At 70.5% G+C, this 112,349-nt stretch carries 109 protein-coding genes and 2 pseudogenes (1 of these 111 running past the window's edge); 34 read left to right on the top strand and 77 right to left on the bottom strand.

The genetic code is table 11. The features are described 5' to 3' along the window. The first annotated feature begins 391 nt into the window (after positions 1 to 391). The 4 genes and pseudogenes from AB0D18_RS03715 (at position 392) to AB0D18_RS03730 (ending at position 6,920) form a co-directional block, all read left to right on the top strand. Positions 392 to 4,396, top strand: coding sequence for a hypothetical protein (locus AB0D18_RS03715; RefSeq protein ID WP_362412210.1), 4,005 nt, complete (start codon positions 392 to 394; stop codon positions 4,394 to 4,396). A 271-nt stretch (positions 4,397 to 4,667) separates the two neighbouring features. After that, positions 4,668 to 5,087 (top strand): annotated as a pseudogene (locus AB0D18_RS03720) (GntR family transcriptional regulator); the annotation flags it as partial. A gap of 39 nt (positions 5,088 to 5,126) precedes the next feature. Then, the gene (locus tag AB0D18_RS03725) at positions 5,127 to 5,888 is read left to right on the top strand and encodes a glycosyltransferase (RefSeq protein WP_362412213.1); all 762 of its coding nucleotides are present in this window, start codon (positions 5,127 to 5,129) and stop codon (positions 5,886 to 5,888) included. A gap of 99 nt (positions 5,889 to 5,987) precedes the next feature. Next, positions 5,988 to 6,920 (top strand): FkbM family methyltransferase, encoded by a 933-nt coding sequence (locus tag AB0D18_RS03730; protein WP_362412216.1) that lies wholly within the window; start codon positions 5,988 to 5,990, stop codon positions 6,918 to 6,920. A 64-nt stretch (positions 6,921 to 6,984) separates the two neighbouring features. On the opposite strand, the gene AB0D18_RS03735 is transcribed toward AB0D18_RS03730, so the two are convergent. Further along, entirely contained in the window at positions 6,985 to 8,223 is a 1,239-nt protein-coding gene (locus AB0D18_RS03735) for an amidohydrolase family protein (RefSeq protein ID WP_362412219.1), read from the bottom strand. Positions 8,224 to 8,402: 179 nt separating this feature from the next. On the opposite strand from AB0D18_RS03735, the gene AB0D18_RS03740 reads away from it, so the two are divergent. After that, a complete protein-coding gene (locus AB0D18_RS03740; RefSeq protein WP_362412222.1) occupies positions 8,403 to 8,852 on the top strand; it encodes a DoxX family protein in 450 nt (149 codons plus the stop codon). Positions 8,853 to 9,061: 209 nt separating this feature from the next. Further along, positions 9,062 to 9,637: a hypothetical protein gene (locus AB0D18_RS03745; RefSeq protein WP_362412225.1), complete on the top strand. Its 576-nt coding sequence runs from the start codon at positions 9,062 to 9,064 to the stop codon at positions 9,635 to 9,637. Positions 9,638 to 9,715: 78 nt separating this feature from the next. Here AB0D18_RS03745 and AB0D18_RS03750 read toward each other — a convergent pair whose 3' ends face one another. Beyond that, positions 9,716 to 10,102 carry a nuclear transport factor 2 family protein gene (locus AB0D18_RS03750; RefSeq protein WP_362412228.1) on the bottom strand — a complete coding sequence of 129 codons (387 nt, stop codon included), beginning with the start codon at positions 10,100 to 10,102 and terminating at the stop codon, positions 9,716 to 9,718. Positions 10,103 to 10,185: 83 nt separating this feature from the next. Here AB0D18_RS03750 and AB0D18_RS03755 point away from each other — a divergent pair, with 83 nt between their 5' ends. Continuing rightward, positions 10,186 to 12,003: a prolyl oligopeptidase family serine peptidase gene (locus AB0D18_RS03755; protein WP_362412231.1), complete on the top strand. Its 1,818-nt coding sequence runs from the start codon at positions 10,186 to 10,188 to the stop codon at positions 12,001 to 12,003. Positions 12,004 to 12,191: 188 nt separating this feature from the next. Next, positions 12,192 to 13,058: an SURF1 family protein gene (locus AB0D18_RS03760; RefSeq protein WP_362412234.1), complete on the top strand. Its 867-nt coding sequence runs from the start codon at positions 12,192 to 12,194 to the stop codon at positions 13,056 to 13,058. On the opposite strand, the gene AB0D18_RS03765 is transcribed toward AB0D18_RS03760, so the two are convergent. From AB0D18_RS03765 to AB0D18_RS03780, 4 genes are all read right to left on the bottom strand, one after another. Continuing rightward, positions 13,028 to 14,089 carry a hypothetical protein gene (locus AB0D18_RS03765; protein WP_362412237.1) on the bottom strand — a complete coding sequence of 354 codons (1,062 nt, stop codon included), beginning with the start codon at positions 14,087 to 14,089 and terminating at the stop codon, positions 13,028 to 13,030. The genes AB0D18_RS03760 and AB0D18_RS03765 overlap by 31 nt on opposite strands. 404 nt (positions 14,090 to 14,493) lie before the next feature. Then, complete coding sequence (locus tag AB0D18_RS03770; RefSeq protein WP_362413405.1) at positions 14,494 to 15,207, bottom strand: SigE family RNA polymerase sigma factor; 714 nt, start codon at positions 15,205 to 15,207, stop codon at positions 14,494 to 14,496. Positions 15,208 to 15,637: 430 nt separating this feature from the next. Continuing rightward, positions 15,638 to 16,699 carry an aspartate-semialdehyde dehydrogenase gene (locus AB0D18_RS03775; protein ID WP_362412240.1) on the bottom strand — a complete coding sequence of 354 codons (1,062 nt, stop codon included), beginning with the start codon at positions 16,697 to 16,699 and terminating at the stop codon, positions 15,638 to 15,640. Beyond that, positions 16,696 to 17,976 carry an aspartate kinase gene (locus AB0D18_RS03780; protein WP_362412243.1) on the bottom strand — a complete coding sequence of 427 codons (1,281 nt, stop codon included), beginning with the start codon at positions 17,974 to 17,976 and terminating at the stop codon, positions 16,696 to 16,698. Before AB0D18_RS03780 ends, AB0D18_RS03775 begins: the two co-directional genes overlap by 4 nt. Positions 17,977 to 18,250: 274 nt before the next feature. On the opposite strand from AB0D18_RS03780, the gene AB0D18_RS03785 reads away from it, so the two are divergent. Beyond that, entirely contained in the window at positions 18,251 to 18,925 is a 675-nt protein-coding gene (locus AB0D18_RS03785) for a hypothetical protein (protein ID WP_362412246.1), read from the top strand. A gap of 89 nt (positions 18,926 to 19,014) precedes the next feature. Here AB0D18_RS03785 and AB0D18_RS03790 read toward each other — a convergent pair whose 3' ends face one another. The 3 genes from AB0D18_RS03790 to AB0D18_RS03800 form a co-directional block, all read right to left on the bottom strand. Beyond that, entirely contained in the window at positions 19,015 to 19,749 is a 735-nt protein-coding gene (locus AB0D18_RS03790) for a DUF5063 domain-containing protein (protein WP_362412249.1), read from the bottom strand. Beyond that, positions 19,742 to 20,341 carry a recombination mediator RecR gene (gene recR, locus AB0D18_RS03795; protein WP_362412252.1) on the bottom strand — a complete coding sequence of 200 codons (600 nt, stop codon included), beginning with the start codon at positions 20,339 to 20,341 and terminating at the stop codon, positions 19,742 to 19,744. The genes AB0D18_RS03790 and recR overlap by 8 nt, the downstream gene beginning before the upstream one ends. Positions 20,342 to 20,454: 113 nt before the next feature. Then, complete coding sequence (locus AB0D18_RS03800) at positions 20,455 to 20,790, bottom strand: YbaB/EbfC family nucleoid-associated protein (RefSeq protein WP_362412255.1); 336 nt, start codon at positions 20,788 to 20,790, stop codon at positions 20,455 to 20,457. A 326-nt stretch (positions 20,791 to 21,116) separates the two neighbouring features. Here AB0D18_RS03800 and AB0D18_RS03805 point away from each other — a divergent pair, with 326 nt between their 5' ends. Next, positions 21,117 to 21,911: an SLATT domain-containing protein gene (locus AB0D18_RS03805; protein ID WP_362412258.1), complete on the top strand. Its 795-nt coding sequence runs from the start codon at positions 21,117 to 21,119 to the stop codon at positions 21,909 to 21,911. 317 nt (positions 21,912 to 22,228) lie between these two features. Here AB0D18_RS03805 and AB0D18_RS03810 read toward each other — a convergent pair whose 3' ends face one another. From AB0D18_RS03810 to AB0D18_RS03820, 3 genes are all read right to left on the bottom strand, one after another. Then, entirely contained in the window at positions 22,229 to 22,876 is a 648-nt protein-coding gene (locus AB0D18_RS03810) for a hypothetical protein (RefSeq protein WP_362412261.1), read from the bottom strand. Positions 22,877 to 22,982: 106 nt separating this feature from the next. Next, on the bottom strand, positions 22,983 to 23,720 hold the full coding sequence (locus AB0D18_RS03815; protein ID WP_362412264.1) for a GntR family transcriptional regulator: 738 nt from the start codon (positions 23,718 to 23,720) through the stop codon (positions 22,983 to 22,985). A 112-nt stretch (positions 23,721 to 23,832) separates the two neighbouring features. After that, positions 23,833 to 25,194, bottom strand: coding sequence for an aspartate aminotransferase family protein (locus AB0D18_RS03820; protein WP_362412267.1), 1,362 nt, complete (start codon positions 25,192 to 25,194; stop codon positions 23,833 to 23,835). 359 nt (positions 25,195 to 25,553) lie between these two features. Here AB0D18_RS03820 and AB0D18_RS03825 point away from each other — a divergent pair, with 359 nt between their 5' ends. Both AB0D18_RS03825 and AB0D18_RS03830 read left to right on the top strand, forming a co-directional pair. Continuing rightward, the gene (locus tag AB0D18_RS03825) at positions 25,554 to 27,749 is read left to right on the top strand and encodes a protein kinase (RefSeq protein WP_362413407.1); all 2,196 of its coding nucleotides are present in this window, start codon (positions 25,554 to 25,556) and stop codon (positions 27,747 to 27,749) included. A gap of 198 nt (positions 27,750 to 27,947) precedes the next feature. Then, entirely contained in the window at positions 27,948 to 30,674 is a 2,727-nt protein-coding gene (locus tag AB0D18_RS03830; RefSeq protein WP_362412270.1) for an RICIN domain-containing protein, read from the top strand. A 59-nt stretch (positions 30,675 to 30,733) separates the two neighbouring features. On the opposite strand, the gene AB0D18_RS03835 is transcribed toward AB0D18_RS03830, so the two are convergent. The 4 genes from AB0D18_RS03835 to AB0D18_RS03850 form a co-directional block, all read right to left on the bottom strand. Then, positions 30,734 to 31,126: a hypothetical protein gene (locus AB0D18_RS03835; protein WP_362412273.1), complete on the bottom strand. Its 393-nt coding sequence runs from the start codon at positions 31,124 to 31,126 to the stop codon at positions 30,734 to 30,736. Then, positions 31,123 to 31,386, bottom strand: coding sequence for a hypothetical protein (locus tag AB0D18_RS03840; protein ID WP_362412276.1), 264 nt, complete (start codon positions 31,384 to 31,386; stop codon positions 31,123 to 31,125). The genes AB0D18_RS03835 and AB0D18_RS03840 overlap by 4 nt, the downstream gene beginning before the upstream one ends. Positions 31,387 to 31,528: 142 nt before the next feature. After that, the gene (locus AB0D18_RS03845) at positions 31,529 to 32,521 is read right to left on the bottom strand and encodes a hypothetical protein (protein WP_362412279.1); all 993 of its coding nucleotides are present in this window, start codon (positions 32,519 to 32,521) and stop codon (positions 31,529 to 31,531) included. Positions 32,522 to 32,691: 170 nt separating this feature from the next. Next, positions 32,692 to 33,099 (bottom strand): hypothetical protein, encoded by a 408-nt coding sequence (locus tag AB0D18_RS03850; protein ID WP_362412282.1) that lies wholly within the window; start codon positions 33,097 to 33,099, stop codon positions 32,692 to 32,694. A 137-nt stretch (positions 33,100 to 33,236) separates the two neighbouring features. Here AB0D18_RS03850 and AB0D18_RS03855 point away from each other — a divergent pair, with 137 nt between their 5' ends. Together AB0D18_RS03855 and AB0D18_RS03860 are read left to right on the top strand one after the other, a co-directional pair. Beyond that, a complete protein-coding gene (locus AB0D18_RS03855; protein ID WP_362412285.1) occupies positions 33,237 to 34,082 on the top strand; it encodes a helix-turn-helix transcriptional regulator in 846 nt (281 codons plus the stop codon). Next, on the top strand, positions 34,079 to 34,321 hold the full coding sequence (locus tag AB0D18_RS03860) for a DUF397 domain-containing protein (protein WP_362412288.1): 243 nt from the start codon (positions 34,079 to 34,081) through the stop codon (positions 34,319 to 34,321). The genes AB0D18_RS03855 and AB0D18_RS03860 overlap by 4 nt, the downstream gene beginning before the upstream one ends. A 253-nt stretch (positions 34,322 to 34,574) precedes the next feature. Here the strand turns inward: AB0D18_RS03860 and AB0D18_RS03865 are convergent, their stop codons facing one another. From AB0D18_RS03865 to AB0D18_RS03880, 4 genes and pseudogenes are all read right to left on the bottom strand, one after another. Beyond that, positions 34,575 to 35,597, bottom strand: a complete 1,023-nt coding sequence (locus AB0D18_RS03865) for an SGNH/GDSL hydrolase family protein (RefSeq protein ID WP_362412290.1) — start codon at positions 35,595 to 35,597, stop codon at positions 34,575 to 34,577. Positions 35,598 to 36,092: 495 nt separating this feature from the next. Next, positions 36,093 to 36,284 carry a hypothetical protein gene (locus AB0D18_RS03870; protein ID WP_362412294.1) on the bottom strand — a complete coding sequence of 64 codons (192 nt, stop codon included), beginning with the start codon at positions 36,282 to 36,284 and terminating at the stop codon, positions 36,093 to 36,095. A 172-nt stretch (positions 36,285 to 36,456) separates the two neighbouring features. After that, positions 36,457 to 38,583 (bottom strand): SH3 domain-containing protein, encoded by a 2,127-nt coding sequence (locus tag AB0D18_RS03875; protein ID WP_362412297.1) that lies wholly within the window; start codon positions 38,581 to 38,583, stop codon positions 36,457 to 36,459. Positions 38,584 to 39,004: 421 nt separating this feature from the next. Continuing rightward, positions 39,005 to 39,232: pseudogene (locus AB0D18_RS03880) on the bottom strand (fatty acid--CoA ligase); the annotation flags it as partial. Between the two features lie 323 nt (positions 39,233 to 39,555). On the opposite strand from AB0D18_RS03880, the gene AB0D18_RS03885 reads away from it, so the two are divergent. From AB0D18_RS03885 to AB0D18_RS03895, 3 genes are read left to right on the top strand one after another with little or no spacing between them, the layout of a single operon-like run. Beyond that, positions 39,556 to 39,789, top strand: coding sequence for a hypothetical protein (locus AB0D18_RS03885; RefSeq protein WP_362412300.1), 234 nt, complete (start codon positions 39,556 to 39,558; stop codon positions 39,787 to 39,789). Next, entirely contained in the window at positions 39,786 to 39,908 is a 123-nt protein-coding gene (locus tag AB0D18_RS03890) for a hypothetical protein (RefSeq protein ID WP_362412303.1), read from the top strand. The genes AB0D18_RS03885 and AB0D18_RS03890 overlap by 4 nt, the downstream gene beginning before the upstream one ends. Positions 39,909 to 39,960: 52 nt before the next feature. Then, entirely contained in the window at positions 39,961 to 41,493 is a 1,533-nt protein-coding gene (locus tag AB0D18_RS03895) for a serine/threonine-protein kinase (protein ID WP_362412306.1), read from the top strand. Positions 41,494 to 41,747: 254 nt separating this feature from the next. Here the strand turns inward: AB0D18_RS03895 and AB0D18_RS03900 are convergent, their stop codons facing one another. Next, positions 41,748 to 43,349: an ABC transporter permease gene (locus tag AB0D18_RS03900; protein ID WP_362412309.1), complete on the bottom strand. Its 1,602-nt coding sequence runs from the start codon at positions 43,347 to 43,349 to the stop codon at positions 41,748 to 41,750. Then, positions 43,346 to 44,257, bottom strand: a complete 912-nt coding sequence (locus tag AB0D18_RS03905; RefSeq protein WP_362412312.1) for an ABC transporter ATP-binding protein — start codon at positions 44,255 to 44,257, stop codon at positions 43,346 to 43,348. The genes AB0D18_RS03900 and AB0D18_RS03905 overlap by 4 nt, the downstream gene beginning before the upstream one ends. Positions 44,258 to 44,349: 92 nt before the next feature. Here AB0D18_RS03905 and AB0D18_RS03910 point away from each other — a divergent pair, with 92 nt between their 5' ends. Then, the gene (locus AB0D18_RS03910) at positions 44,350 to 44,880 is read left to right on the top strand and encodes a MarR family transcriptional regulator (RefSeq protein WP_362412315.1); all 531 of its coding nucleotides are present in this window, start codon (positions 44,350 to 44,352) and stop codon (positions 44,878 to 44,880) included. A 56-nt stretch (positions 44,881 to 44,936) separates the two neighbouring features. On the opposite strand, the gene AB0D18_RS03915 is transcribed toward AB0D18_RS03910, so the two are convergent. After that, positions 44,937 to 45,776 carry a diacylglycerol kinase family protein gene (locus AB0D18_RS03915; protein ID WP_362413409.1) on the bottom strand — a complete coding sequence of 280 codons (840 nt, stop codon included), beginning with the start codon at positions 45,774 to 45,776 and terminating at the stop codon, positions 44,937 to 44,939. Between the two features lie 210 nt (positions 45,777 to 45,986). On the opposite strand from AB0D18_RS03915, the gene AB0D18_RS03920 reads away from it, so the two are divergent. Then, entirely contained in the window at positions 45,987 to 47,270 is a 1,284-nt protein-coding gene (locus AB0D18_RS03920) for an adenylosuccinate synthase (RefSeq protein ID WP_362412318.1), read from the top strand. Between the two features lie 87 nt (positions 47,271 to 47,357). Here the strand turns inward: AB0D18_RS03920 and AB0D18_RS03925 are convergent, their stop codons facing one another. Further along, positions 47,358 to 47,969, bottom strand: coding sequence for a Uma2 family endonuclease (locus tag AB0D18_RS03925; protein WP_362412321.1), 612 nt, complete (start codon positions 47,967 to 47,969; stop codon positions 47,358 to 47,360). A gap of 248 nt (positions 47,970 to 48,217) precedes the next feature. Here AB0D18_RS03925 and AB0D18_RS03930 point away from each other — a divergent pair, with 248 nt between their 5' ends. Together AB0D18_RS03930 and AB0D18_RS03935 are read left to right on the top strand one after the other, a co-directional pair. Continuing rightward, the gene (locus AB0D18_RS03930) at positions 48,218 to 49,585 is read left to right on the top strand and encodes a lipase family protein (RefSeq protein ID WP_362412324.1); all 1,368 of its coding nucleotides are present in this window, start codon (positions 48,218 to 48,220) and stop codon (positions 49,583 to 49,585) included. A gap of 124 nt (positions 49,586 to 49,709) precedes the next feature. Beyond that, a complete protein-coding gene (locus tag AB0D18_RS03935; protein WP_362412327.1) occupies positions 49,710 to 50,375 on the top strand; it encodes a M15 family metallopeptidase in 666 nt (221 codons plus the stop codon). A 64-nt stretch (positions 50,376 to 50,439) separates the two neighbouring features. Here the strand turns inward: AB0D18_RS03935 and AB0D18_RS03940 are convergent, their stop codons facing one another. The 17 genes from AB0D18_RS03940 to AB0D18_RS04020 form a co-directional block, all read right to left on the bottom strand. Beyond that, a complete protein-coding gene (locus AB0D18_RS03940) occupies positions 50,440 to 50,940 on the bottom strand; it encodes a tetratricopeptide repeat protein (RefSeq protein ID WP_362412330.1) in 501 nt (166 codons plus the stop codon). Positions 50,941 to 50,968: 28 nt separating this feature from the next. Beyond that, positions 50,969 to 51,565 carry a Uma2 family endonuclease gene (locus tag AB0D18_RS03945; RefSeq protein WP_362412333.1) on the bottom strand — a complete coding sequence of 199 codons (597 nt, stop codon included), beginning with the start codon at positions 51,563 to 51,565 and terminating at the stop codon, positions 50,969 to 50,971. 94 nt (positions 51,566 to 51,659) lie between these two features. Continuing rightward, positions 51,660 to 52,349 (bottom strand): response regulator transcription factor, encoded by a 690-nt coding sequence (locus AB0D18_RS03950; RefSeq protein WP_362412336.1) that lies wholly within the window; start codon positions 52,347 to 52,349, stop codon positions 51,660 to 51,662. Continuing rightward, positions 52,346 to 53,755 carry a histidine kinase gene (locus tag AB0D18_RS03955; protein ID WP_362412339.1) on the bottom strand — a complete coding sequence of 470 codons (1,410 nt, stop codon included), beginning with the start codon at positions 53,753 to 53,755 and terminating at the stop codon, positions 52,346 to 52,348. Before AB0D18_RS03955 ends, AB0D18_RS03950 begins: the two co-directional genes overlap by 4 nt. Positions 53,756 to 53,872: 117 nt before the next feature. Beyond that, the gene (locus AB0D18_RS03960; protein ID WP_362412342.1) at positions 53,873 to 54,754 is read right to left on the bottom strand and encodes an alpha/beta hydrolase; all 882 of its coding nucleotides are present in this window, start codon (positions 54,752 to 54,754) and stop codon (positions 53,873 to 53,875) included. A gap of 140 nt (positions 54,755 to 54,894) precedes the next feature. Beyond that, complete coding sequence (gene kynU, locus AB0D18_RS03965; protein WP_362412345.1) at positions 54,895 to 56,076, bottom strand: kynureninase; 1,182 nt, start codon at positions 56,074 to 56,076, stop codon at positions 54,895 to 54,897. Between the two features lie 76 nt (positions 56,077 to 56,152). Then, positions 56,153 to 57,010, bottom strand: coding sequence for a tryptophan 2,3-dioxygenase family protein (locus AB0D18_RS03970; RefSeq protein ID WP_362412348.1), 858 nt, complete (start codon positions 57,008 to 57,010; stop codon positions 56,153 to 56,155). 181 nt (positions 57,011 to 57,191) lie between these two features. Beyond that, a complete protein-coding gene (locus AB0D18_RS03975; protein ID WP_362412351.1) occupies positions 57,192 to 57,938 on the bottom strand; it encodes a DUF3152 domain-containing protein in 747 nt (248 codons plus the stop codon). Between the two features lie 645 nt (positions 57,939 to 58,583). Further along, positions 58,584 to 58,997 (bottom strand): DUF3151 domain-containing protein, encoded by a 414-nt coding sequence (locus tag AB0D18_RS03980; protein WP_362412354.1) that lies wholly within the window; start codon positions 58,995 to 58,997, stop codon positions 58,584 to 58,586. Between the two features lie 80 nt (positions 58,998 to 59,077). After that, complete coding sequence (locus AB0D18_RS03985; RefSeq protein ID WP_362412357.1) at positions 59,078 to 60,565, bottom strand: DHA2 family efflux MFS transporter permease subunit; 1,488 nt, start codon at positions 60,563 to 60,565, stop codon at positions 59,078 to 59,080. A 292-nt stretch (positions 60,566 to 60,857) separates the two neighbouring features. Further along, the gene (gene fbaA, locus AB0D18_RS03990) at positions 60,858 to 61,880 is read right to left on the bottom strand and encodes a class II fructose-bisphosphate aldolase (protein WP_362412360.1); all 1,023 of its coding nucleotides are present in this window, start codon (positions 61,878 to 61,880) and stop codon (positions 60,858 to 60,860) included. Positions 61,881 to 62,111: 231 nt separating this feature from the next. After that, positions 62,112 to 62,651, bottom strand: a complete 540-nt coding sequence (gene pyrE / locus AB0D18_RS03995) for an orotate phosphoribosyltransferase (RefSeq protein ID WP_362412363.1) — start codon at positions 62,649 to 62,651, stop codon at positions 62,112 to 62,114. 21 nt (positions 62,652 to 62,672) lie between these two features. Then, positions 62,673 to 63,491, bottom strand: a complete 819-nt coding sequence (locus tag AB0D18_RS04000) for an aldose 1-epimerase (RefSeq protein WP_362412365.1) — start codon at positions 63,489 to 63,491, stop codon at positions 62,673 to 62,675. A gap of 60 nt (positions 63,492 to 63,551) precedes the next feature. Then, on the bottom strand, positions 63,552 to 64,475 hold the full coding sequence (locus AB0D18_RS04005) for an SRPBCC domain-containing protein (RefSeq protein WP_362412368.1): 924 nt from the start codon (positions 64,473 to 64,475) through the stop codon (positions 63,552 to 63,554). A 182-nt stretch (positions 64,476 to 64,657) separates the two neighbouring features. Further along, positions 64,658 to 66,349, bottom strand: coding sequence for a spermidine synthase (locus AB0D18_RS04010; protein ID WP_362413411.1), 1,692 nt, complete (start codon positions 66,347 to 66,349; stop codon positions 64,658 to 64,660). Positions 66,350 to 66,575: 226 nt separating this feature from the next. Then, positions 66,576 to 67,097 (bottom strand): DUF2617 family protein, encoded by a 522-nt coding sequence (locus AB0D18_RS04015; protein WP_362412371.1) that lies wholly within the window; start codon positions 67,095 to 67,097, stop codon positions 66,576 to 66,578. A 322-nt stretch (positions 67,098 to 67,419) separates the two neighbouring features. Continuing rightward, on the bottom strand, positions 67,420 to 67,716 hold the full coding sequence (locus AB0D18_RS04020) for a hypothetical protein (RefSeq protein ID WP_362412374.1): 297 nt from the start codon (positions 67,714 to 67,716) through the stop codon (positions 67,420 to 67,422). A 121-nt stretch (positions 67,717 to 67,837) separates the two neighbouring features. Here AB0D18_RS04020 and AB0D18_RS04025 point away from each other — a divergent pair, with 121 nt between their 5' ends. Next, positions 67,838 to 69,052 carry a pyridoxal phosphate-dependent aminotransferase gene (locus tag AB0D18_RS04025; protein ID WP_362412377.1) on the top strand — a complete coding sequence of 405 codons (1,215 nt, stop codon included), beginning with the start codon at positions 67,838 to 67,840 and terminating at the stop codon, positions 69,050 to 69,052. A 75-nt stretch (positions 69,053 to 69,127) separates the two neighbouring features. Here the strand turns inward: AB0D18_RS04025 and AB0D18_RS04030 are convergent, their stop codons facing one another. The 19 genes from AB0D18_RS04030 to AB0D18_RS04120 form a co-directional block, all read right to left on the bottom strand. Continuing rightward, a complete protein-coding gene (locus tag AB0D18_RS04030) occupies positions 69,128 to 69,388 on the bottom strand; it encodes a hypothetical protein (protein WP_362412380.1) in 261 nt (86 codons plus the stop codon). Positions 69,389 to 69,419: 31 nt separating this feature from the next. Further along, the gene (lanKC, locus tag AB0D18_RS04035) at positions 69,420 to 72,035 is read right to left on the bottom strand and encodes a class III lanthionine synthetase LanKC (RefSeq protein WP_362412382.1); all 2,616 of its coding nucleotides are present in this window, start codon (positions 72,033 to 72,035) and stop codon (positions 69,420 to 69,422) included. An 83-nt stretch (positions 72,036 to 72,118) separates the two neighbouring features. Further along, complete coding sequence (mpaP, locus tag AB0D18_RS04040) at positions 72,119 to 73,765, bottom strand: daptide biosynthesis intramembrane metalloprotease (protein WP_362412384.1); 1,647 nt, start codon at positions 73,763 to 73,765, stop codon at positions 72,119 to 72,121. Between the two features lie 99 nt (positions 73,766 to 73,864). Further along, on the bottom strand, positions 73,865 to 74,605 hold the full coding sequence (locus AB0D18_RS04045) for an ABC transporter permease (RefSeq protein WP_362412387.1): 741 nt from the start codon (positions 74,603 to 74,605) through the stop codon (positions 73,865 to 73,867). Then, positions 74,598 to 75,350 (bottom strand): ATP-binding cassette domain-containing protein, encoded by a 753-nt coding sequence (locus AB0D18_RS04050; protein WP_362412390.1) that lies wholly within the window; start codon positions 75,348 to 75,350, stop codon positions 74,598 to 74,600. The genes AB0D18_RS04045 and AB0D18_RS04050 overlap by 8 nt, the downstream gene beginning before the upstream one ends. Positions 75,351 to 75,569: 219 nt before the next feature. After that, entirely contained in the window at positions 75,570 to 75,746 is a 177-nt protein-coding gene (locus tag AB0D18_RS04055) for a daptide-type RiPP (RefSeq protein WP_362412393.1), read from the bottom strand. 45 nt (positions 75,747 to 75,791) lie between these two features. Next, positions 75,792 to 75,971 carry a daptide-type RiPP gene (locus AB0D18_RS04060; RefSeq protein WP_362412396.1) on the bottom strand — a complete coding sequence of 60 codons (180 nt, stop codon included), beginning with the start codon at positions 75,969 to 75,971 and terminating at the stop codon, positions 75,792 to 75,794. A 10-nt stretch (positions 75,972 to 75,981) separates the two neighbouring features. Next, a complete protein-coding gene (locus AB0D18_RS04065) occupies positions 75,982 to 76,155 on the bottom strand; it encodes a daptide-type RiPP (protein WP_362412399.1) in 174 nt (57 codons plus the stop codon). A 38-nt stretch (positions 76,156 to 76,193) separates the two neighbouring features. Further along, positions 76,194 to 76,370 carry a daptide-type RiPP gene (locus tag AB0D18_RS04070; RefSeq protein WP_362412402.1) on the bottom strand — a complete coding sequence of 59 codons (177 nt, stop codon included), beginning with the start codon at positions 76,368 to 76,370 and terminating at the stop codon, positions 76,194 to 76,196. A gap of 43 nt (positions 76,371 to 76,413) precedes the next feature. Then, positions 76,414 to 76,593, bottom strand: a complete 180-nt coding sequence (locus AB0D18_RS04075) for a daptide-type RiPP (protein ID WP_362412405.1) — start codon at positions 76,591 to 76,593, stop codon at positions 76,414 to 76,416. A gap of 58 nt (positions 76,594 to 76,651) precedes the next feature. Then, positions 76,652 to 76,825, bottom strand: a complete 174-nt coding sequence (locus AB0D18_RS04080) for a daptide-type RiPP (RefSeq protein ID WP_362412408.1) — start codon at positions 76,823 to 76,825, stop codon at positions 76,652 to 76,654. Between the two features lie 48 nt (positions 76,826 to 76,873). Next, entirely contained in the window at positions 76,874 to 77,053 is a 180-nt protein-coding gene (locus AB0D18_RS04085) for a daptide-type RiPP (protein ID WP_362412405.1), read from the bottom strand. Positions 77,054 to 77,108: 55 nt separating this feature from the next. Then, positions 77,109 to 77,285, bottom strand: a complete 177-nt coding sequence (locus AB0D18_RS04090) for a daptide-type RiPP (protein WP_362412410.1) — start codon at positions 77,283 to 77,285, stop codon at positions 77,109 to 77,111. Between the two features lie 75 nt (positions 77,286 to 77,360). Beyond that, on the bottom strand, positions 77,361 to 78,569 hold the full coding sequence (mpaC, locus tag AB0D18_RS04095; RefSeq protein ID WP_362412412.1) for a daptide-type RiPP biosynthesis dehydogenase: 1,209 nt from the start codon (positions 78,567 to 78,569) through the stop codon (positions 77,361 to 77,363). Beyond that, positions 78,566 to 79,828, bottom strand: a complete 1,263-nt coding sequence (mpaD, locus tag AB0D18_RS04100; RefSeq protein ID WP_362412415.1) for a daptide-type RiPP biosynthesis aminotransferase — start codon at positions 79,826 to 79,828, stop codon at positions 78,566 to 78,568. Before mpaD ends, mpaC begins: the two co-directional genes overlap by 4 nt. Then, positions 79,825 to 80,724: a daptide-type RiPP biosynthesis methyltransferase gene (mpaM, locus tag AB0D18_RS04105; protein ID WP_362412418.1), complete on the bottom strand. Its 900-nt coding sequence runs from the start codon at positions 80,722 to 80,724 to the stop codon at positions 79,825 to 79,827. The genes mpaD and mpaM overlap by 4 nt, the downstream gene beginning before the upstream one ends. Then, on the bottom strand, positions 80,721 to 81,773 hold the full coding sequence (gene mpaB, locus AB0D18_RS04110) for a daptide biosynthesis RiPP recognition protein (protein ID WP_362412421.1): 1,053 nt from the start codon (positions 81,771 to 81,773) through the stop codon (positions 80,721 to 80,723). Before mpaB ends, mpaM begins: the two co-directional genes overlap by 4 nt. A 227-nt stretch (positions 81,774 to 82,000) precedes the next feature. Then, complete coding sequence (locus tag AB0D18_RS04115; RefSeq protein WP_362412424.1) at positions 82,001 to 82,987, bottom strand: LLM class flavin-dependent oxidoreductase; 987 nt, start codon at positions 82,985 to 82,987, stop codon at positions 82,001 to 82,003. 67 nt (positions 82,988 to 83,054) lie between these two features. Continuing rightward, positions 83,055 to 83,477, bottom strand: coding sequence for a hypothetical protein (locus tag AB0D18_RS04120; protein WP_362412427.1), 423 nt, complete (start codon positions 83,475 to 83,477; stop codon positions 83,055 to 83,057). 242 nt (positions 83,478 to 83,719) lie between these two features. Here AB0D18_RS04120 and AB0D18_RS04125 point away from each other — a divergent pair, with 242 nt between their 5' ends. Next, positions 83,720 to 84,691: a helix-turn-helix transcriptional regulator gene (locus AB0D18_RS04125; protein ID WP_362412430.1), complete on the top strand. Its 972-nt coding sequence runs from the start codon at positions 83,720 to 83,722 to the stop codon at positions 84,689 to 84,691. Between the two features lie 154 nt (positions 84,692 to 84,845). Here AB0D18_RS04125 and AB0D18_RS04130 read toward each other — a convergent pair whose 3' ends face one another. After that, entirely contained in the window at positions 84,846 to 85,037 is a 192-nt protein-coding gene (locus AB0D18_RS04130) for a hypothetical protein (protein ID WP_362412433.1), read from the bottom strand. A gap of 364 nt (positions 85,038 to 85,401) precedes the next feature. Between AB0D18_RS04130 and AB0D18_RS04135 the strand changes: the two genes are divergently transcribed. Continuing rightward, positions 85,402 to 86,610 carry a hypothetical protein gene (locus AB0D18_RS04135; protein ID WP_362412436.1) on the top strand — a complete coding sequence of 403 codons (1,209 nt, stop codon included), beginning with the start codon at positions 85,402 to 85,404 and terminating at the stop codon, positions 86,608 to 86,610. Between the two features lie 25 nt (positions 86,611 to 86,635). On the opposite strand, the gene AB0D18_RS04140 is transcribed toward AB0D18_RS04135, so the two are convergent. The 3 genes from AB0D18_RS04140 to clpB form a co-directional block, all read right to left on the bottom strand. Then, entirely contained in the window at positions 86,636 to 87,766 is a 1,131-nt protein-coding gene (locus AB0D18_RS04140; RefSeq protein WP_362412439.1) for an alpha/beta hydrolase-fold protein, read from the bottom strand. A gap of 183 nt (positions 87,767 to 87,949) precedes the next feature. After that, entirely contained in the window at positions 87,950 to 88,504 is a 555-nt protein-coding gene (locus AB0D18_RS04145) for a YbjN domain-containing protein (protein ID WP_362412442.1), read from the bottom strand. 161 nt (positions 88,505 to 88,665) lie between these two features. Beyond that, positions 88,666 to 91,293: an ATP-dependent chaperone ClpB gene (clpB, locus tag AB0D18_RS04150; RefSeq protein WP_362412445.1), complete on the bottom strand. Its 2,628-nt coding sequence runs from the start codon at positions 91,291 to 91,293 to the stop codon at positions 88,666 to 88,668. Between the two features lie 126 nt (positions 91,294 to 91,419). On the opposite strand from clpB, the gene AB0D18_RS04155 reads away from it, so the two are divergent. Further along, complete coding sequence (locus AB0D18_RS04155; protein WP_362412448.1) at positions 91,420 to 91,824, top strand: TIGR03618 family F420-dependent PPOX class oxidoreductase; 405 nt, start codon at positions 91,420 to 91,422, stop codon at positions 91,822 to 91,824. 139 nt (positions 91,825 to 91,963) lie between these two features. Here AB0D18_RS04155 and AB0D18_RS04160 read toward each other — a convergent pair whose 3' ends face one another. Continuing rightward, on the bottom strand, positions 91,964 to 92,296 hold the full coding sequence (locus AB0D18_RS04160; RefSeq protein WP_362412451.1) for a (2Fe-2S)-binding protein: 333 nt from the start codon (positions 92,294 to 92,296) through the stop codon (positions 91,964 to 91,966). Between the two features lie 374 nt (positions 92,297 to 92,670). On the opposite strand from AB0D18_RS04160, the gene AB0D18_RS04165 reads away from it, so the two are divergent. From AB0D18_RS04165 to AB0D18_RS04185, 5 genes are all read left to right on the top strand, one after another. Then, positions 92,671 to 93,648 carry a helix-turn-helix transcriptional regulator gene (locus AB0D18_RS04165; protein ID WP_362412454.1) on the top strand — a complete coding sequence of 326 codons (978 nt, stop codon included), beginning with the start codon at positions 92,671 to 92,673 and terminating at the stop codon, positions 93,646 to 93,648. Between the two features lie 104 nt (positions 93,649 to 93,752). Beyond that, complete coding sequence (locus AB0D18_RS04170) at positions 93,753 to 94,463, top strand: helix-turn-helix transcriptional regulator (RefSeq protein WP_362412456.1); 711 nt, start codon at positions 93,753 to 93,755, stop codon at positions 94,461 to 94,463. Between the two features lie 886 nt (positions 94,464 to 95,349). Beyond that, positions 95,350 to 95,616: a hypothetical protein gene (locus AB0D18_RS04175; RefSeq protein WP_362412459.1), complete on the top strand. Its 267-nt coding sequence runs from the start codon at positions 95,350 to 95,352 to the stop codon at positions 95,614 to 95,616. A 98-nt stretch (positions 95,617 to 95,714) separates the two neighbouring features. Further along, positions 95,715 to 96,437: an ABC transporter ATP-binding protein gene (locus AB0D18_RS04180; RefSeq protein WP_362412462.1), complete on the top strand. Its 723-nt coding sequence runs from the start codon at positions 95,715 to 95,717 to the stop codon at positions 96,435 to 96,437. Then, on the top strand, positions 96,434 to 98,626 hold the full coding sequence (locus tag AB0D18_RS04185) for a hypothetical protein (protein WP_362412465.1): 2,193 nt from the start codon (positions 96,434 to 96,436) through the stop codon (positions 98,624 to 98,626). The genes AB0D18_RS04180 and AB0D18_RS04185 overlap by 4 nt, the downstream gene beginning before the upstream one ends. Before the next feature lie 40 nt (positions 98,627 to 98,666). Here AB0D18_RS04185 and AB0D18_RS04190 read toward each other — a convergent pair whose 3' ends face one another. Together AB0D18_RS04190 and AB0D18_RS04195 are read right to left on the bottom strand one after the other, a co-directional pair. Continuing rightward, positions 98,667 to 100,205, bottom strand: a complete 1,539-nt coding sequence (locus tag AB0D18_RS04190; protein WP_362412468.1) for a hypothetical protein — start codon at positions 100,203 to 100,205, stop codon at positions 98,667 to 98,669. 217 nt (positions 100,206 to 100,422) lie between these two features. Next, positions 100,423 to 100,716 carry a hypothetical protein gene (locus AB0D18_RS04195; RefSeq protein ID WP_362412471.1) on the bottom strand — a complete coding sequence of 98 codons (294 nt, stop codon included), beginning with the start codon at positions 100,714 to 100,716 and terminating at the stop codon, positions 100,423 to 100,425. Between the two features lie 246 nt (positions 100,717 to 100,962). Here AB0D18_RS04195 and AB0D18_RS04200 point away from each other — a divergent pair, with 246 nt between their 5' ends. Continuing rightward, positions 100,963 to 101,859, top strand: coding sequence for a helix-turn-helix transcriptional regulator (locus AB0D18_RS04200; RefSeq protein WP_362412474.1), 897 nt, complete (start codon positions 100,963 to 100,965; stop codon positions 101,857 to 101,859). 2 nt (positions 101,860 to 101,861) lie between these two features. Next, the gene (locus tag AB0D18_RS04205; protein WP_362412477.1) at positions 101,862 to 102,047 is read left to right on the top strand and encodes a DUF397 domain-containing protein; all 186 of its coding nucleotides are present in this window, start codon (positions 101,862 to 101,864) and stop codon (positions 102,045 to 102,047) included. 193 nt (positions 102,048 to 102,240) lie between these two features. Here the strand turns inward: AB0D18_RS04205 and AB0D18_RS04210 are convergent, their stop codons facing one another. Next, a complete protein-coding gene (locus tag AB0D18_RS04210) occupies positions 102,241 to 102,480 on the bottom strand; it encodes a transposase family protein (RefSeq protein ID WP_362412480.1) in 240 nt (79 codons plus the stop codon). Positions 102,481 to 102,663: 183 nt separating this feature from the next. Here AB0D18_RS04210 and AB0D18_RS04215 point away from each other — a divergent pair, with 183 nt between their 5' ends. Then, complete coding sequence (locus AB0D18_RS04215; protein ID WP_362412483.1) at positions 102,664 to 103,188, top strand: hypothetical protein; 525 nt, start codon at positions 102,664 to 102,666, stop codon at positions 103,186 to 103,188. A 39-nt stretch (positions 103,189 to 103,227) separates the two neighbouring features. Then, positions 103,228 to 104,013: a hypothetical protein gene (locus tag AB0D18_RS04220; RefSeq protein ID WP_362412486.1), complete on the top strand. Its 786-nt coding sequence runs from the start codon at positions 103,228 to 103,230 to the stop codon at positions 104,011 to 104,013. A gap of 120 nt (positions 104,014 to 104,133) precedes the next feature. Here AB0D18_RS04220 and AB0D18_RS04225 read toward each other — a convergent pair whose 3' ends face one another. From AB0D18_RS04225 to lxmK, 9 genes are all read right to left on the bottom strand, one after another. Continuing rightward, positions 104,134 to 104,340 (bottom strand): cold-shock protein, encoded by a 207-nt coding sequence (locus tag AB0D18_RS04225; protein WP_362412489.1) that lies wholly within the window; start codon positions 104,338 to 104,340, stop codon positions 104,134 to 104,136. A 249-nt stretch (positions 104,341 to 104,589) separates the two neighbouring features. Next, the gene (locus AB0D18_RS04230; protein WP_362412491.1) at positions 104,590 to 105,324 is read right to left on the bottom strand and encodes an ABC transporter permease; all 735 of its coding nucleotides are present in this window, start codon (positions 105,322 to 105,324) and stop codon (positions 104,590 to 104,592) included. Beyond that, positions 105,317 to 106,123 (bottom strand): ATP-binding cassette domain-containing protein, encoded by an 807-nt coding sequence (locus AB0D18_RS04235; RefSeq protein WP_362412494.1) that lies wholly within the window; start codon positions 106,121 to 106,123, stop codon positions 105,317 to 105,319. The genes AB0D18_RS04230 and AB0D18_RS04235 overlap by 8 nt, the downstream gene beginning before the upstream one ends. A gap of 60 nt (positions 106,124 to 106,183) precedes the next feature. After that, complete coding sequence (lxmJ, locus tag AB0D18_RS04240; protein ID WP_362412497.1) at positions 106,184 to 107,335, bottom strand: F420-dependent peptide dehydroalanine reductase LxmJ; 1,152 nt, start codon at positions 107,333 to 107,335, stop codon at positions 106,184 to 106,186. Next, on the bottom strand, positions 107,332 to 108,759 hold the full coding sequence (locus AB0D18_RS04245; RefSeq protein WP_362412500.1) for an insulinase family protein: 1,428 nt from the start codon (positions 108,757 to 108,759) through the stop codon (positions 107,332 to 107,334). Before AB0D18_RS04245 ends, lxmJ begins: the two co-directional genes overlap by 4 nt. Further along, entirely contained in the window at positions 108,756 to 110,057 is a 1,302-nt protein-coding gene (locus AB0D18_RS04250; protein ID WP_362412503.1) for a pitrilysin family protein, read from the bottom strand. The genes AB0D18_RS04245 and AB0D18_RS04250 overlap by 4 nt, the downstream gene beginning before the upstream one ends. Beyond that, positions 110,054 to 110,920 carry a class I SAM-dependent methyltransferase gene (locus tag AB0D18_RS04255; RefSeq protein ID WP_362412505.1) on the bottom strand — a complete coding sequence of 289 codons (867 nt, stop codon included), beginning with the start codon at positions 110,918 to 110,920 and terminating at the stop codon, positions 110,054 to 110,056. The genes AB0D18_RS04250 and AB0D18_RS04255 overlap by 4 nt, the downstream gene beginning before the upstream one ends. A gap of 1 nt (position 110,921) precedes the next feature. Then, complete coding sequence (locus AB0D18_RS04260; RefSeq protein WP_362412508.1) at positions 110,922 to 112,004, bottom strand: T3SS effector HopA1 family protein; 1,083 nt, start codon at positions 112,002 to 112,004, stop codon at positions 110,922 to 110,924. Beyond that, positions 112,001 to 112,349: the 3' end of a class V lanthionine synthetase subunit LxmK gene (lxmK, locus tag AB0D18_RS04265; RefSeq protein WP_362412511.1), read on the bottom strand. It continues 866 nt past the right edge of the window; only the last 349 of its 1,215 coding nucleotides appear in the window; the start codon falls outside the window, past its right edge; the stop codon is at positions 112,001 to 112,003. Before lxmK ends, AB0D18_RS04260 begins: the two co-directional genes overlap by 4 nt.

A 112,349-nucleotide genomic window follows, 5' to 3' on the forward strand; every position in this document is an offset into this window, starting at 1 on the left:
ACGTACTCACGGCGCCGAATTCGTCACACTGAGAAGCTCACCGCAGAAAATGAGGGAACTTAGATGAAGTACACGAAGGCTGCTTCGGTCCTGGCTACCGGTCCCTCCCCTGTGGGGACCGGTAGCGAACAACGCGACGGTGTCGATCCGCGCCGCATGGGGGGCGGTGCGCATCGAGGTAGCACCCGATCCACAGACTGCGCACAGACAGGACGGCGTCACACTGGTGACCTACTCTGACGCTGCGCGCTTGGATCACTACCGGATGGCGATCCTGCCAGTTGCAGCTTCCGCCGAGGAGGCCCCATCATCGTCCGGACGCCATCACCGCAGGTCAGACACATAGAGTGAGTTTTCCGGTCCGGATATTCGGGAGCGATGCAAGTAAGGGGTGGAGGTCTTGAATCCCGACTCAGGGGCGCGCACAGCCTTCGCTGAACGTCTCGCGCTGCTGTACAAGGAAGCCGGTAACCCTCCCCTCCAGCGCGTGGCCGAGGCAGTCGTCCGGCTTCAGCGGGTCGATGAACGAGGCCGGCCCGTGCGGGTGTCCGCCCAGCGGATCAGCGACTGGCGACGGGCCAAGAACGTGCCCGCCCAGTTCGCCGCCCTCGCAGCGGTGCTGCACATCCTGATCCCCGAAGCGCGGCGAGTACGTCCCGTGCCGGTGTCCGCGGGGCTGTACGAGATGACCCAGTGGCAGCTTCTCTGGGACCGCGCGGTGGCGGACCCGGTCACCGGCCGCGCCGCCGCGACACCGTCGCAGGACGAGGACTCGCTTCAGGCCGAAGCCCCGGCTGTCCCCGGTGTGTGCCCGTACCGCGGGCTGGCTTCGTATCGTCAGCAGGACGCCCGGTGGTTCTTCGGCCGCGAGCGGAGCACGGAGGACCTCGTTGCTCAACTCCGTACAGCGGAGAGGAGTGGGGGCCTGGTCATGCTCGTAGGCGCCTCGGGAGCGGGGAAATCTTCTCTGCTGAACGCCGGTCTGGTGCCCACATTGCAGAACGGCGCACTGGGTGACGAGGGCGGACAGGCAGGTTCGGTGCTGCAACTCGTACCGGGAGCCGACCCCCTCGCGGAGCTGACCCGCCACATACCTGAGCTGGCGCACACCGTCGAGGGGCCCGCGCAGGAATCGGGTACGCCGCTCTTCGCGCAGGCGGTACGGAAGTCCGTCACGGCGTGGGCACGACGCTCGGCATCCGCCGCCACCCGTCCGGTCATCGTCGTGGACCAGTTCGAGGAAGCGTTCACTCTCTGCTCCGACGAGGCGGCCAGGCGCACCTTCATCCAGGTTCTGCACGCCGCGTGCTCGACCGCCGGCGCCGGCGACCCCGCCCCCGCACTCGTAGTCCTCGGCCTACGGGCCGACTTCTACGAGCAGTGCCTGCGGCACCCCGAACTGGCCGACGCCCTGCAACACCGGCACATGGTGCTCGGCCCGCTGACCCACTCCGAGCTGCGCGACGCGATGACCGGTCCGGCCAAGGCCGTGGGACTGGAACTCGAACCGGGTCTCACGGAGCTGATAGTCCAAGAGGTGAGCACGGACGGCCTCCACGGGACGTACGACGCGGGAGTGCTGCCGCTCCTCTCCCACGCCCTGCTGGCCACCTGGCAGCGGCGGAAGGCGGGACGTCTGACGCTGGCCGGCTACCGCGCGGCGGGCGGCATCCAGGGAGCCGTGGCGGCGACCGCCGAGTGCGCCTGGTCCGGCCTCGACCCGGCGGCACGCACGGCCGCGAGACTCCTCCTCCTCAGGCTGGTCCGGCTGGGCGAAGACACTCAGGCCACCCGAAGGCGAGGGACTCGACGCCAGCTCGCCGAGGAGTCGACGGACCCCGGCAAGACGGAGGAATCGCTCGAAGCACTGGTGCACGCCCGCTTGGTGACACTCGACGCGGAAAGCGTGGAGATCACGCATGAAGCGCTGCTCCACGCCTGGCCCCGCCTGCGCGACTGGATCGACGAGGACAGGGACGACCACCTGCTGCGCCAGCGGCTTGAGGAGGACGGCAAGGCATGGGAGGACTCCGCCCGTGACACGGCACTCCTCTACCGGGGGTCCCGGCTGGAACAGGCCAGGGCCTGGGCGCGATCTACTGGTGACACCTTCCTGACCCGGGGCGCGATGGACTTCCTGGCCGCCTCCGCCCGGCTGCGCAGGCGCACGGTCCTGATGGCCCGCGGTGCGGTGGCGGCTCTGGTCGCCCTGGCGATCGTTGCCGTGTCCGCGGCAGTGGTCGCGTCGCGGCAGCGGGACGACGCCGTCTTCGCGCAGGTGGTCGCCGAGGCCGACCGCGCCCAGTACACGGATCCGTCGCTGTCCGCGCAGCTCGGCCTGGTGGCGCATCGCCTGCGGCCGGACGACCAGGCGGCGAAGAACCGGTTGATCTCCATCGTGAACGCGCCTCTGGCCACACCGCTCCTTGGCCACACCGGCGCCGTCTACCTCACCTCGTTCAGCCCGAACGGGCGGCTCCTGGCCACGGCGAGCTACGACCGAACCGTTCGGCTGTGGGACGTCGCGGACCCGTCGCGCCCCAAAAGCCTGGGCGAACCCCTGTCCGGTCACAGGAGCTGGGTGAGCAGCGCGGTCTTCAGCCCGGACGGCAACACCCTCGCCAGTGCGTCGGACGACGGCACGATCAGGCTGTGGAACGTGTCCGATCCCCGCCACCCGCGCCTGCTGGGTGACCCTCTGATCAGCGACGGCGGCTCGATCTATCTGGTCGCTTTCAGCCCGGACGGGCGCTCTCTGGCCACCGCCAATGACGACCACAACGTTCGCCTGTGGAACGTGGAGGACCCGGGGCGGCCGCAGTCGCTCGGTGCGTTTCCCGCGCACACCGCCGCTGTGCGTTCCGTGGCTTTCAGCAGCGATGGGCGGACGCTGGCGGCCGGTGGTGACGACGGCACGATCAGGTTGTGGGACATGGCCGACCCGCGTCGTCCGAAGCCGGTGGAGAAGGTGTTGACCGGCCACACGGGCACGGTGCACTCCGTGGCCTTCCACCCCGACGGCCACACTCTCGCCAGCGGGGGCTCGGACGACACCATCCGGCTCTGGAACGTGACCGACCCGCGTCACGCGGAGCCACTCGGTGCGCCGCTGACCCACCACACCGGCCCCGTCTGGTCGGTGGCCTTCCATCCCGACGGATACATGCTCGCGGCCGCCAGCGCGGACAGTACGGCGAGCCTGTGGAACGTCAGTGATCCCGTGCATCCTTCTCAAGTCGGTGAGCCTCTCGCAGGCAGCAGCGGAGAAATGTACGCCCTCGGCTTCAGCCCCGACGGGCGGACTCTGGCCACCGGCAGCGGCGACAACAAGGTCCGCCTGTGGTCGATCCCGACGGCGGACATGATCGGGCGGATAGGAGCGTTCCGCCCCGACGGGAAAGTGCTCGCCACCGCCGCGCGGGACGAGCAGGTCCGGCTCTGGAACGTGGAGGACCCCAACCGGCCCGTGTCACTGAGCCAACCGGTCAAACCCGGCGAGGGGGAGGTGCGTTCGCTGGTGTTCTCCCCCGACGGCCGCACACTCGCCGTGCTGACGGGACGTCGTGCGGTGCAGTTGTGGAACGTCACCGATCCGGCTCGGCCCCTTGCCTACGGGCCGCCTGTCGCGCTGCGGACACGATTCGCGGGCCCCGACGCACTGGCTTTCAGCCCGGACGGACGCACCCTGGCAACCGCCCACACCGACCGCACCATCCAGTTGTGGAACGTCAGCGACCCTGCCCGCCTCGACCCTCTCACCGCGCCGCTCACCGGGCACAAGGGCTACATCAATTCCCTCGTCTTCAGCACAGACGGACGGGCGCTCGCCAGTGGCAGCGCGGACGGCACGATCCGGCTCTGGGACGTGACCGACGCCCGCCGCGCAACCCCACTGGGCAAGCCCCTGACGGGGCACCTGGGCCCCGTCAACACGCTGGCCTACAGCCCGGACAGCCGCACCCTGGCCAGCGGCAGTGACGACGGCACAGTCCAGCTCTGGAACGTCGCCGACCCCCTCAAGGCCGACCGGCCGGAGTCCTCTCTCACGGGGCACACTGACGCCATCGTGTCTCTGACCTTCAGCCGGGACGGCTCCACCCTGGCCAGCGGAGGCAATGACAACGCGGTCCGCCTCTGGGACGTCACCCACCCGTCCAGCGCCTCCCCCATCGGTCAGTCGATGAGCCCCAACGCCAAGACCGGCAGCTTCCTGTCGTTCAGCCCTCAAGGCCGCATGCTCGGTATTTCGAGCGGCACCGATACCGTCCGGCTGTGGAATTTGGACACGGACGAAGCCATTCGCCGTATTTGCACGACCACCCGGAGCGTGCTGACGCGGGAAAGGTGGCTCGACTACCTGCCCCGCATTTCGTACGCGCCCCCCTGCGACGAGTAACGGCACACCACCCCCACCCGCGGATCACACTGCGTGATCCCTCTCACAACCCCTCTTCGCGGCAGGTCAGTTGACTATCTCTGCGCAAGCAGCCTTGTTACGTTGGGTACAGCCCGGTCGCTGATGCATCCCCCGTCGTCAGCGGCCGGGCCTTCGCGTTGTCCACGCAGCAGGGTCCAGATCGTCGATGACGGATCCGGCCTCACTCATCAAGACCTCTTGAGGAGTCGTATGCTGAGCTGCGTCGGTCAACAGGACGGTGAGCTCTCCCATGGCGGTGGCGTACGAGCGGATCGCGGACGAGCTCCGCGAAGCCATCCGCGCAGGCCGGCTGCGACCGGGCGACCGGCTCGTCGAGAAGCAGCACGGGCGGGGCACCTTCGTCCGCCGGTCCCGCACGAAGATCCTGCGGACGAACGTGCGCCACCAGTGGGAGAAGGACCGCGTACGCGCCCCGGTCGACGCCGGAACCCCGCTCGTCGAGCGGACCTACCGGACGCGGTACGCGGCCGAGAACGCACCGTTCGCCCTGGTCACCTCCTACCTCGTCCGCAACATGGTCGCGCCGGACCCCGACCTCCTGGACGAGACCAAGGAGCCGTGGCCGGGCGGCACCCAGAACCAGCTCCACACCGTGGGCATCGGGCTCGGCCGCATCGAGGAGCATGTCTGCGCACGGCCCCCGACGCCGGACATGGTGTTCACGACTCCACTGGAAAGGTGGTGAGCCGTGACCCGGCGCATCATCATCGTCACGGCCGTCCACGCGGCCTCGGCGCACTTCCTGCCGGACGCGTACAAGTCGCTCTGTGACCAGGAACTTCCCGAAGGCTGCGAGTGGCACTGGCTCGTCCAGGAGGACGGCGAGGGCGACGAGGTCGCTCCGCACGTTCCCGACGACGCACGGGTGACCTTCCGGCAGGGCCGCCGCGGCGGCCCCGGAGTCGCACGCACCATCGCCCTGGCCCACGCGGACGGCGACTACGTCAAGGTCCTGGACGCCGACGACCAGCTGGCGCCCGGCACCCTGGCACGCGACCTGGCCGCCCTCGAAGCGGACCCGAGCATCGGCTGGGCCACCTCTCGCGTGCTCGACCTGCTCCCGGACGGCTCGACCGCCGGCTTCCCCGGCGACCCGGAGCCCGGCCCCATCGAGAAGGGCGAAGTGCTCGACTTCTGGAGGGCCCACAACTTCCGCGCCTCGGTCCACCCGGCGACACTCTTCGTCCGCCGGGACCTCCTCGTCGCCCTGGGCGGCTGGATGGCGCTTCCGGCCTCGGAGGACACGGGCCTCTTGCTCGCGCTCAACTCCGTTGCCCGCGGCTGGTTCTCCGCCGAGGTGGGGCTCCACTACCGCAAGTGGGAGGGGCAGGCGACCGGCCAGGCCGCGCACGTCGATCCCGCCGAGCGCGATGCCCGCATGGCCGTCGTCGAAGCCCGCGCCCGCGCACTGGACTACTTCCAGTGGCGCTACCCGGTCATTTCCGACTGACCGTTCCGGTCGCCTGGTATCCCGTACCCCATGCGCAGCGAGGTGGAGCAGGAACGGGGGATCTTGCTGCTGCCGAGGTGTGCCCGTACCGTCACGAGCATGCTTCCTGCTGCCACTACGCCGATCTCGGAGCTGATGGTCACCCTCGGCCGCGGATACGTACGCCACGCTCCTGGGTCGCTGCTCAAAGGGCCGATCGCAGCCGGATATCTCAACCCTCACCTGCGCGACCATCCCCGGCAGCGAGTCGTAGAAGCCTGTTTCGATGCCCGGTTCGCGGTCGACACGCGCGACCTCATCCAGCGCTACATCCACCTCTTCGGAGTGTGGGAGCCCCACATGACCCACTGGCTGCAGAGCCGCCTCGGTCCGGGCGACGTCCTGGTGGATGTCGGAGCCAACGTCGGCTACTTCACGATCCTCGGCTCGCGGCTCGTCGGCAGCGCCGGCCGGGTGGTCGCCATCGAAGCCTCCCCCGCATTCCACCGCAGAGTGCTGCAGCACATCGAGCTCAACGGCTGCGAGAACGTCCGCGCCGTCAACGGTGCCGTCGCCGACAGCCACAAGACCCTGACGTTCGTACTCGCCAGCTCGCACAACATGGGCGCCAACAGCATCGTCCCGTACGACGGACCCGCCGAGTCGTCCTTCGACATGGAGGCCATTCCGCTCCCGGAGCTCCTGTCTTCGGACGAACTGGCCCGAGCACGCGTCATCAAAATCGACGTCGAAGGTGCCGAAGGCGGTGTCATCCGCGGGCTGGCCCCAGCGCTCGGCGAGCTGCGCCAGGACGTGGAGATCGCGGTGGAGGTCACTCCTGAGCGCATGGCCAAGTTGGGTGACTCCTGGGAGGAGTTGCTGGAAACCATGCGCGAGCACGGCTTCCACACGTACCGCCTGCCCAGCGACTACAGGCCCGAAAGCTACCCACTCGCCCTACGTCGACCGATGCCGCCGGTGCGGTGGCGCGGGCCGATCGTGGGCGAGAGCGAGTTGGTGTTCTCCCGCACGGCCGCCGAGTCGCTCGTCTGACGCCAGGCCACCCCCACCTGCACCTGGCCACCACCGCCACCCGGCCTCCGCACCCTGCTGGCGGTCAAGCACCCCTCGCCACAGGCCGGTCCCGGTCGAACGACAGATCCAGCATCCGGATGGCGTTGCCCCGCAGCAGCTTGTACTGGACGTCTTCCGGCAGGTGCCCGACGTGGTCCTCGGCCACCTGCTTCGTGTGCGGCCACGTCGAGTCGACGTGTGGGTAGTCGGTCTCGAAGGTCGCGTTGTTCACGCCGACGGTGTCGATCGATGCGATGCCGTGCTTGTCGCGGAAGAAGCAGCAGAAGATCTGCCGGTAGTAGTACATCGACGGAGGCTCGGGGATCAGGTCCTTCACGCCGCCCCACGCGCGGTGCTCCTCCCACACGTCGTCCGCGCGCTCCAGTGCGTACGGGATCCAGCCCATCTGCCCCTCGCTGTACGCCAGTTTGAGCTGAGGGAACTTCACCAGGACTCCGGAGAATAGGAAGTCCATCATCGACGCCATCGCGTTGTTGAAGGACAGCGAGGCCTGCACCGCCGGCGGTGCGTCCGGTGAGGCGGCGGGCATCTGGGACGACGAGCCGATGTGCATGTTCACCACCGTCCCCGTCTCCTCGCACGCCGCGAAGAACGGGTCCCAGTAGCCGGAGTGGATCGACGGCAGCCCGAGGTGGGTCGGGATTTCGCTGAAGGTCACCGCGCGGACCCCGCGAGCGGCATTGCGCTTGATCTCGGCAACGGCGAGGTCGATGTCCCAGAGCGGGATCAGGCAGAGCGGGATGAGCCGGCCTCCGCTGTCGCCGCACCACTCCTCAACCATCCAGTCGTTGTACGCCCGGACGCAGGCCAGCCCCACCTCCTTGTCCTTGGCCTCGGCGAAGGTCTGTCCACAGAAGCGCGGGAAGGTGGGGAAACAGAGCGAGGCCTCTACGTGGTTGAGGTCCATGTCCTTCAGGCGTGCGGCCGGGTCCCAGCAGCCGCGCCGCATCTGCTCCCGCGTGATGCCGTCGAGCGTCATCTCGTCGCGGGAGAAGCCGACGGCCGCGATGATGCGCTTGTACGGAAAGAAAAGGCCCTCGTACTCCCACCAGTCGGTGGTCTGGCCGTTCGGGTCGGTGTGGAACCGGTACCTCCCGCCGACGTACTCCAGCTCGCCGATGCCGGCGGTGAAAGGCTTCGGGCCCTTGTCGCGGTACTTCTTCGGCAGCCAGGTCTCGAAGAGGTGCGCGGGCTCGATCACGTGGTCGTCCACGCTGATGACCTTGGGGATCTCCCTTGTGCCGCTCTCGTTTCCAACCACGCCGTACCCCCAGTTGCTCGCCGGTTCAACCGACTCGAATCTGACGACCCATCAGTTGGAGGTTAGGGGCTCCACCCTCAAGCGACAAGGAGGAGCAGGGAAGTTGATCCCCTTGCGCAATCCTGCGACAACCGCTGAACTGACGCTGCATCAGATTCATCGCGAGCGAGGGGTACGAGGTGGAGACGATCTGGCTCAGCGGCGCCGAGTGGATGGCGGTCCTTCGCATTGGCCTCGGCCTGTGGTGGCTGGAGAGCTGGCGGCACAAGGACAAGAAGACCTGGTTCAAGGGCGGCGGCATCGCGTGGGCGGAGGGCATCGCGGCCGACCACCGATGGCCATTCGTACGCCGCGGCTTCGACCGCATCGTGAAGCCCCGCCCGCGCCCGATGGCCTACCTCGTCGCTTACGCGGAACTCGCCCTCGGGCTGGGCCTGATCGTCGGCTTCCTGACGCCGATCGCGCTCGTCTGCGGCCTGATCCTCAACCTGATCTATCTCGTGCTGATGATCCACGACTGGGGCGAGCAGGGGCAGAACCTGATGATGGCGCTGATCTCCGCGGTGGGGCTGTTCGCCATGTGTTGGCAGAGCTGGTCGCTCGACAGCGTCTTCGGGCTGTTCCTCTAGGGCGCTTCTCAGACCGAGGGCACCTTGGAGTCCAGGGCGGCGTCAAGGGCGAGCAGCACCCTCAGCGGGATCTCCTGCTCCCTCCGGCTCGCAGTAACGAGAACGCCACTTCCTGAGCCATTGCTCTGGTCTGTTCGAGGCCGACGTGTCACCCTGCCCGACGCCCACAGCGGTGGGCGCCCCCTCACCCTGTCAGGCAAGGAGATGGCATGAGCGAGCATGACGACGATCGCGTCCAGGAGGCCGGCGGGCTCGGCCCCGAGGCGGCACTTCGGCAGCGGCACTCCGCACGTGCCGCGAGCGCCGCGGCCAGGGCGACCGCCTTGTTCCACTACGTCGAGCAGCACGCGCCGAGCGAGACCCGCGACGGCAGGATGACCAAAGAGCAGATCGTCTGGAAGGCCGGCAACGCGGCCCGGGTGTCCGCGAAGGCCCTCGCGGTGCTCGACGAGTCCGCTCCGAATCCGGCCGCCGACTCCCGCTGCGCGAGGAACGCAGCGGCCTCCGCCGCCCAAGCCGCGCAAGCGGGCCAACTCTGCGACGGCGACAGCGCGGCCGCCACCGACGCCTGCCGCGCTGCCATCAAGGCCTCGCAGTCCGCAGGGGCGGCCGCGACAGCAGCGGCAGGAGGGGAAGACGAAGCACTGAACACCGCGGCGGATGCCGACGAGGCAGCGGCCGTGGCCTCCGCCGTCGCGGCAGGTTGGGTGAAGCCGGGGCAGCAGCTCCCGGAGGTGTCGACCGGTGTCCGGAGCGCCGACCTCATGTCGATGATGCACCTGTGAGATGCACCTGTGGGATGCATAGGGAGCGAGCGGGGAGCGGATCATGTGGCTCTCCCGGCTCCGTTCAGGGCTTGGCCGTCAGTACCTCTCCACCAGATGCTCCCGCCCCCTCGGCGGTTCGTACGGTTCGGGCCAGAAGTCGGTGATGGTGGTGAGGAGGCCGGTGGTGGGGTCGGCGGTGAAGAAGGTGAGGGCGTGGCGTTCTTCCAGGCCGACCGTGACGTGGAGCCAGGTGACCGCGTGGGTGGTTTCGACGACCGTGCGCAGGACCTGGGCGTGCCAGGTGTCCGGGTAGTCGCGGTTGAAGCGGGAGTAGGCGGCCTTGCCGTGGATGCGTTCACGGGTTTGGGGGAGGTCGTAGGTGACGTCGTCGGCGAGGGTCGTGTCGAAGGTGTCCCAGTCGCGGGCCTCGGCGGACGTCCAGTAGGTGTGGACGGTGGCGTGCAGGTCTGTGTGATGGGTCATGGATCGAGTGTGGGCGGGGGGTCTGACAAACAGGGGGCAGGGATTCCGCTTGGGGTGGGGGGCGGGTCCTGTTTGATGGGGGGATGAGTCGTGATGAGAGCAGTGGTGTGACGGACGTTCCCCGGTGGGAGCAGCGGTTTCGGGCGTCTCGGGTGTCGTTGCCCGAGTGGGCGGAGCAGGCTCCTGAGCGGGCGCTGTTCGTGTCGAATGCGACGGGGACGTACGAGCTGTACGCGTGGGACCGGGAGAGCGGCGCCCAGCGGCAGGTGACGGACCGGGCCAATGGGACGACCGACGGGATGCTGGCGCCGGACGGACAGTCCGTGTGGTGGTTCGACGACACCGACGGGGACGAGTTCGGGGTGTGGCGGCGGCAGCCGTTCGGGGGCGGGCCCGACGTGCTCGCCGTGGAGGGGCTGGAGGCTTCCTATCCGGCGGGGCTCGCGCTCGGCCTCGACGGGACCGTGGTCGTGGGGCGGTCCACCGATGAGGACGGGTCGACCATTCATGTCGTACGGGGGACGGGGGAGGCCGCGGAGCCGGTGGAGGTCTACCGGCACCGGGAGTCCGCCGGGGTCGGCGATCTGAGTCACGATTCGGCGCTGTTGGCCATTGAGCACACCGAGCACGGGGATGCCATGCATTCGTCGCTGCGGGTGCTGCGGGTGGCGGACGGGAGCGTCGTCGCGGATCTGGACGACAGCGAGGGCGGGACCAAGGAGCTCGGACTTGAGGTGCTGGGGTTCGCGCCCGTGGACGGGGACAGCCGGCTGCTGGTGGGGCACCAGCGGCGGGGGCGCTGGGAGCCGATGATCTGGGACCCGGTGACCGGGACCGAGACCGAGCTGGCGATCGATCTGCCCGGGGACGTGAGCGCGGACTGGTATCCGGACGGGTCGGCGCTGATCGTCGGGCACAGCTTCGAGGCCCGGGGGGAGCTGTGGCGGTACGACATCGGGAGTGGGGTGCTGGCGCAGGTGGAGACGCCCGCCGGGTCCGTTTCCGGGGCTACGGCGCGGCCCGACGGGTCCGTCGAGTACATGTGGTCGTCGGCCGCCGAGCCGTCGGTCGTACGGTCGACCAGCGGTGGCGTCGTGCTCGATCCGCCGGGGGCCAGGGCGCCGGTGTCCGTGCCGGTCGAGACGGTGTGGGTGGACGGGCCGGGGGGACGGATCCATGCGCTCGTACAGCGGCCCGCGGGGCAGGGCGACGGGCCGTTTCCGACCATCTTTGAGGTGCACGGGGGGCCGACGTGGCACGACAGCGATTCGTTCGCTGCCGGGCCGGCCGCCTGGGTCGACCACGGGTTCGCCGTCGTACGCGTCAACTACCGCGGTTCGACCGGCTACGGGCGGGAGTGGACCGACGCCCTGAAGCACCGGGTGGGGCTGATCGAGCTGGAGGACATCGCAGCCGTACGGGAGTGGGCCGTGGATTCCGGGCTCGCCGATCCCGCGCGGGTGGTGCTGTCCGGGGGCTCCTGGGGCGGGTACCTGACGCTGCTCGGGCTCGGTACGCAGCCGGACGCCTGGGCGCTCGGGCTGGCCGCCGTGCCGGTCGCCGACTACGTGACGGCTTACGAGGACGAGATGGAGGCCCTGAAGGCGCTGGACCGGACGCTGTTCGGGGGGACGCCGGAGGAGGTGCCGGAGCGGTTCTCCGCGTCGTCGCCGCTGACGTACGTCGACGACGTGAGGGTGCCGGTCTACATCTCGGCGGGGATGAACGATCCGCGGTGCCCGATCAAGCAGATCGACAATTACGTCGACCGGCTGGTGGAGCGGGGGGCTGTGCACGAGGTGTACCGGTACGAGGCCGGGCATGGGTCGCTCGTCGTGGAGGAGCGGATCAAGCAGGTGCGGTTGGAGATTGACTTCGTGCGGCGGCATTTGAAGGGGTAGGGGGCGGGCGAAGGTACGGGGTGCGGGCCGGCGCCGGTGGGGGCTGGGGTTCCGGGCTGCGCCCGGTGCACGGCTGCGCCGCGCGTCCTCAAACGCCGGACGGGCTGAAGTTGCCAGGACGGGCTGAAGGTGCCCGGCTGAGGTGACCCGCCCTTCGGTGGGGGTGGTCGGGAACGTACCGTAGAAGCGTGTATCGGTTTCTGCTGACTCCGCGCTGGTGGGGGATCAACCTCTTCGTCGTGCTTGCCATTCCCTTCTGCATTTTCATGGGGTCCTGGCAGCTCGGCCGTTTCGAGGACCGGGTCGACTCGCACCGCAGTGCGGAGGCGGCTCCCGATCCCTCGAAGCAGGCCCCCGTGCCGCTGGCGGAGCTGCTGCCCGTCTCCACGGAGACGTCGGGGAGGCAGGCGAAGGTGAGCGGGCGGTACGCCGAGCAGTTCCTCGTGCCCGGACGCGTGCTCGACGAGAAGGACGGGTACTACGTCCTCGCGATGCTGAAGACCGACGGGGGCGGGGGCAAGGGCCTTCCGGTCGTACGGGGGTGGGTCGCCGGGGACGTGCGCGGGGCCACTCCGCCGCCCGCGCCCACCGGTGAAGTCACCGTGACCGGCGCTCTCCAGGCCTCCGAGAACTCGCAGACCGACGGAGTCGACAATTCCGGTGGGCTGCCCGCGGGGCAGGTCGGGATGATCAGTTCCTCGACGCTCGTCAATCTCGTGCCGTACGGGGTGTACGACGCCTGGATCACCCAGAGCGCGAGCGAGAGCGGGATGAAGGCCGTGCCCGCCGTGGCTCCGCAGGGCAGTGGGCTCGATCTGAAGGCGTTCCAGAACCTCGGGTACACCGGCGAGTGGTTCGTCTTCGCCGGGTTCGTGCTCTTCATGTGGTTCCGGCTGGTGCGGCGGGAGGCCGAGACCGCGCGGGACCTCGCGTGGGGGATCCTGACGGAGGAAGAGGCGGCGGAGGCGGAGTCGGGAACCGCCGTTGCCGGCCCTGCGGCGGAAGAGGAAGCGGAAGGCGCCGGTCAGGGCGCGTCCAGTACGCCCGTCCGGTAGATCGTTCCCGCGCACGCGTTGGGAATCGTCGCCTCCGCGCTCGGAGCGCCCGGTTCCGCCGTGTGCGTCACGGCGACCTTGCCGTCCGCCGGTTCGCCGTCGCCCGTACCCAGTTGAGTGGTGGCGCCGTTGCCCGCGGAGTCCGTATTGCCCGCGCCCGTGTCGGGGACCTTGCCGCCACCCGGCTCGCCGCCGCCCGCACCGCCGCCCGCCGCGGCCTGGCCCGCGCTCTCGCCGCTGCCGTTGGTCGGGGTCGGCTTCGGGGACTCGCCCGTCGAGGGGCAGGTGTCCTGGGGGACCCAGGCGAACTTCACCTCGTACGCCGCCTCCGGCGGAAGCACCAGGCTCCGGGCCTCCTTCGCGGGGTCCGGCAGGCCTGCCGCCGGGTCCCCCGAGGTGTGCTCGACGACCTTGATGCGGGACTGGTCGGCGGCGCCCATCGCCTGGAAGTTCATGCTGCCGCCGCCGGGCACCGCACACTCGGCGCCGGACTTGTTGGCGATCCGGAAGGTGCCGTAGACCTTGCCCTGGGCGTCCGGGGCGCCGGTGGTCGCCCTGACGACTGTCAGCTGCTTGCCGTCGCAGGCAGGCTTCTCCGGCTCCGTGGTGTCCTGTTCGTACGCCCCCGCGCCGTCGCCGCCGCTGTCGGTGCCGCTCTCGCCGGTGTCCGGGTTGCCCGACTGGGACTGCTTCGGCTTGCCCTCGGGGTCCGTGCCGCCCGGCTCCTTGCCCGGCCCCTTGCTCTGCGGGCCGTCCGTGCTCTGCTCGCCGCCGCCGGGACCGGCGTCCGTACCACCGGACTCGATGCCCTCGGTGCTCGCGGAGTGGCCCGCGTTCGCCGAGTTGGCGGTGGCGGCGCTGCCGGACTTGGACACGTGCAGGAACGCCGGGACCGCGGTGCCTATCAGCAGGGCCGCGGCTGCCATCCCGAGCACCGCCTGACGGCGCCTGGTGCGGCGGAGCGGGACGGCCCTGCGCAGATGGTCGAGGGTGCCGTCGGAGGGGGCCAGGCCCTCCACCGCGCCGTGCATCAGCCGGCGTACGGCAAGCTCGTCGGGGCTCAGGGCGGGGGTGCCGGGGGACTCTCCGCGAGGGCCGCCTCCGAAGGCTCCGGAGCTCCCGGACCCGGAGCTCCCGGACCCGGAGCTCCCGGAGTCCCCGGAGGCCCCGAAGCTTCCGAAGCCCCTGAAGGAGCCGTCTCCGCTGCCGCTTCCGTCCGTCGGCGGGTTCTCTCGCCCGTGGCGCTCTTCGCGCCCGTCGCGCCCGTCGTTCACAATCCTGTTTCCAGTCCGGTCGTATCTCGGCCCGTCCGGCCCGTACCGCGCAGGGTGGTCGCGGCGGTCGTTTCCGTACCCGTCCGGTCCATCCGGTCCATCCGGTCCATCCGGTCCGCCCGGTTCCACCGGCTCACCTGTGCTCCCGCCGTTGTTCCCGTTCATGCGGTCGCCTCCATCGCGACACGCAGCGCCGCGATCCCGCGTGAACCGTACGCCTTCACCGACCCCAGCGATATTCCGAGCACCTCGGCGACCTGCGCCTCCGTCATGTCCGAGAAATAGCGCAGGCTCAGCACCTCGCGCTGGCGCCGCTGCAGCCCGCGCATCGCCTTGATCAGCGCGTCCCGTTCCAGGCTGACGTACGCACCCTCCTCCGCGCTCGCCATGTCCGGCATCGGCTTGGAGAGCAGCTTGAGCCCGAGGATGCGGCGGCGCAGCGCGGAGCGGGAGAGGTTGACGACGGTCTGGCGGAGGTAGGCGAGGGTCTTCTCGGGCTCGCGGACCCGCCCGCGCGCGGAGTGCACGCGGATGAACGCCTCCTGCACGACGTCCTCGCAGGACGCGAGGTCGTCGAGCAGCAGCGCCGCGAGTCCGAGCAGCGAGCGGTAGTGCGCACGGTAGGTCTCGGTCAGGTGGTCGACGGTGGTGCCCTCTGCCAGGGTCTTCTCGTCAGCGGCCACGAGCGAGGGCCCGTACGTCGCGGAGTCCAGTACCGAAGCAGGCTGTTCCGGTACGAGGGTGGGCCCGACCGGAGAAACGGGCACGGTCGGCGCCACCGCCGTAACCGGAGAAACCGCCGTAACCGCCGAGACCTGCGCCTGCGTCGGGATGCGCGCAGGCCGCGCCGCCGGCATGGGAGCGATCACCGGCATGCCGCCGGGCGCGCGGGACGTACGCCGCGGGCGCACTGATGCGCCGCGCAGCGAGACCGCCGTGATGTCGAGAACCTCTGCTGCCACGCCTGTTGGACACGCTTCTCCCCGTCAGGGTTGTACGCGCAGGACGCCGCTTTTGACGGTGTGCTCGCCGGTGAATGCGATGCACCGATTCGCCCCATGCGTAACCGCCCCTCCCCATTGCCCCAATTTTCCCCCAGCAGAAGGGATCGCTGTGGCCTCTTCCGAGGGCGACAGAAGAGACGCCGAGCGCCCAACTGCCGGTTCCCACAAGGCCAGAGGCATTTTCCCCGATCCCCTGGCAGCGCCGGTCACGCCGATACCATTCCCGCCGCAAGTCCACCCCATGTGGTCCAGACCTGTTGGTCATGCACAGGGTGTTCACAGATCCTACAAAGGATTCCGGTCAGTTCGGCGCGAGTTCCGAAGCGATCAATTCGGCGATCTGCACCGTATTCAGGGCAGATCCCTTCCGCAGGTTGTCGCCGCAGACGAAGAATTCCAGCGCTTGGGGATCATCCATCGAGCGGCGCACCCGGCCGACCCACGTCGGGTCGGTGCCGACCACGTCGGCGGGGGTGGGGAAGTCGCCCGCTGCCGGGTTGTCGAAGAGGACCACGCCGGGGGCTGTGGCGAGGATCTCCTCGGCCCGCTCGACCGTCACCTCGGACTCGAAGCGGGCGTGCACGGAGGCGGAGTGGACGCTGATGACCGGGACCCGTACGCAGGTCGCGGTGACCCGCAGTTCGGGCAGACCGAGGATCTTGCGGGACTCGTCCCGGATCTTCAGCTCCTCGGACGACCACCCGCCGTCCCGTACGGAACCCACCCACGGCACCACGTTGAGCGCGAGCGGTGCCGGGAAGGGGCCGAGGTCGTCGCCGACGGTCCGCCGTACGCCACCGGGGGTGGTTCCCGCGTCGGGCTCCCCGGCGAGCAGCGAGAGCTGGGCGCGCAGGGTGTCGATGCCGCGCTGTCCTGCGCCGCTGGCCGCCTGGTACGAGGAGACGACGAGCTCGGTCAGACCGAACTCGGCGTGCAGGGCGCCGAGCGCCACGATCATCGACAGGGTGGTGCAGTTGGGGGTGGCGACGATGCCGCGCGGCCGCACCCGGGCGCAGTGCGGGTTGACCTCGGGGACGACCAGCGGCACGTCCGCGTCCGACCGGAAGGCGGCCGAGTTGTCCACCACGACGGCGCCCTTGGCGACGGCGACCGGCGCCCACTGCGCGGCCACTTCGTCGGGCACGTCGAACACCGCGACGTCGACGCCCTCCAGCGCCTCTTCGCTGAGCACCACGACCTCGACCTGCTCGCCGCGCACGGCCAGCACGGAGCCGGCCGTGCGCGGGGAGGAGAGGAGTCGGATCTCGCCCCAGATGTCGGCGTGCTGCGACAACATCTGGAGCATGACCCGGCCGACCGCCCCGGTCGCCCCGACGACCGCGAGCGTCGGCTTGTCGGTCACCTTCCGGTGCCTCCGTAGACCACGGCCTCGTCGGATTCCGTGTCGAGTCCGAAGGCCGTGTGCACGGCGCGGACGGCCTCGTCGACGTCGTCGGCGCGGGTGACGACCGAGATGCGGATCTCGGAGGTCGAGATCAGCTCGATGTTCACGCCCGCGTCGGACAGGGCCTCGAAGAAGCCGGCCGTGACGCCCGGGTTGGTCTTCATGCCCGCGCCGACCAGGGAGATCTTGCCGATCTGGTCGTCGTAGCGCAGCGAGTCGTAGCCGACGAGCGCCCGCGCCTTCTCCAGCGCCTCGGTGGCCTTGCGGCCCTCGGTCTTGGGCAGCGTGAACGAAATGTCCGTCAGCCCGGTCGACGCGGCCGACACGTTCTGCACGATCATGTCGATGTTGATCCCGGCGTCCGCGATGGCGCGGAAGATAGCCGCGGCCTCGCCCGGCTTGTCCGGCACTCCGACGACCGTGACCTTGGCCTCGGAGACGTCGTGGGCGACTCCGGAGATGATGGCCTGCTCCACCTGCTGGGCTCCCTCTGCGTTGGGCCGCTCGTTGCTGACCCAGGTACCGCGCAGTCCCGAGAAGGACGAGCGGACGTGGATCGGGATGTTGTATCGGCGTGCGTACTCCACGCACCGGTGCAGCAGCACCTTGGATCCTGAGGCGGCGAGCTCCAGCATGTCCTCGAAGGAGATCCAGTCGATCTTCTGCGCCTTCTTCACCACGCGCGGGTCGGCGGTGAACACGCCGTCCACATCGGTGTAGATCTCACAGACCTCGGCGTCGAGGGCGGCCGCAAGCGCGACGGCGGTCGTGTCCGAGCCGCCGCGGCCCAGCGTGGTGATGTCCTTCTTGTCCTGGGACACGCCCTGGAAGCCGGCCACGATCGCGATGTTGCCCTCGTCGAGCGCGGTACGGATCCGCCCCGGCGTGACATCGATGATGCGCGCTTTGTTGTGGACCGAGTCGGTGATGACACCGGCCTGGCTGCCCGTGAAGGACTGGGCCTCGTGGCCCAGGTTTTTGATCGCCATGGCCAGCAGAGCCATGGAGATCCGCTCTCCTGCGGTCAGCAGCATGTCGAATTCGCGCCCGGCAGGGATCGGAGATACCTGCCCGGCGAGGTCGATCAGCTCATCCGTGGTGTCGCCCATCGCCGACACCACGACAACGACCTGATGGCCGTTCCGCTTGGCATCCACGATCCGCTTGGCGACACGCTTGATGCCTTCGGCATCGGCGACGGAGGAGCCTCCGTACTTCTGCACGACAAGGCCCACGTGCGCTCCTCGTTAGTTCATTGCGGCAGTTCATTACTGCGCTCGAGTCAGTTTAACGAGCGGGCGGGTCACACCGGGCAGGTATCGCATCGTGAGACGTCTCGCTCGCACGATGGCCTGGCCGGCGTCGTCCTGCCTGCTCGACGGGGATGCTGCCCCACTCCCGGGTGCGTACGCGGAAGGTGTGCCGGCTCACACGGAACCGGGGACGGGGACGGGGCGTCACACCGCAGTCACAGGAACTCCACGCACCGCCCCTGCCCTGGAGGAAACCATGAACAGACGCGGACGTACATCGGCCTGCGCCGTCCTCGCCCTGCTCGCAGTCACCACCGCCTGCGGAACCGACCCGGGCTCCGGCCGGTCGGACACGGCACGGCCGGAGCCCGGCGGCGTCCGGGCCTGCCCCACCGGCGACCTGACGTCGCGGGCGCTGCCGACCGTGGACGGCACCCCGGCGAACACCCCCGAGGCACGGGCCCTGGCGGAGGCCGTCGACCCGCCCAAGCGGGGCACCGGGGCGAATGCCGCTTACTACGACACGTACAGCTCCATGACCGTCGACCAGCCGGTCGGCAGGGTCGCCCTGTGCGTCACCGACCTGGACCGCGGCCGGGCCTGGGCGGCGGCCGTGGCGAAGGCGCACCCCAAGGTCGACGTCTCGCGGCTGGATCTGTACCGGGGGCGCTGGTCGGCGAAGGAGGTCGAAGCGGCGAGCGAGCGCATCTGGCGGCACCAGAAGCAGTACGCCTTCCCGATCCGCACGACGGGCCACGACGGGGCCACCGGCCTCACCGTCGGCACCACCGCCGCAGGGGCGAAGTCGAAGGACTTCCGCGAACGGCTGGCCCGGGACGCTGGTCCGGTGGCGGTGCGGGTCGAGGCCGTGGACGAGCTCCGACCGGCCGACGGCGGCGACATGTCCATGCCTACGGCGAAGAGGCACTGAGCGGTACGAGGGCGAAGGCGCACTGAGCGTTACGAGGCCGGGGGCGCGCCGCTCGCTGCGGCGCGCCCCCGTCCTCGTAACGCTGCGTACTACGTCGTCTTGAGCCCCAGCGGTCCCGCGATCTCTTCCAGCATCACGCGGCCCGCGGCCTCCTCCAGGTCCTTCTCGCCCAGGTCCTCGTCGGTGTCCAGGCCGTCCAGCTCCTGGAGGGGCTGGTCGAGGCGGACGTGCGCGACGAGGGACTGGAGGGCGCGGAGGGTCGCCGATGCGGTGGAGCCCCAGTTGGAGAAGTACGAGAACTGCCACCACCACAGGGCCTCGCTGGTGCGGCCCGCGCGGTAGTGGGCGAGGCCGTGCCTCAGGTCGGTCACCACGTCGGCGAGGTCGTCCGAGATGCGGCAGGGGACGGGCGCCTTGCGCGGCTCGTACGGGTCGAAGACCTCGGAGTAGACGTCGATGGGCTCCAGCATGCGCGCGAACCTTATGCGCAGGTCGTCCACGTCCGGCTCGGGCCCGAGGTCGGGCTCGTACCTCTCGTCCGGGACGATGTCCTCGTGGGCGCCCAACCGGCCGCCCGCGAGGAGGAGTTGGGACACCTCCAGGAGCAGGAACGGTACGGCACTGTCCGGCTCGTCGCCCTTCGCCACTTCCGTGACGGCGAGGATGAAGCTCTCGACCTGGTCGGCGATCTGGACCGCGAACGAATCGGGTTCCTGGTCCGGCAGCCGCTCCCGCGAGGCCGCGTACTTCTGCGCGGCCTCCTGGTCCAGCCCGGTCGCCTGCCCCTGTGTGGCCGCGCGCATGGTCTCGGTGACGTCAGACATCCAGCAATCGTCTCCCCTCGAAGGCACGCCCGAGCGTGACCTCGTCGGCGTACTCAAGGTCTCCCCCTACAGGAAGACCACTGGCCAGCCGAGTGACCTTCAAACCCATCGGCTTGATCATTCGTGCCAGGTACGTGGCCGTGGCCTCGCCCTCCAGGTTCGGGTCCGTCGCCAGGATGAGCTCGGTGACGGCGCCGTCCGCGAGGCGGGCGAGCAGTTCCCTGATCCGCAGGTCGTCAGGGCCGACGCCCTCGATGGGGCTGATCGCACCGCCCAGCACGTGGTAGCGCCCCCGGAACTCACGCGTCCGCTCGATCGCGACCACGTCCTTGGACTCTTCCACGACGCAGATGACACTCAGGTCGCGGCGCGAGTCGCGGCAGATGTTGCACCGCTCCTCCTGCGCGACGTTCCCGCACACCGCGCAGAAGCGGACCTTGCTCTTCGCTTCCAGCAGTGCGTGCGCGAGCCGGCGGACGTCCGTCGGCTCGGCCTGGAGGATGTGGAAGGCGATCCGCTGCGCGCTCTTGGGACCGACGCCGGGCAGCCTGCCCAACTCGTCGATGAGGTCCTGAACCACGCCTTCGTACAACGGATTGCCTTCCCTGCTTCTTGCTCGGTGCTACTTGGCTTCTTGCTCGGCGCTGTTTGGTACGTACGGTAGTTGCTGCGGAGGCCCGTACAGAAGGGCTTGGCGCCCGTACGTCAGAACGGCAGGCCCGGCATGCCGCCCAGGCCCTGGGTGAGCGGGCCGAGCTTCTGCTGCTGGAGGGTCTGTGCGTTCTCGTTCGCGGCCTGGACGGCGGCGACGACGAGGTCCGCGAGGGTCTCCGTGTCGTCCGGGTCGACGGCCTTCGGGTCGATCACCAGGCCGCGCAGTTCGCCGGAGCCGTTGACGGTCGCCTTGACCAGGCCGCCGCCGGCGGTGCCGTCGACCTCGGTCCTGGCGAGCTCCTCCTGCGCCTGGGCGAGGTCCTGCTGCATCTTCTGGGCCTGCTGGAGCAGCTGCTGCATGTTGGGCTGGCCACCACCGGGGATCACGGCATGTCTCCTACGGGTCGGTCACTACAGGTCGGTCAATCCGAGCCTACGTGGTCGCCCGACGGCCTGCCCCGCACCGTACGAAGTGACTCTTTCGAGTGAGAGGGCCCGCACTCCCCTCCTGATCACGGCCCCCCTACGGGGGGAAATACCGGGACAACGGCCACATGGCCCGCCGTTCGCCGGTAGGAAGGGCAAGCGCACCCGTACGGAGCAGTTTGCCGCTACGCCGCCAGGATCGTAATCACAGCCGATCCCAGAGCCGGATCGCAGAGCAGATCTCAGCGCCGATCTTCAGAGCCGATCCCAGAGCAGAGGAGTGCCCGGTGAGTCAGCCGGAGATGCAGCCCGAGGGGCCGCCGGCCCGGCACGACGCCGGACCCGGGTCCGGGTCCGATTACGGAACCGACGCCAGTGACGACTGGGGCTGGGACCCCGAGGACCTGGCCGGGCGGCCCTTCCCGCTCGGCGACTGGGGCGAGCCGGCGGAGCGGCTGGACGAGCTGTACCGGTGGGTGGAGGCGGGGGCGCTGCGCACGGCCCGCTGGTACCTGGCCGACCGCGGCTGGAAGCGGCGGGGGGCGCGGACGCTGCGGATCGGTGCGGCGGCGGGGGTCCTGATCGGCGCCGCGCTCCCCCTCCTGGACCTGACGGAGGCGGTGCCGGGCGGGGCGGGCTGGGGCTATCTGGCCCTGCTGGTGGGCGCCGCGTGCGTGGCCTGCGACCGGTTCTTCGGGCTGACGTCGGGGTGGATGCGGGACATGGCCACCGCGCAGGCGGTGCAGCGGCGGCTGACGGCGCTCCAGTTCGACTGGGCGTCGGAGAGCGTACGGGAGATCCTCGGGCCGACGGAGGGGACGGCGAGCGAGGCGGCGGAACGGTGTCTGGGGGTCCTCCGGCGCTTCACGGAGGACATCACGGAACTGATCCGCGTCGAGACGACGGACTGGATGGTCGAATTCCGCTCCGGCCCGGCGCCGCTGGTCATGCAGACCCTGGGCGCGGCCCCGACGACGACGCCCCGCCCGGAGGGAGCCGCGGGGCACCCGAGCAGGGTGCCACTGCCACCGGGGACCCGGCCGAACATGCCGAGACAGAGGCCGCCGGAGTCGCCGCGGTAGCGGGGGGGGCTGGGGGGCTGCCTCAGCCCGTCCGGCGTTTGAACGCGCGGCGCAGCGGATGCGGTCGCGAGGGGGCGCGGTCTGCGTGGGGCCGCCCCCTTGCCCACCCGTCCCGCCCCCGGGGGGCGGCCCCGCTGCCCAAGGAGGCTAAGGGGCTAAGGGGCGGCTTTTAGGGGCGCGGGGAACTGCGCGATCAGCCACGACGCACCCGCACGACGACCACCGGCCCCACTGCCCAAGAGGGCTAGGGGCGAGGGGACGGGCGGGCCCGGTGCGCGAGGAGGGCTGGGGGGCGAGACGACGGGCGGCCTGGTCGGTTAGCTGAAGACGATCATGGAGCCTTGGCCGAGGCTTCGGGTGGCCGCCGCGTGCAGGCCCAGCCAGACGTGGCGTTCGCGCGCGAAGGGGGACGGGTCGGAGGGGCCGGGGGCCGGTTCCTCCAGTGACGTGGGTCCGCTGGGCGGGAGGGGAGGGGCCGGCGGATTCGCCGGGTCGATGCCGATCGCCGGCGCGACGTACTCCAGTTCACGGAGCAGCCCCTGCGCCGACCCCAACGGACCGCTCCCCGCCAGGAGTTCGTCACTGGAGAGCGGGACCGGGAAGTCCACCGGGACGTACGCCCCCGCATGGTCGTAGTGCCAGACGAGATGCGACTGCAGCGCCGTCTCCTCGAACATTTCGAGCAACTGCTCGTAGTCGCCGCCCAGTTCGTCGACCGGCGTCACCGCAAGACCGCGCACCTGGAGCAGGTATGCCCGGCGCAGGAAGTGCAGCGCGTCGTAGTCGAAGCCCGCGACCGGGGCGACGTCACCGGAGAGGCCCGGCATGTACGGGAAGATCGGGACCGTCGGCAGACCGGCATCGGTGAGTGCCTTGTCGTACGCCGCGATCTCTTCGGCGAAGGGGTTGTCGGGGCTCTGGCACAGTACGTCGACAAGGGGCACCAGCCACAGGTCACAGGCCAAGGGGGCTCCTCCACGGTCCGAGGCGTCTACAACAACGACCGGCCCCGTGGTCGGCGACCGGTCCAGGCAGCGTAATGCCATGTGTGCGCGGCGCGAAGACCGCCGGTCAGACCTGGTTCCCAGAAGCGGCGGAAGCAGCGGAAACAGCGGCAGCGGCAGCGGCAGCAGCAGACGCCGCCAACCGGTCCGCCCACGCCAGCGCCACCACGTCGTGCGCGGCCAGCACCTCGTACACCGCCTCCTCGTCGCAGCGGGCGAGCGCCGTGACGACCTCCTCGTGGCCGCTCCACAGGCAGCCGGAACCACTCAGGTCGCGCTCCGCCCGCAGGTGTGGGACGGAGAACACCCAGCAGCGGACGCGCAGTTGGTGCAGGAAGGCCGCTATGTGCGGGTTGCCGACCATCGCGGCGAGCTCTTGCCAGAACCGCAGGTCGTACCCGATGAGGACGTCCAGGTCCCCCGCCCCGGCGGCCCGCGACGCCTCTTCCGCCCGGCGCCGCATCACCGCGAGCCGGTCCGGCGCCAGGTCGCTCGCGGCGACCGCGAGCCGGTGGTGGATGCCGTCGACGACGAGCCCGCGCGCCTCGACCATGCCGCGGAACTCGGCGACGGAGTACTCGCGGACCTTGAAGCCCTTGTGCTGGTCGGATTCGAGCAGCCCTTGCGCCGCGAGGTCCACGAGGGCCTCGCGCACGGGGGTCGCGGACACTTCGTACTGCTCGGCGATCTGCCGGACCGTGAACGCCCGGCCCGGCTCCAGCCGCCCGGCGAGAACCTCGTCACGCAGTGCGTCGGTCAGCTGCTGCCGCAGGGTGCTGCGGTTCACCGTCCGGCCAGCGGGCATCGCGCTCCCCCTTCGTCCGCTCCGGACACCCTATGGGGCGCCCGGAGCGGTACAAGAGGGGGGTTACCCGGCGTATCGCCACGCCGGGCGGGTCAGCACGTACGCCGACGCGCTACACCGTGTGCTCGTCCGCCACCGTCAGCGCCTCGTCCAGCGCCGCCAGACCCTCCTTGGCCTCGGCCTCGGTGACGTTGCACGGCGGTACGACGTGCGTGCGGTTCATATTGATGAAGGGCCACAGGCCGTTCTTCTTGCACGCGGCGCCGAAGGCGGCCATCGGGGCGGCGGCCGCACCGGTCGCGTTGTACGGGACCAGCGGCTCGCGAGTCTCGCGGTTCCTGACCAGCTCCAGCGCCCAGAACATGCCCGTGCCCCGGATGTCGCCGATGCTCGGGTGGCGCTCGGCGAGGTCGCGCAGGCCCGGCTCGATCACCGTCGCACCGATGTGGGCGGCGTTCTCGACGACCTTCTCGTCCTCCATCACCTTGATCGTGGCGACCGCGGCGGCGCAGGCGAGCGGGTGGCCGGAGTACGTCAGCCCGCCCGGGAAGGCGCGCTTCTCGAAGGTCTCCGCGATCTCCGAGGAGATCGCGACGCCGCCGAGCGGCACGTAACCGGAGTTGACGCCCTTCGCGAAGGTCATCAGGTCCGGTACGACGTCGTGGTGGTCGGCGGCGAACCACTTGCCCGTACGCCCGAAGCCCGCCATGACCTCGTCCAGTACGAAGACGATCCCGTACCGGTCGCAGATCTCGCGCACGCCCTTGAGGTAACCGGCGGGCGGCGTCATGATCCCGGCCGTGCCGGGCACGGTCTCCAGGACGATCGCCGCGATCCCGGCAGGACCCTCGAAGGCGATCGTGTCCTGAAGGTGCTGGAGGGCGCGCGCGCACTCCTCCTCCTCGGTCGACGCGTAGAACGCGGACCGGTAGAGGAACGGCGCCCAGAAGTGGACGGTCCCCGATGACCCGTTGTCGGAGGCCCAGCGGCGCGGGTCGCCGGTGAGGTTGATCGCCGTGTTCGTCGCACCGTGGTACGAGCGGTAGGCGGCCAGCACCTTGTGGCGGCCGGTGTGCAGGCGCGCCATGCGGACGGCGTTCTCGATCGCCTCCGCGCCACCGTTGGTGAAGAAGATCTTGTCGAGATCGCCGGGGGTGTGCGAGGCGATGAGCCGCGCCGCCTCCGACCGCGCCTCGACGGCGAAGGCCGGGGCGAAGGTGGTCATCGTGGCGGCCTGCTCCTGGATCGCCGAGACGACCTTGGGGTGCTGGTAGCCGATGTTGGTGAAGACGAGGCCGCTGGTGAAGTCGAGGTAGCGGTTGCCCTCGTAGTCCCAGAAGTACGAACCCTCCGCACCGGCGACGGCCAGGGGGTCGATCAGGCCCTGAGCGGACCAGGAGTGGAACACGTGCGCCCGGTCGGCGGCCTTGACGGCTGCGCCCTGCTCCGGGTCGGGGGCGATGTGAGGGGTCATGGGGGGAGGGTAGGGAGCCGTGGGTGGGATCCACCATGGCCATCCTGTACGGGTTGGGGCGCACGGTTCGGCAGGGTGTCGACCCCTTTGCCTCCCGGGGGGGGCGGGTGGGCGTGCGGGTGCGTTGCGGCTGGTCGCGCCCACGAAATGCATGGCCCGCGCGGAGAACTTCAGCCCGTCCGGCGTGTGAGGACGCGCGGCGCGGCCGTGCACCGGGCGCAGCCCGGGACGACAGTGGCACCGAAGTGGCACCGACAGTGACCGAACGGTAGCGCGCAGCGGACCCGATTGTCGTACGGCGGCACTATCCTCGGGCCATCGCCGGCACATCGGGGGAGGGTGGCGCAGCAGTCATGGCCATGGAGAAACTGGGGCCCTCGGACCCCCAACGCATCGGCGCCTACCGCCTGTTGGCCCGTCTGGGAGCAGGCGGCATGGGCCAGGTCTATCTCGCCCGCTCCGACCGGGGGCGCACCGTCGCCGTCAAGCTGGTCCGTCGTGAGCTCGCCGAGCAGGAGGAGTTCCGTTCCCGCTTCCGGCAGGAGGTGCAGGCCGCCCGGCGCGTCGGCGGCCGGTGGACCGCACCCGTCCTCGATGCCAACACCGAGGCCGAAGTCCCGTGGGTGGCAACGGGTTACGTCGCCGGGCCCACCCTCCAGCAGGTCGTCTCGGGCGGTCACGGCCCCCTCCCCGAACGCTCCGTGCTGGTCCTCGCGGCCGGCCTCACCCACGCCCTCCAGGACATCCACTCCGCGGGCCTGATCCACCGCGACCTCAAGCCCTCCAACGTCCTGGTCACCATCGACGGCCCCCGCGTCATCGACTTCGGCATCGCCCGCGCCCTCGAAACGGTCACCGACAGCGGCCTGACCCGCACCGGCGCCCTGGTCGGCTCGCCCGGCTTCATGGCCCCGGAGCAGATCCGCGGCGACCGCGTGACCGCCGCCTGCGACGTCTTCTGCCTCGGCTCGGTCCTCTCGTACGCCGCCACCGGCAAGCTTCCCTTCGGTACGGCGCACAGTGGTGTGCACGCGCTGATGTTCCGCATCGCCCAGGAGGCGCCGGACCTCTCGGAAGTCCCCGAGAGCCTCCACGACCTGATCCGTGACTGCCTCCAGAAGCCCCCGGCCGCCCGCCCGACCCTCGACCAGCTGCTGACCCGCACGGGTCCAGGACCCACCCCCGGCGACCCCTGGCTCCCGGCCAGCCTGGTGGCCCAACTGGGCATCCACGCCGTGCAGTTGCTCGACCTGGAGAACCCCACCACCTCCTTCGCGACGGACGCCGTCCCACAGCCGAACGCGACCGGCGGCGGGCCCGGCGGCGGGCCCGGCAGCAGCGGTGGCGGCACCGCGAGCGGCTCCGGCACACCGCACGCCCCGGCCGCACCCGGCGAAGCGACTCCCCCGGCCGCACCGGCCGGCCCCAGCAACGCGAACCCCTACGTCAAGTCCGTCCCCGAGGCGACACCCCCACCCACACCCGGTCGCGACGGCCAGGGCAGCCAGAGCAGCCAGGAAGCCACTCCCAGCACTCCCGGCACTCCCAGCACTCCCGCCTCACCGACGCCCACCTCCGCACCCGCCCCCGGCACTCCCCCGCCGCCCGGCGCTCCGCACCATCCCGGCGGAGCCGCCGGTTCCGGCGGAGTGCACTTCATGCCCACCTACATCGTCCCGCCCCAGCCCGGCGCACCGGACGGCCCTGGCACCCCCGACCAGCCCCCCGCCCCCGGCACCCCCCACGGCCCCGCCCAGAGCCACCCCCTGCCGCCCGCCAACCCCAACCCCAACGCCACTCCTTACGGCTACCCCAACTCCCCCACCCCGTACGGCCATTACGGCTATCCACAGGGCGCCCCTCACGCCCCCCACTCCCCCCAGGACCCGTACGGCTACCCCACCCCGCCCGGCAGCTACGGCTACCCCCCAACCACCGGCCCCAGCACGGGCACCGGCGCCGGTGGCCCCACGCCCCGCCCCCGCTCCTCCCGCTCCACCCTCGCCCTGATCGCCGTGGCCCTGGTGGTGGCCATCGGCTCCGGCGGTGCCGTCTACGCCTTCATGAACAGCGGCGACGACACGAAGAGCTCCGACAGCAGCAGCGCCGCCTCCCCCGGCCACACCGGCGACGGCAAGTCCCCCACCGAGCAAGGCGGTTCCGACGCCCAGGGCCCCACCGACCCTGACCCCACCACCGACACTCCCACCACCGAAGCTCCCACCACCGGGACCAGCGCCATCCCCTCCGGTTTCCTCGGCACCTGGAGCGGCTACGTGAACGGCGACCCCCGCGTCCTCACCCTCAAGCAGGGCAAGGTCGGCGACCCCGTCCTCTCCCTCGTCGCCGACGGCCCCTCCTACCACTGCCTCTTCGAGGCCCGCCTCAGCTCAGCCCCCGGCGCCTCGGGGCCGCTCAGCATCTCCTCGTCGATCGTGGTCACCGGCCCCGCCGCCTCCTGCCGCCCCGGCAAGGAATCCACGATCGTCCTGCTCCCGGACGGCTCCCTCCGCCGCACCACCCCGGACGGCAAGTCGGTCACGTACACCCGTTAGAACCTGCCCGACGGCTCCCCCCGTCATCAGCGGCGGCGCGACGAGTGGCCCGTCGCGGCGAGTGCCCCGCAAAGGAGTTTCCGGTTCGCGGCAACCCTTTGGTGCGCCTGTGACCACAGGGAAACGGATCCGGTCATGCCGACGGCAGCTGGGATCCGCGTTCCCTCTGGTGAATTGCGCGCAAGGAGACCACCCCCCATGAACGACCCCACGAGCGGCAGGCACCGCGGGCCGAACGACCCCACGCAGGGCAGGCGTCGCGGGCGTCACCGCCGTCGCTGGACCGCCACCGGTCTGCTGGTCGGCGTGCCCGCCGTACTCGTTCCGTATCTTCTGTTCGCGCAGGAGGACTCGCAGGCCGCGCCGGTCGACGGTGAGGCCTACTACCAGCTGGTTTCGGTGCGCAGCGGCAAGGTGCTGGACGTCGACGCCTTCTCCACCGCCGACGGCACCCGCATCCAGCAGTGGACCAACCAGAACACCGCCAACCAGCAGTGGAAGCTGAAGCCCACCGGCGACGGTTACTACGAGCTGGTGAACCGCAACAGCGGCAAGGTGCTGGGCATAGCGGGCAATTCGACCGCCCAGGCCGCCGCCGCTGAGCAGCAGACCGACAGCTCCGCCACCTCTCAGGAGTGGCGGATCGACGACGTGAGCGGTTCCGACGCCGTCATCTTCACCTCCCGCAGGAGCGGCCAGGTCCTGGACGTCGCCGGAGGCTCCACGGCCGACCGCGCGGCAGTCACCCAGTACCCCGCCAGGGGCAGCACCAACCAGCAGTGGCGGCTGGTGAAAACGGCCCCGACCCAGGGGAACGGGACCGGCGGGACGCAGAACGGAACCGGCGGCGCGCAGACCGGAACCGACGGTGCGCCGACCGCAGCCGGACCGTACACGTGGAAGAACTCCCAGGTGAACGGCGGCGGTTACGTCACCGGACTGGTGTTCAACCCGAGCGAGAAGGGCCTGCAGTACGCCCGCACCGACATGGGCGGCGCCTACCGCTGGGACACCGCGGCCAAGCAGTGGATCCCGCTGACCGACTGGGTCGGCGACAAGGACTGGAACCTGCTGGGCATCGACTCGCTGGCCACCGACCCCGTCTCCCCCGAACGCCTCTACCTCGCGGCGGGCACCTACACCAACCACTGGGCGGGCAACGGCGCGCTGCTGCGCTCCACCGACCGGGGCCGCACCTTCCAGCGCACCGAACTGCCCTTCAAGCTGGGCGGCAACGAGGACGGCCGCGGGGCGGGCGAACGGCTCGCGATCAACCCCTCGGCCCCCGGCAACCTGCTGCTCGGCACCCGAAAGAACGGCCTGTGGCGCAGCGCCGACCACGGCGTGACATGGAGTCAGGTCTCCTCGTTCCCGGTCAAGGACGGGGCGAGCAGCGGCGCGGGCATCTCCTTCGTGACGTACGGTCCGGCCGGCAGCAGGACGGTCTACGTCGGCGTCGCCGACAAGTCCACCTCGCTGTACCGCTCCGACGACGGCGGCAGCACCTGGCAGGCCGTATCCGGGCAGCCCACCGGTCAGATGCCGCAGCACGGCGTGTTCTCCGGCGACGGCTCGCTGTATCTGACGTACACCAACAACGTCGGGCCCAACGGCGTGACGGCGGGCTCGGTGTGGAAGTACACGCCGAGCGGCGGGGCGTGGCAGGACGTCTCCCCGTCCAAGGGCAGTTACGGGTTCTCCGGTCTGGCCGTCGACCCGCAGAAGCCGTCCACGGTGATGGTCACCACCCTCGGCCGCTGGTGGCCCCACGACGAGATCTACCGGACCACCGACGCGGGCAACTCCTGGAAGGCTCAGACCGAGAAGTCGGTACGGAACGCCTCCGCCGCTCCTTACGTCGGTACCGCCACCGGGCACTGGATGACCGCCCTGGCCATCGACCCCTTCGACTCCGGTCACGTGATGTACGGCACCGGCAGCGGCATCTGGCGCAGCACGGACGCCTCCGCCACCGACAACGGCGGCACCAGCCACTGGGCCGTGGGGTCCCGGGGCCTGGAGGAGACCGCGCTGATGGACGTGGTCGCCCCGCCCGGCGCCGCCAACGCCACCGCCATCACCGCGATGGGTGACCTGGGCGGTTTCCGCCACGACTCCCTGACGACGGTGTCCGCCGGACGGCTGGAGGACCCGATGATGATCACCAGCACCGACCTCGACTTCGCGCAGTCCAACCCCGCGCTGATGGTCCGCGTCGGCCGGGGCGGCGCGCAGGACGGCGCCTACTCCACCGACGGCGGCAGCAGCTGGACCGGCTTCACGTCGGAACCGGTGGGCAGCGCCGACAGCGGCCAGGTCGCCCTGGCGGCGGACGGTTCCGCGATCGTCTGGACCGAGGCCGGCCAGGCCCCGTACCGCTCCACCGACCGGGGGGCGAGCTGGTCGAAGGTCGGCGGTCTGGGCACCGGCGCCGTGGTCGTCGCCGACCGTTCCTCGGCCAGGACCTTCTACGCGCTGGCCGACGGCAAGCTCTACGCCAGCACCGACGGTGGCGCGACCTTCGCCGCCCGCGCCGCCAACCTGCCGACCGGCCGACTCGCGGCCGTCCCCGGTATCGCCGGTGACCTGTGGATCTCAGGCGGGGACAAGGGGCTGCTGCACTCCACTGACGGGGGCCAGACCTTCACCCCGCTCAGCACGGTGAAGTCCGCCTCCGCGCTCGGCTTCGGCAAGGCCGCACCTGACGCCAACTACCAGGCCCTGTACCTGATCGGCACCGTCAAGGACGTCACCGGAGTCTTCCGCTCCACCGACCGGGGCGCCACCTGGCTCCGCGTCAACGACGACGCCCACCAGTGGGGCAACATCAGCGGCACCGGCGTCATCTCCGGCGACCCCGACACCTTCGGCCGCGTGTACGTCGGCACCAACGGACGAGGCCTCCAGTACGGCGACCCGTCCTGACCCCACCCCCCGGCCGGGGCCGCAGGCATCACGGCCTGCGGCCCCGCTACCACGTCACCTCACGGCAGCCGGATCGTCCGCACCAGCGGCATGTCCGCGTACAGCTCCGGCTCCACCGTCACCACGGGACGGCCGTCCGGCCAGTCCAGGGTCGGGCGGGACAGGTAGACCGCGTGGCCGAGCGCCATCTCGACCCCGTCCCTGAGCAGCGCGCCCAGCGCCGAGGCCCCCGCGAAGTCCAGCCCCACGATCTCGGCGGCGGGCAGGGCTCCCACATGGTCCGCGATTCCCTTGCGCATGCCGTCCGCCGTCGCCAGACACACGGCGGGCACGTAGACGTGCCGGGTCGGCCCGTGCTCGGTGTTGGACAGGAACTGCGAGGCGAGCCGGTTGCCCCGGCCGAGGGCGAGCAGGGCGGACTCGTCGTAGACCACCGCAACGGACCGGGTCACAGGCTGTCCACGGGCCGACCGGCCTCCAAGTCCTTCCAGGCCTGCTCGGCCCGGTCGTGGTCCTCGTCCGTGAGCGTCACGCCGAAGTGTGTCTCGCAGTACGCCTTGGTCTCTTCGTACCGCTTGCGCAGTTCCTCGCGGGTCGGCGTGGCCCCGGCCAGCTCGGTCAGCAGGTCGCGCATCGTCATGCCACGCTCCCTGGCAAGCACCATGAGACGGTCGCGGACAGCGGGGTCAACCTTGATCGTGGTGTCGGCCATGAGGACAGTATACCTTCGGTATACCACTTCGGGTGGAGCGAGCAATGTGGTCACGAGGACCCCTCTCATTCTCTGGATTACCTGATTCCGCCGACCCGGATCCGGGCCGGAAGTCCATGGGGGCAGGGCAGCCCCGCGCGCCCTACACCGACGCCGGTACGCCGCCCAGGCCCCGCATCGCTGCCCGCGCCGCCGCCGCACCCTGCTTCGCCGACTCGATGAACCCGAGTACGCCCTCGGCCACCGGCACCGGTTCGCGGTCGTCCGGCCTCCTGTCCCGGGCCCGCTTGCACGCCGAGCAGTAACGGCCCGCCAGCGGCAGCACCGCCCCGCACTCCCCGCACGTATGCCGGGGCCTCGGCTCAGCGGGCCGCGCCGCCGCCACCGGCGGCGGACACTTCAACCGCAGCCGCCCCGCCAGGAACTTCGGCACCGAGTACACCGGAGTCGGCAGCCCCGACGTCAGCACCCGCCGCAGCACCGACTCGCTCATCCCGCCGTCCCAGCACGCCACCACCAACGGCGCCAGCTTCAGCGCCTCGCCCACCCCCAGCGACAGCGCGGACTCCTTCTCCCCCAGCCCGTGCAGGAACCGCGCGGCCCGCCCGATCCGCCCCTCCGGCCCCTCCACCGCATCCCATTCGGCGCGCCGGGCGCGAGCATCGCGCTGCGCCTCCGCGCCCGTGCGCCCGCCGAAGAAGGTTGGTTCTTTCTCCCGGGTACTGGAAACCAAAGGTTTCTGGCCCGGCGCGGGGGATGCCTCGTCACCGGAGGCCCGGTTCCAGCCACTTTCGGGTTGACTCGACGTATCCGGTTCGACGGGCTCCACCGCGTCCTGGTCGTACGGGTGATCGAACACCTCGTATACGGTGCTGAGTTCGCCGGTCTCGGGATCCTTGAGCACTGCCCGCCTCAAGTACCGGGCTTTCTCCAGGTCACGCAGCGCGGTGGCGACCCTGGCCCGCCCCTCGGTCCGCATCGCGGCCAGCGAACGCACGGATGCGCGGGCGCACTCGGGGAGGCTGATGAGGTACAGGAGTAGGCCCGCCGCGCACCAAGAAATGCTGCGGTCCTGAGCCAGGGCGTTCTGAACGATGGAAAAAGCGCGCGTGGGCGCGGTACGGTGAATCTGCATCGGGAGGGTTTGCTCCTGGTGTCAGGCCCCCGGGTGCGCTAACACCGCGGGGGCCGATCTATGAAAGTTTTGTCGCTGCCCATTACGCGACCATCAACTCCCCTCTGCGCAAGCTCACTTGATTCTTTCCACCCATTAGGGTGACGCGGCGCCTTCAGGGTTACGAGGGCCTAGACCAGCACTCCTTCCGCCACGCACTTCAGCAGTACCGGATGCACGAACCGGTCCTCCCCGATGGGCGGGCGCCACCAGGCAACGGGCCACGTCTCACCACTGAGCGCGGGCACTGGTACGTAACTCACCTTGCCCGGCCCGGAGTTGAAGGTCGTCACTCCACGAGGCCAGGGCCGGAACGACGTACTCCCGGCCGGCACCAGGAAGTACACGGCCCGCACCCCCTTGCTCTCCACGACGATCGGGCCCGGGTCCCCGCCGGTCATCGCCTCCAGCGTCTCGGCGACGCGTCGGCCCTCCTCGCCCTCGATGCGTACGGCATCGAATTGCACGCCTGCTTTGCGGAGTTGGAAGCCGGAGGCGGGAATCCAGCCGATGTTTAGTTCACGACTTTGCGTATCCACGCTGACAGCTTGATGGGGCGGGGCTTACGTTTTCCATAGGTGCCCGAGAACGGTTGAACAATCCGGATCCCCGTTGAGGTCGGTTGAATTTCGCGGGCACTGGTTGAAGCTGGTTGAGGCTGGTTGAGAACGAATTGGTGGACGTGGTGGCTAGTTCAGACAACAAGGAAACGGCAGGCCCGACGGCACGACTGGTAGCGAAGATGGTCATCGCCATCAGGAAGCAGAAGGGCTGGTCACAGGTAACTCTGGGCAACGAGCTCGGCTACACAGGGGCGGCGGTCAGCGCCCTGGAGACGCTCGCCCAACCACCCAGCGACGCGATGCTCTTGAGGCTGGAAGAGGTACTGGGGGAGGGCTCGGGCTTCTTCAGGGATGCGATGATCGCGATCCGGCGCGAGAGGTACCCAACCGAGTTCCAGGCGTTCGCGGACCTGGAGCGGGAGGCCGTGTCGCTGCACATCTACTCGATGCACGTGATCCACGGGCTCTTCCAGTCGGAGGAGTACATGCGCGCGCTCTTCAACGGAGGCTCCCCGCTGAACTCTTCAGCCCGAGTGGAGGAGCTGGTGGTAGGACGCATTGCACGAAAGCAGCTCTTGGACCGCGAGCCGATCGCCATGATCGAGATCATCATCGAGGAGGCAGTCCTCTCTCGCACCATCGGCAACAAGGCCGTCATGCGAGGTCAACTGCTCTACCTCATCGAGTGCGCCAAGCGCCGAAATGTCACTGTGCGGGTGCTCACGCTGAATAGTGGCGATGAGGGCGAATACGCGGGCGACCGAGGGCCGTTGACCTTGATCGAAACCCGCGAACACGAGCATCGGGCATACATGGAAATCCAAGACATCAGCATGCTGATCGATGACGCCACAGCGGTGAGTACCTACTCTCAGAGGTATGCGAAGATCCGGGAACAGTCCCTGAGTCCTCGTAAGTCATTGAGCTTCGTAGAACAGTTGGTGGGAAAACTTCCATGAACAACACCCTCCGGTGGTTCAAGTCGAGCTACAGCAGCAGCAGCGGTGGCGAGTGCATCGAGGTCGCCTATGACTGGCACAAGTCCTCTTACACCAGCCCCTCGGGCCAGTGCGTAGAGGTCGCCACCTGCCCCCGCGCCATCCACATCCGCGACTCCAAGGTGTTCGGCGGCCCCATCCTCACTGTCAGCAGCGCGAGTTGGGCCGCATTCGTACAGGACACGGCGACTGGCCACTGACCCGCCCGAGCGAACCGCACACCTCATGCGCTGCGTGAAACGACCTCACATGAACGGTTGTCCGCCCGGCGGGTGGGGTGCTGCGTGACCCGCAACTACCGCAAGAACTCCGCCTCCCGGCAGTACGTGAACACCTAGGTCCGTCCGCGCTGCGTGGTGAGGCCCCAGGTCGGCGCGGACCTGGGGCCTCGTTCAGTAGCAGGTGACGCACGTCAGGGCATGGGTCATCCGGGTGCGGGGCCGGGTGGCCCGGTCAGCGGTTGAGGACTTCCTCGATCTTGGTGGCCACGCGCTCGGCCTGGATGTCACGGCCCTTCTCGTTGGGGTGTGCGTACCACGGGATTGGCTGGTTGAGGAATTCGACCTTGGAGTTCTCCAGCAGGCCGCCGATTCCCCGGTTGACGCCGTCGCACGCCGTGTTGCTGCCCGTGTGGTCGTAGAGGTCCACGAAGTCGGCGCCTTCGTCCTCGGCGGCTTTCTTCATGACGTCGTCCAGCCGCTTCTGGGCCTGGTCCAGGACGGGCAGTGCGCCCTGGGGGATGTCGGCGAACGGCAGTTCCGTCTGGCCGGGGGCCGCCTTCAGGCACTTGGCCGTGTCCTGGGGCACGAGCCGGGGGTAGCCGACCAGAACGCGCTGGGCGCCCGGGGAGCGGTAGCTCGTGCGCAGGAGCATCTCCTCCAGCTCGTACTCCACCTGCTCGAACTGGTTGTCCAGCCACGCCTTCCCGTCGCCCGACGTGAGGAAGTTCCGGCACTCGCCGGCCGGTGAGTCCGCGTCCACTGGCTCTCCGGGCAGCAGAGTCCGGGCCCGGAGCTTGGCGGAGCACTGCTTGAGGATGCTGTTGAAGCCCAGCGTGTTGCCGCCCATGCCGCCCACTACCAGCTGGGTGTCGTCCTTGAGCGCGTCCTGCTGTGCCGGCACCGTCCCGCCGCCGAGCACCGGCTGCTCATTCCCGAAGTGTTCGATGAGTGCGCCTCCGCAGGAGACGTCCGAATGGACGTTGAGCGTGATGTCCTTGTCCGCCAGGCGCCGGGTGGCGACGGCGGGATAGTTCTCCGCGGCCTGGACGCACCCGCCCCTCTCACTGTCCTGGTCATTCACGGGAGCGATGCCGAAGTTGGCGGTGTAGGAGTCGCCGAAGAAGACGGTCGTCACCGGGTCGGCGGGCGCCGCGTCGGCAGTTCCTGCCGGGACGGCGAGTGCCAGGCAGCTGCCCAGCGCGGCGGCCGCGGCGGCCAGCCGTCGTGCCCGTGGAGTGGTCGTCCTCTTACGCATGGCCGAAGGCATGCCTGTGCCCTTTCGTCGGGATCGCAAGGTAAGTGATCAAATCGTCACCGTCAGTATTCATACACATGCGGAACGCGATATTCCAGGACTGTGGACCACAACCGGGCGTTCTCGGCCAATCCCTGCACGTCTGCCCATCTGGCCTGGTCAGGACGGGCGTATGACCGACGAGCCGGGTCCGATCGCGCCCCGGAGGAGGCGGGCCGGTGGGCGGACGACCACCGGAGATCAGGCTCAGGCACAGCTCTCAGACGGAAAGCGGCGCACCCACCAGTGGACGAGGGGAGGAGTGAGGAGGACGCTGCATCGGAGAGGGGCCCTTTCGCGGGAGGGTACGAAAGGAGAGTCGGGCAGGCCGGGGCCTCGACCGTGCAGGCACGTACAACGATCGCCCAGCCGCATCAGCGGGTATGCCGACCGCGGACACCTCCACCCACGGGCTCCTGGGCTCCGGACGCACCCACCCACGCACCGTGCGGATGCTCAGCAACGGGGCCCCATCTTCGCGGTGTCCAGCGGCAGTTGGGCCACCTGCATCGCCGGCGCCGTCCAGTCCCGCCAGAGCCCGCAGCGTGCGCGTATTGCGGCCGCGTGGGCCAGGTCGTACGGATACAGCTTGTCGGGGCTCGCGGTGACGACCGGGAATGAGCCGAACGCCATCCAGTCGCGGATCATCCCGAACTGCTCCTGAGTGGAAGGACGTTGGGCGGCTTTGCCCCACGGGGCTCGTCACAGGATCTGGTGGGGCTGTCCTGGGCGGGTGCGAGGCCAACGGCAACGGCCTGAGCAGGCCCTAAGGGGGCCTGCTCAGGCCGGGTACTTCTGTGGCGCCTTCAGGCACGCGGTCTTAGCAGTACGGCTCGATCGCGCCGACGTTGTTGGCCCATCCGGCGGGGATCCAGCCACGGCCGTCGGAGAGCTTGTACCAGCGCGGGTTGCCCCGGATACGCGTGGAGTTGACCTTGCAGGTGATGTTCACGACCCGGCCCCGTGGCAGGGCGCCGACCTTCTTGTAGCCGAGCCCAGGGCCGCTACGGATGATCAGGCTGCCAGGGATGACCCGTGCCCGGTACGGTCCGACCTTGCCGTTGCCCCCGTTGCCCCTGTCTCCCTTGGGACCTCGATCGCCCTTGGGCCCCCGGTCACCCTTCGGTCCTGCCGGGCCGGGGGCACCGGCATCGCCCTTGTCGCCCTTGTCGCCCTTGTCGCCCTTGGCACCCGCGGGTCCCGCGGGTCCCGCCGGACCCGCCGGACCCGCGACACCAGCATCGCCCTTGGGACCCGCGTCGCCCGTCTCCCCCTTGATCCCTGCCGGTCCCGGGGCACCAGCATCACCCTTGGGGCCTGCGTCGCCCGTCTCCCCCTTGATCCCTGCCGGTCCCGGGGCACCAGCGTCACCCTTGGGGCCTGCGTCGCCCATCTCCCCCTTGGCCCCTGCCGGGCCGGGGGCACCGGCGTCACCCTTGGTACCCGCCGGGCCCGGGGCACCAGCATCACCCTTGGGGCCTGCGTCGCCCGTCTCCCCCTTGATCCCTGCCGGGCCCGGGGCACCAGCGTCACCCTTGGGGCCTGCGTCGCCCATCTCCCCCTTGATCCCTGCCGGGCCAGGAGCACCGGCGTCACCCTTGGGGCCTGCGTCGCCCATCTCCCCCTTGGCCCCTGCCGGCCCCGGGGCACCAGCGTCACCCTTGTCGCCCTTGGGACCCACGTCGCCCGTATCGCCCGTATCGCCCTTGGGACCCGCGTCGCCCGTATCGCCCGTATCGCCCGTATCGCCCTTGGGGCCTACCGGACCTACGTCACCCATCTCTCCCTCGGCTCCCACCGGACCTGGGGCACCATCGTCACCCTTGTCACCCTTGGCCCCTTCCGGGCCGGGCGCACCATCGTCACCCTTGGCACCCGCCGGACCCGAGACACCGGCTTCGCCCTTGTCTCCCTTGGCACCCGCCAGACCCGGGGCACCATCGTCACCCTTATCGCCCTTGGGACCCGCGTCGCCCGTCGCCCCCTTGCTACCTGCGGTACCGGGGGCCCCCGTATCGCCCTTGGGCCCTGCCGGACCAGCGGCACCGACCTCCCCCTTGGCACCCGCCGGACCCGCGGCACCAACAGCCCCTGCATCACCCTTCGGCCCTGCCGGACCAGCGGCACCAATCTCCCCCTTGGCACCTGGCGGACCTGCGGCGCCAACGGCACCCGCATCACCCTTGGGCCCTACCGGACCAACGGCACCGACCTCCCCCTTGGCACCCGCCGGACCCGCGGCACCAACAGCCCCTGCATCACCCTTCGGCCCTGCCGGACCAGCGGCACCGATCTCCCCCTTGGCACCTGCCGGACCCGCGGCACCAACAGCCCCCGCATCACCCTTGGCACCCGCCGGACCCGGAGCACCCACAGCACCCACAGCACCCGCATCACCCTTCGGCCCTGCCGGACCAGCAGCGCCCGTCTCCCCCTTGGCACCCACCGGACCGGTCACGGGTGTGGCGACGGCGAATGGGACGGGGCTGCCGGTGTAGCCGGTGTCGATCTTCCAGGACCCGCCGTCCAGCGTGGTGCCTTCCGGGGCGCCGTCGGCGACCTTGACCGACACAGCAACATTGGTACGCGTATTGGCCTCGAAGATGTACCCGCGCGCCGCGTCCGGGGTGCAGGTCATGGTCCGGTTACCGTCCGAGAGGACGCACCGCAGGCTCCCCGGGCCGTTGTTCCAGTAGTAGCGGGCCTCCGTGAACACGGTCGACTGCGGCGCGGTGAACACGAACAAGCCGATGTCTGCCGAGCCCTGCCCATTCGTCGCGACCATCGTGACCCGGCCGGTACTGCCAGGAGCGATCGACGGGACGTAGGGCTGGCTGAACGTGATGTTGCTCTTGTCGGCGAAGGCGGGGACCAGCGGCACCATGGACAGTGTTCCGGTCGCCAGGGCCACGATGGCCACAGCTCGTCTGCAGGATACGAAGGACACGTACGGGATCTCCTATCGGAAAGACCGAATCCACAGAACTTCGATCAGGACGGGCCGCGCAGACCGGGCCAGGGTGCGAACAGTTGACCCGTAAATCGGTCTGCTTGATATGGAGACACGCTCCCGTTCTCACAACATCACTGACCTGGCTGCAAATGGCCGACCGAAGCCGGTGGTGCGGGGCAGTTCAGGTGGCGGTCGCTGCCCGAAGTCGGGCGCCGTGCCTCGTCGGGCTGTTCCTGGGTGGCGCGTGACCGGAGCAGATTCTTGTCCGGTTTGCCCACGGCGGTCAGCGGCAGTTGCCCGGCGAAGGTGAGGTGCGTCGGTTCGTACATCGTGCCGCGCTGCTCGCGGACCATGGTTCGGAGGCAGTCCGCGTCCACTCGGCCCCCGGGGCCCGGACTACGACCGCGTGCACCCGCAGGCTGGAGGTGTCGGTGCGGTCCGCGTCCGGGTGGTCCATGAGCCGGTACAGCCGTGGCGGCAGCAGGTAGAGGTGGGTGATGCGTTCGCGTTCGATCGCGGCGAGCACCTGGCCGGGGCCGAAGTCCTCCAGCAGGACCACGGTGCGGCCGACGGCCAGCAGGTAGTCGGCGACCAGCCCGGCGGCGTGCGCGAGGGTGGTGGCTGCCAACTGCCGGGGCGGGTCAGCCTCTTCCTCTCCCGACGTACGGTGCGGGAGGGACGAGGGCCACGAAGCCTTGGCCGCGGCGCTAGGTTGGCGCCGTGCATCCGATTCGATTCGAGGCCGTCGAGGCCTCGGGCCTTCACGTCCTCCACTACCTCCACTACCTCCACTACCTCCCGGGTGACGATGTGCCCGTGTCCCGGAACTGGCGCGGACTTTTCCGGGAGTGGCCCGGAGAGGAGACGCCGTTCTCCGAATGGGCCGTGAACAACTGCCACTTGGAGGAAGCCGGCCGAGGAACTGACCGCCGGGGCGCGGGACAAAGGCTTTGTGCCCTGCGTGCCGTGCTGTCCGACAGCTCGTCGGAGGTCACGGTCTTCGCGGTGGCCCCGGGAGCCGAGCGGTTCGCGCAGCTCGTGGCCGCGCTGCGCGCGCCGGAGGAACGGCCGGTACTGGCTGAAGTCCTGGGTGGCGAGGGCGTGTTCGTCGACCTGACGCTTGGGACCGACCTGGGAACGTACGACTCGGTCAGCGTGGCTTCGCAGCGCGGGACCCCCGGCCCCGGATCGCCGATGTGACCTCGGGCTGTGCGCGCCGGATCGAGGCGTACGAGCGGGAGTTGCACGAGATCAGCGGTGTTCCGGACTTCCTGCGGGCCATGCGTGAGCTTGCGGGTGTGGAGCTGGACGGCCGCTGAGGCATCACTGGTCCACGCCGCCCCGCAAGGCCGGCCCGGCTATATTCCGTCCGTGGACGACGATCACGGGCACGGGAACGGGAACGGGCACGGGGATGGGCAGGGGCTCGGGCAACTCCTCGCGGGCAGATACCGGTTGACCGGTCTGCTCGGTCAGGGCGGCATGGGTGCGGTGTGGCGCGCGCACGACGAGCAGCTGGGGCGGGAGGTGGCCGTGAAGGAGTTGCGGCTCCCCGCGCATCTGGGGTCCGCGGAACGCGCCAACTGGATCGCCCGGCTGGACCGGGAGGCGCGGGCCGCCGCGCGGCTCAAGCATCCGGGGATCGTGACCGTCCACGACCGTATCGCCGGTGCGGACGGACTGCCCTGGATCGTCATGGAGTGGGTGACCGGCGGGTCCCTGGACGACCTGCTGCAAAACCAGGGCCCGCTGTCCCCGCAGCACGTCGCCGACATCGGGCAGCAGGTGGCCGCCGCGCTGAGCGCCGCGCACCGGATGGGGATCACCCATCGGGACATCAAGCCCGCCAACATCCTCCTTGAGGACGGGCGGGCCGTCCTGACCGACTTCGGGATCGCGGCCCTGGAAGGGGACGCCACCCTCACGGCCACCGGAATGATCATGGGGACGCCCGCGTTCATGGCACCCGAGCAGGTGCGGGGGCTTCCGGCCACCGCCGAGTCCGACCTCTGGTCGCTGGGTGCCACGCTCTACACCGCCGTGGAGGGGCACCCTCCGTTCGCGGGTTCGGCCCCGAGTGCCGTGCTGGTCGCCGTTGCGACGGAGGCCCCCGCCCCCGTCGTACGGGCCGGGCCGCTGGCCCCCGCGCTGGAGGGCCTGCTCCGCAAGGATCCGGCCGCGCGGTCGACCATGGAGGAACTGCGAGCCCAGCTCGGCCAGTTGACGGACCAGCGGCCCGCACCTCCCATCTCCCCCGCACCCCCCATGCCCCCCGCACCTACCGCGTCCCCCGCGTCCCCCGCAGGTCCGGCGTATTCACCCACGGCCCGGGTGCAGCCCCCTACCCAGCCCTCTGCCCCGACCCCTGCCCCGCCCCCCTCGGGCTCGGCGCAGTGGCCCACGGCCCCTGCGGGGACGCCCGCCGTGCCGCGCCGCCGGATATCCCGTCGGGCCGCGCGGATCGGCGCGACAATGCTGCTCGTTGCGGTCGTGTCGACCGTGTTCGCGCTGTACGCAGCGCGGGAAACAGCCGAATACCAGGACCGTCTGCGGGCAGCCGAAAACATGGGCAGCCCGTCGGGCTTCACCGTGAAGTCCAAGACCCCTGCCGACAACAACCGGGTGACAGTGGTCTACCAGGGAGGGCCCGAGCAGCAGGGCGACCCCCTGACCGCGAACAAGAAGGAGCGGGAAGCGGTGGAAACCTGGCTGCGAGTGATGCCCGGCGTCGAAGGGATCGGGGACCCCGACAGGACGCCCGTGTGCATGTTCGCGCCGGACGGCTGCGAGTGGCCCGTCCGCCTCAAGGACGACTACACCGATCCCGCCATCGTCCACGCACAGCTCCAGACGCGGGGCGGCAGGTACGAACTTCAGGTCGAGGTAGGCCGCCCGGCTGACTGAGCGCGACGGCCGCTTCGATGCGCGCGTTCACGGCCTGGACGGCCCGTTCCAGGGCATCGCGGCCCAGGGTCTGCATCGAGGAGTAGCAGTGCTGGACCTGGCCCCTGGAGACGCCCGCCTCCTCGGCGACCTTCCGCAGCCTCACCTGCTCGGTAACTGGTCCCCTGCCGAGCCGGAGTGTGGCTGGGCGGGCGGCGGGGCGGGCGTAGGCACACCGTGCCCCACCCGCCCCGCTGCCCGCCCAAGGGCCCAGCTCAGCCCACGTCCCTGCGGCGCAGGCCGGCCAGGCCCCCGCACACCAGCGCCAGCGCGATCGCCGTCAGCAGCAGGACCGGTGTCCACGCCATCTCCGCCCCCGGCATCTTCGGCAAGTGGCTGAAGGGCGAGAGGTTCATGACCGCGTGCGGGAGGTTCAGGGCGGGGCCGATCCAGCCGAGGGCCAGGCACAGGCCGGCCACCGCCCAACTGGCCGCCGCCGCACGGGGGAAGGCCCCGTACAGCAGGACCGTCACACCGCCCAGCACCCAGATGGCGGGGAGTTGGACGAGGGCCGCGCCAAGCACCGGGCCGAAGTCCTGGCCGTAGCCGAGGGCCAGGGCGAGGCCGCCGACGACCATCAGCAGGGCCGTGCCGCCGAAGGCGATCACCAGGTGGCCGGCCGCCCAGCGGAGCCGGCCCACCGCGCCCGCGAGGACGGGTTCGGCGCGCTGGGAGGTTTCCTCGCCGTGGAGACGCAGGACGGAGGAGACGACGTACAGGGCGGCGACCATGCCCAGCATGGAGACCATCGCCGCCAGGAAGGCCTCGCTCAGGCCCTGCTGACCTCCCATCCGCTGGAAGATCTCCTTGGTCTGCGCGTTGCCGCCGACCAGGTCGCCCACCCCGGCGGTCATGCCGCCGAAGAGGACCCCGGCCGCCAGGAAGCCGAGCGTCCAGCCCAGCACGTTGCCGCGCTGGAGCCGCCAGGCGAGCCCGTAAGCCGAGGTGAGGCGTCCGGCGGCGGGACCCGGGCGGGTGGCCAGGAAGCTCATCCCGACGTCGCGCCGCCCGGAGAGGACGCGGGCCGCCGCCATCAGGGCGAGCGCGGCGCCGGTCAGGATCAGGAGCAGCCACCAGCGCTCGCCGGCGTACGGGCGGACGTTCTCCGCCCAGCCGAGCGGGGAGATCCAGTTGAGGACGGACGAGGCGTCGGTGGTGCCCGCGTCGCCCGCTGCCCGCAGTGCGAAGGCCGTGCCGAGCACCGCCGCCGTCAGGCCCTTCGCCAGCCTGGCGCTCTCGGTGAGCTGCGCCATGACGGCCGCCGTGCCCGCGAAGAACGCCCCGCTCGCCGCGATCGCAAGCCCCAGCGCGAGCGCACCCGCCGCGTCCCCGGTGGACGACGCGAGCGCGCCGGTCACGAGGAGCGCGACCGCCGCGTTGGCGATCAGCGCGGCGATCAGCGCCGCGGTGAGGGAGGCGTGCCGCCCGACCCGCGCCGCCGAGATCAGCTCCTGCCGCCCGGTCTCCTCTTCCTCCCGGGTGTGCCGTACGACGACGACCAGGCTCATCGCCCCGGCGAGCAGCGCCGCGAACACCCCGAACCGCCAGGCCACAAGACCGCCCACCGACGGGTCGAAGACCGGCCCGTACAGCGCGCGCAGCGAACCGCTGGAGGCCATCGATACGGCTGCGTTCGCCCGTTCCTCGGGGGTGTCGTACAGGGACTTGATGGTGTTGGCACCGCTGCTGACCATCAGGCCCAGCGCCAGCACCCACACCGGCATGACCACCCGATCCCGGCGCACCGCCAGCCTCAACAGGGCGCCGGTACCGGTGAGTTGACGACCACCGGCCGAACCGGCTGCAATCGCACTCATCGCGCCGCCACCTCCTCCTCGCGGTCGTCGCTGTAGTGCCGCAGGAACAGCTCCTCCAGCGTCGGCGGCGTGCTCGTGAGCGAGCGCACCCCCGACGCGACGAGCGAGCCGAGCACCGCGTCCAGCTTGTCGGTGTCGACCTGGAGACGGATCCGGTTGCCCTGCACGTCAACGTCGTGCACGCCGGGCAGCGAGGCCACCCCGTTCGGCGCGGACGCCAGCTCGGCCGTGATCGAGGTACGGGTGAGGTGGCGCAGCTGGGCCAGCGAGCCGGTCTCCACCGTCCGCCCCTGCCGGATGATGCTCACCCGGTCGCAGAGCGCCTCCACCTCGCTGAGGATGTGCGAGGACAGCAGTACGGTGCGCCCGGCGTCGCGCGCCTCCTCCACGCACCGCTGGAAGACCGACTCCATCAGCGGGTCGAGGCCGCTGGTCGGCTCGTCGAGGATCAGCAGGTCGACGTCGCGGGCCGCGAAGGCCGCCACGAGTGCCACCTTCTGCCGGTTGCCCTTGGAGTACGTGCGTCCCTTCTTGGTCGGGTCCAGCTCGAACCGCTCCACGAGCTCCGCCCGCCGCGCCGGATCGAGGCCGCCCCGCAGCCTGCCGTACAGATCGATGACCTCGCCCCCGGAGAGGTTCCGCCACAGGGTCACGTCGCCCGGCACGTACGCGATCCGCCGGTGCAGCTCGACCGCGTCCTGCCACGGGTCCCCTTCCAGCAGGCGTACGTCGCCGGAGTCGGCGCGCAGCAGGCCGAGGAGGACCCGGACGGTGGTGGACTTGCCGGACCCGTTGGGCCCGAGGAAGCCGTGAACCTCGCCGGACCTGACATCCAGGTCGAGGCCGTCCAGTGCATGCGTGCGGCCGAACGACTTGTGCAGTCCGGCCACGCTGATTGCCTTGGTCATGGTTCTGAAAGTACGCTCACTTCACAAAGTTGTGAAGTTAAGAAAGCGTATAAACTCCGGTGCACGGCCGAGCATGGGGAGACGATGAACCAGTGACCAGCGAGAACGCCACCAAAACCAACAACACGAACGGCGTCGGCGAGGCCGTGGTCTCCCGGTTCGTCGAGCGCTTCGCCTCGGAGCTGACCGAGGCGGGCATGCAGCGAATGGCCTCCCGGGTCTTCGCCGCCCTCCTGGCATCCGACAAGGGCGCGCTCAGCTCCACCGAACTGGCCGAACAGCTACGGATCAGCCCCGCCGCCGTATCCGGCGCGGTCCGCTACCTCACGCACGTCAGCATGATCCGCCGAGAACGCGAGCCCGGCACCCGCCGCGACCTCTACCGCCTGCACGACGAACTCTGGTACGAAACCTTCGGCCGCCGCGACCAGGTCATGGTCCGCTGGGAGGCCGTCCTCCTGGAGGGCGCCGAAAGCCTCGGCCCCGACACCCCGGCGGGCCGCCGCATCGCGGAGTCGGCGGACTTCTTCGCCTTCGTACAGAAGGAGATCCCCCTGATGATGGACCGCTGGCGGGCACACCGGGACGGGCAGGCGGCGGAGTCCGGGGAAACCGGGAAGTAGCGACCGCCGAGGAACGGGCCGCCGACGCGGGCGAACACCAGCGTGCCGGGGTCCCCTCATCCCACCGGCACCACCAGCCCCCAAGCCCCCTCCCGCACCGTCCACGTGCGGGTCCGTACCGGGCCGCCGACCGTCGCGTCCGCGCGGTAGCGGAAGTCGGGGCCGGAGACCGTGACGGTGCGGGCCCTGGCGGTCACCGGGGGGCCGTCGGCCGCGGCCCGGTCCACCACCACCTCCGCGAATCCGCCGCCCCCGGAACGTACCGACACTCCTTCCACCGGCTCGTCCAGATCGCTGAGCAGCACGCCGTCCGCCTCCACCCGCAGCCGGTACGTCCGCAGGGCGGGTCCGGGGGGCGGGCGTACCAGCGTCCGTACGAGCGAGCAGCAGGCGGACCAGGACGCCGACCACGACGCCGACCACACGGAAGGGCCCGCGCCCCCGGTGTGCGGGGGCGCGGTCACCGGGACGGATGCCGGGGCGAGTGCGGGGGCGGGGACCAGGACCTCGCCCAGCACCACCCCGTCCCGGTCGTCGACCAGCAGATCCAGCTGCCGGATCGTTCCGTCCAGAACCGCGCGGGCCGCCGCGACCGTGCCCGCCGGCACCCCCAGTGACCTGGCCAAAGACACCTCCGCCCCGACCGGGATCAGTGCCAGCGGGCCCCGCTGGGACGGCTCCCGCTCACGGTGCAGCAGGCCCACCGCACGTACCAGCGCGAGGTCGTCGCCGATCACCACGGGCCTGCGTCGGCCCCGGCGGGCAAGGGCCCGCGCGAACTCCTCGGCACTGTCGGGAAGACAAATTTTGGCGCGCGCCCCGGCACACAGCACATCCTTCGCGATACGCACGGACTCGCCGTCCATGCGCCGGGCGACCGGGTCGATGACCACCATGAGCTGGTCGGGATCCGACACCTCGGTCCTTCCTCGGGTAGCATCTTTGTGCAAGAGCCCCTTGCGCTATTGCGCCAGGGGCTTCGTCTATTCCGGGGCAGCGGTTCAGCGGTCAAGGCACGTGAGGCACGCATCGACACAGTCGTCGGCGCATGTCGTCGCGTACGCCCCTGACCTTGGACATGCCCCGCCCGGAAGGGGTGTACGCCTGTGCCCGCACTTGTGCTGCTCGGTGCTCAGTGGGGTGACGAAGGCAAGGGAAAGGCCACCGACCTGCTCGGTGGATCCGTCGATTATGTAGTGCGCTACCAGGGCGGCAACAACGCCGGCCACACGGTCGTCGTAGGCGACCAGAAGTACGCGCTGCATCTTCTCCCTTCCGGAATCCTCTCTCCTGAGTGCACGCCGGTCATCGGAAACGGTGTCGTCGTCGATCCCGCCGTACTGCTCTCCGAGCTGAGTGGTCTCAACGACCGCGGCGTCGACACGTCCAAGCTTCTGATCAGCGGAAACGCGCACCTGATCACGCCGTACAACGTCACCGTCGACAAGGTGACGGAACGGTTCCTCGGCAAGCGGAAGATCGGTACGACCGGTCGCGGCATCGGCCCGACCTACGCCGACAAGATCAACCGCACCGGCATCCGCGTTCAGGACCTCTACGACGAGTCGATCCTCATCCAGAAGGTCGAAGCGGCGCTGGAGACCAAGAACCAGCTGCTCACCAAGCTGTACAACCGCCGTGCCATCGAGGCCGGGAAGATCGTCGAGGAGATGCTCCAGTACGCGGAGCAGATCAAGCCCTTCGTCACGGACACCACCCTCGTCCTCAACAAGGCGCTGGACGACAACAAGGTGGTCCTCTTCGAGGGCGGCCAGGGCACCCTGCTCGACGTCGACCACGGCACGTACCCCTTCGTCACCTCCTCGAACCCGACCGCGGGCGGCGCCTGCACGGGTGCGGGCGTGGGCCCGACGAAGATCAGCCGCGTCATCGGCATCCTGAAGGCCTACACGACCCGTGTCGGCGCGGGCCCGTTCCCGACCGAGCTGTTCGACGAGGACGGCGAGGCGCTGCGCCGCATCGGTGGCGAGCGCGGTGTCACCACCGGCCGTGACCGCCGCTGCGGCTGGTTCGACGCCCCGATCGCCCGCTACGCGACCCGCGTGAACGGCCTGACGGACTTCTTCCTCACCAAGCTGGACGTGCTGACCGGCTGGGAGGAGATCCCCGTCTGCGTCGCGTACGAGATCGACGGCAAGCGCGTCGAGGAGCTCCCGTACTCGCAGACCGACTTCCACCACGCGAAGCCGATCTACGAGAAGCTCCCCGGCTGGTCCGAGGACATCACCAAGGCCAAGACCTTCGCCGACCTGCCGAAGAACGCGCAGGCGTACGTGAAGGCCCTGGAAGAGATGTCAGGCGCCCCGATCTCCGCCATCGGCGTCGGCCCCGGCCGCACCGAGACGATCGAGATCAACTCCTTCATCTAGGAGCCAGGTCGCCCATAGCCGAAGGGGCGTCCGGGGCATCGCTGCCCCGGACGCCCCTTCGGCGTTTTCGTTTCCGTATTTCCGCGCTCAGGACTCTTCGTCGTCGGGTGCGGTGAAACCGGCGGTGTCCAGCTCGCAGTCGAAGGGCTCGGGGAGGCGCACCTTCTCGCCGAACGGGACCGTGATGGTGGCGGCGTACCCCCGCACGGTCGGCGAGGAGAAGACCGTCGCCAGCTCTTCCTGCATGTCGAGCAGGAGGTACACCGGCACGCCCGCCCTGCCGTACTCCCGCACCTTGTCGGTGCAGTCGTTCTCCCGGGTGGAGGGGGAGGTCAGCTCGGCGACGAAGGAGAGGGATTCGCCGTCGAGACAGTTGCTGGTGGTACCTCGCGCCCTCCGGTGAGCTGCGTGGATGTCAGGGCCATAGGCACGCTCGACGCTGGGAAATGTGTACAGCGCCGGAGCCTGACTGATGCGGTGCCCTTCCGGCAGATGGCTGCGGAGCTGATCACAGATCACATCCATGACGTCCAGGTAGTAGCCCTTTGACCACGGTGACACGACGATGCTCCCCCTGATGATTTCGGCGCTGAAGCCGTCCGGCACGTGCAGCTCGTCAAGGGTTTCGAGCAGTCCCTTGAAGCCGGGGGAGGTGGTGGTGCCGTCTGTGACGATCGGTCGTTCCTGCATCAGAGTCATGATGCGCCTCCTTCGCGATCTGAGCCAGTGGATACGGAGCGTAGTGGCATATGCGCGTACGTGAGGGGCGCCCCAGCCACCCGGTCGCGATCCATCAAGAGCGGTCGATCGTGGGCGTATCCGCTCAGAACTCCGGCCCTGTCACTCCCTCGCTTGTGAGAACTCTGGTCAACTCGCTTACCAATTGGTAACTTTCGGCGCTGTTACCGCTAGGTAACACCCCCCACCCCCATGAATCCGAGGGAACCATGCACCGCATCGCATCGGGGAAGTTGGCAACTGCTGCCGTCACTGTTCTGGCCGTCACGGCTGTTCCCATGGCCACGGCTTCGGCCGCTCCTTCCGTCACACCTTCCGTCACCCCTTCGGCCTCGTCGGCCGTCGCGGCGAAGGACTCGTTCTACCTCTACGACGGCAGCAAGCCCCTGGCCTCGTACGCGCCGGGCGACGTGCTGAAGACACGGACGCTGAATTACCACGTCCTCGGCCTCGCGACGCCGGTCAAGGCCACCCAACTGCTGTTCCGCACGGTCGACGCGCAGGGCCGCCCGTCCGCCGGGGTGACCTCGGTCGTGCGCAGTCCGAACGGCGACAGCAGCAAGGCCGTGTCGTACCAGTCGTTCTACGATTCCCTCGATCCCGAGCACGGGCCCTCGCGGGCGATCGCCGGTGACGTCTCCCTCGGCGGCGCGATCGCCAACGGCGAGTCGCTCCTCCTGGCCCCCCTGCTGCTGGCGGGCTACAACGTCGTCGTCCCGGACACCGAGGGGCAGACCGCCAACTTCGCGGCCGGGCCCGAGTACGGGACGAACACGCTGGACTCGATCCGGGCCGCGAGCAAGGCCCCGGAGACCGGGCTGAACTCCGCCACCCGGTTCGGGCTCGCCGGGTACTCCGGCGGGGCCATCGCCACCCACTGGGCCGCTGTCCTCGCGCCGAGCTACGCGCCGGACGTCAACAAGAGACTGGTGGGCTACGCCGAGGGCGGGCTGCTGGTGAACCCGTCCCACAACCTCAAGTACATCAGCGGCAGTTCGATCTGGGCGGGCGTCGCACCGATGGCCGTCATCGGGGCCGCCCGCGCGTACGACATCGACTTCACGCCCTACCTGAACAGTTACGGGGCCGAGGTCTTCAAGAAGCTCCAGAAGGCGTCGATCGCCAACGCGCTGGGCCAGTACCCGGGGCTGACCTGGAAGAAGCTGGTCAAGCCGCAGTACGCGGACCCGAACTCGGTGGCCCCCTTCGTCGAGGCCGTGAACAAGCTCAACCTCGGTTCGGCCGCCACCCCGCAGATCCCCGGGTACATCGCGCAGGGCAACGGAGGCGTCTTCGAGGGGACCCTCAGCAACCTCCCGGGCATCGGGCGAGGCGACGGGGTGATGGTCGCCGGGGACGTGCGGGGGCTGGCACGCCAGTACTGCGACAAGGGCAACGCGGCGATCAAGTACCAGCAGTTCGAGCTGCTGAGCCACGTCGGGGCCGCCGTGCCGTGGGCGCCGACCGCCCTGGGCTGGCTGAACGACCGGTTCGCGGGCAAGAAGGCGCCGTCGGACTGCGGCCGCATCCCGGCGGGCAACTCGCTGGAGCCGGAAGTGCCGACCGCAGGGTCCTGAGGGGCGGCCGCGCCCGGAGCGGGGCGGGGCAGGGCAGGGCGGGGCGGTGGCTCATTCGCCGCGCCGCCTGCTCCAGTACCCGTACGTCAGGGCCGGCAGCAGTGGCGTACGAGATCATCGTCCGATGACTGCTGAGATCGTGCTGATGGCCGACCCGAGGATTGCCGCCATACCGGTGGAGGAGTGCGGCGAGCCGCTGGTGGACGTACGGAGGAGTGGGATCCGGACGGGCAAGGAGCGGCTCGACGAGGCGGGGGCGTACGCACACCTGAGGGAGGGCGTGGTCCAACGCCTGCTCCACGCACAGGAGTTGCTGCCGGACGGCCTGCGGCTCGCGATGGTGGAGGGGTACCGGCCGTTGGAGCTCCAGCGGGAGTACTTCGAGGAGTACGAGGCGCGGCTGCGGCACCTGAACCCCGGCTGGAGCGCGGCGGAGCTGCGCAGTGCGGCGAGCCGCTACGTATCACCGCCGGAGATCGCGCCGCACAGTGCGGGCGGAGCGGTGGACCTGACGCTCGCGGACGAGGACGGCCGCGAACTGGACATGGGCACACCGATGAACGCGAGCCCGGAGGAGAGCGCCGGAGCCTGCTACACCGACGGGCCGGGAGTCAGCCCGCAGGGCCGGGCGAACCGGGCAGTCCTGGGAGCGGCACTGACGGCCGCGGGGCTGGTCAACTACCCGACGGAGTGGTGGCACTGGTCGTACGGGGACAGGTACTGGGCGCTGCGGACCGGGGCCGGGACAGCGGTGTACGGGCCGCGTCGGCTCGGGCCGTCCGGCGCTTGAGGAACGCACCCCGTCAGGGGCGCGGCGAGCGGTTGAGGCGGAGGGGCGGGGAGGGGCGGCGGGCTCACACGGTTTCTGTGAGGTCCTTCGCATAGTGGTTGATCGCTGCCCGGTACTGCCGTACCCCCGCGTCCTCGCTGCTCTCCGTGAGCAGGTGGAGCAGGAGCTGCATCCCCTCGTGGGCCTCGCCCACGTTGTAGAGGGCCATCGCGAGGAAGGTCCGCAGGGCGCCGTCGGCGGGGAATTCTTCCGTCCCGGACCGCAGGGTGCGTACCGCTTCCTCGTACCGGCCGAGGATCCGGTACGTACTGCCGAGTCCCAGTAGTGCACCCCGGCGGTCGGCAGGCGAAAGTTCTCCGGCCAGTGCCGCCTCGTAGAAGGGCACCGCCTCCGCCTCCAGGCCGAGCCGATCGTGCGCCCACGCCGTCTGGTAGGCGATCTCCGCGTCCTCGGGGAAGCGCTCCCCCAGCACGAGCAGGCGCTGGCGGGCCTCCTCCGTACGGTCCGCCGTGCGCAGGGCGACGGCTTCGGCGAGGAGGGAGTCGCGGTCGTGGTGAGTGGTCATGGGGGCATGATCGCAAGGAAGCGAACGGTCAGCGGACGTAATCCTTGAGTTCCTCGGTATCCAGTTCGATGCCCACGGGCTCCGGAATCGTGATCCGCACGCCGAAAGCCACGCTGTGGGCATCCGCGTACTTGCCGCGTTCCTGGTCGGGCTTGCTGAACACGGTGACCTCGCAGCTGTCCCGGTCGATGAGCACGTACACCGGAATGCCCGCAGCGGCATAGGCAGGCGGTTTCTCCACCCGGTCCCGGTGGTCGGTGTCCGAGTCGTACGAGGTCACCTCGACCACCATCAAGGCGCCTGCGGGATCCGCCCACTCGCCCTGGCCCGCAAATGTCTTCCGAGGTGCAAGGACTCCGTCCGGCCTGGCCCGGCCCTTGCGATAGGCCTCCACCTTGAGTCCCTGGTCGGAGCCGAACAAGGCCCACCCTGGCCGATGCTGCATACAAATCGCCCGAAGCCATTCGACGATTGCGTTGTGATCCCCGTCCGGCACTTTCTTTTCCCTGGTCCGTCCGTCGATGAACTCGAACCTGACGGCGTCGGAAGCCGCGGCGGCCACTCGGGCCACCTCTTCGAACTCCTCAACCGTCATGCCGGACGTGCGCTCTGCCATGACCGTCATGATGCGCTCCCTTCCTGGCGAGCACCAGTGTGGATGAGCCGACACGCGTACGGCGGCCCTTGTCCTGTCGTTCGCCCGAACGGGTGATCTCCCCCTACCCCGGCCTCACCAGCCGCGCCTCGTACGCGAAGACCGCCGCCTGGGTGCGGTCCCGTAGGCCCAGTTTGACCAGGATCCGGCTCACGTGGGTTTTGATCGTGGACTCGGCGACGACCAGGCGGGAGGCGATCTCGCCGTTGGAGAGGCCGTGGGCGATGAGGACGAGGACCTCGGTCTCGCGGTCGGTGAGGTCGCCGATCTGGGCGAGGCTCGCGGGCTGCCGGGCGCCCGGTTCGGTGATCTTGGAGAACTCGGCGATCAGGCGCTTGGTGACGGCGGGGGCGAGCAGCGCGTCGCCGCCCGCCACCACCCGTACGCCTTCGGCGAGTTGGCGGGCGGACGCGTCCTTGAGGAGGAAGCCGGACGCTCCGGCGCGCAGGGCCTGGTAGACGTACTCGTCGAGGTCGAAGGTGGTCAGGACGAGCACCTTGGCGTCCGCGTTCGCGGCGACGATCGCGCGGGTCGCCTCGATGCCGTTCAGCTCGGGCATCCGGATGTCCATCAGGACGACGTCCGGGTGCAGGGCCGCGACCTGGGCGATCGCCTGGCGTCCGTCGACCGCCTCGCCGACGACCTCGATGTCGGGCATCGCGTTGAGCAGGACGGAGAAGCCCTCGCGGACCATCATCTGGTCGTCGACGATCAGTACGCGGATGGGGGAAACCACCGCAGCCGTCGTCTTCATGCGGTGGCCTTCCGGGGCTGCGGGGCCGCGTCCTCGACGGCCGGGGCCTGTACCGGCACCGCGTCCCGTACGGTCTCCGGCGAGGTCACGGTGTTCGTGCCGGTCACGGGCTCCGCCGCCGCCACCGGCACGAACACCGTCACCTCGAAGCCCCCCTCCGCCGTCGGCTCCGCCGTCATCTCGCCGGCCAGCATGGCGACCCGCTCCCGCATCCCGGTCACCCCGTGGCCCGCGCCCGGCGACGGCGGGGCGTCGGCCGTCCCCGGGGCGTTCACCACCCGCAGGCCGAGGCCGCCCAGGACGTAACTGACCTCGACGCGGGCGGACGCCCCCGGTGCGTGCCGCAGCACATTGCTCAGCGCCTCCTGCACGATCCGGTACGCGGACAGCTCGACGCCCTGCGGGAGTTCGCGGACCGCGCCGGTGGTGGTCTGTTCGACGTCCAGGCCCGTGTCGCGGACGTTGGCGAGGAGTCGGGTGAGGTCGGCCAGGCGGGGCTGCGGGGCGTCGGGGGCCTCGTAGTCCGATGCCCGTACGACGCCCAGGACGCGGCGGAGTTCGGTGAGGGCGGCCACCGCGTTCTCGCGGATCGTGGCGAAGGCCTGCTCCAGTTCCGGCGGCGGGTTCTCCACCCGGTAGGGGGCGGCCTCCGCCTGGATGGCGACCACCGACATGTGGTGCGCGACGACGTCGTGCAGCTCGCGGGCGATGGTGGTGCGCTCTTCGAGGAGGGTGCGCCGGTCGCGTTCCACGGCGGTGACGGTCTTCTGGGCGACGACCTCGCGCTGACCCAGCCTGCGGACGTGGACGAGACAGACCACCAGGAGGAGGAAGGCGGCGCCGGTCAGCAGGCCCGGAGCGTTGTTGAACGTCTCGTGGTCGTTCGGCAGCACCTCCGCCAGCACGCTGTACACGACGGAGAGCGCCCACATCCAGGCCGCGGTCCGCGGGCGGGTCCTGGCCGCGACCACCACGAGGACCGCCAGGTGCGCCACGATCATTCCCGACGGCCAGGGCCAGGCGTCGACGAAGCCTTCGAGGCCACCGGTCACCAGTGCCATCAGCATCGACAGCCAGAAGGCGCCGACCGGACGCACGAGGGTCAGCAGCACCGGCACGGCGGTGAGGAGGCCCATCACCATGGCCGTGACCAAGTCGTGTCCCCCCACCCCCACGTGGGCGACGCCCCCCGCCAGCAGCGCGAGCCCCACGACGACCGCGTGCACGATCCACACCGCCCCGGCCCGTATCCGGGCGGGCAGCCGGGCCAGCAGCGGCGCGTCCGGGTTCAGGGGCGGCAGCAGCCGGTACGCGAACGGGGCGCGCAGCAGGTCCTCGCGCAGCCCGCCCAGCGCACGCGCCGCCAGGTGGAATTCAGGGCTTCGACTACGGGTCGTCTTGGTCACGTTTCCCAAGGTAGGCGCCCGGACGGGGCAGGTCGTCAATCCGTACGCCGACCTTTCCCGTCCGTCCCAAGTACTACGCGGCCCCTGCCCGGGTCCGGCGGGAAGGGGCCGCGGGACTCAGTAGGCGAGCTGCGCGATCTCCTCCGCGACTACCGCGCACGCGTCCGCCGCCGGATCGATCAGCGGGAAGTGCCCCACGTCTTCGAGCAGCGTCAGCCCGACGACCTCGCCCGCCCTGGCCGCCGCGTCCGCGAACGCCTCCGACACCTCCTGCGGGACCGTCGTGTCGGTGCGGCCCTGCACGACGGCCGTGGCGATGCCGGTGGGGAGGAGCGCGGCCGGATCCGCGTACGGCTGCCGCTCCTCGTACAGCCCTTCCCCGCCGAGGAGTTGGGTGACGGCGCCGCCGCACACCCCCGCCCGTACCGCCGACGCGAAGTCCGCGATCGGGGCGAGCGCGACCACTCCCCGCAGCGGCGGCGGCGAGGACAGGCGCCACGGCGAGCCCTCCGGGAGCACGTGCCGGGCGGCTGCCCACAGCGCCAGGTGCCCGCCGGCCGAGTGCCCGGTCAGGACGGTGCGCCGGACGTCCGCCTCGGGCAGCGCCTCCTTCGCCAGGTGCGGCAGCGCGTCGAGGGCCGCCGCCACGTCGTCGAAGGTCTCCGGCCAGCGGCCGGCCAGCGGTCCGTTCGCGTCCTGGTGCGGCAGCGAACTCCCGCGCCGGTACTCGACGTTGGCGACCGCGAAACCGCGCCTGGCGAGGAAGTCGGCGAACGGGGTGATGTGCTGGCGGTCGTACGGCGCCCGCCACGCCCCGCCGTGCAGAACCACCACCAGCGGCGCGGACCCGCCGCCGGTGCCACGAGGCGCATAGAAGTCGATCACCTGGTCGGGATGGTCCCCGTACGGAGCACTGGCGTCCGGTGCGACGGCGGGGAGCGTCGGCGGCTCGTCGAGCGGGAGCTCGGACGGCTCGTCCGGCAGGGGGACGCTCGGCATGACGGCTTCAACCTCCGGGCACTGGCGGGACGTTCGTACACCCTTGTCGATCATTAAGCGCGGACGCTACCAGGCACTTTGCACAGGCGTGGCCACGCCGGAAACCGTTCCCTCCGACGTGGCCACCCTCCGTGTACGGCCTACAGCACCTCGGTGAGCACCCGTGCCGCCCGCTCCACGTCACCGAATCCGACGTACAGCGGAGTGAAGCCGAACCGCAGCACGTCCGGGTGACGGAAGTCCCCGACCACGCCCCGCGCGATCAGCGCCCGCATCACGTCGCCCGCGTCGTCGCAGCGGAGTGCGATCTGACTGCCGCGTTCGGCGTGCGCGAGGGGCGTCACGACCTCCACGCGGCCTTCCGGTGCGTAGGCCCGTACGCACTCCACGAAGAAGTCCGTGAGGGCCAGCGACTTCGCTCGTACGGAGTCGACGCCGACGCCGTCCCAGACACCGAGCGCCGTTTCGAGCGCCAGCATCGAGAGGATGTCGGGGGTGCCGACCCGGCCGCGTGCGGCGCCGTCGGCGGGGGTGTAGTCCGGGGTCATCCCGAACGGGTTCGCGTGCCCGGTCCAGCCCGGCAGCGGCGAGTCGAAGCGGTCCTGGTGGCGGGCGGCGACGTACAGGTAGGCGGGCGAACCGGGGCCGCCGTTCAGGTACTTGTACGTGCAGCCGATCGCCAGGTCCACGCCGTGCGCGTCGAGCCCGACCGGGAGCGCGCCCGCGCTGTGGCACAGGTCCCAGACGGCGAGCGCGCCCGCGTCGTGGATCGCCGCAGTCAGACCCGGCAAGTCGTGCAGGCGGCCGGACCGGTAGTCGACGTGGTTGAGGAGCACGGCGGCGGTACGGGGCCCGAGGGCGCCCGGCACCTTCTCCGGGCGGACCGGGCGCAGGGTGCGGCCGGTCATCCGGGCCGCGGACTCGGCGATGTAGCCGTCGGTGGGGAAGGTCGTCGCGTCGACGAGGACCTCGTCGCGCTCGTCGTCCGCCAGCCGTACGGCCCCCACCAGCGCCTTGAAGACATTGACGCTGGTCGAGTCGCCGACCACGATCTGCCCGGCCGCAGCGCCGACGAGCGGGGCGATGCGGTCGCCGATCCGCTCGGGCGCGGTCCACCAGCCGCTCTCGTCCCAGGAGCGGATCAGCAGTTCGCCCCACTCCCTGGCCATCACGTCCTGGACGCGGCCGGGGACGGCGCGGGGCAGTGCACCGAGGGAGTTCCCGTCGAGGTAGACGACGCCCTCGGGGAGGGCGAACAGCTCGCGGAACTTGGCGAGTTCGTCGGCGGCGTCGAGGGCGGCGGCCTGTTTCACGTGAAACATGACCGCTTCGGACGCGGGGGTCTTCGGCGCGGTCCCGTTCTCTGGCGCGGTCTCTGCCGCTGTCCCGGAAGGTGTCTCAGACATGGCTGCGCGCCGTCCACAGCTCGGGGAAGACGTTCTTCTGGGCGCGCTTCTCCAGCCACGCCACTCCGGCGGAGCCGCCGGTGCCGACCTTGGAGCCCATCGCGCGGCGCGTCGCCACCAGGTGATCGTTGCGCCAGCGCCAGACGAGCTCGCCGACCTCGGTCAACGCCTCGCCGAGCACGACGAGTTCGGACCGCCCGGTGCCGACCTCCTCGGACCCGTACACCTTCGCCCAGACGGCCTCGACCTCGGGCGACGGTACGTACTTCTTCGAGAGGTCGCGGTCCAGGACCTCCTGCGGCACGGGCAGCCCGCGCCGGGCCAGGAGCCTCAACACCTCGTCGTAAAGGCTGGGTTGGTGCAGCGCCTTCTCCAGCTCGGCGTGCACACGGGGCGCTCCCCGGTGCGGCACGAGCATCGAGGCGGCCTTGTCGCCGAGCAGGAACTCCATCCGCCGGTACATCGCCGACTGGAACCCGGAGCCCTCGCCGAGTGCGCTGCGGTACGAGTTGAACTGGGCTGGGGTGAGGTTGGAAAGCGGCTTCCAGGAGGCGTTCAGGGCCTCCAGCTCGCGGGTGGAACGCTTCAGGGCTTCCAGCGCGACGGGTATCCGCTCCTCGCGCAGCGCGGTCGCCGCGGTCTCCCACTCGTGGACGATGACCGTGAACCACAGCTCCATGACCTGGGTGGTGACCAGGAAGACCATCTCGCCGGGATCGTCGGAGAGGGGGTGCTGGAGGTGGGTGAGGACGTCCGCCTGGACGTAGTCCTCGTAGGGCGTGGTGCCTGCGAAATCGAGGTTCGGGGTCTCCGAACCTTCGGTTCCGGGCGCCTCGGGGGTGTGCGTCATCGCATGCTCCTAGACACGAACTTCCAGGTAGCGGTCCGCCCCTCCCTAGAAGGATTCTCGGGCCCCGGTCCCCTGCTGGGCATCATAGGCCGGAGGGTGACGGGCCGCGCCTCAGAGGGTGGGACGGCGGGGTCCCCACAGCGCGGGGCGGGGGGGATTCTCACAGAGCGGGGCGGGATTCTCACAGAGCGGGGCCGGTCAGATACGCCCCGTTCGCGGCGTAGGGCCAGGCATTGGAACGGCAGCCCTCCAGGCCCTTGATCTGCTGCATCATCACGGGCGCCGGCCGGCCCGCACCGGGGCAGCCGAGGTGGCCGAGGCCGAGGGCGTGGCCCAGCTCGTGGTTGATGATCAGGTGCCGGTACTCGGCGGGCGGGCCCTTGAACTGCGGAGAGCCCTGCACCCAGCGGCGCAGGTTCACCACGACTCCCTTGCCGGTCTCGCAGTTGAGCTCGCCACCCGTGTCCAGACCCGCTTCTCCGCAGAGGCGGTCGGCGGTGTCGGGGGTGGCGATCCGGATAACGATGTCGGCGTGGCCCGCGACGAGCTGGAACTGTCCCCTGCCGTGGCCGGCCCACCCGCGCGGGTGGGCCACGATCGCCTGGATCTCGGCGGCGGCCTGGTCCGGGGAGATCCCGCTGCCGTTCTCGACCTGCACCTGATAGCGGCGCAGGGTACTGCCGCTACCGACGGGCCGGCCGGAGACGCGGGCGGTGGAAAAGGTGCCGGACCCGGCCTTGGGAACACCGGATCCGGTCGCCCGCTCCCGGCTGGGCGGGTCGGAGGAAACCTCACCGGGAGCACCGCCCGAGGCCCCGGCACTCTCCCCGCCCGGTCTCTCGTCCGCAGCCCACGGGGTGCTCGGCTTGCCGGCACCGCGCTGCCAGGCGGCAACCCCGAGCCCACCACCGCCGACGACTGCGACCACTACGACCAGCCAGACGAGAAACCGCCCACGCCGGGTAAGCCGGGCACGCCGCAAACGACCACTGCTACGACTCCTGCCACTACGACTGCGGCGGTCGGGCCGGGCATACTCCCGACGATCGTCGCGCTGGCCCACGGCAGAGCCCTCCCCTGGTCTGCGTTCCCGGCGGGTGGGGGGAGCGGGGCGAGGTTGCCCCGAATGCCGGTAACGATCATCGCTACGGTCCGCCGATCGTACAGGCGTCCTAACGGGAAGCGACTGGGAAGCGGGAGGGGGCGCGTGTCGCCCACCCCACCCCGCCGCACCCCACCCCACCGGGGGCCGGGTGGGGTGCGGGTCGCCGGGAGTACGAGGGCGCGGTGCGCAGGGCGCCGGGAGTGCGGGGCGCGTGCCGCCGCCGGTGGCACCCGGGGCAGGACGCCTGGATGCGGTCCCGGGGTGCATGGCACCGGGCGCGGGTCGCAGGGCAGGTGTGTGGGGCGCGGAGGGGCAGGCCTCGGGGGGCCCGTCGTCGCGAGGTTCGGGTCGGGACTCAGGTGTGCGGGGCACCCCGGGGTGTCGGGCACCCCGGCGCGCCGCTGCCCCCGCGGCCTGGGGCTGATTGTTTTCCACAGGCTGTGGGGACAGCGGGTCGTACGGGGTGGGTCAGCCCAGCGTGTCCGCGGCCAGGGCGGAGGAGTCGCGCAGGAAGGTCGAGCAGCGGTCGTACTCCTCCTCCTCGCCGATCGACTGCGCGGCACGGGCCAGCGCGTGCAGGGCGCGCAGGAAGCCGCGGTTCGGCTCGTGCTCCCACGGCACCGGGCCGTGACCCTTCCAGCCGGCCCGGCGCAGCGAGTCCAGGCCGCGGTGGTAGCCGGTGCGCGCGTACGCGTACGACTCGACGACGCCGCCCTTCTCGAAGGCGTCGTCGGCGAGCTGCGCCCACGCCAGCGAGGACGCGGGGTACTTCGCGGCGACGTCGGCCGGAGCCGTACCGGACGCGAGCAGCTCGCGGGGCTCCGGGTCGTCGGGCAGGTGGGTCGGGGGCGGTCCCCCGAGAAGATCCTGGTGAATAGCCATGCCCCTAGTCTGCCTGCCCGCGGGGGCGGTTCGGGCACTGTCGGGCGGTGCACATCAGGTGACACCTCAGGTGACGCGCATCAGGCGGTGCGGTCCCAGCTGTCCGGTTCCAGTGGCGGGGCGGCGACCGAGCAGTTCGTACGGCACTGCGGCACGTGCGCGTCGGGGCCCGGGTTCCGTACGGTGCACAGGGCGATCAGCGCGCCCAGCACCAGCACCCCCGCACACATCGGCATGGCCCGGTCGAAGGTGGCGCCGAACTCCGCCGCCGAGCGGTACGCGTCCGGCCCCATGCCCGCGAGCAGCGGCAGCGCGGCCACCGCGACGAGACCGGCGGCGCGGGCGGCGGCGTTGTTGATGCCGGACGCGAGCCCGGCCCGCCCGGTGTCGACCGAGGCCAGCACGGTGGCGGTGAGCGGCGCGACCAGCGTCACCATCCCCATGCCCATCACCACGATCGCCGGCAGGACGTCCGTCACGTACGAGGACCCCGCCCCGACCCGCAGCATCAGCAGCATCCCCGCCGCGCACAACAGCGGCCCCACGGTCAGCGGGGCGCGCGGCCCGATGCGCTGGGCAAGCGCTCCGGAACGGGCGGACAGGAACAGCATCAGCACGGTCGTCGGCAGCATCGCCGTGCCCGCCTGGAGCGCCGAATAGCCCACCACCACCTGCAGTTGCAGCGCGGTCAGGAAGAAGAACCCGCTGAACGCCGCGTACACGCACAGCGTCACGACGTTGATCGCGGTGAACTGCCGCGAGGCGAAGAGCGTGAGCGGCATCATCGGATCCGCCCGGGTCCGCTCCACGTACAAGAACGCCCCCGCCACGAGCACCCCGCCGACCGCGCACCCGAGCACGACGGCCGACGCGCCGCGCTCCGGCGCCTCGATCAGGGCGTACGTCACCAGTCCCAGCGCGACGGCCGCGAGTACGGCCCCCAGCACGTCGAACCGGCCGTGCGCCTGCGGATTCCTCGACTCCGGTACATGCCGGAGCGCGACCGGCACACAGAGCGCGGCCAGCGGCACGTTGATCAGGAACGCCCACCGCCACCCCGGTCCGTCCACCAGCCAGCCGCCGAGGAACGGTCCGACGGCGGCCCCGATGCCGCCGAGACCCGACCACAGCCCCACCGCCCGGGCACGGTCGTCGGGGTGGAACGAGGCCTGGATCAGCGCGAGGGAGCCGGGGGTGAGGAGGGCTCCGCCGATGCCCTGGAGAGCGCGGGCGGCGACGAGTACGGTCGCGTCGGGCGCGAGCCCGCAGAGGAGGGACGCGACGGCGAACCACACGACCCCGACGACGAACACCTTGCGGCGGCCGTAGCGGTCGCCGAGTGCACCGCCGAGCAGGATCAGCCCGGCGAGGGTGAGCATGTAGGCGTTGACGGTCCACTGGAGGCCGGCGAGGTCGGCCCCGAGGTCCTTGCCGATCCTCGGCAGGGCGACGTTCACCACGGTGGAGTCGAGCATTGCCATGCTGGATCCGAGGACGGTGGTGAGGAGTACCCAGCGGCCGGGCGCGCTGCCGACGCGCAGGGCGCTGGGACGCTTGGTTTCGGCCATAGGGGGATCGTCGCCGCACACCGGCCGAAAGGCCATCCCGCGCGGGCGATCGGGACGGGCCGGCAGGCCAAGGGGCAGTCTTTTAGGGGCGCGGGGAACTGCGCGACCAGCCACAACGCACCCGCACGACGACCACCGCCCCGCGACCAGCCACAACGCACCCGCACGACGCCCCCCGCCCCGCGCCATCCACGCACCCGCACACCGCCCCGCCCAACGCCCCGCACGCAGAGCGGGCCCAGCACCCCCGTAAGAACCAGGTGTGCCGGGCCCGCCGAAGCGAAAAGCCGGACTACTTCAGCCGCGTGCCCGTGGAACGGAGCGCCGCACAGGCCTCCGTGACCCGCGCCGCCATGCCCGCCTCCGCCGCCTTGCCCCACGTCCGCGGGTCGTACTTCGACTTCGTACCGACCTCGCCGTCGACCTTCAGCACCGCGTCGTAGTTGCGGAACATGTGGTCCACGACCGGACGCGTGAAGGCGTACTGCGTGTCCGTGTCGAGGTTCATCTTCACGACGCCGTTCTCCAGCGCGGTGGCGATCTCCTCGGCCGTCGAGCCCGACCCGCCGTGGAAGACGAAGTCGAACGGCGACGCCTTGCCGTACTTCGAGCCGACGCCCTCCTGCAGGTCCTTCAGCAGCTCGGGACGGAGCACGACGTTGCCCGGCTTGTACACACCGTGCACGTTGCCGAACGAGGCGGCCAGCAGGTAGCGGCCCTTCTCGCCCAGGCCCAGCGCCTCAGCGGTACGCAGCGCGTCGTCGACGGTCGTGTACAGCTCGTCGTTGATCTCGTGCGAGACGCCGTCTTCCTCGCCACCCGTCGGGGTGATCTCGACCTCAAGGATGATCTTGGCGGCGGCGGCCTTGGCCAGCAGCTCCTGGCCGATGGCCAGGTTGTCGGCCAGCGTCTCGGCCGAGCCGTCCCACATGTGGGACTGGAAGAGCGGGTTCAGACCACGCGCGACGCGCTCGGCGGAGACGTCGAGCAGCGGGCGGACGTAGCCGTCCAGCTTGTCCTTGGGGCAGTGGTCCGTGTGCAGCGCGACCGTGATGTCGTACTTCGCGGCGACGATGTGTGCGAACTCGGCCAGGGCGACCGCACCGGTCACCATGTCCTTGTTGTGCTGGCCACCCAGGAACTCCGCACCACCGGTGGAGATCTGGATGATGCCGTCGCTCTCGGCCTCGGCGAAGCCACGGAGCGCGGCGTGCAGAGTCTGGGACGAGGTCACGTTGATCGCCGGGTAGGCGAACTTCTCCGCCTTCGCCCGGTCGAGCATCTGGGCGTAGACCTCGGGGGTTGCGATGGGCATCTGTCCGCTCCTTGGGATATGCGGGTGTGCGTGCTGGTCCCTGACCTGGGGGCGACGTCATCGTCGCGGCCCATCTTTCCAGACTCTCCACGGGACTCCACCCGGCGGACGCCTGTTCCCCGCGCCCCGGAATGCACAAAGGTCGGCGTGTTTCACGTGAAACACGCCGACCTCGGACAAACCCCCAGGTCACAGCCCTACAGCCGCAGGGCCTTGACCTGGGTCACCACTTCAGGCGAGATCCAGGTCCGCCAGCTGGTAGCCGGTGAGGTAGGGCACGCCCGCGTCCGCGATGGCCTGCGACGCGCCCCGGTCGACGATCGTGGCGACCGCGACGACCTCGCCGCCCGCCTCGCGGACCGCCTCGACGGCGGTCAGCGGCGAGCCGCCGGTGGTCGAGGTGTCCTCGACGACCAGGCAGCGACGGCCCTTGACCTCGGTGCCCTCGATACGGCGCTGCATGCCGTGCGCCTTCTGCGCCTTGCGCACGACGAAGGCGTCGAGGCGCTGCCCGCGCGCGGCGGAGGCGTGCAGCATCGAGGTGGCGACCGGGTCGGCGCCCAGGGTCAGACCGCCGACGCAGTCGAAGTCGAGGTCCGCCGTCAGGTCGAGCATGACCTGCCCCACCAGCGGCGCCGCCTCCCCGTCCAGGGTGATCCGGCGCAGGTCGATGTAGTAGTCGGCCTCCAGACCCGAGGAGAGGGTCACCTTGCCGTGCACCACGGCCTTGTCCTTGATCTGCTGGAGCAGATCGGCGCGTACGTCAGTCATGGTGACGAGCTTAAGTGGGTGCTACCCCAGCCGCCGCCACGACCAGGTGGTGGAGGCCTCCAGCGGGTCCACCGGCGTGACCAGCCGCGGCAGGGTGTTGAGCCCGTTCGGCGGGCCGGTCTGCGGCTCCACGCACACGGCCTCCTCCTGCTCGTCGTACACGACCACCCACTCCTCGCGGCTGGTCACCCTGAGCTCCAGTGCGCCCGGCCAGGTGAGGGTGACGTCCACGCCGTCCGGCATGCCGAAGCAGTCGTCCCAGGGGCTCGGCAGGGGGTCGATGCGGCGGCCCGTGGGGAGGTGGTCGGCGCCGCGCTCCTCCTGCCAGGCCGGGGTGAAGTCCAGCTGCACGTCCCCACCGCTGCCCAGGCTGCGCCGGAACCAGGGGTGCCAGCCGATCTGTGCCGGGAAGGAGTTGTCGTACGTCTCGACGCCCATGGTGAGCGTGAGCGCGTCCGGCGTCAGCTCGAAGACCTGGGTGACCCGGCCCGCGTACGGCCACGGGCTGGTCAGGTCGTACGTGAACGAGGCCGACGCGGCGCTGCGGGCGGCGGTGCGCCAGCGGGTGTCGCGGCCGGTGCCGTGGATGGCGTGCGGCGGGGAGTTCACCGGGAGTTGGTGCACCTTGTCGCCGTCGCGGAACCGCCCGTTCTCGGTCCGCCCGCACCAGGGCACCATCGGGAAACTGCCGAAGTGCTTGCCGTTCTCGGGCTGCCTGAGCACCTCGGTGGAGCCGATGCGCAGGCTTTCGATGCGGCAGCCGTCGGCCGGGTCGACGGTCAGCTCGACGTCACCGGCGCTCAGCAGGACGCCGGAATCCTTGTTCTCTTCGCTACTCACGCTCCGGACACTACCCAGCCCCGGCCGTTGCCCGGTCCCGGTTTCCCCCTGCGCCTGTCGCTACCTGCGCCGTCGCAGCACCCGTCCGACGACCACCGCCGAGGCGACCGCGAGGGCGGCGGCCGGAGCGAGGCGGCGCAGGGTGAAGGGGCCGGATGCGGGGGCGGGCGCCATGACGGGGGCGTACCGGCCGCGCGGCGGCGCGTGGTCGACCTCCTCGGCACTGCGACCGATCATGGTGCGGCGGGCGTGCGCGGCCTCGGCCGGCAGCTCATCGGGGAACGCGCCGGGGAGGTCGCCCGGCAGCCCTTCGAGAGCTTCGCGCAGCGCTGCGTTCTCCTCCTCACGCGTCGGCGGCGCGGGGACGGGGTCTTCCTGGCCCGGACGGGAGGGAGAGCTCGGGGAAGGGTCGTCGAACTCCAGCTCCTCGTCGCTGAGGCGGTCCAGGGACGGCGGCGGCACCTCTGCGTCGAAGACGGAGCCGGCGGGCGCCGCCTTCCCCTCCGGGGGGCCGACGGGCTCGGCCGGTCCTGCGGCGGACCCGCCCGGGTGGGCGGCCTCGGCGCCGAGCCTGGTGCCGAAGCGGTCCAGGAGCCGCTGCACCGCGGACTCCACCGCCGGGGCGTCGAGTTCGGCGATGCGGCCGTCACCGCCGGCGGTGCCGGTGAAGCGCAGTGCCGTACCGCCGTCGGACTCCTCCGTCACCACGGTCAGGGCGACCTTGACCGAGCCGTTGCCACGGGCCTCGGTGCCCTCGCCCGCCACGGTGAAGGTGTCGCCGTCGGCGCTGCCGGTGACGGTCAGCGCGCCCCGGTAGGTGATGGTGTGGCCGCCGGCCCGGACCTTCAGCCGGCCGGTCAGCGGCGGGGACGTCTTGTCGGCGTCCTGCTGGAGGCCTGGCACGCAGCGCGCGACCCGGGCGGGGTCGGCGAGCGTCTGCCGTACGGCCTCGGGCAGAACCGGAACGAACACCTCATGCTCCATGGTTCCCGAGCCTACTCACGCGAGCCGCTTTCACACCCGAACTCTGCGCAGAATGTGGACGGCCGCTCCGCGCAGAAGGCGGAGCACGCGATGTGGACGGCCGCTCCGCGCAGAAGGCGGAGCCCGGGATGTGGACGGCCGCTCAGCGCAGAAGGCGGAGCGCGCGATGTGGACGGCCGCTTTCAGGGCGTGTAGCGCGGGTGGACCAGTGTCGAGGCGGGCAGCCCCCGGATCCGGGTCGCCTCCGCCGACCGGGCGCCGGCGAGCAGCAGCGGGGTCGTGAGGGAGCGCAGCTGCGGGGTCTGCGGGCAGAGGCTCAGTGCCGGGCGGGTGCGGGCGGCGAGGACGAGGCCCCAGTCGCGGGGTGCGCGGGAGTTGCCCGACGAGCGGTCGGGTCCGGCGCTGAAGCCCGAGAGGCGGCCGGTCGCCCGGTACGGGCGGGTGTGCAGGCCCGCCGCGCGCAGGGTCGCCTCCACGGTCCAGTAGACGAGGGGGCGGGCCCCGATCGGGCCCGCGTGGACGGCGATCCGGCCGCCCGGGGCGAGCACGTCGGCGGCCAGCCCGTAGAACTCCTGGGAGTAGAGCTTCGTGGAGGCGGTGATGCCGGGGTCCGGCAGGTCCGAGACCACCACGTCGTACGGGGCGGTGCCCAGCGGCACCGAGCGCAGCCAGCGGAACGCGTCCGCGTACACGACGTGCAGCCGGGGGTCCCGGTGGGCGCCGCCGTTGAGCGCGACCAGGGCGGGGTCGGTGCGGGCCAGCCGGACCAACCCGGGGTCCAGGTCGACCAGGGTCACCGAGGTGACGTCCGGGTAGCGGAGGACCTCGCGGGCGGCCAGTCCGTCGCCGCCGCCGAGGATGAGGACGCGGGCGCGCGGGCCGCGCATCGCGGGGTGCACGAGCGCCTCGTGGTACCGGTACTCGTCGCGGCCCGAGACGCGCAGGCGGCCGTCGAGGAAGAGGTCGGGCGGGCCGTTCTGGCTCCCGGTGATGACGACCTCCTGGACACCGGTCTGTACGGCGACCCGCACCCGGTCCCCGTACACGGCACGCCTGGCGGCCCGTTCGAAGTCGTCGACGAGGACGGTCGCGGTGGCGAGCGAGGCCAGCACCGCCAGGTTGACCACGATCAGCAGCCACCGGGAGCGGCGGGTGAGGTCGCGGCGGAACAGCCACAGCACCAGGGTCCCGCCCGCCGCCGTGTTGACGGCGCCGGTGACCAGGGCGCCGGTCAGCTGGCCCAGCATCGGGAGCAGGAAGAACGGGAAGGCGAGGCCGCCGACCAGGGCGCCCACGTAGTCCGCGGCGAACAGGTCGGCCACGTCACCGCTCGTGTCGTCCTCGTCGTCGGCGGCAGCGACGACCGCCCCCGCGCCGACGGCACCGGCGACAGACCCGCCGACGGCACCGGCGACGGACCCGGCGACCGCCCGCTTCTGCCGGCCGATCCGCTGGATCATGGTCATCAGCAGCGGGATCTCCGCGCCGATGAGGAGGCCGATGGCCAGCGAGAAGCCCACCAGGACGTACCGCGCGCCGCCGAACCAGGCGAACGACGCGTACAGCACCAGCGCCGAGCTCCCGCCGACCACCGCGAGCCCCGCTTCGAGCAGTCCGAACCCGACGGCCGCCCGGCAGCGCAGCCGCTTCGCCAGCAGCGAGCCGACCCCCATGGCGAAGACCATCGTGGACAGCACCACGGACGCCTGGGTGACCGAGTCGCCGATCAAGTACGAGGCGAGGGCGACGAGTTCCAGCTCGTACACCAGTCCGCAGGCGGCACAGATGAACACCACGCCGAGCACCAGTAACCGGGCCGTCCGCGGCCTCACCGGAAGCGGCGCCACCGTCTTGCGCACCCGCCCGGACGGCATGCCCCCGAAGGCGTCCGCCGCACGGGGAGCGGGCGCCGGGACGAACGGACCGGGCGGGCCGGGGGCGTTGGGGCCGGCTGAGGCGGAGGCCGGATGGATCATGCGGGAAACGCTACGTCACCACACACTCGCGGCCTGTCACCCACAAGGGTGCAACTGAGGCGTGAACGGCATACACCCGGGCAACAGCGCTACAGCGCCCCGTCACACCGTCGCAGGCGCCCCGTCACACCGTCGCAGGCACCCGGACGCCCACCCGCGTCCTGGTCACCACCAGTTGGCCCTCCTGCGGATACGCGTGCCAGGTGCGCCAGCTGACCTGCCCTTCGCCCTCGCGCTGGGCGAGCAGCGCGGTAAAGGCGTGCGGGCTGCCGGGGAACGTACCGGCCAGGCCGTTCGGATGGTCGGCGACCAGGGCGAGGAGCTCCTGGGCACGCCCCGCGAAGGCGGCGTCGGAGAGCGTCTCGACGCGGGCCGCGAACTCGTAGTCCCAGTCGCCGACCTGCTTGGAGACGCCCAGCGGCAGCGGCGTCCTGCTGCCCGGAATGCAGGCCACGGTCTCCGAGCAGCGGCCGTCCCCCTCCTCAAGGAGCACCTGGTGGGAGGCGCCGAGCAGCCTCAACTGGAGTTTTGCGCCGAACAGTTCGAGATCCAGCACGGCCAGGGCCGACAACGGCTCCCGGCCGAGTGCCCAGGCGAGGTCGGAGGCACACGTGTCGGTGTAGTCGGTCTTGAGAGTTGTGAGCATGTGGGGGCTCCGCAAACACGCAGTGGGGGGTGGACCGGGGGCACGCCGGAGGGATACGGGGCGGGGGCTGGGGGACCGCCCGCTCGGGTCCGCAGGGGGACCGCGGATTCCAATGACGGATTTTCAACAGCGAGGGAATCACGAAGTGTGCGGCGCTCATAGCGTTTTTACCCAACTTGGCGTGGTTTCCATCCCCTCGGGGGCCACACGGTTCAACTGTTCAATCAAAAGGCGCCCGGCGGGAGTTCGGGACGGCGTTCGAGCCGTCCCTCCTCCCGCCGGGCGCCCATCGGCGGTTCACCGGCGGACCAGCTGCCCCGTGTCAGCTGCCTCCGCCGCACCCGCCGCCACCGCCGCCGCCCCCTCCCCCGCAGGACGAGCCCCCGCCGCAGGACGACGAGCTGCCGCAGGACGAACCGCCGTCACCGCCCACCCAACTGCTGCTGCTCCCTCCGGCGTTGCGCCGGTTGGCCTGGTAGCGGGTCTTCGTGGTGCCCCGGTGGGGCCGCGCCATCGGTGCGCGCTTGGCCTTGGGCGGGTCGGGCGCGCGCAGGACCTTCACCGTGATGGCGAAGATCACGGCCACTGACACGCCCAGCGCGATGAAGAGGCTCGTCATGGCCCTCACCGTCCTTTCGTTCCCCCGTGGCGGGCGGCAGGTCACCCGCTCGTGCTTCGGTGATTCCCGGACGTACTGGCGGCCAAAGCACACTTGAGCAAGTCCAGAGGTTCCGCGCAGGATGGCTGCCATGAACTCCCCCGTGACTCCCGGTGCCCCCGGCACCCCCCGTCCCTTCCTCAATCGCCGTCTCGCCGAGTTCGGGACAACGATCTTCGCCGAGATGTCGGCGCTGGCCGTCCGGACAGGCTCGATCAACCTCGGGCAGGGCTTCCCCGACGAGGACGGCCCCGAGGAGGTGCGCGAGGCCGCGGTGCGGGCGCTGCGCGACGGCCGCGGCAACCAGTACCCGCCGGGCCCCGGCGTCCCCGAGCTGCGGCAGGCCGTCACCGCGCACCAGCAGCGCCGTTACGGGCTGCCGTACGACCCGGACACCGAGGTCCTGGTGACCGCGGGCGCCACCGAGGCCATCGCCGCGTCCCTGCTCGCGCTGGTGGAGCCCGGCGACGAGGTGATCGCGCTGGAGCCGTACTACGACTCGTACGCCGCCTGCATCGCGATGGCGGGCGGGCGCCGCGTCCCGGTCACGCTGCGGCCGCGCGAGGGGGCGTACCACCTCGATCTCGACGAGCTGCGCGACGCGATCACCCCGCGCACCCGGCTGATCCTGCTCAACACCCCGCACAACCCGACCGGCACCGTCCTCACCCGCGAGGAGCTGGCCGCGATCGCCGCGATCGCGGTGGAGCGCGATCTGCTGGTGATCACGGACGAGGTGTACGAGCACCTGGTGTTCGACGGCGAGCACATCCCGCTCTCCTCGTTCCCCGGGATGCGGGAGCGGACGGTGACGATCTCGTCGGCCGGCAAGACCTTCTCTTTCACCGGCTGGAAGGTGGGCTGGATCACCGCGTCGGCGGAGCTGGTGGCGGCCGTACGGTCGGCGAAGCAGTTCCTGACGTACGTCTCGGCGGGCCCCTTCCAGTACGCGGTCGCGGAGGCGCTCGCGCTGCCGGACAGCTACTTCGACGGGCTGCGGGCCGAACTGGGCGCCAAGCGCGACCTGCTGAGCGCCGGTCTCGCGGAGGCGGGCTTCGGGGTCTACCGGCCGGCCGGCACGTACTTCGTGACCACCGACATCCGGCCGCTGGACGCCCCGGAGGGCGGCGACGGCTTCGCGTTCTGCCGGGCGCTGCCCGAGCGGTGCGGGGTCGTCGCGATCCCGAACGCGGTGTTCTACGACGACCGGGAGGCGGGCGCCCCGTTCGTACGCTTTGCCTTCTGCAAGCGGACCGAGGTCCTCCAGGATGCGGTGGGCCGCCTGAAGGCGCTGTAGGGCACGGCGGAAGGGGCCGTTGCCGTACGAAGTTCCTTTACGGAGTTCCGTACGGCAACGGCCCCTTCCGCGGATTCAGACCCGCGCCCACCCCCGCAGCGCCCCCGCTCCCAGCAGTCCGTCCAGCACCTCCGCCAGGTCCTGTGCGCTGTCCGCTCCGGTGACGGTGAGGGTGGCGCGCAGGTTCTCGCACTGGAGCAGATCCGCCGTCCAGCCCGCCGGGAGCTGGACGATCAGGCGTACCGCCGCGGTCTCCGGGGCGGCCCCCGCCGGCGCCTGGTCGGTGGCCTCGATCCGTACCTCGTACGGCGGGCGGGCGGCGGGGGCGGTGCTCATGGAGTACTCCTGCGGAGGGGTGGAGGGTGGATCAGGACGCGAAAGCCGGTACGGCCGCCGGGTCCAGGAACGGCAGGGCGGGCCCACCGGTCCCGCCCAGCGCGGCGAGTACCGCGAGGACGCCCGCCGAGCCCGTCGCCAGGTCCGAGGAGAGCCGCAGCGCGTGCTCGCCCAGGAAGGTGAGCTGCCCGTCGTGCGGCACCGCGTGCCAGCCGATTCCCGCGAGCTGGGCGCGCAGCGTGCGGCGGGCCTCCTCGCTGTCGTCGTACGTGTGCAGGAGAGCGGCCATCGCGCCGGCCCGGCCGGTGAAGAGGCCGATGCCGGGGTGGTAGTCGGTGGCCAGGTCGGCACGCATCGCCTCGTGGACGGCGGCCAGCTCCGGGTCGTCGCGGTGGGCCAGCAGCTCGTGCAGGACGATGATCTGGCCCGCGCTGCCGCAGGCGACGTGCGGTCCGCGCCAGGGGGCCTGCTCCAGCACCTCGGGGCCGCCGGGCAGCCGGCCCGACTCGACGAGGTCGCGGCGGAGCATCGCGGCTGCCGCGTCCACCAGCGAGTCGGTGGGGGAATCGACGGCCGCGTGCATGCGCAGCAGGAACAGGGCCTGGCCCGCGCCGCCGTAGAGCAGTCCCGGCAGGTGGCGCTTGTCCTTCCGCTCGGCGGGCTCCGCGCCGCTGGGCACGTCGGCGGCGCCGAGCTGGATGCGCTGGGCGAGGGAGCCGGCCAGGATGCCCGCCTCGGCGGTGCGGCCCAGGGCGAGCAGGGCCAGGCCCAGGCCCGCCGTACCGGAGTTGAGGCTGTCGCCCGCCTCGTCGCGGGACAGGGCGACGGCCCGGTCGATGAGCTCCTCGGCCTCGTGGGTGCGGCCCAGCGCGTGCAGGACACAGGCGATGCCGGACAGTCCGTCGTACAGGCCGGGGCGCGGCTGGTCGACCGTACGGGCGGCCGAGACGAGCCAGTCGACGTGCGCGGCCGGGACGTCGGCGCCCGCCTGGTGCAGCGCCCAGAGCACGCCCGCCGCGCCGTGGGCGACGGACAGGCCGCCGCCCGGGTGGGAGAACTGCTCGATGTCGCCGGGGTAGAGGCGGTCCTCGCGCTCGGGGGTGGCGGTGGCGAGGATGCCGTCGGCGACGCGGGCGGCGAGGGCGGCCAGCTCGTCGTGGTCGGCGAGGGTGGTGCCGTCGGCGGGGACGGACGGCTTCGGCCAGGTCCGCTCCGCCGACTCATCTGCGGGGAGGCCGAGTTCGTCGCGTACCCGTGCGGCGAAGTCCGCCGGGACCGGGAAGCGCTCCTGGACCAGCTCGATCAGGTGCTCCGCCTTGGTCGGGTCCCACGGCATGAGGGTGGTCAGGGGCAGGAAGACGCTCAGGCGGAGGCAGCCGAGGGCGTAGCGGTCGACGGCGGTGCCGGTGGTGCCGGCCGGGGCGCAGTAGCCGGGGGCGCCCATCGCCTGGCCGCTGTGGCCGTCGACGGGGCGGGTGGTCTCCAGGTCGATGAAGGCGACGGTGCCGTCGGGGCGGATGAGGACGTTGTTGGGGTGCAGGTCGCCGAAGACGAGACCGCGGTCGTGCATGGAGGCGACGGCGACCTCGATGCGGTCGAGGATGTCGAGCGCCCAGGCGGTGTACGCGCCCGGGTCGAGGGTCTCGGACTGGTCGGTCGCGGAGTGCACGACCGGGTTGAGGCGGACCATCTCGCCGCCGAGCTGCTTGCCGTCGACGTACTCGCGGGTGAGGAACCAGTGCTGGCTGCCCTTGCGGTAGTCGAGGACCTTCGGGAAGGCGTCGAGTCCTTCGAGGGCGATCATCGCGTCGTGCTCGCGCTGGAGGCGGGTGACGGCGTCGTCGCCCAACTGGTCGAGTCCGGCGTGCGGGCGGCCCTCCTTGACGAGGACCTCGGCCTGGTCGCGGGTGTCGACTGCGCGGTAGACGCCGCCGCCGTTGGAGAAGTGCAGCGCCTGGGTGATCTTGAAGGGGAAGGCGCCGAGGCCGCCGCCGCTGTTGCGCTCGGCGAGCGCCTCTGCGACGACGGGCGGCAGGTCCACCCACGCCGGCGGCTTGAAGGACGGACCGCGGACGTCCGGGACCAGGCGTCCTTCCGGGTCCTCGATGCAGTGCACCGTCTCCCCGTTGGGCTGGCGCGACAGGCGGGCCGCGAAGCCTCCGTAACGGACGTACAGCGGGCCCTCCTTCCAGCGCAGGTCGCTGAGGATGTACGGGCCTTCGCGTCCTTCGAGCAGGGCGCCCAGCTCGCGCAGGACGACGGCGAGGTGCTCGTCGTCGCGCGGGTACAGGGTGATGAACTTGCCGCTGCTGCCCCGGTCGCCGTACTTGCTGTTGCGGAGCATCAGCATCGTCGGGCTGGTGAGGAACTTGAACATCATCGGATGCGCGAAGCAGTAGTCGCGGACGATGTCGAGGACCTCGTCGGCCGAGTCGAGCGTCGCCGAGACGTGGACCTTCCAGCCCTGGAGCGGGATCTCGGGCTCCGGCGGCCCGATGCAGGTCCACTCGCCGAGGGCGGTGCGGGTCCAGCCGGTGGGCAGCTCGGCGCCTGCGAGGGGGTAGTCCTCGCCGGAGGCCGGGCCCGAGGTGGGCTTGTCGAAGTAGACGGTTCCGGGCGGGCAGTAGGCGATGTGTCGCAGGCTCATGACGTTCTCTCAGACTCTCCAGTGGGGTGCGGGCAGTTGCGTGAAGTCGTAGGCGCGCGGCGCCGGTTGGGCCGGGCGGGGCGCTAGTCGGGCAGCAGCGGGCTCAGGTAGGTCACTGCGAGCCACTTCCACAGCGGGTGGGTACCGGCCTTCACCTCGGCGACGCCGGAGCGCTCGTCGGGTACGGAGTCGAGCCGCATCGGGTAGGCGCGCACCGGCAGCAGGTCGGAGCCGCCGGAGACGGGGATCAGGGCGGACAGCGGCGCGTTCTGCGCGGTGGAGTCCGAGGAGGTGAGGCGTCCTGTGCCGATGGGCGGGCGGGAGAGCAACCCGTTGCGGCGCAGCTGGACTTCGGCGCCCTCGGCGATGAGGCCGGTGCTGGTGCCCTCGGGGACGACGACGTTCGCCGTCTTCCCGTCGGCGCTCACCGTGTACCCGGCGGCGAAGCTCGCGGGCAGCCTGATCGCGGTGGCGGCGAACCCGATGAGCCCTGCGACCAGCACGCAGACCGCGACGACGCGGGTGTACGAGGCGCCGGCGAGGCGGGCGCTGGTGCACAGCTTCCAGAAGCCCTTGGCCATCCGCCACACCAGGTAGCCGATGCCGGTCAGGAAGAGGAAGGACCCGGTGACGCCGAGCCGCTGGAGCATCCCGGACCACAGGGTGAGCGCGGTGGCGACCAGGTAGAGCGGGAAGAGCAGGCAGGCGAAGCCGTACGGCACGGACCACGGCTTGTGGCTCAGCTCGCGGACGTACGTACCGCCGAAGAGGAACCGGGACATGGCGCACAGTGCGTCGGTCATCGCCTTCTCCCGCAGGTGGGAGATGTCGAGGTGGCTCATCAGCGCGATGTAGCCGTCCAGCTTGACCAGCGGGAGGAGGTTGATCGCGCAGGTCAGGTAGATGGCGAGGGCCATCACCAGGAGCGGGCCGCGCAGTGCGCTGTCCTGGCCGACGAGGAGGGCCGCGACTCCGGCGCCTCCTGCGGCGACGGCCTGTACGAAGACTCCGGCGAGGGCGATCTGGACGCGCTGCTGCGGTTTGCCGAGCCGCCAGCCGTCGGAGACGTCGCAGAAGAACGCGGGCGACATGTAGAAGAGCATGAAGCCCATGCGGGTGGGCCTGCCGCCGTGGTGGGTGAGGACCGCGCCGTGGGCGAACTCGTGGACGGCGGTGGTGCCGAGGATGCCGAGGACGACCGCCAGGTAGGCGTACGGGTCCATCGGCCGGGAGACGGCGGCGGTGAGGTCCGGCGAGCAGATCGCGAGGGCGAGCAGGCCGCCGAGGGCGAGGACGGTGGCGGCGACGGAGACCGCCTTGTGGGACAGCAGCCGGGTCAGCGGCTGCATCCGCAGCAGGATCTTGTCGGGCTTGAGGACCGTGAACTGAATGGTCAGCGGCGGTACGAGCTTGACCCGGCGGGTCTTGCGCGGCGGCGTCCCGTCGTCGAGGAGCTTCTTGTCGGCGAGGGAGCGGACCGCGTGGTCGACGTCGCCCGGTGTCCAGGGGGCACCGAGTTCGTCGGCGATGGCACGGTGGTCGCGGGTGCCGTCGAGGGACTGGAGCAGCTTCGCGAGGTCGGGGCCGACCCGGAAGTGCTGGCTCTCGCCGCGCTGCACGACCCAGGGCAGGTCGGGCTCGGCGGGCGGGTGGACGGAGACGTGGCCGGCGGTGCGGGGGTGCTCCAGGTCGGGGGTGGCGGGCGGCTTGGTAAGGGTGAGTGCGGGCATGGGAGCACCTCGGGGCCGGGTGGACGGGAGTGGGTCCGGACGGGAGTGCGTCTGGACGGGAGTGCGTCTGGACGGGAGTGCGTCTGGACGGGAGTGGGGTCAGACGATGTCGCGGGTACGGACCAGGCGGTGGGCCGCGTAGTAGGCGGCGGCCAGCCAGCCGGCGATGACGGCGAGGGCGAGCGGCACGGACAGCAGGTCCGGCTTCACGTCGCGGTAGACGGAGCTCATCGCGATGGTCAGGAGGTACTTGGCGAATTCCGGGGCGAGCGCCTGGATGCCGGTGTCGACGACCAGGGTCAGCGTGATGATCAGGGCGACGGACGCGACCTGGTGGCGGACGATCCAGCCGAGCAGGGCGCCCCAGGGGGCGGCCAGTACGGAGCAGGCGAAGCAGCCGAGCAGGATCAGCCAGGTCTCGCCGGTGAAGGCGGGGGCGTCACCGTACGCGGATCCGGCGACGGCGCAGCTCAGCGCGCCGAGCGCGAGGGCGAGCAGGCCGAAGGCGGCGCCTGCGAGGGTGGCGGCGGCGGTCTTGGCGGCGAGCAGCCGGCCGCGGGACCCGGCGAGCAGGACGGAGCGGCCGATGGTGCCGGTGCCGTACTCGCGGGAGACGAGGATCGCGCCGAACAGCGAGGAGAAGAGGAACATCATCATCCAGGCGCGGGCGATGTTGTTCGTGACCTCGGCGGCGGACCCTCCGGCCTCGATGGCCTTGTGCCCCTCGGAGGCGAATCCGAAGGTGGAGAGCAGGCAGAGGAAGGTGCCGGCCAGCGGCAGGATCCACCACTGGCGGCCGGTGAGGGCCTTGCGGGCTTCGCCGCGTATGACGTTACGCATGGGTCAGGTTCCTTGTCGCGCCGCTGTGGTCGGTGGTGTTCTCGACCAGCTCGAAGAACCGGTCCTCCAGGCGGTGTTCACCGTCCTGGGTGAGGTCGGCGAGGGTTCCCGCGTACCTCAGCGAACGCTGCACGATCACCACGTCGTCGACGGTCTGCTCGACCTCGGCGAGCTGGTGGCTGGAGACGAGGACGGTGCGGCCCTCGGCGGCCAGGGCCCGCAGGGTGTCGCGCAGCCAGCGGATGCCGTCCGGGTCGAGGCCGTTGGCGGGCTCGTCGAGGATCAGGACCTCGGGGTCGGCGAGGAGCGCGGTCGCCAGGGCGAGCCGCTGCTTCATGCCGGTGGAGCAGCCCGCGACGGGCTTGGACTCGGCACCGTCGAGCCCGGTGAGGCCGATGACCTCGTCGGCCCGGTGCGCCGGGAGCCCCAAGTACGCGCCCCAGATGAGGAGTTCACCGCGAACGGTGGCTCCGGTGACCGGGCCGATGGCATCCATGGCGACACCGACGCGGTGCGCCGCGCGGGGAAGGTCGCCGTAGGAGTGGCCGAGGAGGGTGGCACGGCCGGCCGTGGGGCGGGCCAGGCCGAGCAGCATGCGCAGGGTGGTGGTCTTGCCGGCACCGTTGCGGCCGAGAAGGCCGGTGACGCGGCCCGCGCGGATGTCGACGCTGAGGTCGTCCACTGCGGTGAAGTCCTTGAATTTCTTGGTGAGTTGTTCCAGGCGGATCGCCGGGGTGGTGCTCATCACGGCTCCTTGTGAAGTGGGGGCCCGGGGCCGGGGCCCGGCCGGAGGGTGCGCGTTCGGCGCTGACGGATCGCACTGTCTGCCGCCGCAGTACGTGCGCGGTCTCGCGCCTCGCGGATGCTCCGGCCGGGGGCCCTGGCTCACGCGGTGCCGGTGTGGTGCGGGTGCCGGTCTCGCAGTCCCTTGTGTCTGTCGCTGTCGACCCGGCACGGCTCCGGACTAGGTGATGATGATTCCGGCGGAGACGAGCGCCGAGACGCTCGCTCCGGCGGAGATGCCGCCGATGGTGCCCCAGCCCGGCGCTTCCAGGGTCTCCAGCTCCTGGAGCCCCAACTCCAGGTCCTGGCCGTTGTCGGCCGTGGGGATGGCGGCGGTCTCGATCTTCTTCTCGCTCATTGCGTACTACTTCCTTTACGTGAAGGGGAGTCGGGTGGATGCGGATCAGGTGGCGACGATGGCGGCGGACGCGATGGCCGCGCCGCTGATCGCCGTACCGGCCGAGAAGCCGGTCCAGAAACCGGGCGCCTCAAGGGCCTCCAGCTCCTGCAGACCCAGCTCCAGCGAAGCGGTGGGGTCGACGTTGGCCTGCACGGCCTCGTTCTTGTGCTGCTGCTCGCTCATGACGAACTCCTCAGGTGATGACGGCGGTGGCCGAGACGACGGCCGAGACGCCGGCGGCGGCGGAGACACCGGTCCAGAAGCCCGGGGCCTCAAGGGCCTCCAGCTCCTGGAGGCCGAGCTCCAGGGCGCCTGTCGGTTCGGCGCTGACCTGCGTGGTCTCGTACTTCTTCTGCTGCTCGCTCATTGCGAACTCCTCTGCGGAGGGGGCGGTCGGGGTGTCGGTCAGGTGGCGACGACGGCGCTGACCGAGACGGCGGCCGAGACACTGGCGGCGGCGGAGAAGCCGGTCCAGAAGCCCGGGGCCTCAAGCGCTTCGAGCTCCTGGAGGCCGAGCTCCAGGGAAGCGGTGGGGTCGACGTTGGCCTGCACGGCCTCGCTCTTGTTCTGCTGCTCACCCATGGTGAACTCCCTTATATCTAGGGGTAGTTAGTGCGGAGGCGAATTACGTGATGATGGTGGCGGAGACAACCGCGGCGGAGGCGGCGGACGCGACGCCGGCCGAGAAGCCGCCGATGGTCGCCCAGCCCGGCGCCTCCAGCGTCTCCAGCTCCTGCAGACCCAGCTCCAGGTCCTGCTCGGGGGCGGCAGCGGTCTCGGCGGCGTTGTTCTTCAGCTCGGACATGTCAGTTCTCCTGTGAGGTGTGTGGTGGTGAAAGCGGTTCGGGTACGGGGGGTGTGGCTCAGGTGGCGATCGCGGCCGATGCGATGGCCGCACCGCTGATCGCCGTACCGGCCGAGAAACCGGTCCAGAAACCCGGGGCCTCAAGGGCCTCCAGCTCCTGGAGGCCGAGCTCCAGGGAAGCGGTGGGGTCGGCGTTGACCTGTACGGACTCGTTCTTCTGCTGCTCGCTCATGACGAACTCCTCTGTGCTGAATGGCAGTTGGGGGGCGGTGGGGGTGAATTACGTGATGATGGTGGCGGAGACGACCGCGGCGGAGGCGGCGGACGCGACGCCGGCCGAGAAGCCGCCGATGGTCGCCCAGCCCGGCGCCTCCAGCGTCTCCAGCTCCTGCAGACCCAGCTCCAGGTCCTGCTCGGGGGCGGCAGCGGTCTCGGCGGCGTTGTTCTTCAGCTCGGACATGTCAGATCTCCTGTGAAAGTGAAGGGGGTGTACGTGAACGGGGTGACGGTTCGGATCAGGTGGCGATCGCGGCCGACGCGATGGCCGCACCGCTGATCGCCGTACCGGCCGAGAAACCGGTCCAGAAACCCGGGGCCTCAAGGGCCTCCAGCTCCTGCAGACCCAGCTCCAGCGAAGCCGTCGGCTCGGCGTTGAGCTGCGTGGTCTCGTTCTTCTTCTGCTGCTCGCCCATGGCGAACTCCTTTGAGGTGAAAGGTGGTTGGTGGTGCCCCGCGCCGCTCGGGCGTCGCGGAAGTCAGTGGTGGTGCTACCGCGCGAGGGCGCTTTCGCGGCGGTCCGCGCCGCACACCTCGTACAGCAGCTGCTGTACATCGGCGGTGAGCAGGCCGCCCAGCATCGGCAGCCCTGCTCCCCACGCCCTGGTGGTGCGGCGGGCGACGACCGCGAGGCGGTCGGGGGTGGCGGTGACGGTGTGGCCGATGCCCCAGTCGTCGATCAGTACGGCGATGCCGTGCGCCGGGTCCTCGGGGAGGCCGGCGGGGGCGCCTTCCCGGATGCGGGCCCAGATCCGGTGCAGCCGCAGGGCCGATCCGTACCGTTCGTCGCCGTCGAGGACCGCCCGCCACAGCGGCGGGAGGAGGGCGGCGACCGCGGTCATCTTGCGGACGTTCAGCGCGGTGGACAGCTCGTTGGCGATGATCCAGCCCTCCGTGGTGAAGGGCGAGCGGCCCAGCCTCATCCACGTGGAGTGCGTCAGTCCGCTGAGCCGGGCGATGTCCAGCCGCAGTTCGGGGCCGGCCCGACGGCCCGCTCTGCGAAGTTCTCCGAACCGGTAGCCCAGTACGGCGAGTTGGGTGGCGGCGGCCTCGCAGAAGGCGTCCTCGACGGGCCGTTCCTTGTGGTCTCCGGCGTAGGGGGTGACCGTGCGGAACAGCGCTTCCAGGATTCCTTCGGCGAGCAGTTCGCCGGGGAGAGTCTCGGTCGCCGCGGCGTCGAGCAGTGCGGCGTCCGGGGTCAGTGCTTCGGCCGACACGAGCCGCTTGCCCTGCTGGTGCGGCATGCAGGCCACCCGGCTGAGTTCGGAGCCGGGACCGACGGTGGTCGGTACGGCCAACAGGGGTCTTCTGCGCCTGACTTCGGGTCCCAGGGTGAGCAGCCCGCAGCGTGAGCGGGCGCGCAGGGCGGTGGCCGCTTCCTCGCTGTCACCCGCCACGACCGCCAGTTTGGCGCGGTCGATGCAGGTCCCGCCGCCGACGGCGACGAAGAGTTCGGTGCGGGCGGTGCGGCGGGTGAGGTCGAGGATCTCGTCCACGTCGCCGGGGCCTTCGGGGACGAGGCGGCGGACGGTGTGTCCGGCCCGGTCCAGTTCGGTCTCGACGAGTGCGGTGACGGCCGATTCGGTGAGTGCGGGGTCGACGAGGACGGTGGTGCGGCCCAGCGGTGCGTACGACAGCCAGTCCGCGAGCCCCTCGGGGCCGAGCAGCAGCCGGGTGCGCCCCGACCAGGGCAGGTTCACCCCCGTACTCCTGCCGCGGCGTGTGCCTCGACTCCGGCGAGTACGCACTCCACCAGCTCGTCCAGTTCGGCGTCGGTGCAGGTCAGCGGCGGGAACAGCTGCACTCCCTGGACGCCGGGGTGGACGATGGCGCCGGCGTCGCGGATCGCGGCGACCAGCGGCATGACGTCGCTCTGCGGGAGCGGCTGCCCGTCCGGGGTTCTCACCCGTACGGAGCGGAACAGGCCGAGTCCCGTGGACCCGCCGATCAGCGGATGGGTGGCGACGAGGTGGTTCAGGGCGGCGTCGAGCCGCTCGGCCTGCCGCTGCCCCTGGGCGACGGCGTCCAGGCGGCGCATCTCGTCGATGGTGGCGAGGATGGCGGCGCAGGTGGCGGGGGTGCCGGCCTGGGTCTCGCCGTGGGTGAGCATGGCGTCGTGCGCCTCGAAGGTGTCGGCGACGCCCCGGGACACGATGATCGCGGAGGCGGCGCAGGTGCCGTTGGTGAGGCCCTTGGAGGTGACCAGGAGGTCGGGGCGCCCGCTCCAGCGCTGCGAGGCGAACATGGTGCCGGTGCGGCCGAAGCCGGTGGCGACCTCGTCGGCGACCAGCAGGAATCCGTACTCGTCGCGGAGTCTGAGCAGCTCGTCGACGTAATCCTGCTCCAGCGGTACGGCACCGCTGCCGAGCACCGGCTCGACGACGACGGCGGCGATCTGTGACCCCGAGTGCTCCATCAACTCCCGCATCCCGGCAGGGTCGTTGGGGTGGACGTGCCGGACGAACCGGCCGTCCACTCCGTACATCCGCTGCCCGAGGTTCTCGCCGGTGAGGGCGAAGGAGCCGTACGTCAGACCGTGGTAGCTGCCGCGCAGACCGACGACGATCTTGCGGTCGTGGGCGTCGCGCAGGGCGTGGTAGTGGCGGGCCGTCTTCATGACGACGTCGTTGGCGGAGCCGCCGGAGGTGGAGAAGAGGACCCGGCCGTAGTGGTCGGAGCCGGCAAGGTCGACGAGGGCCTGGGCGGCGCGGCGGGCGTAGTCGTGCTCGAAGCGGAAGATCGAGAGGTAGGAGGCGTCGCGGAGGGCGGCGGAGACGGCGTCGGCGATGGCGGTGTTGCCGTGGCCGAGGTTGGCGTTCCACAACCCGCTGTCGCCGTCGAGGAGTTCACGTCCGTCGGAGAAGCGGATGCGCATGCCGTGGGCGGAGGTGGCGCAGAGTTCGTCGCGACCGTGCTGGGACGGGGGGACGAGGCAGGTCCAGAGGGCTTGGTACGTCATGCCGCGACCTCGGCCCCGAACTCGGCCCCGAACTCCGTCTCGACCTCGGCCCCGAACTCGGCCCCGAACTCGGCCTCGATGAGTACGTCGTGGTGCCGGCCGCCGCCGCCGTCGATCGGGGTGACGGAGCGGATGGCGTACCCGGCGGCTTCGAGCTCGGCGACGAGCTGCTGCTGCGGGAGGACACCGATGGTGGTGGTGCAGACGGTGACGGGGCTCTCGTCGTCCGGGACGTCCCCCGGGATCACCGTGACGGTGCGGGAGCTCTCGCCGACGGTCCACTGCTCGAACATGCGGTACGTACGCCCGCTGTGCCCGGTGACGACGATCTCGGACTCGTCGGAGCCGTCGTCGGCGGCGTCCACATCCACAGTCGTGAGGAAGAACCGGCCACCGGGGGCGAGGTGTTCGCCGACGCAGCGGTAGAGGCCGGGGCGGTCCTCGGCGGGGAGGAGCGAGATGGTGGTCGTGCCGAGCAGCACCACTCCGAACCCGTGCTCACGTCCTTCGATCCGGAAGTCGCTCATGTCCGCCTCGACGGAGTGGGCACGTTCCAGGATGTCGGCCGGGGCGCGGCCGAGCCGGCGGCGGAGCAGGCCGAGCATGTCGGGGGAGAGTTCGAGGGCGGTGACGTCGCGGCCTGCGGCGAGGAGGGGGAAGGTGAGCCGGCCGGAACCGGCGGCCAGATCGAGCACCGGGCCCTCGAACTCCCGTACGGCGGCAAGGATTTCAAGGATCTCGTGGGTCGTGGTCCCCGCGATGTCGTGGTAGACGGGGGTGCCGTCGGCGTCGTACAGGTCGCAGATTCTGGCGCGGTCGCCGAGGGCCGCGATCTCGTCTCCGGCACGGCCGGTGACGGCGGTGCCCGCGCGGGCGGGGCTGAGGAGGGTACTCATCGGGCGGTCGTCTCCTTGGTGCGGTCGTCGGCGCGGATGCCGGTGCGGCCTGGGGTGAGGGGCAGGCCGATGCCTGCGAAGTAGGTGTCCACGGCGTGGACGGGCTGGGGGTCGGCGTACCGGGACGCGGTGTCGCGGTCGCCGGTGACGAGGAGTGCCTCTGCGGCACGGGCGGCATCGGCGGAGAGGGCGATCTCGCGGCCGGTGCGGGGGTCGTGGACGGTGGCTCTGCCGTCCTCGCTCCAGAGGAGGAACGCGGCGTCGGCGGCCTCCTCCACCTGCGGGAGGCCGGCGACGAGCCGTCCGCCGAAGCCGGAGACCCGGGGGCGGGAGACGCCCCGGGCACGTGCTGCCCTTACTGCGCCGACGGCGGCCAAGTAGCGTGCGAGCTGGGGCCGTTGACTGATTTCGGTACGTACCGTACGGGCTTTCCGCCAGGCGGCGGCGAGCTCTTCGGGGGTCGAACGGAGGTCGCCGATGACGGGTCCGCCGGGGGCGTGCGAGACGCTGCCGTCGACGGCGACGTACAGCCGGAGGCCGGGTCCGTCGCCGTGGTCCGGCGCGCCGAGGTCCGACAGATCGGCGAGCTGGACGGCCGGGTGGGTCAGAAAGTCCTGGAACTTCCCGGCTTTCAGCGCGAGTTCGGCATCCGCGAGGTAGGCGTCGAGGTCGGCGTCGTCGGTGATGCGGACGAGGGTGGGCCCGAGGAGGACGGTCCGGGCGGCTGCCCGGTACCCGTCCACCCGGAGATAGAAGTCCGGATGGAGCCCGACGTCCTCGCCCGGGGTGTCGAGCGCTCCTTCGTACGTGAGGACGGTGATGCCGGGGTGGTGGTCGGCGAGGGCACCGGGGTCTTCGCCGGGGACGAGGACGGTGGCGCCGGGGGTGAGGAGGGGGGAGCGGAGGAGGTCGGGGAGGTGGGTGGGGTCGGCGAGGACGACGGTCGGAGCGGGACGCTCCTGCTCGGGGGAGCGGGGGCGGCCGGTGCCCCATTCCATGGCGTAGAGGCGGATGTCGGGGAGCGGGGGTGTGGACATGGGTGTGGACATGGGGGACCTCCTCGGGGGGGGTGGGGAGCGGGGGCGAGCGTGTGCGAGGGCTAGGGGGTAGGGGGCAGTCTTTTAGGGGCGCGGGGAACTGCGCGACCAGCCACGACGCACCCGCACAACGCCCACCGCCCTGCGGAAGCGACGCACCCGCACGACGCCCACCACCCCGCGGCAGCGGCGCACCTGCCCGCAGGGATGGACGAGGGGGGCGGAGGCCCGCCCCCGGGTCAGGACCTGTTGAGGAGTTGGAGCAGTCGCTTCAGCTCATGAGAAGCCGCCGAAGGCCCCTCCAGCGCCGCGACCCCCGTCACATTGAGGACGATCTCATCGACCCCGGCCGCCCGATACGCGGCCAGCTTCTCCAGGACCTCCTCCGCCGCCCCGTACACAAACGCATCGCCCTTGACCAGTGCCAGCGCCTGCGACTCCGGGTCGGCGGTGTCGAACCCCCCGTCGGGCAGGGCGACTCCGCCCTGCCGCAGCATGTCCCGGTAGTGCGGCAGCGAAAGGTGCGCACCGTTCGAGGCGAGAGCCAGCTTCGCCGGGTCGCGGCCGTCCGCGGCCAGCGCGACCGGCACGATCGCGGCGACCCGCGGGACCGCACGCCCCGCCGCACCCGCACCCGCACCCGCACCCAGCGCGGGCACGATGGTTTCAGCGAGATACCGCGCCGGGGTGAGCCAAGTGATGGCCACATCGGCCAGTTCGCCCGCGACCTTCGCCATGCCCGGCCGCAGCACCCCGAGCCCGAGTTCCACCTGCGGCCCCGGCAGGGGTGCGAGGCGGCCGGCCTGGTGCCAGTACTCGCCCGCCACGACGTCCGGGGTGCCGGTCAACGCCGCACGCACGGCGGTCAGGTACTCCCGTGCCGCCGTCAGCGGACTGCGGTACGGCTCCCCGAGCATCGCCCGCTGCATGTCCTTCGAGCCGGGGCCGAACCCCGCCACCACCGACTCGCCGGTGATGAGGGAGAGCGACTTGGCCTGGAGGGCCGCCTCGTACGGGTGGCGCATCGGCATCAGCGTCACCCCGAGCCCGGTCGGGACCCGGAAACCGGCTCCCGCCGCGTGGGCGAAGCCCTGGTAGGGCTCGGTGGTCATGCCCTGCCCCTGCCAGAGCCTGCTCGCACCGGTCCAGTGGACCAGCCCGGCGAAGGGGAGGAGCTGTTCCGGACGGCGGGGAACAAAGGGAACAAGAATGGAGTAGTCGGTCACGGCGGGGCTCCTACGGGGCTCCTACGGGGCGGGCGGTGGGGTTCGGTTCGGCAGCCGGCCGGACCCGCTACTTGCCGGACGGGTTGGGGAGCACCCAGTCGTTGACCGCCGAGGGGGCCCGCAGGCCCTTCCCGGCCGGCGAGGTGGGAAGCACCCAGTCGTTGACGGCGGGGGCGTTGACGACCCACTCGTTGACCAAGGCCTTCTTCACCACACCGGAAGCCACACCGGAAACCGCACCGGAAGCCGCCCCGGAAACCGCACCGTCCGCCGACCCCGTTCCGGATGCCGAGACCCCGGATGAGACAGATGCCGTGATCGTCGCGTTCGGCCGCAGCTCGCCGCCGCCCGTCTCCGCCGCCTGCGCCGAGCCCGTACCCGCCAGTGCGACGACTGCTCCCGCGAGCAGTGCGACGACGGTCGAGCGGCGGGTGGCGGTGGAGCGGGCGGTACGAACGGCGTTGATTCTGAAGGAGGTTGAGCGCTTCATGGTGGTCCCCCGAAGTTCTGCGGTGTGCTTGGCGGTTGTTCTTGTGAGGACAACTCTGCCGCGCCGGTGCCCCTCCCGGCGCAGGAAATGCGTGCAGCTTCTTGCACCCCCCGCTGCCTCTTGCTGCATGCCCCCGTTCACGTCGTCGCAGGTGGGCGCTGGCGCGAGGGCCGAAGCCGGGGTACTTCTATGTCCAGGCCAGCAGTCGTACGGCACTGGTAGTGAGTGATCCGGGGGAAGTCATGTCGCACCCAAGTCTGGAGTTCCTGGGGATAGCTCCGGAGGACGAGGACTCCTACCGGCTGCTGCTGCGCGCCGGGAACGGCGTGCCAGAGGAGGCCGGCACCCACCTCGTCGAACTGGGTCTTGCCACCACCACCCCGGACGGCGGCCTGCGGCCGGTACCGCCCGCCAAGGTCGTGGAGCGGCTGGTGGAGCGGCGCCTCGCACGCACCCAGGACGAGCTGGAGGACGAGGTGGCCCGTTCCGGCATCGTCGACTCGCTGCTCGGGGAGCGTGCCGCGACACCGCAGGAGAGCACGCTCGCGGAACGCGGCGGGTCCTCCGTACAGCGGCTGGAGAGCGTCGAGGAGATCCGGGCCGCGATCGACGAACTGACCTTCTTCACCCGCAGCGAGAACCTCACCACCCAGCCGGGCGGGGTGCTCCGCCCGCAGAACATCGTCAACTCCAGGCCGAACGACATGCGGGTGCTGCGCCGGGGCGTCACCATGCGGACCCTGATGGGCGCGGCGGCCCTGAACGACCCGCCCACCCTGTCGTACCTGCGCGAACTGGTCGGCAAGGGAGCCGAGGTACGGATTTCCCACCAGCCCCTGGAACGCATGATCATCTGTGACCGGGCCGCCGCCCTCACCCCCGTCGACCCCATGGACCCGGCCAGGGGCGCACTCCTCATCCGCGAGTCCGGCCTGGTCTCCGCCCTGGTCTCGCTCTTCGAGCGGATGTGGAGCACGGCGCAGGAGCTGCCCGCGGCGGCCGACGGGGAGAGCGAAGGGCCCGGCCGGCCCACCGGTATGGAGCTCAAGGTGCTCGAATCCCTCTACTCCGCCGAGAAGGACGAGACCGGCGCCCGCGACCTGGGCATCTCGGTCCGTACGTACCGTAAGCACGTGGCCTCGCTGATGCACCGCCTGGAGGCGACGAACCGCTTCCAGGTGGCGCTGCTGGCCCGCGAACGGGGCTGGTTCTGACCGGCGGCGCACGAAAGCTCGTACGGCGGCGCACGGAGCGCGTACCAGGGTACGGAGCGCCTACCGGGGCACGACAAAAGGTTGTCCCCCCTGCCCGGACGAGCAGGGGGGACAACCGGTCAAGACGTACCGCGCTGACGGCGTACTGCCGCTCCTACTGCTTGCCGCGCTTCACCGCAGCGCCCACGAACCCCGCGCACACGATGATCGCGACGCCCAGGGCGACGGTCACCGTGGTGCGCAGTGCACCGTCGAAGACCGTCAGTCCGACGCCCAGGGCGATGACCAGTGCCACGGCGACCATCGCGGGCTTGCTGACGTCCTGGCTGTTCCCGGCTGCGGACATGACGTTCTCCCCGAATAAGACCTGCGTACTGTGCCTGACGTATCTGACGCCTGACGCGCCTGAAGCGCCTGACGTGCGGAAACTCCGCCCCTTCAGCCTCCCACCGGCTCTCCCGCCACCCCGCCGCCCCGCCACGCAGCTTCCTGCACCCCGGGCCGCAGCATCCTGCACCTCGCGCCCCACGAGGCAACCCACGCCCCCGGAAAGCGTTCTGACAGTCCGTACACCCGCACTGACAACCCGTACGCTTCCCGTACACCCGGTCGGCCGCTCAGCGGTCGCGGCCCGCGCCGGGGCCGATCAAGGTCGGGATGACCGGACCACGGTCTTCCCGCGACCGTCCCCGCGCCCGGAGGTAAGTCCCGTGCCCCCCGTGTCCGTCGACGCCGTCGTCCCCTCCCAGGCTGCCCGTACACCCTCCCCCTCCCCCGCGCCCGCCCGCGACGCCCTGCGTGCCGCGCTGCGCCGGGCAGCGCCCGCGCTCGGTCTCTTCGCGGCGGCGCGGCTGACCGGGATGCTGCTGATGGCGGTGTGGGCGTGGCGCATCGGCGAGTCGCCGCTGCATCTGCTCGGCCAGTCCTGGGACTCGCTCTGGTACACGCGGATCGCCGCGCACGGCTACGGCCACACCGTGACCTTCGCGGGCGGCGCAGTGGTCCAGAGCGACCTCGCGTTCTTCCCGCTCTACCCCGGGCTGATCCGCGCGGTGTCGGCGGCCTTGCCCCTCACGCCGGGCGGCGCGGGCCTGCTGATCTCCTGGACGGCCGCACTGGCCGCCGCCTGGGGCGTCTTCGCCGTCACCGACCGGCTGTACGGGCGCCGCACCGCCACCCTCGCCGTGCTGCTCTGGGGCCTGCTCCCGCACTCCGTCGTGCTGTCCATGGCGTACACCGAGCCGGTGCTCGTCGCGCTGTCCGCCTGGGCGCTGTACGCGGTCCTGACCCGCCGCTGGCTACTGGCCGGGACCCTCGCCCTGCTCGCCGGTCTTTCCCGCCCCAACGCGGTCGCCCTGGTCGCCGCAGTCGTCCTCACCGCCGCGTACGAACTCCTCCGGGGGCGGCAGCGCGGCTGGCGGATCTGGGCGGGCGCGGCCCTCGCACCGCTCGGCTGGGCCGGGTACGTCCTGCACGTCGGGATCCGCACGGGCGACCCGCTCGGCGGCTACTTCACGGTGCAGGCCGGCTGGTCGTCCCGCTTCGACTTCGGAATGGGCACGCTGCGCTTCGTCCGGCACCTGGTCAGCACCCCGGAGAAGTTCGGCTTCCCGATCGCGCTGGTCATCGTGGCCGCGGCGGTGCTGCTGCTGGTGCTGATGGCGTACGGGATGGAGCGCAGGCCGCCGCTGCCACTGCTCGTGTACGCGGGCGTGCTCGTGCTCATCGCGGTCGGCGGCGCCGGCTTCTTCGAGTCCAAGCCGCGGTTCCTGCTGCCCGCCTTCCCGCTGCTGCTGCCGCTCGCCTGCGCCATGGCGAAAGCCCGGCCGCGGGCGGCGGTCGTGGTGACCGCCGCCCTGGCCGGGCTCTCGATGGGCTACGGAACGTACCTGGTGACGGTCGCCCCGATGCCGATGTGACGGCGTAGCGGCCCCGGCCCGGCCCTCACGGCCCCGCGATCGGGCCCTGCATGTGCTCGCTGAGCCACTGGATCGAGCCCTCGGCCATGCTGCCCACATAGGTCTTGGCATTGTGGCTGCCGTTCTTGATGACGTTGAGCCGGGTCTTGACCCGGCCCTTTCCGTACGTCTCGGTGAAGCGGCGCACGTTCTCGACGCCCGGCTCCCTGGACCCGATTTGGAAGGCCAGATAGACGTCCTTGTCCGGTGCGGAGGGCTGCTCGGACAGTGCGGCAGCCAGCTTCTCCGGGGCGTTGGCGGCGCGCTCGGCCTCGTGGCCCTTCCAGAGCGGGGAGTCCGGGACGGTGTCGGGGCCGGAGGCGATGACGGCCTTGAACCTGTCCGGGTGCTTCAGCACGGACTTCAGCCCGACGAAGGCGCCGGACGAGGAGCCCATGAACGCCCAGCCGTCGCGGGACTTGAAGGTGCGGAAGTTCGCCCGTACGAAATCGGGGACGTCCTCGGTCATCCAGGTGCCCATCCTGGGCTGCCCGGGAATGTCACTGCCGTCGTAGTAGTACTTGGCATCCGGGTTCAGCACCGGCATCACCACGACGAAGGGAAGGCTCTTCTTCTCCTGCGACCAGGTGGCGATGGAGCTCTGGAGCCCCAGGTCGGTGCCCATCCAGTAGTTGTTGGGGTAGCCGTTGCCGCCGGGCAGCGCGATCAGCACCGGGAATCCGCTCCGCGCGTACTTGGGGTCGAAGTACTCCTTGGGTGCCCACACCCAGACCTTGCCGGTGAATCCGGACTTCTTCCCGGCCAGGGTGGTCACCGCGATCTTGGTGCCGCCGGATACCGAGTTCTGGACGGTGAACTCGGCCTTCGGACCGGTCGGCAGGAGCGTCTTGGCGGCGGCTTCCGAACGGGGCACGCCCGGCTCGGGGTCCTTCGCACCGGAGTCCCCCTCGGGCGCTGTACCCATCGGCCCGCCCGCCGTGTCACCCGCCGCGTCAAAGGAGACCGGCTCGCCCTGTTCGAACCAGCCGGTGCGGTATGCCCAGGAGCCCGCCACCCCCAGACCGACGCCGAACAGCACGCTGACCACGACCAGCAGCACCAGCGATATTCGGGACCTCCGCCGCCGCCGCGGGACGCGGCCGCCAGTGTGACTCATGTGAACTCCGTTCGGCCGAGCGCGGGGTGTGAGCGGGGTGGGCGCACAGAAAGAGGCGACTTTCACCCCATCGGTTCACCCCAGCACCCACAGCGTGCGCCATCGCACGCAAACCCGGACAGCACGGAAGCCCGGCCGCCGTAGCGGCCGGGCTTCCGTCCTTCGCTGCGTGCGGCCGGAGCCTCAGGCCTCGTCGTCGCCCTTGCCGGCGTCGCCCTTGCCTGCGTCGCCCTCCGCGGAGTCGACGTCCTTCTCCAGGCCGAGCTGCTCGACGACCCACTTGTCGAACTCGACGGAGGCGCGGACCCAGCTGACCGTGGAGGACACGAAGTGCTCCAGGCTGACGCCGGTGCCGATCAGCATCTGCGCCTCGCCGATGAGGCGGACGGAGCCGTCGTCGTGGGTGTGGCTGTAGACCTTCGGCCACAGGGTGCGGCGGTTCCAGTCGTCGAGGAGTTCCAGGAGCTGGAGCTTGTCCTCGATGCTGTGCGGCCGGTCGTAGAACGTACGCACCGAGAAGACCTGCTGGTCGTCCTCGCCGCGGAACATGAAGTACGTGCGGAACTCTTCCCACGGCGCGGCGAGGTCACCCTCGTCGTCGACGACGTACTTGAGCTCCATCTGGTCGAGCAGCTGCTTGACCAGGTCCTGGTCGGGGACGACGGGGCCCGCCGGACCTTCGGCCTGCGGTTCGGGCTGACCCCCGAAATTGGGGATCGAGGAGGGGTCGATGGACACCGTGATTTCCCTTCGTACGGTTCCGGTCATCCTCTCCCACCCGGGGAGGGGGATGGCAAGTCCACCGGGGTGCGATCCGCTGCGCGCTGAGAGAACGCCGCGAATCGCACCCTTGAGGGCTCATTGCGCCCCTTACAGCTTCTTCTCCATGGAGAGCCCCCTTACAGCTTCTTCTCCGTGGAGATCTCCGGGCCGCCGCCGCCCGTCGCGGGGCCGACGAGCAATTCGTCGCCGACCCGCTCGACGCGGACCGTGTCGCCGTCCTTGATCTCGCCGGCCAGGATCTCCTTGGCCAGGCGGTCGCCGATCGCCGTCTGGATGAGGCGGCGCAGCGGCCGGGCGCCGTACGCCGGGTCGTTGCCCTCCTCGGCCAGCCAGGCCAGTGCTTCGGGGGTGACGTCCAGGATCAGCCGCCGGTCGGCGAGGCGCTTGGCGAGCCGGCCGACCTGGAGCTCGGCGATGTGCGCCAGCTCTTCCCTGTTGAGCGCGGAGAAGACCACCAGGTCGTCGAGCCGGTTCAGGAACTCCGGCTTGAAGGACGCCCGTACGACGTCCAGCACCTGCTGCTTCTTGACGTCCTCCGCCGTCGCCGGATCCATCAGGTACTGACTGCCGAGGTTCGACGTCAGGATCAGGATGGTGTTGCGGAAGTCGACCGTGCGGCCCTGGCCGTCGGTGAGGCGGCCGTCGTCGAGGACCTGCAGCAGGACGTCGAAGACCTCCGGGTGCGCCTTCTCGACCTCGTCGAGGAGCACGACGCTGTACGGGCGGCGGCGCACGGCCTCGGTGAGCTGGCCGCCCTCCTCGTACCCGACGTAGCCGGGCGGGGCGCCGACCAGCCTGGCCACGCTGTGCTTCTCGCCGTACTCACTCATGTCGATACGGACCATGGCCCGCTCGTCGTCGAAGAGGAAGTCCGCGAGGGCCTTCGCCAGCTCCGTCTTGCCGACACCGGTCGGGCCGAGGAAGAGGAACGAGCCGGTCGGACGGTCCGGGTCGGCGATCCCGGCACGCGTGCGCCGCACGGCGTCCGACACCGCGCCCACGGCCTCACGCTGCCCGATGAGGCGCCTGCCCAGCTCCTGCTCCATCCGCAGCAGCTTCTGCGTCTCGCCCTCAAGCAGCCTGCCCGCCGGGATACCGGTCCAGGAGCCGACGACGTCCGCGATGTCGTCCGGGCCGACCTCCTCCTTGACCATGGTGTCGACCTCGCGGACCTCCGCCTCGGCGGCGGCGGCCTCCTCCAACTCACGCTCCAGGCCCGGGATTTCCCCGTACAGAAGCTTGGACGCGGTGTCGAAGTCACCGTCCCGCTGAGCGCGCTCGGCGGTCCCCCGCAGCTCGTCGAGCTTCTCCTTCAGCTCACCGACCCGGTTGAGGCCCTGCTTCTCCTTCTCCCAGCGGGCATTCAGTCCGCGCAGCTCCTCCTCCTTGTCGGCGAGGTCGCGGCGCAGCTTCTCCAGGCGCTGTACGGAACCGGCGTCGGTCTCGTTCTTGAGCGCCAGCTCCTCCATCTTCAGCCGGTCCACGGACCGCTGCAGCTCGTCGATCTCGACGGGCGAGGAGTCGATCTCCATCCGCAGCCGGGACGCCGCCTCGTCGACGAGGTCGATCGCCTTGTCGGGCAGGAAGCGGGAGGTGATGTACCGGTCGGACAGGGTCGCGGCGGCGACCAGCGCGGAGTCCGCGATCTGCACCTTGTGGTGCGCCTCGTACCGTCCCTTGAGCCCACGCAGAATCGCGATGGTGTCTTCCACCGACGGCTCGGCGACCAGCACCTGCTGGAAGCGCCGCTCCAGCGCCGGGTCCTTCTCGATGCGCTCCCGGTACTCGTCCAGCGTGGTCGCGCCGACCATCCGCAGCTCACCACGCGCCAGCATGGGCTTCAGCATGTTCCCGGCGTCCATCGCGGAATCACCACCCGCACCGGCCCCCACCACCGTGTGCAGCTCATCGATGAACGTGATGATCTGCCCGTCGCTCTCCTTGATCTCGGAGAGGACCGTTTTCAGCCGTTCCTCGAACTCGCCGCGGTACTTGGCGCCGGCGACCATCGCGCCCAGGTCCAGCGAGATCAGCTTCTTGTTCTTCAGCGACTCGGGGACGTCGCCCTTCACGATGCGCTGCGCCAGCCCCTCGACGACGGCGGTCTTGCCGACCCCCGGCTCACCGATCAGCACCGGATTGTTCTTCGTACGCCGCGACAGCACCTGCACCACCCGCCGGATCTCCTGGTCACGGCCGATGACCGGGTCCAGCTTTCCCTCGCGCGCGGCGGCCGTGAAGTCGGTGCCGAACTTCTCCAGGGCCTTGTACTGGCCCTCCGGGTCGGGAGTGGTCACCCGGCGCCCTCCCCTGCTCTTCTCGAATGCGTCGAGCAGCTTGTCCGCGCTCGCGCCCTGATTCTTGAGTACGTCCGCGGCCTGGCCGCCCTTGGCCGCCAGCCCGATCAACAGATGCTCGGTCGAGAGGAATTCATCCCCCAGCTCCTTCGCTCGCTGCGAGGCGTCGGCGATGACGGCCAGCATCTCGCGGCTCGGCTGCGGCGGCGACACCGTGGACCCGGTGACGCTGGGCAGCGCAGCGAGCAGCCGCTCGGCCCCGGACCGCACCGCCGCCTGGTCCGCGTCCACGGCGGCCAGCAGATCGACGATGTTCGCGTTGTCCTGCCCCTCCAGCAGAGCAAGCAGCAAGTGCGCGGGGGTCAGATCGGGGTGGCCGTCGGTGACGGCCCGGTGAGTGGCCGCGTTGATCGCGTCCCGGCTCCTGTTGGTCAGCTCGGCTTCCACGTCTGCTCTCTCCTCCTGGACACCATCTGGACACCATCGACAAGCTCTATGACCATGCGAACGCGCACAAAGTTGAGTCTATTCCACTCAACTTTGCGCAGGGGCTCCCGGGCTAACCTGCCGGACATGCCCATCGACATACGCAACCCGAGTCCCGAGTACCGCGCCTTCTGGGATGCACACCACTACTGCACCCTGACTACCCCGAGGGCGGACGGCTCGCCACACGTCGTGCCGGTGGGAGTCACCTACGACCCCGAGCAGGGCACGGCCCGGGTGATCTGCTCGGGCAGCAGCCGCAAGGCGGCGAACGTACGGGCGGCGGGCGAGGCCGGGGCGCGGGTGGCGGTGTGCCAGGTGGAGCGCGGGAAGTGGGCCACCCTGGAGGGCGTCGCGCGCGTCCGTACCGACCCGGCCGAGATCGCGTACGCGGAACAGCGCTACAAGGAACGCTACGGGCGCACGCCGCGGGAGAACCCGGAACGGGTCGTCATCGAGATCACCCTCGACCGCGCGATGGGCAACGCGTAGCCCCCACGCCCCCACGGCCACCGCATCCGCATCCGCATCCGCATCCGCACAGCACAGCGGCGCCCTCGTGTTCAGGTTCACGAGGACGCCGCTGTGTGGGGGAGCGCCTGAGGCGATCAGGTACGACGGGGGAATCGCGTCAGGCGCTGCGGGGGGTGGTCATGCGCGAGGCGGAGCGGGGAACACTCTCCGCCTCGAAGAGTTGGTGGTCGGACTTCTCAAGGTTCACAAAGATGTTGCCGTACCGGATCTCGCACCGGATCGGCTGCGGGGCACCCCGGGGCCGGCGAAGACACCGGTACGCCCGGACGTCCTCGTCCTGCTCGCGAACGACCAGGATCGGATCGCCGAAGAGGGTCACCATCAATGAGTCGCCACGCTCGGGGACCGCGGAGACGAGGTCAATGAGGTGCCATCCGCCGCGGATCACTTTGGCCATTTCACGTCTGAAGGACGGGTCGTCCGACGGCATGTCAGACGCCCTTAGGGACCGGAGCGGCGAAGGACCAGGAGATGTCCGACGGAGTACCCTGCGCCGAAGCACCCACAGCAGAGCCACCCGTGGGCCTGAGGGACCAGGAGATGTCGCCCGACGCCACCGCGTCCGCCCCCTTCGGCGCGACACTCCACGAGATGTCCAGGGCTGAGGCCGCGCCGAGAGTCACCCCGGCGGAGAAGGCCACCGCAAGACCTGAACGAAGCATTCGCTGATACATAGTCGGCTTTGTCCTCACTTCCATGGCTTCCTCACCCCCGCCGTTAAGACGATGGCCTATTGAGCCATGTCAGCACCACAGGGGCGGTGCATCATGTTCTTGCACGTTCAGGACCCTGGGGGACGGACCTATGACCACAAACGAAGCCAATTCGACACATCCCCACGCGATAACCGAGATGTGTGAAGCCTCCAAGGAGGTTTACGCGAGCGCGTTGCGCTCGGGGCGGATACCCCGGGACGACGTCGCCGCAGCTCCGTGCCTCATGGATTTCGCCCTGCTGCACCCCGATCCGGATGACGCCTTCTGGCTCCGCCCGGTTCCGCCGGCCGCCGCGCTGGCCAAAAGGCTCCACACCATCGAGAACGACATCCAGGTGAACCGCCGCCTGAGCGTCCAGCTCAGCGATGCCTTTGAGCCGTTCATGGCCATCAGTGCGCAGAGCCCGGCACCCACCTACGCCATCACCGTGCTGGAGGGGACCAACCGGATCAACTCAGCCATCGATCTGGCTCTGGCCGACACCAAGTTCGAGGTACTGACGATCCAACCGGGAGGCGGGCGGAGCGAGAACGACCTGAAAGCCGCCGTCCCACGCGGCAAGGCGCTCAATGGCCGCGGAGGGTCCATCCGCACCCTCTATCAGCACACCGTACGCCACAGCCAAGGCACCCTGGCCTACGCGGAGATGATGGCCGACGGCCAGGTGGAGATACGCACACTGGAAGAGCTCGTGGACCGCATGCTGATCTTCGACCGCAAGGTCGCCTTCGTCCCGGCCCAGGACGACCGGCAGATCGCACTGGAGCTCCGCCACCCCGGCCTCGTCGAATATCTGGCCAATGTCTTCGAGCACTTCTGGCGCCGCGCGACCCCCCTCATCGAGCCCGTCGCCTACGACCCCACCCCCGAAGGCATCTCTGGCGTTCAGCGCTCCATCGCCAAGCTACTCGTCGAGGGGTACGTCGACGAGGCCATCGCCCGCCGCCTGGGCATGAACGTCCGCACCTGCCGCGCGCACATCGCCAAACTCGCAGCCGCCCTTGGCAGCGGAAGCAGGGCCCAACTCGGCTTCCTGATCGCCCGGTCGAATATCCTCGACAACTGAACGAAAGGCCGAACCATTCCTGATTCCCGGCTGATTCACGACTGATCCACGTCGTCGTAGACGCCTGCGCGCCCCCGCGCGCCTCCTCGCAGAACGGATCCCCCTTGATCCCGGCGCCCTCCTCCGCGCTCACGGTCCTGCAGGGACTGGACCGCATCAACGCGGCCCTCGACGCGGCCTCTGCCGCCTGCCGGCAGGAGGTGCGGACACTCCAGCCGGGCGGCATCCGCAGCGAGTCCCTACTTACCCAGGGGCTGGAGCGAGGACGCCCCATGCTGGAGCGGGGCGTGCGGATGCGCTCCCTCTACCAGCACACCGCCCGCTACGGGTACGGCCTGTTCGCCTACCTCGACCGCCTGGCCGACGCCAGGCTCGAAGTGCGCACGCTCGACGAACTGGTCAGCCGCCTCATGATCTTCGACAGCGAGGTGGCCTTCCTCGCCACAACAACCGACAACCACAATGCCCTTGAGGTACGCGAACCCCACCTCGTCGCCCACCTGTCCGGCATCTTCGATCAGCTGTGGGCCTGGGCCGTACCTCTCCACGACCCCCTGGACGACCTCCCCGCCTCCGACGACGACCACCCCACCGTCACCCAGGTCCGCCGCAGCATCGCCCGGCTCCTCGTTCAAGGCCAGACCGACGAAGCCATCGCCCACCGCCTGGGCCTCCACGTCCGCACCTGCCGCGCCCACGTCGCCAAGCTCTCCGACATATTCGGCAGCGCGACCCGCACCCAACTCGGCTACTTCATCGCCAAGTCGAACATCCTCGACGACTGTTCACACCCCCCGAAGGCCCCCGCGCCATGAGCACGACCCCCTCACCGACACCCTCTTCGGCGAGCTCACTGTGGCCCTGGCGCAGGAGCACGGCCAGGTGACCGTCTCCGTAGATGACCCCTTCCCGTCACGCCAATGCGCATGGCGCGTCGGGCATGCATCCACAGCCGCCCCGAACAGGGCCGACCGCACCCGGACAAGCAACGCGCCTCGTCGGGTCAGGCGCTTTCGTGTGGTGCTTCGTGGAGCGGGTAACGAGACCCGAACTCGTGCTCTGCGCATAGGAATCAAGGTGGACGCCGGGCGGAGAGACACCTCTGGCCTGCGGTGATATCCCCTTTGAGGCCGTACGTCTACGACCCTCGCGAAGCCCTTGGTGACCGGTATTCACCGCCCCCGCCGGGGCGTTGTGACACAGCCCATCGTTCACGGATGCGCTTTCGAAGCCCCAATATCGCCGTCGGCAACGGCACGCAGGTTGCCGCCGCATTAATCACCGTTGATGAGCTCTTGCCGAATCTCCCCCCGGCGCATGCCTGCGGGACGTGAATGGCCTGTTGCTGGGGGGACGTAGTGGTCATAGGGGTGGACCTCTCACGACCCTTGGCTCCAACAAGCCGCAACGGCAGCGGCAAGTTGGCCTCGATTCGCAGCTTTTGGTCATCCAGCACCTTTTTACCCAGCACTTCCGGTTGCGGAAGACCGGTGATCGACTGTGTGCAAGCCGTGACCACCCCAGACCTTCCCGTGAAGGTCCCTTCCAGGGTGCATAGGTTCGGCATGCACCTTTTGGGTGCATGTTCAGTGAATTCGGAAAGGCATGACTATGAACCGAATTGCCAGACGTGCAAGCGCAGTTGTCCTCGGCACTGCCCTGCTGGGTGGTTTCGTCGGGACCACCAACGCGGTAGCGGACATGGACCGCTACACATCCGGAGCCCACTCCTGGCGCACCGCTGGTGGCACCAAGGCTGCGGTCGCCGACACAAACCCCGACGGCACCTCGCCGTACACGGAGTACAACCGCAGCGCCGGAGGCAACACCCTCTACACGTTGCACAACAAGAGTGGCTCCAACACCACCGCGTACAGCGGCGCGGGCAGCAACATATGGGACATGAGGGCATGCACGTCCTGGACGGGCCCGGATGACTGCAGTGTCTGGTGGAGCGACGACCACTGAGGTAACCCCCGGGCTTGCCAAGTTCCGGATTTCAGCCACCGGCGTCCTCAGGTCGAGGTCGCCGGTGGCCTCACGTACAACGAGAAGGCTCTGCCTCAATGGCGGACGGGATTGAGGTCGGGATGGCGGTCGAGATGGCCCTGGAAATTCGTGAGCTCGCCTATACGGTGGGCGACCGGACCCTGATGAAGGGACTCAACCTGTCGGTGGAACGCGGGCAGTCGATCGCGGTCATGGGGCCTTCTGGCTCGGGGAAGAGCACCCTGCTGTCCTTGGTTCTGGGGCTCGTTCCGGCCGGGGCGGGACAGATCGTGGTCGCCGGCCGGGAACTCACCGGACTACGGAGTTCAGCGCTGGCCCGGGCCAGGCGGGAGCACCTCGGCATGATCTTCCAGTTCGGCGAGCTCCTGCCCGAACTGACCCCCGTGGAGAACGTCGCCGTCGCCGCGCTGCTCGCCGGGACAGAGCGCGAGGCCGCCTATCAAAACGCTCAGGAACTGCTGGACGGACTCGGCGTCCCCACGGGTGATTTGACCTCCACCGCCGACCTCTCCGGCGGCGAGCGCCAGCGCACGGCCATCGCCCGCGCACTGATCGGCTCGCCCGACCTGCTTCTCGCGGACGAGCCGACAGGTGCGCTGGACCACGCCACCAAACTCCAGGTGTGCGACCTCCTGTTCGCCCTGCCGCAGGCAAGGAACTGCGGCATGCTCCTCGTCACCCACGACGCCGAGGTCGCCGCCCGCGCGGACCGCGTACTACAGCTCCAGGATGGCCATCTGGTCGCGCCAACCTCTGAGTTGACGGGAGACTTGAGGTGAGTACCCGTGGCCTGCGCGGCCAGATGCTCCGGATCGGACGCAACGCCGGTAGGGCCTCGCACGGCGGGCGCACCCGGTTTCTGGCACTGCTCTTCGCGACCCTCTCGCTCTCGCTGGCCGCCACGGCTTTTGCCGGCGCCTGGACGACGTACGACGGGCGGGAGAGCCGAGGAGCGGCCCGCGAACCGGTGCGGGCGGGGGATGGGCAGCAGGGCAAGGTGCTCTTCGGCCAGTACTGGGACCAGTACCGCGGACGGCAGTTCAGCGTGAGCGTCATCATTCCGCTCACTCCGGACGCCCCGCTCCCGCCCGGCCTGCGGTCCTGGCCCAGACCCGGTACCGCGGTCCTCTCCCCTGCCCTCGCGGAGGGTCCACAGTCGGAGGACTACCTCCACCGGTGGGGAGAGCCCGGAGGAGTGATCGGGCCGGAAGGGCTCGCGAGCCCGGGTGAACGGTTCGTCTATCTCCGCCCGACCGAGAAGATGGCGCAGACCTCCACACTCACGCCCCTCGTCTCCTTCGGCGGCCCGGCCGGAGGTCCGTCCGGCGGCGGGGACCTGAAGATCGTCCAGGCTGCCTGGCAGATTCACACCCTCATCGCCGTGCTGCTCGCAGCCCCCGCGCTCGCCTTCGCATTCCTGGCTTCCCGTACTGCCGCAGCCTCCCGCGACCGCCGTGACGCACTGCTGCGCACCCTGGGGGCCGGGGCTGGAGCCCGGTTGTGGATGGATGCCGGAAGCGTCCTCGCACCCGTGGCGATCGGGGCGCTGACCGGCACCGCGCTGTCGGCCCTCCTGATGGTGGGAGACGTACGACTTCCCTGGATCGACTATCTGCTGTCCGCCCAGGACATGCGCGCGGCAGCGCCCGTCCTGCTCGGTACGTCCCTGGCCACCGCGCCCCTGATGTACCTGATCATCGCGTTGCAGAGGCCGTTGGCAGCGAGGCGCTCGCGTTCCACCCGCCCGGTGGCGGCCCGCGGCGGCTTCCAGCGCAAGCTGGCCGTCGGGCTCTTCCCCTTCCTGCTGCTGCTCGTTTTCACCGCGCACTCGCTGCTCGGCGAGCGCCGCCGCGGCACCCTGCTCTACCTGGCTTCCGTCACCCTCCTGTGGGTCCTGCTGCCGAGCGTCCTTGGCTGGCTCTTCCTGCGTCTCGTCCCCGCCCTGACCAGGGCCGCCCGCAAGAGCGCTGACCCGGCCAGGCTCATTGCGATACGGACTCTGGCCGCGCGGCCGGCCGGCCTGATCCGGCTGGTCGCCTCGCTGGTGATCGGAGTCGGACTCATCGGTCAGGCAAGCGTCATCGGCAGTGCCATGACCAGCATCTCCGGCAATCTGGACCAACTCGATGCCAAGGACGGCCAGACCATGGCTGCTGTCCAGGCGTCCTCCCGGGCCTATCTCGACGGACCGTTCCTGCGTGCCCTGCCCAGCGGCGCGCACGTGGTGTCCTACGGACATATGAAGGACGGTTCCGTCCGCGTCATTCAGGCCCCCTGCCCGGACCTACAGGCCATGGGGCTGCCCTGTCCTGCGGCGGGCAAGGAAGCCCACGTGGCGTACGGGGAACTCGACAAAAGGTTCCGCAGCCTCAACTTCGAGTTCTTCGGCCCCACTCCCGCGATCGTGCGCACCGGGCCGCTGGCAAAGCTCGAACCGGAAGGCACTCTGTGGGTGACCGTGTTCAACCCGCCGGACAAGTCTCTCGACATCGCGACGGTGAAGCGGGCCGCCCACCGGGACCTCAGCACCAAGGCCAACGTCCGTACCCTCGCCGAATCCGGCGGCAGCTCCTTCGCCCTTGCCTACCAGTCGCGTTGGGTTCCCTTTCTCAGTGCCCTGGGCACCCTCGTCCTCGTCGGCTCGCTCCTCGCGGCGGCCTTCTCCGAGTTCCTGGAGACCGGCCGGACGCTGGCCCCGTTGGCCGTCCTGACCGGGGACGGGCGGATCTTCCGGCGTGCGGCGGTCTGGTTCCTGGCCGTCCCGCTCGTCATGGCCGGACTGCTGGGGATCGTGGTGTATGCGGCGGTGTCGCTGCCCGCACTGGACACGGCCCACGGGATTACCCTCTCGCCCACTCTGGTGACGGCAGTAACCCTCGGCACCCTCGTGACCGCCCTTGCCGCCTGGTGGGGAGGGGGCCGCGCGGCTGCGTCCCTGGCGACGAGCTGGCGCCCCAAGGCCGACTGAACGCGCCCTTTCTGATGGGGCAAAGCGGGACCCACGTTCGTCAGCGCGATGACTCAGGACAGGTCTGGGGGAATTCGGCACCCACCTTGCCCGACCCGGCGGCCAGGACCCGCACCTTGCTCGCCGGGACCGGGAAGCTCTCCTGCGTACGGAGGTCCCAGAGGGTCAGCTTTCCGTCGACCGCCCCGAATGAGGCATACACCCGCGACGGGTCCAGGAGCTGTCCGTCGGCGGGCAGCTTACGGAGGGGCACGACGGGAGTGACGCACACCGGCTCCGGCGCGAGGCCGGAGTACGCGTCCGGGACACGGAGAGCGGTCAACTCCGCCCTTGCGGCCTGTCCTGCGTCAAAAGCCGGCTCAACCACCACGAACAACCAGGTCGCGAGTGCGACCAACGCTGTGAACAGGGCGAAGACCGGAGTCAGCTTCCGATCCATGGGCCACGGGCGATAGTGCCTGAAGTACCCCCAGACAGCGAGGAAGAAGAGAAGAACGACCGCACTGGAACCGAGTGCCTCAAGGAACACGAGCGCCTTCTGAGGGCTCGTGATGTCCATGTCTTCCGGCGGAACGCCGAAGTCCAACCCGTAGAAGGCCGGGATGAGCGAACCGGCCCCGAGGAGCGGCGGAAACAGAACCGGAGCCAGGGTGATGGCAACGACCAGGCCGAACTGTCTTTTGCTCCAGGAACTGAGCAGTAGACGGATCCCTTGCACGCCGACAAGTGAGCCAATGACAAAGCCGAGCCCCCACGCCACCTCTCCGGCGCCCAAAAAGACCGATCCCGCCAAGGTCAGACCGAAGAGAGCCACACAAACGAGCGCGAGCGCGAAGAACGCGTAGCGGCGGCGAGCGGGCTCCAGAAAGGTGAAGCGCCGATAGCAGAGGAACCACGAAGCTACGAACAGCATGAGGGGAAGCGGGAGGACGGGCCCGGCCACGGCGGCCCACGGGCCACAGGCCCCCGCGACCAGTGCGGCAGTGAGACCTTGCAGGAGGGCGCGCCGGGCCTCAGCCCGCCCCAGCCGCGCCGTCTCGTTGTTCTGGGCGTAGCTGAGGGGGTACGGCGGCCTCAGGGACTGGTCTTCAGCGATACTCGCCCGCGCCTCCGGGTAAGGACGCCGACGCACGGCTCCGGTGTCCTTGAAACCCGCGCGCCGCGACCAGTTGTAGCTCCTCCGCCGGAACTTGGCTCCCAATGATTCGCCCTCCGAGGGCGGCCATGGAGGGGCACACACGAGCCAGATCGGAGACTGCCGCGCGTCTTTCCAGAGGAGGTCCGTTTCCAACGGTTCGAGCGCCAAACCGACTTCGGCCCCAAGGTCGATCACCTTTTGGTCGGCCTCACGGCCCGAACGGCGTACCACACCCCCCTTTACGGAAAATTCGAGCGTGAAGCGAGCGCTGCCCTCCTGAGCCGGGTGGAAAGCATCGTCGGGCGGGCGGCTGGTGATCTTCCATTGGCGTGCTTCGAAGAGCTTCTCGGCGGCCTCGCGGTGACACTGCAAACCCGTGAGGGACACCACCATCTTCACGGTCCGGGCAGGGGTACGTGACTGCTCGTCTGCGGGGTTCATGGTTCCATGCTGCCGAAACAGCTGCTGTAGCTCCGTGACTCGCGTCCTGCTTCACCAGCTACGGCCCCCATGCAGGACCTTCACCGCCCCACTACCCCGCCAGCTCGAACCACACCCCCTTGGCGAACCGTCCGCCCCGGTCCGCCGTGATCCCCCACGCGTCCGCCGTGCCGGCGACCAGGACCAGGCCGCGTCCCCAGCAGTCGACCTCGCCGGCCTAGTCGCGGGGTGCCGGTACGGCCGGGTCCTCGTCGTACACGCTCACCCGTAGCCGCAGCGGGTCCACGTAGATGCGGATCATGGTCGCCCCCTTGGTGTGCAGATGGACGTTGGTCACCAGCTCGGAGGTGCAGAGCACGGCGGTCGCGATGGCGTCGGTACGTCCCAGGGCGAGGAGTACGGCGCGTACGAAGTCCCGGCACACCCTGGCCGCGACCACGTCCGCCTCCAGGAACAGGCTGTAGGCGTGGATGAGTTGGAGTTCCCGGTGCGCGGGATTGCGCTGATCCATGACCTGACGTCCCTCCGTACGGAGTGAGTGTTCCGCACCGCCGCGATGGCAATGTCCGGCAAGTACGAGCACCGGGTGCGCTTTCGGCTTATGGGCACGGGGAGTTGGCGCGACTTCCGACAGTGACCGTCGCAACACTCACGGTAGAGGCTCAGGGATACCTGGTGCAACCTATTCGCTAGGATGCGTGGACCTTGCTCCGCCGGAGCGGCACACTGACATCAACTCCGTACCGAAGGGCGCACGTTGGCACTGCGAAGCATCACCACCGAGCGGCAGCGGCGACTTGGCGCAGAACTGCGCAAGCTGCGCGAGCTGGCCGGGCTCAACGTTGCTGATGCCGGAGCGCACATCGGCATGGCCCGCGCGCACCTGAGTCACGTCGAAGGTGGACGCACTGCGATTCCGTCCAGCAAGCTGCGCCAGCTGTGCCAGGCCTATGGGTACACCAGTGCACCCATAGTGGATGTCCTTGTCGAGATGAGCGAGGACGACGGCAAAGGCTGGTGGCACGCGTACCGGCACACTCTCGGCTCGACGGCCCTGGACCTCGCTGAACTGGAGCACGCCGCCGTCGCGTTCCGTACGTACGAGTCACTGTTTGTCCCGGGACTGCTCCAGACCGCTGAGTACACGCGTGCGATCTTCCGGTCGAGCGAGCAGAATCGCACTGGGGAGGAGCAGGAGCGGGCTGCACAGTTCCGCGAGGAGCGGCAGAAGATCCTCTCCGGCGAATCACCCGCGTCGATCCACGCCGTCATCCACGAAGCGGCACTCCACGTGCGCTTCGGCGGAGCCGCCACCATGCGCAAACAGCTATTGCACCTGATCCGCCTGGCAGAACGTCCCCATGTGACCATCCAGATCCTGCCGTTCACGGCCGAGGGCCTGGCCTCGTTCAGCACGCCGTTCCTCGTGGTCGAGTCGCACCGCTCCACCCTGCGTACGGTCCTGACTGAGACCCCGGCCGGCTCGACGTTCCTGCACGACACGGTCTCGACCGAGCGGTACGAAGCACAGTTCAGTCGGCTCGCGGGAGCGGCTCTCCCGCTGGTGGACCCAAAAGCGGCTCCCGCAGACCATGACACGCGTGATTCGATCACTCTGATCCAGCACGTTCTCTACACCCTTCAGGGGGCCTGACAGTGCACGCACTCAAGTGGCAGAAGTCGACCTACAGCGAAGACCAAGCGAACTGCGTCAACGTGGCCGCCGCCCCCGACGGCACCCTCCGCCTCCGGGAGAGCGACGACCCCGCGGCCGTGCTCACCGCGACCACGGGTCAACTGGCCGCCCTGATCGGCCACCTCACCAAAGAGGCCCAGGGGTAGCTCGTCGGCCCTCGGTGTCTCACTCGCGACGAAGGGACACGTACGCCCTGAGCAATTCCCTTGCATGGGCAGGCCCCATTGAAGCTGCGCCATGCTCGTTTCCGCAGTTCAGCGGGGCTGGTGTGATCCATCGGTGAGGTCCTCGTGCTGGTAGGCGGCGTGATCGTCGGGGCGAGGTCGTCCGCCCGTCTCGTCACCGCTGTACTTCGCTGTTCGCCAGGACGAGCAGTGCTCGCAGGAGTGTGGTGGCCTGCCGGGTGTCGGTGCGGAGCTTGGTCAGAATCCGCCAGGACTTGAGGTTCGCGAAGCCGTGTTCGTTGGCGGCGCGTTCGCGGCTGACCAGGCGGTTCGTCTCCTTCTCGGCAGCGGTCAGCTGGTGGTTACGGGTGGCCTTGCGGCCGCTGATGATCACCGGGTCGTAAACCAGGAACATCCGCTTCGCGGGGCGTTCCCAAAAACCAGGCCAAACCCCTATGAACAACCCTCGTCAGGGTTGACGGAACAGATAGGGGCACCCCCCTGACCCGGGAGGCGCCATCTGCATTTCCGCGGCTCTCCCGAGACACGCTCCACCACCCTGCGAACAAATATCGCAATCCAGGTGCAGGTAACAGACGTGACCTTCAGGGAAACGATCTACGCCACGTATCTCCTCTCCGTCCCGTGGAGTGTCTCCATGCGCACGAAGTCTCTGGCCCTGACAACCCTCGTCGCTGTCCTCGCAACCGGCATCCCCCTCTCCTCCCCGGCCTGGGCCGACCAGCCGACGCCTGCCGCATCCCAGCAGGCCCCTGACGTCTTCTTCACTGGCGGCGATGCAGTGCACTACTCCAGCACTCCGCCGGCGACCATTTCCGCCCACGGCTGGTGGATCGACAAGAACAGCGGGGGCGCCAAAGCCAAGGTCACCGTAGAACTGCAGATCCAAAAGAGCGACGGGGGCTGGCGTACGGTGGCCACGGGCTCCAAGAACATCAAGCAGGGGGGCGGCAGCGCCCGTCGCGCCAATGCGCGCAAGACCTGCGTCGGCGCAAAGAAGACCAAATGGCGCAGCAGGGTCGACGTTGACATCATCGGCTCCTTCGATTCTCCGGACAAGCTGATCACTCCCGCCAAGACGTTCAACTGCGGCGTCGGCTGAAAGACAACAGAGCTGACAGGAACGGACGGGAAGGCGGTCATGGACGAAATCGCGGTGGAAGACGAGGAGAGCCCCACCATGACCGCCGAGGTATACGGCGTGATGCAGCTGCACGAGTGGATCGGTGAAGCCAATGTGCGCTTCGACCTCGACGAAGACCTCTTCAGCCTGGTGGTGAAACGCGCTGCGGCCTACGGATGGAGTTCCACCCTCCTGCAGGCAGGCCGGGAGTTGGGGGGGCAGCGTTGGGAGCACGCCGACGCCGGAGGCGACTGGGCACAGGACGGGCGAGTACGTCGGCTCGCCTGGCTGACGGGCTACCCAGCCGTCGACCTCCCTTCACAGCATCTGCCGGTTCTGCCCATGACACGCATTCTCGTCGAGGCTCTTCACCGCGTGGGACGACTGGAGTTCACAGGTCTGCGCATCCAGGCACCTCTGCGCCTGGCCCCCGATATCGGATTCGATCTCAGGACAGCCGCAGACTGGTTCTCCCTGGCCAGGCTGGACTCTCCCGTGTGCATGACCGCAGCGATCGCGGCGGAACCAGACCTGGACGCGGCGCGGTTGTGCGAGTTGGCCGTCCAACGTGGATACGGACGCCTTCGCATGAAACAGGCCCCCGATGTCGAGCCCGCGCTCAGCCCCATGGACTCACTTGGCCCTCACGCTGCGGGGGTGGGGCCTGGTGTCAGCCTCGAATGCACAGCGCCTGAATGGTCGCCGGAATCTGCCGCGTGGATTGCTGAAGTCCTCATCGACTCCCTCCGCGCCTGCGGGCTGCGTACTTCAGCGGAGATCACGATCTCCCACAAGACGGGCTGAGGCACGGGACCTCGATACAACGTGGCTCGGCTCCCGTATGCCCTCAAGACGTCGGGGGGACATGATGCCGATGCTGTTGGCGAATTGGCTCGGGGGCTCGGGGGCTCGGCGCAGCGATGCTTACGCTTCTTCCACGAAGACGTCCTCCGCTTGTGGGCCCTTCTGGCCCTGGACCAGCGAGTAGGAAACGATGTCGCCTTCGTGCAGCTCCTTGACGGAGCCTTGAATGGCGGTGAAGTGGACGAACGCGTCGGGGCCGCCGTCGTCCTGCGTGATGTGGCCGAAGCCTTCTTCGGAGCAAAACGACTTGACCTTGCCTGTAGCCATCTGCAGGAGTCCTTTGCGCTTCCCACGGCGCGGAGTCGCCGCGCCCACCGCGGCCTGATCATGACTTCGGCTCCTGAACCATGCCCTCTCGTCGCGGTCCCCGAACACTTACTTTTCGGCTGTCACCAGGCCCGATCCGGTCATCAAGCAATTCGCCAACAGCGTCACACAATGCCCGTCCGGCCCCTCGCCGTACCCGTACGACTTCCCGCTCCGACGTCCCGCCCAGGCACCGCCCGGGTCCCGGCCTCAGATGTCTCTGCGTACGAACAGCCGCTGCGCCAGCACCGCCAGGGCCGCGCCCCAGCCGATCAGGAGCAGCAGGCCGTACGGGGCGCTCAGCGCGTCCGGGAAGGTCAGGTGGTCGCCGAGGACGCTCAGTTGGGCGCCGTCCGGGAGGTAGCGGCCTAGTTGGGGAAGCTGGCCGAGCACCATCAGCTGGCCGACCGTTCCCCAGACCAGGAGGCCGACCACCGCGGCCAGTTGGTTGCGTACGACGAAGCCGATCGCCGCGCCGAGCGGGGCAGCCAGCGTGCACACCGCGAGGACTGCGAGGACCAGTCGAGCGCTCTGGCCGTCCAGGGCCAGCGTCGCGCCCCTGGCGCCGAGTGCCGCCGCGCCGACTCCCAGCGCGCCCAGTACCGCGACCGCTCCGAAGAGCAGTCCGGAGAAGGTGGCCACCAGGAGTTTCGCGCCTACTACCGCGCCGCGGCCCGGCGCGTACAGCACGCTGCGGCCGATCGAGCCCGAGCGGAATTCGGACGTCACCAGGAGTGCGCCGAAGAGAGTGGCGAACAGGGTCGCCGAACCGGCGAGTTTGATCACTCGGTGCGATGTTGCCACGACGTTCGCGTCGAGCTGGGTCTCCCCGTAGACCGCTCCGAGCTGCCCCAGTGCGCCGAGCGCCAGGGCCACCAGCAGGAGGACGGACAGGGCCGCTCCGGAACGCGCCTTGAGAATCTCGGCGCGGATCTGGTTACGCATGGCTGACGACCTCCTTGCGGGGAGCGAGGGGTGCGTCCTCGACCAGGCCGAAGTACGCGTCCTCCAGGCTGCCGCCGCCCCTGCGGACCAGTTCCTGGAGCGGTCCGGTGAACAGGACCGAGCGGCGCAGCACCACGACGTCGTCCACGCTCTGCTCGACCTCCGAGAGCATGTGGCTGGCGATGAGGACGGTGACGCCGCGGGCCGCGGACTGTTCCACCAGGCGGCGCATCCAGCGGATGCCGTCGGGGTCGAGACCGTTCAACGGCTCGTCCAGTACGAGGAGTTCGGGGTCGGGGAGGAGGGCGACGGCGAGCGCGAGGCGCTGGCGCATGCCGGTGGAGCAGTCCTTCACCCGCTTGCGTCCGGCACCCTCCAGACCCACCTGGGACAGCACCTCGTCGATACGGGAATCGGGCAGGCCCAGCGAGCGGGCCGAGATCTCCAGCTGCCGGCGCACCCTCATGCCCGGCGGGAACCCGATCGCGTCCATGACGACTCCGATCCGGCGGGCGTGCTCGGGGCCCGCGCCAGGTACGGCGCCCAGCACGCGGACGGTGCCCTCGTCGGGCCTGGCCAGCCCGAGCAGAATGCGCAGCAGGGTGCTCTTGCCCGCCCCGTTGGGGCCGAGGAGCCCGGTCACCCGGCCGGGCCGCAGGGTGAAGCCGACGTCGTGCAGCGCCTGGTGGCTGCCGAACTTCTTGCTGATGCCCGCGAATGCCACCGTGTCGAATGCCACCGTGTCGGTGGTGCCCCCGGAACCCACCGCTCCGGGTGGCTGTGCCGTACTGCCGCTCAAGGGTCCTCTCCCTGTCTGGTCGCCGCCCGCCGGGGTTCCGTTCGCCCCCGCCGGTGCTTCTCAGCCAAGCAGTCGCACTGCCGCCCCTGAAGACGCTCGGGCGGCAGGTTCCTGCCCTGACCTGGCAGGATCCTGTGACGCCTGGGCGTCCTGTGCGCCCCGATCCGCTTCCGCGCGGCAGGCCGCGAGGATCTCCTCCAGGTCGGCGACGGCCGCGTGCACCCCCTCGGTGAGCAGTACGCCCGACGGGTTGAGCATGACCTCGTCGACCCCCGCCCGGGAGTACTCCCCCAGCCGCTGGGCGATCTCGTCCGGACTCCCGGCGACGACGACGCCCGAGTCCAGCAGCGCGTCGGCGGTGCCTGCCGGGTCGTGCGGGTCGATGCGGACACCGGCCCTGCGCAGCATGTCCAGGTAGTGCGGCGCCCTCAGGTGCTCCTGGGCCGCGGCGATCGCGAGCCGCCGCGGATCCCGGCCGGGGCGCACCACCGCGACGTGCACGGCCGTCGCGATCCTCGGCGGCCTCAGCGGCAGGGGGCGCAGCCGCGCACCCTCCTCCAGGGCGGGCCGCAGCACCCCTGCGACGTACGTAGGCGGAGTCATCCAGGTGATCGCCACGTCGGCCGTCTCGCCCGCCGTGCGCGCCATGCCGGGCCGCAGCACCCCGGCCCCCAGCTCGACCCGGGGGTGGTCCAACGGCATGAGGGAACCGTGCAGTTGGTGGTACGGGCCGCCCTGCTCGACCCGTTCCCCGTCGAGCAGGGCGCGTACGGAGCGGAGGTAGTCGCGGACTGCGGTGCGCGGGCTCTCGTACGGGCCGCCGGTGAGCCCGGCCACGAAGTCCGGGTTGCCGATGCCGAACCCGGCGACGACCGGCCGGTCCGTGAGCAGGGCGAGCGACCTGGCCTGCACGGCCGCCTCGTACGGGTGACGCAGCGGCAGCAGCGTCACGCTGGTGCCGACGGGGACGGTGTGCCCCATGCCCGCGAGGTGGGCGGCGACCTGGTGGGTCTCCGCCTTGAAGGACTGGCACAGCCAGAGCCTGCGCGCACGGGTGCGCTGCACCAACGCGGCGAAGGGCGCGACGAGTTCGGGGTGGTCGGGCTGGAGGGGGTAGAGGACGGCGGGGCCGTCCTCGGCGTGCGGTGCGGGGGTGGTGGGGAAGGGGAAGGGGCTGGGGTCGGGGACGACGGGGAAGGGGTCGGGGCTCATCGGGGGCGCTCCGGCTGATGGGTGTCGAGGGTGGCGGCGCCGGGGGCGGCGGCCGCGCTGGCGAGGGTGGAGGCGCTGTCCCGGGTGACGGCGCTGTCGGCGCTGTCGGCGCTGTCCAGGGTGGCTGCGCTATCAAGAGTGGCGGCGCCGTCCCGGGCGGCGACGTTGTCAACGGTGGCGGCGTTGTCGAGGGTGGCGATCAGGAAGGCGTCCGGGGCGAGGAACTGCCGTGCCGCGTCCGCGACTTGATCCGCCGTCACTCCCCGGAGCGTGTCCCGGTAGCCGTCGAGCCAGTCGAGCGGGAGCCCCGCCGCCACGAAGCCCGCGAGCGCGCTCGCCTCCTCGCTGCGGGTGGCCAGTGCGAACCGGGTGAACCCGCAGGCGTACGCCCGTGCCCGCTCGACCTCCCTCGGGTCGGGCCCGTTCCCGGCCAGCTCCCGCAGACAGCCGACGACCTCCTCCACCGTCCGCTCCGCCGTGCCCGGCGCCCCGGCGGACTCGATCTCCAGCCAGCTGCCCGCCCGGTTCTCCCGTACGGACGCGGACACCGCGTACGCGAGCCCGTGCCGGTCCCGCACCCGGCGGGCCAGCAGCGCGGACGCGTACCCGCCGAGCATCAACTCGGCCAGGTGCAACGGGGCGTGGCCCGGGTCGGCTGCCGGAACTGCGGGCCCCGCCGCGAGTACGAGCGCCTGCCTCGCAGTGCCTTCCGCGGGCGCGAGCGCGAGCCTGCCGGGGCGCGGCGTACTGCGGGCGAACGGCGGCAGCACCAGCCCCGAAGGACCGCCGGTCCACCCGCCAAGCAGCTCGTCCACGAGCGCGGTCACCCGGTCAGGTTCCTCCGCCGACATGACCAGCAGCACGGCACCGTCCGGGACGACCGCCCTCGCGTGCAGCGCGTACAGCTCCTCGGTGCGCACCGGTTCCGCGCGTTCAAAGGCGGCGGCGGCCGGGGTGTGGTGGGGGTGGCCGGCGCCGAAGGCGTGTTCCAGGAAGGCCTGGCGCAGCCGCTGCCGGTCACCGCCCGTCTCCCGTACAGCCGCCAATCTCCTTGCTGCTGCGGCGAGTTCGGGCTCCGGGTAGACCGGGCGCAGCACCAGGTCGGCGAGGAGCGCGAGCGCGCCGGGCAGCCCTTCGGCGAGTACGCCCGTCGCCACGATCAGGGACTCGGCGGTGACGACGGTGTTCAGCTCCGCGCCCAGGTCGGCGGCCAGGTCGGCGACGTCCTGCCTGGCCCGGTCGCCGACGGCGGCAGTCAGGCAGTCGGCGAGGAGTTGCTGGACGGCGGCGCCCCGAGGGTCGATGCGCGCGTACGGCAGGACGAGACGCAGCTCGGCGAGGGGCGCGCCGGGCGTCCGTACGGCCACGACCCGCAGGCCGTTGCCGAGCACGGTGTCGGCGGTCTTCCTGGTCACCCTGGTCACCGGGGCTTTCCTCCGAGTTCGGTCAGCGAACGGGGTCCTGACAGCAGGGCGCGGGCGGCCCGCGCGAGGTCGTCCGGGGTGAGGGCGCGCAGCTCGCCCGGGAGGGCTTCGATACCGTCGGAGCCGGGGAAGAGCAGTGCGGTACGGGCGTGGCCGACGGCGCGGGCGGTGAGCGAGTCGGCGCTGCGGTGGCAGGCCACGAGCAGCGCGTTGAGCGCCCTGCGGTGCTCCTCCTGCGGCACGCCGCCGTCGGCGGCGCAGGCCAGCGCGTCCAGCCAGGCCCCGACCGCGTCGTCGGCGGACGCTCCGGGGGCCCGGCCGAGCAGCACCAGCGTCAGGTCGGGGGCGGCGGAGCCGAGCCACTGCCCGTACAGACCGCAGGTGACCTTGGCGGCCCTGAGGCGGGCGTCCTCGCGCAGCGCCCGCGTGGCCCGGCCCCGGCCGAGTACCTCGGCGAGGAGGACCTGCGCCAGATAGCCGGGGCGGTCGGCGCGCGGGTCGGGGAGCAGGTGCCCGACGGCGACGGCTTCGACGGTGGCCGGCACCGGTTCCGTACGTACGACGTGAGCGTTGTCCGTACGTACGGCGTGATCGCTGGACGGTCGCACGGGGCCGGACACGGGTGGGGGTGCGGAGGCCGGGAGATCCGCGAAGAGCGAGCCCACCAGGGACGACACCTCGGCCGGGTCCACGTCGCCGACCACCGAGAGCGCCATCGCGTCCGCCCGGTAGTGGCGGCGGAAGAAGTCGCGCGCCTCGGCGGCCGTCGCCCCGGCCAGCTCCGCCGGGGTGCCGTAGCTGTCCCTGCTGCCGGGGTGCAGGGCCGCGAGGGCAGTGTCCCAGAGGCGGCCGGTGGCGGACGCGCCCCGGATCTCCTCGGCGATCACTGCCGTCTCGGTACGGAGGACCGGGGGCGGCGGGTCGAAGGTGAGCAGCCGCCGGGCCTCCCACTCCAGGACCTCGGGGAGCATCTCGGCGGGGGCGGTGGTGTGGAAGACGGTGTGGTCGCGGTGGGTCTCCGCGTTGCAGACGCCGCCCGCGCCGGCGATCCGGGCGGCGTGGCTGTCCGGATGTACGCCCTCCTGCGCCGCCGTCTCCCGCGCGCGCGTCTCCTCCGCGCGCGGGAACATCAGGTGCTCGACCAGGTGAGCCATGCCGTGCAGGCCCGCCGGATCGTCGTCGCTGCCCGCCGCGACGGTCAGGGCGACCGAGACGAGCCCCCGGCCCCTGTCGTGCAGGGGCTCGGTCAACAACCGTAGCCCGTTGGTGAGTTGGCGGGCCGGGAGGCTCGGGGTCATGCCAGCGGCCGGAAGACGGAGACGCACATCTTGCGGCTGTCGCCACCGTCGAAGGGCTGCTCGCGCCAGCCCGAGTACCGGCCGACCAGCTCCAGCCGGGCGATGGCGCCGAGCAGGTCCAGCTCGCTCGGCCACAGGTAGCGCATCACGGTGGTCGCGGACTGCGGGACGCCGCCGTCGAGGAAGAGGGTGTTCTGCAGCATCATGTTCTGCGAGGCGGGCAGCACCCCCACCGACTCGATCATGGTGCCGCGGTCGCCGAGCGGGTAGGTGGTCATCTCGTTGCGCTTCTGCACGTGGTAGTCGCTGGGGTCGAACGTCTCGACGACCACATGACCGTCGGCCGCCACGTTCCGGGCCACCGCGTGCATCATCGCGATCTGCTCGTCGATCGTCGTCGCGCAGCACAGCACGTTGAACGGGGCGAGGACGACGTCGAAGGTGCGGCCCAGGTCGAGGGTGGTGAGGTTGCCGTGGACCGGGGTGACGCGGCCCTGCGGGTCCTTCTCGGCGAGGCGGGCGAGCATCCGCTCGGAGGTCTCGACGCCGTGCACGTCGAAGCCCTGGTCGGCGAGCGGGATCGCCACCCGGCCGGTGCCCACGCCGAGTTCGAGGACGCTGGCGCCGGGGTCGGTGAGGGTCAGGAGGTACGTGCCGATGTCCTCCAGGTCGGGGGTGCTGGGGTAGATGTCGTCGTAGACCTCGGCGAGGGCGTCGCTGTAGGCCTCGGTGATGGCGGCCCCGAAACCGCCCGCGAACGCTTCGGCGGCTTCGGCCGATTCGGCTGCTTCGGCCGCTTCGGTCTCGGTCACCTCGGCCCCGGTTACGTCGGCGGGCGGCGTTTCCAGCAGGGTCTCGGTCATGTCAGTTGCCCTCCGTGGCGAAAGCGGGTGCGGATGCAGATTCGGGTGCCGCTGCGGGTGCGGATTCAGGTGCGGGGATGTTGTTCTCGGGGTGCAGCGGGTCGATGCCCGCCGCCCTGAACTCCCGTACGACACGGGCCTCCAGCGCAGCGGAGCCGCTCTCGCCCGACAGCGCGTGGTCGACCAGTGCCGTGGCCAGGGCGAAGCTGCGGTGCTGGCCGAAGCTCATCGAGCTCTGGCCGGGGCGCGGGTCCTGCGGGTCCCACGCCGCCGCGACTCCCGGCGCGAGCCGCTCGGTGAAGAGCGAGGTGTCCGCGCCCGCGGCGCCCGCCCCGACGGCCCCCGGCAGGCCCCGTATCGCATCGACCACCGCCCGCTCGGCCGATTCGTGGTCGCCGTGCAGATAGACCACCAGGCCGTCCCTGCGCGGGAAGTCGTCCGGGTCGGACAGCGCCTTGGCGTGGTACAGCGCCTCCGCCCGCTCCAGTGCGTCGAGCGCCGCCGCCCAGAGCGCCACCGCGTGGTCGGTGTCCGTGGCGTGGAGGAAGATCCTGCGCACCGGTCCTTGCCCGGCGGGCAGCGCCCGCGAGCCCATCACGTAGAAGAAGCCGGGCGACAAGGCGGGCCTGGCCGATTCCAGCGACACCTCCACCAGGTCTCCGGGGTGCACCTCCCCCTCGGTGAGCAGCCGGTCGGCGGGGATCCTGGTGGTGATGTCCGGCAGTCGTACGACGAGCTGGTCGCCGTCCGGCCGGGAGAGCACCTCGATCAGCCGGGCCCGGAAGGGGGTCCTGGCATGCGGGACGCCCGCGGCGAGCCTGGCCTCCAGTACGGGATCGCGCAGCTCGCGCCGGGGAGCGGTGTCGGCCGCCTCGTGGCGCTGCGCGCCGTTCCCGGCGTGGAACTCCTCGTACAGCGCGTTGGTGAGGCGACCGCGCAGGTCGCGGGCGCTCTCGGCGGTCAGCTCGCGCCCGCCGACGGTGGCCCGGGTGCCGTCGGGGTGGACCGAGACCCGGTCCAGGGCGGCGGACAGGCGCGGGGCGAGCAGCGGCACGGTGGCGGTCCCACCCGTGGTGAGGGTCATCGGGGGCTCCCGGTAGGGGTGTCGAGGCGGAGCATGGAGACGGCGCCCGCGGGATTGAGCAGCAGGGTCCTGCCGATCCCGGCCGCGGCGCGGGCGACCGGGCTGAGGGTGGCGTGCGCCTGCGCGGTGGCGATCAGCCGGTCGTACAGGTGCCAGCCCGCGAAGCCGACGGCACGCGCCGCGAGCTCCGGGTCGGGGGTGCGCAACTGTGTGTACCCCTGCCAGAAGGCGGCGATCCTCGGCAGGTGGCGGCGCAGTCCGTCGGCGCCGCGCGCGACGATCTCCTCGTGTCCGAGGTCGAAGCCGGGCGCGGGGGCGTCCTTGTCGCCGGTCGGGGCGAAGACG

The organism is Streptomyces sp. NPDC048442, from assembly GCF_040651475.1.
Taxonomy (GTDB): domain Bacteria; phylum Actinomycetota; class Actinomycetes; order Streptomycetales; family Streptomycetaceae; genus Streptomyces.

Bases quoted from the DNA above. Each gene is read 5' to 3' on its own strand.
- AB0D18_RS03730 (WP_362412216.1), top strand. From the start codon at position 5,988: ATGCTTCCTGCTGCCACTACGCCGATCTCGGAGCTGATGGTCACCCTC.
- AB0D18_RS03745 (WP_362412225.1), top strand. From the start codon at position 9,062: ATGAGCGAGCATGACGACGATCGCGTCCAGGAGGCCGGCGGGCTCGGC.
- AB0D18_RS03750 (WP_362412228.1), bottom strand. From the start codon at position 10,102: ATGACCCATCACACAGACCTGCACGCCACCGTCCACACCTACTGGACG.
- AB0D18_RS03755 (WP_362412231.1), top strand. From the start codon at position 10,186: ATGAGTCGTGATGAGAGCAGTGGTGTGACGGACGTTCCCCGGTGGGAG.
- AB0D18_RS03765 (WP_362412237.1), bottom strand. From the start codon at position 14,089: ATGCACGGCGCGGTGGAGGGCCTGGCCCCCTCCGACGGCACCCTCGAC.
- AB0D18_RS03770 (WP_362413405.1), bottom strand. From the start codon at position 15,207: ATGCCGGTGATCGCTCCCATGCCGGCGGCGCGGCCTGCGCGCATCCCG.
- AB0D18_RS03785 (WP_362412246.1), top strand. From the start codon at position 18,251: ATGAACAGACGCGGACGTACATCGGCCTGCGCCGTCCTCGCCCTGCTC.
- AB0D18_RS03790 (WP_362412249.1), bottom strand. From the start codon at position 19,749: ATGTCTGACGTCACCGAGACCATGCGCGCGGCCACACAGGGGCAGGCG.
- AB0D18_RS03815 (WP_362412264.1), bottom strand. From the start codon at position 23,720: ATGCCCGCTGGCCGGACGGTGAACCGCAGCACCCTGCGGCAGCAGCTG.
- AB0D18_RS03820 (WP_362412267.1), bottom strand. From the start codon at position 25,194: ATGACCCCTCACATCGCCCCCGACCCGGAGCAGGGCGCAGCCGTCAAG.
- AB0D18_RS03825 (WP_362413407.1), top strand. From the start codon at position 25,554: ATGGAGAAACTGGGGCCCTCGGACCCCCAACGCATCGGCGCCTACCGC.
- AB0D18_RS03830 (WP_362412270.1), top strand. From the start codon at position 27,948: ATGAACGACCCCACGAGCGGCAGGCACCGCGGGCCGAACGACCCCACG.
- AB0D18_RS03840 (WP_362412276.1), bottom strand. From the start codon at position 31,386: ATGGCCGACACCACGATCAAGGTTGACCCCGCTGTCCGCGACCGTCTC.
- AB0D18_RS03845 (WP_362412279.1), bottom strand. From the start codon at position 32,521: ATGCAGATTCACCGTACCGCGCCCACGCGCGCTTTTTCCATCGTTCAG.
- AB0D18_RS03860 (WP_362412288.1), top strand. From the start codon at position 34,079: ATGAACAACACCCTCCGGTGGTTCAAGTCGAGCTACAGCAGCAGCAGC.
- AB0D18_RS03865 (WP_362412290.1), bottom strand. From the start codon at position 35,597: ATGCGTAAGAGGACGACCACTCCACGGGCACGACGGCTGGCCGCCGCG.
- AB0D18_RS03870 (WP_362412294.1), bottom strand. From the start codon at position 36,284: ATGATCCGCGACTGGATGGCGTTCGGCTCATTCCCGGTCGTCACCGCG.
- AB0D18_RS03900 (WP_362412309.1), bottom strand. From the start codon at position 43,349: ATGAGTGCGATTGCAGCCGGTTCGGCCGGTGGTCGTCAACTCACCGGT.
- AB0D18_RS03905 (WP_362412312.1), bottom strand. From the start codon at position 44,257: ATGACCAAGGCAATCAGCGTGGCCGGACTGCACAAGTCGTTCGGCCGC.
- AB0D18_RS03915 (WP_362413409.1), bottom strand. From the start codon at position 45,776: ATGGTGGTCATCGACCCGGTCGCCCGGCGCATGGACGGCGAGTCCGTG.
- AB0D18_RS03925 (WP_362412321.1), bottom strand. From the start codon at position 47,969: ATGACTCTGATGCAGGAACGACCGATCGTCACAGACGGCACCACCACC.
- AB0D18_RS03930 (WP_362412324.1), top strand. From the start codon at position 48,218: ATGCACCGCATCGCATCGGGGAAGTTGGCAACTGCTGCCGTCACTGTT.
- AB0D18_RS03935 (WP_362412327.1), top strand. From the start codon at position 49,710: ATGACTGCTGAGATCGTGCTGATGGCCGACCCGAGGATTGCCGCCATA.
- AB0D18_RS03940 (WP_362412330.1), bottom strand. From the start codon at position 50,940: ATGACCACTCACCACGACCGCGACTCCCTCCTCGCCGAAGCCGTCGCC.
- AB0D18_RS03945 (WP_362412333.1), bottom strand. From the start codon at position 51,565: ATGACGGTCATGGCAGAGCGCACGTCCGGCATGACGGTTGAGGAGTTC.
- AB0D18_RS03950 (WP_362412336.1), bottom strand. From the start codon at position 52,349: ATGAAGACGACGGCTGCGGTGGTTTCCCCCATCCGCGTACTGATCGTC.
- AB0D18_RS03960 (WP_362412342.1), bottom strand. From the start codon at position 54,754: ATGCCGAGCGTCCCCCTGCCGGACGAGCCGTCCGAGCTCCCGCTCGAC.
- kynU (WP_362412345.1), bottom strand. From the start codon at position 56,076: ATGTTTCACGTGAAACAGGCCGCCGCCCTCGACGCCGCCGACGAACTC.
- AB0D18_RS03970 (WP_362412348.1), bottom strand. From the start codon at position 57,010: ATGACGCACACCCCCGAGGCGCCCGGAACCGAAGGTTCGGAGACCCCG.
- AB0D18_RS03980 (WP_362412354.1), bottom strand. From the start codon at position 58,997: ATGGCTATTCACCAGGATCTTCTCGGGGGACCGCCCCCGACCCACCTG.
- AB0D18_RS03985 (WP_362412357.1), bottom strand. From the start codon at position 60,565: ATGGCCGAAACCAAGCGTCCCAGCGCCCTGCGCGTCGGCAGCGCGCCC.
- fbaA (WP_362412360.1), bottom strand. From the start codon at position 61,880: ATGCCCATCGCAACCCCCGAGGTCTACGCCCAGATGCTCGACCGGGCG.
- pyrE (WP_362412363.1), bottom strand. From the start codon at position 62,651: ATGACTGACGTACGCGCCGATCTGCTCCAGCAGATCAAGGACAAGGCC.
- AB0D18_RS04005 (WP_362412368.1), bottom strand. From the start codon at position 64,475: ATGGAGCATGAGGTGTTCGTTCCGGTTCTGCCCGAGGCCGTACGGCAG.
- AB0D18_RS04010 (WP_362413411.1), bottom strand. From the start codon at position 66,349: ATGCCGTCCGGGCGGGTGCGCAAGACGGTGGCGCCGCTTCCGGTGAGG.
- AB0D18_RS04015 (WP_362412371.1), bottom strand. From the start codon at position 67,097: ATGCTCACAACTCTCAAGACCGACTACACCGACACGTGTGCCTCCGAC.
- AB0D18_RS04020 (WP_362412374.1), bottom strand. From the start codon at position 67,716: ATGACGAGCCTCTTCATCGCGCTGGGCGTGTCAGTGGCCGTGATCTTC.
- AB0D18_RS04025 (WP_362412377.1), top strand. From the start codon at position 67,838: ATGGCTGCCATGAACTCCCCCGTGACTCCCGGTGCCCCCGGCACCCCC.
- AB0D18_RS04030 (WP_362412380.1), bottom strand. From the start codon at position 69,388: ATGAGCACCGCCCCCGCCGCCCGCCCGCCGTACGAGGTACGGATCGAG.
- lanKC (WP_362412382.1), bottom strand. From the start codon at position 72,035: ATGAGCCTGCGACACATCGCCTACTGCCCGCCCGGAACCGTCTACTTC.
- mpaP (WP_362412384.1), bottom strand. From the start codon at position 73,765: ATGCCCGCACTCACCCTTACCAAGCCGCCCGCCACCCCCGACCTGGAG.
- AB0D18_RS04045 (WP_362412387.1), bottom strand. From the start codon at position 74,605: ATGCGTAACGTCATACGCGGCGAAGCCCGCAAGGCCCTCACCGGCCGC.
- AB0D18_RS04050 (WP_362412390.1), bottom strand. From the start codon at position 75,350: ATGAGCACCACCCCGGCGATCCGCCTGGAACAACTCACCAAGAAATTC.
- AB0D18_RS04055 (WP_362412393.1), bottom strand. From the start codon at position 75,746: ATGAGCGAGAAGAAGATCGAGACCGCCGCCATCCCCACGGCCGACAAC.
- AB0D18_RS04060 (WP_362412396.1), bottom strand. From the start codon at position 75,971: ATGAGCGAGCAGCAGCACAAGAACGAGGCCGTGCAGGCCAACGTCGAC.
- AB0D18_RS04065 (WP_362412399.1), bottom strand. From the start codon at position 76,155: ATGAGCGAGCAGCAGAAGAAGTACGAGACCACGCAGGTCAGCGCCGAA.
- AB0D18_RS04070 (WP_362412402.1), bottom strand. From the start codon at position 76,370: ATGGGTGAGCAGCAGAACAAGAGCGAGGCCGTGCAGGCCAACGTCGAC.
- AB0D18_RS04075 (WP_362412405.1), bottom strand. From the start codon at position 76,593: ATGTCCGAGCTGAAGAACAACGCCGCCGAGACCGCTGCCGCCCCCGAG.
- AB0D18_RS04080 (WP_362412408.1), bottom strand. From the start codon at position 76,825: ATGAGCGAGCAGCAGAAGAACGAGTCCGTACAGGTCAACGCCGACCCC.
- AB0D18_RS04085 (WP_362412405.1), bottom strand. From the start codon at position 77,053: ATGTCCGAGCTGAAGAACAACGCCGCCGAGACCGCTGCCGCCCCCGAG.
- AB0D18_RS04090 (WP_362412410.1), bottom strand. From the start codon at position 77,285: ATGGGCGAGCAGCAGAAGAAGAACGAGACCACGCAGCTCAACGCCGAG.
- mpaD (WP_362412415.1), bottom strand. From the start codon at position 79,828: ATGACGTACCAAGCCCTCTGGACCTGCCTCGTCCCCCCGTCCCAGCAC.
- mpaM (WP_362412418.1), bottom strand. From the start codon at position 80,724: ATGAGTACCCTCCTCAGCCCCGCCCGCGCGGGCACCGCCGTCACCGGC.
- mpaB (WP_362412421.1), bottom strand. From the start codon at position 81,773: ATGTCCACACCCATGTCCACACCCCCGCTCCCCGACATCCGCCTCTAC.
- AB0D18_RS04120 (WP_362412427.1), bottom strand. From the start codon at position 83,477: ATGAAGCGCTCAACCTCCTTCAGAATCAACGCCGTTCGTACCGCCCGC.
- AB0D18_RS04125 (WP_362412430.1), top strand. From the start codon at position 83,720: ATGTCGCACCCAAGTCTGGAGTTCCTGGGGATAGCTCCGGAGGACGAG.
- AB0D18_RS04130 (WP_362412433.1), bottom strand. From the start codon at position 85,037: ATGTCCGCAGCCGGGAACAGCCAGGACGTCAGCAAGCCCGCGATGGTC.
- AB0D18_RS04140 (WP_362412439.1), bottom strand. From the start codon at position 87,766: ATGAGTCACACTGGCGGCCGCGTCCCGCGGCGGCGGCGGAGGTCCCGA.
- AB0D18_RS04155 (WP_362412448.1), top strand. From the start codon at position 91,420: ATGCCCATCGACATACGCAACCCGAGTCCCGAGTACCGCGCCTTCTGG.
- AB0D18_RS04160 (WP_362412451.1), bottom strand. From the start codon at position 92,296: ATGCCGTCGGACGACCCGTCCTTCAGACGTGAAATGGCCAAAGTGATC.
- AB0D18_RS04165 (WP_362412454.1), top strand. From the start codon at position 92,671: ATGACCACAAACGAAGCCAATTCGACACATCCCCACGCGATAACCGAG.
- AB0D18_RS04175 (WP_362412459.1), top strand. From the start codon at position 95,350: ATGGACCGCTACACATCCGGAGCCCACTCCTGGCGCACCGCTGGTGGC.
- AB0D18_RS04180 (WP_362412462.1), top strand. From the start codon at position 95,715: ATGGCGGACGGGATTGAGGTCGGGATGGCGGTCGAGATGGCCCTGGAA.
- AB0D18_RS04190 (WP_362412468.1), bottom strand. From the start codon at position 100,205: ATGAACCCCGCAGACGAGCAGTCACGTACCCCTGCCCGGACCGTGAAG.
- AB0D18_RS04195 (WP_362412471.1), bottom strand. From the start codon at position 100,716: ATGGATCAGCGCAATCCCGCGCACCGGGAACTCCAACTCATCCACGCC.
- AB0D18_RS04210 (WP_362412480.1), bottom strand. From the start codon at position 102,480: ATGTTCCTGGTTTACGACCCGGTGATCATCAGCGGCCGCAAGGCCACC.
- AB0D18_RS04220 (WP_362412486.1), top strand. From the start codon at position 103,228: ATGGACGAAATCGCGGTGGAAGACGAGGAGAGCCCCACCATGACCGCC.
- AB0D18_RS04225 (WP_362412489.1), bottom strand. From the start codon at position 104,340: ATGGCTACAGGCAAGGTCAAGTCGTTTTGCTCCGAAGAAGGCTTCGGC.
- AB0D18_RS04230 (WP_362412491.1), bottom strand. From the start codon at position 105,324: ATGCGTAACCAGATCCGCGCCGAGATTCTCAAGGCGCGTTCCGGAGCG.
- lxmJ (WP_362412497.1), bottom strand. From the start codon at position 107,335: ATGAGCCCCGACCCCTTCCCCGTCGTCCCCGACCCCAGCCCCTTCCCC.
- AB0D18_RS04250 (WP_362412503.1), bottom strand. From the start codon at position 110,057: ATGACCCCGAGCCTCCCGGCCCGCCAACTCACCAACGGGCTACGGTTG.
- AB0D18_RS04255 (WP_362412505.1), bottom strand. From the start codon at position 110,920: ATGACCGAGACCCTGCTGGAAACGCCGCCCGCCGACGTAACCGGGGCC.
- AB0D18_RS04260 (WP_362412508.1), bottom strand. From the start codon at position 112,004: ATGACCCTCACCACGGGTGGGACCGCCACCGTGCCGCTGCTCGCCCCG.